Source organism: Pseudomonas azotoformans, from assembly GCF_900103345.1.
Taxonomy (GTDB): domain Bacteria; phylum Pseudomonadota; class Gammaproteobacteria; order Pseudomonadales; family Pseudomonadaceae; genus Aquipseudomonas; species Aquipseudomonas azotoformans.
Genome location: NZ_LT629702.1, coordinates 1,605,575 through 1,719,719, shown reverse-complemented (window position 1 = coordinate 1,719,719; position 114,145 = coordinate 1,605,575). Strand labels below are relative to the sequence as shown.

General features: G+C 61.0%; 100 protein-coding genes, 1 tRNA gene and 6 pseudogenes (1 of these 107 only partly in view). 40 read left to right on the top strand and 67 right to left on the bottom strand.

Annotated features, from left to right (window positions below; genetic code table 11):
• Together BLR69_RS07260 and BLR69_RS07255 are read right to left on the bottom strand one after the other, a co-directional pair.
• Positions 1-943, bottom strand: the 5' portion of a protein-coding gene (locus BLR69_RS07260; protein ID WP_071495412.1) for a PQQ-dependent sugar dehydrogenase. 350 nt of this gene lie to the left of the window's left edge; only the first 943 of its 1,293 coding nucleotides appear in the window; its start codon is at positions 941-943; the stop codon falls past the left edge of the window.
• A complete protein-coding gene (locus BLR69_RS07255) occupies positions 940-1,353 on the bottom strand; it encodes a DUF2231 domain-containing protein (protein WP_071495413.1) in 414 nt (137 codons plus the stop codon). The genes BLR69_RS07260 and BLR69_RS07255 overlap by 4 nt, the downstream gene beginning before the upstream one ends.
• A 174-nt stretch (positions 1,354-1,527) precedes the next feature.
• On the opposite strand from BLR69_RS07255, the gene BLR69_RS07250 reads away from it, so the two are divergent.
• Positions 1,528-2,556, top strand: coding sequence for an apurinic/apyrimidinic endonuclease family protein (locus tag BLR69_RS07250; protein WP_071495414.1), 1,029 nt, complete (start codon positions 1,528-1,530; stop codon positions 2,554-2,556).
• Positions 2,557-2,562: 6 nt separating this feature from the next.
• On the opposite strand, the gene BLR69_RS07245 is transcribed toward BLR69_RS07250, so the two are convergent.
• Positions 2,563-3,513 (bottom strand): SphA family protein, encoded by a 951-nt coding sequence (locus BLR69_RS07245; protein WP_071495415.1) that lies wholly within the window; start codon positions 3,511-3,513, stop codon positions 2,563-2,565.
• Positions 3,514-3,645: 132 nt separating this feature from the next.
• On the opposite strand from BLR69_RS07245, the gene BLR69_RS07240 reads away from it, so the two are divergent.
• The 4 genes from BLR69_RS07240 (at position 3,646) to BLR69_RS07225 (ending at position 6,794) form a co-directional block, all read left to right on the top strand.
• Complete coding sequence (locus BLR69_RS07240) at positions 3,646-4,125, top strand: AAA family ATPase (RefSeq protein ID WP_071495416.1); 480 nt, start codon at positions 3,646-3,648, stop codon at positions 4,123-4,125.
• A complete protein-coding gene (locus BLR69_RS07235) occupies positions 4,122-4,913 on the top strand; it encodes a nucleotidyltransferase domain-containing protein (protein ID WP_071495417.1) in 792 nt (263 codons plus the stop codon). The genes BLR69_RS07240 and BLR69_RS07235 overlap by 4 nt, the downstream gene beginning before the upstream one ends.
• Positions 4,914-5,018: 105 nt before the next feature.
• Positions 5,019-5,921 carry a LysR family transcriptional regulator gene (locus BLR69_RS07230; RefSeq protein WP_071495418.1) on the top strand — a complete coding sequence of 301 codons (903 nt, stop codon included), beginning with the start codon at positions 5,019-5,021 and terminating at the stop codon, positions 5,919-5,921.
• Positions 5,922-5,999: 78 nt separating this feature from the next.
• Positions 6,000-6,794 carry an alpha/beta fold hydrolase gene (locus tag BLR69_RS07225; protein ID WP_071495419.1) on the top strand — a complete coding sequence of 265 codons (795 nt, stop codon included), beginning with the start codon at positions 6,000-6,002 and terminating at the stop codon, positions 6,792-6,794.
• Here the strand turns inward: BLR69_RS07225 and BLR69_RS31495 are convergent.
• From BLR69_RS31495 to BLR69_RS07215, 3 genes and pseudogenes are all read right to left on the bottom strand, one after another.
• Positions 6,784-7,551 (bottom strand): methyl-accepting chemotaxis protein, encoded by a 768-nt coding sequence (locus tag BLR69_RS31495; RefSeq protein WP_371857077.1) that lies wholly within the window; start codon positions 7,549-7,551, stop codon positions 6,784-6,786. The two genes, BLR69_RS07225 and BLR69_RS31495, sit on opposite strands and share 11 nt — an antisense overlap.
• An 87-nt stretch (positions 7,552-7,638) precedes the next feature.
• Positions 7,639-8,640, bottom strand: a pseudogene (locus tag BLR69_RS31490) (cache domain-containing protein); the annotation flags it as partial.
• Positions 8,641-8,872: 232 nt separating this feature from the next.
• Positions 8,873-12,847 carry a bifunctional nitrate reductase/sulfite reductase flavoprotein subunit alpha gene (locus BLR69_RS07215; RefSeq protein ID WP_071495420.1) on the bottom strand — a complete coding sequence of 1,325 codons (3,975 nt, stop codon included), beginning with the start codon at positions 12,845-12,847 and terminating at the stop codon, positions 8,873-8,875.
• Positions 12,848-13,399: 552 nt separating this feature from the next.
• On the opposite strand from BLR69_RS07215, the gene nirB reads away from it, so the two are divergent.
• Together nirB and nirD are read left to right on the top strand one after the other, a co-directional pair.
• On the top strand, positions 13,400-15,940 hold the full coding sequence (gene nirB, locus BLR69_RS07210; RefSeq protein ID WP_071495421.1) for a nitrite reductase large subunit NirB: 2,541 nt from the start codon (positions 13,400-13,402) through the stop codon (positions 15,938-15,940).
• Positions 15,940-16,302, top strand: a complete 363-nt coding sequence (gene nirD / locus BLR69_RS07205; RefSeq protein WP_071495422.1) for a nitrite reductase small subunit NirD — start codon at positions 15,940-15,942, stop codon at positions 16,300-16,302. The genes nirB and nirD overlap by 1 nt, the downstream gene beginning before the upstream one ends.
• A gap of 243 nt (positions 16,303-16,545) precedes the next feature.
• Here the strand turns inward: nirD and BLR69_RS07200 are convergent, their stop codons facing one another.
• Positions 16,546-17,043 (bottom strand): MarR family winged helix-turn-helix transcriptional regulator, encoded by a 498-nt coding sequence (locus BLR69_RS07200; protein WP_232000959.1) that lies wholly within the window; start codon positions 17,041-17,043, stop codon positions 16,546-16,548.
• A 50-nt stretch (positions 17,044-17,093) separates the two neighbouring features.
• Here BLR69_RS07200 and BLR69_RS07195 point away from each other — a divergent pair, with 50 nt between their 5' ends.
• The 3 genes from BLR69_RS07195 (at position 17,094) to BLR69_RS07185 (ending at position 19,635) form a co-directional block, all read left to right on the top strand.
• On the top strand, positions 17,094-18,593 hold the full coding sequence (locus BLR69_RS07195; protein WP_071495424.1) for an FAD-dependent oxidoreductase: 1,500 nt from the start codon (positions 17,094-17,096) through the stop codon (positions 18,591-18,593).
• A gap of 101 nt (positions 18,594-18,694) precedes the next feature.
• Complete coding sequence (locus tag BLR69_RS07190; RefSeq protein ID WP_071495425.1) at positions 18,695-19,126, top strand: HIT family protein; 432 nt, start codon at positions 18,695-18,697, stop codon at positions 19,124-19,126.
• Positions 19,127-19,182: 56 nt separating this feature from the next.
• The gene (locus tag BLR69_RS07185) at positions 19,183-19,635 is read left to right on the top strand and encodes an NUDIX hydrolase (protein ID WP_071495426.1); all 453 of its coding nucleotides are present in this window, start codon (positions 19,183-19,185) and stop codon (positions 19,633-19,635) included.
• On the opposite strand, the pseudogene BLR69_RS31115 reads toward BLR69_RS07185, so the two are convergent.
• The 3 genes and pseudogenes from BLR69_RS31115 to BLR69_RS07175 form a co-directional block, all read right to left on the bottom strand.
• Positions 19,611-19,826: pseudogene (locus tag BLR69_RS31115) on the bottom strand (FAD-binding oxidoreductase); the annotation flags it as partial. The gene BLR69_RS07185 and the pseudogene BLR69_RS31115 overlap by 25 nt on opposite strands.
• A 41-nt stretch (positions 19,827-19,867) precedes the next feature.
• Positions 19,868-19,927 (bottom strand): annotated as a pseudogene (locus BLR69_RS31485) (hypothetical protein); the annotation flags it as partial.
• A 2-nt stretch (positions 19,928-19,929) separates the two neighbouring features.
• A complete protein-coding gene (locus tag BLR69_RS07175) occupies positions 19,930-20,490 on the bottom strand; it encodes a cysteine hydrolase family protein (protein ID WP_071495427.1) in 561 nt (186 codons plus the stop codon).
• Positions 20,491-20,652: 162 nt separating this feature from the next.
• Between BLR69_RS07175 and BLR69_RS07170 the strand changes: the two genes are divergently transcribed.
• From BLR69_RS07170 to BLR69_RS07160, 3 genes are read left to right on the top strand one after another with little or no spacing between them, the layout of a single operon-like run.
• Positions 20,653-21,201, top strand: coding sequence for a GNAT family N-acetyltransferase (locus BLR69_RS07170; protein ID WP_071495428.1), 549 nt, complete (start codon positions 20,653-20,655; stop codon positions 21,199-21,201).
• An 11-nt stretch (positions 21,202-21,212) separates the two neighbouring features.
• A complete protein-coding gene (locus BLR69_RS07165; protein WP_071495429.1) occupies positions 21,213-21,779 on the top strand; it encodes a hypothetical protein in 567 nt (188 codons plus the stop codon).
• Positions 21,780-21,815: 36 nt separating this feature from the next.
• On the top strand, positions 21,816-22,292 hold the full coding sequence (locus tag BLR69_RS07160) for a DUF6882 domain-containing protein (protein WP_071495430.1): 477 nt from the start codon (positions 21,816-21,818) through the stop codon (positions 22,290-22,292).
• Positions 22,293-22,302: 10 nt separating this feature from the next.
• Here BLR69_RS07160 and BLR69_RS07155 read toward each other — a convergent pair whose 3' ends face one another.
• The gene (locus tag BLR69_RS07155) at positions 22,303-22,572 is read right to left on the bottom strand and encodes a hypothetical protein (protein WP_134434907.1); all 270 of its coding nucleotides are present in this window, start codon (positions 22,570-22,572) and stop codon (positions 22,303-22,305) included.
• A gap of 175 nt (positions 22,573-22,747) precedes the next feature.
• Positions 22,748-23,998, bottom strand: a complete 1,251-nt coding sequence (locus BLR69_RS07150; RefSeq protein ID WP_071495432.1) for a benzoate/H(+) symporter BenE family transporter — start codon at positions 23,996-23,998, stop codon at positions 22,748-22,750.
• 103 nt (positions 23,999-24,101) lie between these two features.
• Between BLR69_RS07150 and pdxR (BLR69_RS07145) the strand changes: the two genes are divergently transcribed.
• Complete coding sequence (gene pdxR, locus BLR69_RS07145) at positions 24,102-25,598, top strand: MocR-like pyridoxine biosynthesis transcription factor PdxR (protein ID WP_071495433.1); 1,497 nt, start codon at positions 24,102-24,104, stop codon at positions 25,596-25,598.
• Positions 25,599-25,626: 28 nt separating this feature from the next.
• Here the strand turns inward: pdxR (BLR69_RS07145) and BLR69_RS07140 are convergent, their stop codons facing one another.
• The 3 genes from BLR69_RS07140 to BLR69_RS07130 form a co-directional block, all read right to left on the bottom strand.
• A complete protein-coding gene (locus BLR69_RS07140) occupies positions 25,627-26,109 on the bottom strand; it encodes a GNAT family N-acetyltransferase (RefSeq protein WP_071495434.1) in 483 nt (160 codons plus the stop codon).
• A 172-nt stretch (positions 26,110-26,281) separates the two neighbouring features.
• Positions 26,282-27,073, bottom strand: a complete 792-nt coding sequence (locus tag BLR69_RS07135; protein WP_071495435.1) for a suppressor of fused domain protein — start codon at positions 27,071-27,073, stop codon at positions 26,282-26,284.
• Positions 27,074-27,102: 29 nt separating this feature from the next.
• The gene (locus BLR69_RS07130; RefSeq protein WP_071495436.1) at positions 27,103-27,735 is read right to left on the bottom strand and encodes a TetR family transcriptional regulator; all 633 of its coding nucleotides are present in this window, start codon (positions 27,733-27,735) and stop codon (positions 27,103-27,105) included.
• 111 nt (positions 27,736-27,846) lie between these two features.
• Between BLR69_RS07130 and BLR69_RS07125 the strand changes: the two genes are divergently transcribed.
• The 4 genes and pseudogenes from BLR69_RS07125 (at position 27,847) to BLR69_RS07115 (ending at position 30,560) form a co-directional block, all read left to right on the top strand.
• Entirely contained in the window at positions 27,847-28,503 is a 657-nt protein-coding gene (locus BLR69_RS07125; protein WP_071495437.1) for an O-methyltransferase, read from the top strand.
• A 15-nt stretch (positions 28,504-28,518) separates the two neighbouring features.
• Positions 28,519-28,740 (top strand): annotated as a pseudogene (locus BLR69_RS31350) (NAD(P)H-binding protein); the annotation flags it as partial.
• 205 nt (positions 28,741-28,945) lie between these two features.
• Positions 28,946-29,368, top strand: a complete 423-nt coding sequence (locus tag BLR69_RS31345; protein ID WP_307635973.1) for a Rossmann-fold NAD(P)-binding domain-containing protein — start codon at positions 28,946-28,948, stop codon at positions 29,366-29,368.
• Between the two features lie 13 nt (positions 29,369-29,381).
• Positions 29,382-30,560, top strand: coding sequence for an arabinose transporter (locus tag BLR69_RS07115; protein ID WP_071495438.1), 1,179 nt, complete (start codon positions 29,382-29,384; stop codon positions 30,558-30,560).
• Here BLR69_RS07115 and BLR69_RS07110 read toward each other — a convergent pair.
• From BLR69_RS07110 to BLR69_RS31630, 3 genes and pseudogenes are all read right to left on the bottom strand, one after another.
• Positions 30,547-31,167, bottom strand: a complete 621-nt coding sequence (locus tag BLR69_RS07110; protein WP_071495439.1) for a LysE family translocator — start codon at positions 31,165-31,167, stop codon at positions 30,547-30,549. The genes BLR69_RS07115 and BLR69_RS07110 overlap by 14 nt on opposite strands.
• Positions 31,168-31,456: 289 nt before the next feature.
• Positions 31,457-32,491 (bottom strand): methyl-accepting chemotaxis protein, encoded by a 1,035-nt coding sequence (locus BLR69_RS07100; protein ID WP_425048678.1) that lies wholly within the window; start codon positions 32,489-32,491, stop codon positions 31,457-31,459.
• 261 nt (positions 32,492-32,752) lie between these two features.
• Positions 32,753-33,022, bottom strand: a pseudogene (locus BLR69_RS31630) (PAS domain-containing protein); the annotation flags it as partial.
• Positions 33,023-33,184: 162 nt separating this feature from the next.
• Here BLR69_RS31630 and BLR69_RS07095 point away from each other — a divergent pair.
• Complete coding sequence (locus BLR69_RS07095) at positions 33,185-35,383, top strand: OsmC domain/YcaO domain-containing protein (RefSeq protein WP_071495442.1); 2,199 nt, start codon at positions 33,185-33,187, stop codon at positions 35,381-35,383.
• Between the two features lie 130 nt (positions 35,384-35,513).
• Here BLR69_RS07095 and BLR69_RS07090 read toward each other — a convergent pair whose 3' ends face one another.
• The 4 genes from BLR69_RS07090 to BLR69_RS07075 all read right to left on the bottom strand — a co-directional run bounded on the left by BLR69_RS07090 (position 35,514) and on the right by BLR69_RS07075 (position 40,718).
• Positions 35,514-36,680, bottom strand: a complete 1,167-nt coding sequence (locus BLR69_RS07090; RefSeq protein ID WP_071495443.1) for a cystathionine gamma-synthase — start codon at positions 36,678-36,680, stop codon at positions 35,514-35,516.
• Positions 36,677-38,053, bottom strand: a complete 1,377-nt coding sequence (locus tag BLR69_RS07085) for a pyridoxal-phosphate dependent enzyme (protein WP_071495444.1) — start codon at positions 38,051-38,053, stop codon at positions 36,677-36,679. The genes BLR69_RS07090 and BLR69_RS07085 overlap by 4 nt, the downstream gene beginning before the upstream one ends.
• 116 nt (positions 38,054-38,169) lie before the next feature.
• Positions 38,170-39,033, bottom strand: coding sequence for a 4-hydroxy-tetrahydrodipicolinate synthase (gene dapA, locus BLR69_RS07080; protein ID WP_071495445.1), 864 nt, complete (start codon positions 39,031-39,033; stop codon positions 38,170-38,172).
• A gap of 293 nt (positions 39,034-39,326) precedes the next feature.
• Positions 39,327-40,718: a hypothetical protein gene (locus BLR69_RS07075; protein ID WP_071495446.1), complete on the bottom strand. Its 1,392-nt coding sequence runs from the start codon at positions 40,716-40,718 to the stop codon at positions 39,327-39,329.
• Between the two features lie 197 nt (positions 40,719-40,915).
• Here BLR69_RS07075 and BLR69_RS07070 point away from each other — a divergent pair, with 197 nt between their 5' ends.
• Entirely contained in the window at positions 40,916-41,812 is an 897-nt protein-coding gene (locus BLR69_RS07070) for an SGNH/GDSL hydrolase family protein (protein ID WP_071495447.1), read from the top strand.
• On the opposite strand, the gene BLR69_RS07065 is transcribed toward BLR69_RS07070, so the two are convergent.
• From BLR69_RS07065 to BLR69_RS07045, 5 genes are all read right to left on the bottom strand, one after another.
• The gene (locus BLR69_RS07065; protein ID WP_071495448.1) at positions 41,809-42,291 is read right to left on the bottom strand and encodes a VOC family protein; all 483 of its coding nucleotides are present in this window, start codon (positions 42,289-42,291) and stop codon (positions 41,809-41,811) included. The two genes, BLR69_RS07070 and BLR69_RS07065, sit on opposite strands and share 4 nt — an antisense overlap.
• Positions 42,292-42,325: 34 nt before the next feature.
• Positions 42,326-42,718, bottom strand: coding sequence for an ester cyclase (locus tag BLR69_RS07060; protein WP_071495449.1), 393 nt, complete (start codon positions 42,716-42,718; stop codon positions 42,326-42,328).
• Between the two features lie 16 nt (positions 42,719-42,734).
• Positions 42,735-43,454, bottom strand: a complete 720-nt coding sequence (locus tag BLR69_RS07055; protein ID WP_071495450.1) for an SDR family NAD(P)-dependent oxidoreductase — start codon at positions 43,452-43,454, stop codon at positions 42,735-42,737.
• A gap of 30 nt (positions 43,455-43,484) precedes the next feature.
• Positions 43,485-44,105: a LysE family translocator gene (locus BLR69_RS07050; RefSeq protein WP_071495451.1), complete on the bottom strand. Its 621-nt coding sequence runs from the start codon at positions 44,103-44,105 to the stop codon at positions 43,485-43,487.
• Positions 44,106-44,212: 107 nt separating this feature from the next.
• Entirely contained in the window at positions 44,213-44,512 is a 300-nt protein-coding gene (locus BLR69_RS07045) for a hypothetical protein (RefSeq protein WP_071495452.1), read from the bottom strand.
• A gap of 480 nt (positions 44,513-44,992) precedes the next feature.
• Between BLR69_RS07045 and BLR69_RS07040 the strand changes: the two genes are divergently transcribed.
• The gene (locus BLR69_RS07040; RefSeq protein ID WP_044286813.1) at positions 44,993-45,418 is read left to right on the top strand and encodes a LexA family protein; all 426 of its coding nucleotides are present in this window, start codon (positions 44,993-44,995) and stop codon (positions 45,416-45,418) included.
• Positions 45,411-46,688, top strand: a complete 1,278-nt coding sequence (umuC, locus tag BLR69_RS07035) for a translesion error-prone DNA polymerase V subunit UmuC (RefSeq protein ID WP_071495453.1) — start codon at positions 45,411-45,413, stop codon at positions 46,686-46,688. The genes BLR69_RS07040 and umuC overlap by 8 nt, the downstream gene beginning before the upstream one ends.
• Before the next feature lie 176 nt (positions 46,689-46,864).
• Here the strand turns inward: umuC and BLR69_RS07030 are convergent, their stop codons facing one another.
• From BLR69_RS07030 to BLR69_RS07005, 6 genes and pseudogenes are all read right to left on the bottom strand, one after another.
• A complete protein-coding gene (locus BLR69_RS07030; RefSeq protein WP_071495832.1) occupies positions 46,865-50,881 on the bottom strand; it encodes an NACHT domain-containing protein in 4,017 nt (1,338 codons plus the stop codon).
• Between the two features lie 265 nt (positions 50,882-51,146).
• Positions 51,147-52,154 (bottom strand): S1 family peptidase, encoded by a 1,008-nt coding sequence (locus BLR69_RS07025; protein WP_083365781.1) that lies wholly within the window; start codon positions 52,152-52,154, stop codon positions 51,147-51,149.
• 96 nt (positions 52,155-52,250) lie between these two features.
• A pseudogene (locus tag BLR69_RS07020) lies at positions 52,251-52,670 on the bottom strand (LysE family translocator); the annotation flags it as partial.
• A gap of 74 nt (positions 52,671-52,744) precedes the next feature.
• Positions 52,745-53,299, bottom strand: a complete 555-nt coding sequence (locus tag BLR69_RS07015; protein ID WP_071495455.1) for an ATP-binding protein — start codon at positions 53,297-53,299, stop codon at positions 52,745-52,747.
• A gap of 58 nt (positions 53,300-53,357) precedes the next feature.
• Positions 53,358-53,996, bottom strand: coding sequence for a hypothetical protein (locus BLR69_RS07010; RefSeq protein ID WP_071495456.1), 639 nt, complete (start codon positions 53,994-53,996; stop codon positions 53,358-53,360).
• A 77-nt stretch (positions 53,997-54,073) separates the two neighbouring features.
• Positions 54,074-54,430 carry a VOC family protein gene (locus BLR69_RS07005; RefSeq protein WP_071495457.1) on the bottom strand — a complete coding sequence of 119 codons (357 nt, stop codon included), beginning with the start codon at positions 54,428-54,430 and terminating at the stop codon, positions 54,074-54,076.
• Positions 54,431-54,547: 117 nt separating this feature from the next.
• On the opposite strand from BLR69_RS07005, the gene BLR69_RS07000 reads away from it, so the two are divergent.
• Entirely contained in the window at positions 54,548-55,321 is a 774-nt protein-coding gene (locus tag BLR69_RS07000; protein WP_071495833.1) for an NAD(P)-binding domain-containing protein, read from the top strand.
• Here BLR69_RS07000 and BLR69_RS06995 read toward each other — a convergent pair.
• Entirely contained in the window at positions 55,316-56,209 is an 894-nt protein-coding gene (locus tag BLR69_RS06995) for a LysR family transcriptional regulator (protein WP_076955256.1), read from the bottom strand. The two genes, BLR69_RS07000 and BLR69_RS06995, sit on opposite strands and share 6 nt — an antisense overlap.
• Positions 56,210-56,303: 94 nt before the next feature.
• On the opposite strand from BLR69_RS06995, the gene BLR69_RS06990 reads away from it, so the two are divergent.
• Complete coding sequence (locus BLR69_RS06990) at positions 56,304-57,470, top strand: MFS transporter (RefSeq protein ID WP_058426191.1); 1,167 nt, start codon at positions 56,304-56,306, stop codon at positions 57,468-57,470.
• A 123-nt stretch (positions 57,471-57,593) separates the two neighbouring features.
• Here BLR69_RS06990 and BLR69_RS06985 read toward each other — a convergent pair whose 3' ends face one another.
• Positions 57,594-58,931 (bottom strand): MFS transporter, encoded by a 1,338-nt coding sequence (locus BLR69_RS06985; protein ID WP_071495459.1) that lies wholly within the window; start codon positions 58,929-58,931, stop codon positions 57,594-57,596.
• 123 nt (positions 58,932-59,054) lie between these two features.
• Positions 59,055-60,515, bottom strand: coding sequence for a MocR-like pyridoxine biosynthesis transcription factor PdxR (pdxR, locus tag BLR69_RS06980; RefSeq protein ID WP_071495460.1), 1,461 nt, complete (start codon positions 60,513-60,515; stop codon positions 59,055-59,057).
• Between the two features lie 85 nt (positions 60,516-60,600).
• On the opposite strand from pdxR (BLR69_RS06980), the gene BLR69_RS06975 reads away from it, so the two are divergent.
• Both BLR69_RS06975 and BLR69_RS06970 read left to right on the top strand, forming a co-directional pair.
• Positions 60,601-60,873 carry an FMN-binding negative transcriptional regulator gene (locus BLR69_RS06975; RefSeq protein ID WP_083365780.1) on the top strand — a complete coding sequence of 91 codons (273 nt, stop codon included), beginning with the start codon at positions 60,601-60,603 and terminating at the stop codon, positions 60,871-60,873.
• Positions 60,858-61,622, top strand: a complete 765-nt coding sequence (locus BLR69_RS06970; RefSeq protein WP_071495462.1) for a sulfite exporter TauE/SafE family protein — start codon at positions 60,858-60,860, stop codon at positions 61,620-61,622. The genes BLR69_RS06975 and BLR69_RS06970 overlap by 16 nt, the downstream gene beginning before the upstream one ends.
• On the opposite strand, the gene BLR69_RS31315 is transcribed toward BLR69_RS06970, so the two are convergent.
• The 3 genes from BLR69_RS31315 to BLR69_RS06955 all read right to left on the bottom strand — a co-directional run bounded on the left by BLR69_RS31315 (position 61,619) and on the right by BLR69_RS06955 (position 66,108).
• Positions 61,619-63,112 carry a methyl-accepting chemotaxis protein gene (locus BLR69_RS31315; RefSeq protein ID WP_071495463.1) on the bottom strand — a complete coding sequence of 498 codons (1,494 nt, stop codon included), beginning with the start codon at positions 63,110-63,112 and terminating at the stop codon, positions 61,619-61,621. The two genes, BLR69_RS06970 and BLR69_RS31315, sit on opposite strands and share 4 nt — an antisense overlap.
• A 168-nt stretch (positions 63,113-63,280) precedes the next feature.
• A complete protein-coding gene (locus BLR69_RS06960; RefSeq protein ID WP_071495464.1) occupies positions 63,281-65,443 on the bottom strand; it encodes a TonB-dependent siderophore receptor in 2,163 nt (720 codons plus the stop codon).
• 173 nt (positions 65,444-65,616) lie between these two features.
• Entirely contained in the window at positions 65,617-66,108 is a 492-nt protein-coding gene (locus BLR69_RS06955; protein ID WP_058426187.1) for an Lrp/AsnC family transcriptional regulator, read from the bottom strand.
• Between the two features lie 121 nt (positions 66,109-66,229).
• On the opposite strand from BLR69_RS06955, the gene BLR69_RS06950 reads away from it, so the two are divergent.
• Both BLR69_RS06950 and BLR69_RS06945 read left to right on the top strand, forming a co-directional pair.
• Entirely contained in the window at positions 66,230-67,264 is a 1,035-nt protein-coding gene (locus BLR69_RS06950) for a histone deacetylase family protein (RefSeq protein ID WP_071495465.1), read from the top strand.
• Between the two features lie 58 nt (positions 67,265-67,322).
• Positions 67,323-68,720, top strand: a complete 1,398-nt coding sequence (locus BLR69_RS06945) for an amino acid permease (protein WP_071495466.1) — start codon at positions 67,323-67,325, stop codon at positions 68,718-68,720.
• 425 nt (positions 68,721-69,145) lie between these two features.
• Here BLR69_RS06945 and BLR69_RS06940 read toward each other — a convergent pair whose 3' ends face one another.
• From BLR69_RS06940 to BLR69_RS06840, 21 genes are all read right to left on the bottom strand, one after another.
• Positions 69,146-69,625, bottom strand: coding sequence for a cytochrome P460 family protein (locus BLR69_RS06940; protein ID WP_071495467.1), 480 nt, complete (start codon positions 69,623-69,625; stop codon positions 69,146-69,148).
• Positions 69,625-70,653, bottom strand: a complete 1,029-nt coding sequence (locus BLR69_RS06935) for an alpha/beta fold hydrolase (protein WP_071495468.1) — start codon at positions 70,651-70,653, stop codon at positions 69,625-69,627. The genes BLR69_RS06940 and BLR69_RS06935 overlap by 1 nt, the downstream gene beginning before the upstream one ends.
• 132 nt (positions 70,654-70,785) lie before the next feature.
• Positions 70,786-73,323: an autotransporter family protein gene (locus BLR69_RS06930; RefSeq protein WP_071495469.1), complete on the bottom strand. Its 2,538-nt coding sequence runs from the start codon at positions 73,321-73,323 to the stop codon at positions 70,786-70,788.
• A 249-nt stretch (positions 73,324-73,572) separates the two neighbouring features.
• Positions 73,573-74,334 carry a PIG-L deacetylase family protein gene (locus BLR69_RS06925; RefSeq protein ID WP_058426181.1) on the bottom strand — a complete coding sequence of 254 codons (762 nt, stop codon included), beginning with the start codon at positions 74,332-74,334 and terminating at the stop codon, positions 73,573-73,575.
• A 178-nt stretch (positions 74,335-74,512) separates the two neighbouring features.
• A complete protein-coding gene (locus BLR69_RS06920) occupies positions 74,513-75,172 on the bottom strand; it encodes a glycosyltransferase (RefSeq protein WP_071495470.1) in 660 nt (219 codons plus the stop codon).
• A complete protein-coding gene (locus BLR69_RS06915) occupies positions 75,169-75,768 on the bottom strand; it encodes an SAM-dependent methyltransferase (protein WP_071495471.1) in 600 nt (199 codons plus the stop codon). Before BLR69_RS06915 ends, BLR69_RS06920 begins: the two co-directional genes overlap by 4 nt.
• The gene (locus BLR69_RS06910; protein WP_071495472.1) at positions 75,765-76,523 is read right to left on the bottom strand and encodes a PIG-L deacetylase family protein; all 759 of its coding nucleotides are present in this window, start codon (positions 76,521-76,523) and stop codon (positions 75,765-75,767) included. The genes BLR69_RS06915 and BLR69_RS06910 overlap by 4 nt, the downstream gene beginning before the upstream one ends.
• Positions 76,520-77,518, bottom strand: a complete 999-nt coding sequence (locus BLR69_RS06905) for an acyl-CoA dehydrogenase family protein (RefSeq protein WP_071495473.1) — start codon at positions 77,516-77,518, stop codon at positions 76,520-76,522. Before BLR69_RS06905 ends, BLR69_RS06910 begins: the two co-directional genes overlap by 4 nt.
• Before the next feature lies 1 nt (position 77,519).
• Positions 77,520-79,679, bottom strand: coding sequence for a glycogen debranching protein GlgX (glgX, locus tag BLR69_RS06900; protein WP_071495474.1), 2,160 nt, complete (start codon positions 79,677-79,679; stop codon positions 77,520-77,522).
• Between the two features lie 119 nt (positions 79,680-79,798).
• Complete coding sequence (locus tag BLR69_RS06895; RefSeq protein ID WP_071495475.1) at positions 79,799-80,047, bottom strand: DUF2934 domain-containing protein; 249 nt, start codon at positions 80,045-80,047, stop codon at positions 79,799-79,801.
• A 24-nt stretch (positions 80,048-80,071) separates the two neighbouring features.
• Positions 80,072-82,822 (bottom strand): malto-oligosyltrehalose synthase, encoded by a 2,751-nt coding sequence (locus tag BLR69_RS06890; RefSeq protein ID WP_071495476.1) that lies wholly within the window; start codon positions 82,820-82,822, stop codon positions 80,072-80,074.
• Positions 82,819-84,903: a 4-alpha-glucanotransferase gene (gene malQ, locus BLR69_RS06885; protein ID WP_071495477.1), complete on the bottom strand. Its 2,085-nt coding sequence runs from the start codon at positions 84,901-84,903 to the stop codon at positions 82,819-82,821. Before malQ ends, BLR69_RS06890 begins: the two co-directional genes overlap by 4 nt.
• The gene (gene treZ / locus BLR69_RS06880; protein WP_071495478.1) at positions 84,900-86,645 is read right to left on the bottom strand and encodes a malto-oligosyltrehalose trehalohydrolase; all 1,746 of its coding nucleotides are present in this window, start codon (positions 86,643-86,645) and stop codon (positions 84,900-84,902) included. The genes malQ and treZ overlap by 4 nt, the downstream gene beginning before the upstream one ends.
• A gap of 20 nt (positions 86,646-86,665) precedes the next feature.
• Entirely contained in the window at positions 86,666-88,219 is a 1,554-nt protein-coding gene (gene glgA, locus BLR69_RS06875) for a glycogen synthase GlgA (protein WP_071495479.1), read from the bottom strand.
• Between the two features lie 521 nt (positions 88,220-88,740).
• On the bottom strand, positions 88,741-89,694 hold the full coding sequence (locus BLR69_RS06870) for a D-2-hydroxyacid dehydrogenase family protein (RefSeq protein ID WP_071495480.1): 954 nt from the start codon (positions 89,692-89,694) through the stop codon (positions 88,741-88,743).
• Positions 89,695-89,720: 26 nt separating this feature from the next.
• On the bottom strand, positions 89,721-90,722 hold the full coding sequence (locus tag BLR69_RS06865) for an alpha/beta fold hydrolase (protein WP_071495481.1): 1,002 nt from the start codon (positions 90,720-90,722) through the stop codon (positions 89,721-89,723).
• Positions 90,723-90,778: 56 nt separating this feature from the next.
• Complete coding sequence (locus tag BLR69_RS06860) at positions 90,779-91,210, bottom strand: YqaA family protein (RefSeq protein ID WP_071495482.1); 432 nt, start codon at positions 91,208-91,210, stop codon at positions 90,779-90,781.
• Positions 91,207-91,653 carry a DUF411 domain-containing protein gene (locus BLR69_RS06855; protein ID WP_071495483.1) on the bottom strand — a complete coding sequence of 149 codons (447 nt, stop codon included), beginning with the start codon at positions 91,651-91,653 and terminating at the stop codon, positions 91,207-91,209. The genes BLR69_RS06860 and BLR69_RS06855 overlap by 4 nt, the downstream gene beginning before the upstream one ends.
• 97 nt (positions 91,654-91,750) lie before the next feature.
• Positions 91,751-92,209 carry an SRPBCC family protein gene (locus BLR69_RS06850; protein WP_071495484.1) on the bottom strand — a complete coding sequence of 153 codons (459 nt, stop codon included), beginning with the start codon at positions 92,207-92,209 and terminating at the stop codon, positions 91,751-91,753.
• 78 nt (positions 92,210-92,287) lie between these two features.
• Positions 92,288-94,282 carry a methyl-accepting chemotaxis protein gene (locus tag BLR69_RS06845; RefSeq protein WP_071495485.1) on the bottom strand — a complete coding sequence of 665 codons (1,995 nt, stop codon included), beginning with the start codon at positions 94,280-94,282 and terminating at the stop codon, positions 92,288-92,290.
• Positions 94,283-94,417: 135 nt separating this feature from the next.
• Entirely contained in the window at positions 94,418-95,413 is a 996-nt protein-coding gene (locus BLR69_RS06840) for an aldo/keto reductase (RefSeq protein ID WP_071495486.1), read from the bottom strand.
• 120 nt (positions 95,414-95,533) lie between these two features.
• Here BLR69_RS06840 and BLR69_RS06835 point away from each other — a divergent pair, with 120 nt between their 5' ends.
• Positions 95,534-96,445, top strand: a complete 912-nt coding sequence (locus BLR69_RS06835) for a LysR family transcriptional regulator (RefSeq protein WP_071495487.1) — start codon at positions 95,534-95,536, stop codon at positions 96,443-96,445.
• Here BLR69_RS06835 and BLR69_RS06830 read toward each other — a convergent pair.
• A complete protein-coding gene (locus BLR69_RS06830; protein WP_071495488.1) occupies positions 96,442-97,347 on the bottom strand; it encodes an AraC family transcriptional regulator in 906 nt (301 codons plus the stop codon). The two genes, BLR69_RS06835 and BLR69_RS06830, sit on opposite strands and share 4 nt — an antisense overlap.
• Before the next feature lie 102 nt (positions 97,348-97,449).
• On the opposite strand from BLR69_RS06830, the gene BLR69_RS06825 reads away from it, so the two are divergent.
• The 6 genes from BLR69_RS06825 to BLR69_RS06800 all read left to right on the top strand — a co-directional run bounded on the left by BLR69_RS06825 (position 97,450) and on the right by BLR69_RS06800 (position 102,162).
• Positions 97,450-98,010 carry a carboxymuconolactone decarboxylase family protein gene (locus BLR69_RS06825; protein WP_058426716.1) on the top strand — a complete coding sequence of 187 codons (561 nt, stop codon included), beginning with the start codon at positions 97,450-97,452 and terminating at the stop codon, positions 98,008-98,010.
• 35 nt (positions 98,011-98,045) lie between these two features.
• Entirely contained in the window at positions 98,046-99,107 is a 1,062-nt protein-coding gene (locus tag BLR69_RS06820; protein WP_071495489.1) for an acyl-CoA dehydrogenase family protein, read from the top strand.
• Positions 99,104-99,907 carry an ABC transporter ATP-binding protein gene (locus BLR69_RS06815; protein WP_071495490.1) on the top strand — a complete coding sequence of 268 codons (804 nt, stop codon included), beginning with the start codon at positions 99,104-99,106 and terminating at the stop codon, positions 99,905-99,907. Before BLR69_RS06820 ends, BLR69_RS06815 begins: the two co-directional genes overlap by 4 nt.
• A complete protein-coding gene (locus BLR69_RS06810; RefSeq protein ID WP_071495491.1) occupies positions 99,894-101,093 on the top strand; it encodes an ABC transporter substrate-binding protein in 1,200 nt (399 codons plus the stop codon). The genes BLR69_RS06815 and BLR69_RS06810 overlap by 14 nt, the downstream gene beginning before the upstream one ends.
• An 11-nt stretch (positions 101,094-101,104) precedes the next feature.
• Positions 101,105-101,851 carry an ABC transporter permease gene (locus BLR69_RS06805; RefSeq protein ID WP_172832149.1) on the top strand — a complete coding sequence of 249 codons (747 nt, stop codon included), beginning with the start codon at positions 101,105-101,107 and terminating at the stop codon, positions 101,849-101,851.
• Between the two features lie 122 nt (positions 101,852-101,973).
• Positions 101,974-102,162 carry a hypothetical protein gene (locus BLR69_RS06800; protein ID WP_010210250.1) on the top strand — a complete coding sequence of 63 codons (189 nt, stop codon included), beginning with the start codon at positions 101,974-101,976 and terminating at the stop codon, positions 102,160-102,162.
• Between the two features lie 6 nt (positions 102,163-102,168).
• Here BLR69_RS06800 and BLR69_RS06795 read toward each other — a convergent pair whose 3' ends face one another.
• The gene (locus BLR69_RS06795) at positions 102,169-102,549 is read right to left on the bottom strand and encodes a hypothetical protein (RefSeq protein ID WP_058426710.1); all 381 of its coding nucleotides are present in this window, start codon (positions 102,547-102,549) and stop codon (positions 102,169-102,171) included.
• Between the two features lie 237 nt (positions 102,550-102,786).
• Here BLR69_RS06795 and pvdQ point away from each other — a divergent pair, with 237 nt between their 5' ends.
• Both pvdQ and BLR69_RS06785 read left to right on the top strand, forming a co-directional pair.
• On the top strand, positions 102,787-105,072 hold the full coding sequence (gene pvdQ / locus BLR69_RS06790) for a bifunctional acylase PvdQ (RefSeq protein ID WP_071495493.1): 2,286 nt from the start codon (positions 102,787-102,789) through the stop codon (positions 105,070-105,072).
• Between the two features lie 212 nt (positions 105,073-105,284).
• Positions 105,285-105,358, top strand: a tRNA-Cys gene (locus tag BLR69_RS06785).
• A 303-nt stretch (positions 105,359-105,661) separates the two neighbouring features.
• Here BLR69_RS06785 and BLR69_RS06780 read toward each other — a convergent pair.
• Both BLR69_RS06780 and BLR69_RS06775 read right to left on the bottom strand, forming a co-directional pair.
• The gene (locus BLR69_RS06780; protein WP_071495494.1) at positions 105,662-106,894 is read right to left on the bottom strand and encodes an NADH:flavin oxidoreductase/NADH oxidase family protein; all 1,233 of its coding nucleotides are present in this window, start codon (positions 106,892-106,894) and stop codon (positions 105,662-105,664) included.
• A gap of 74 nt (positions 106,895-106,968) precedes the next feature.
• Positions 106,969-108,048: a saccharopine dehydrogenase family protein gene (locus BLR69_RS06775; protein WP_071495495.1), complete on the bottom strand. Its 1,080-nt coding sequence runs from the start codon at positions 108,046-108,048 to the stop codon at positions 106,969-106,971.
• A gap of 194 nt (positions 108,049-108,242) precedes the next feature.
• Between BLR69_RS06775 and BLR69_RS06770 the strand changes: the two genes are divergently transcribed.
• Both BLR69_RS06770 and BLR69_RS06765 read left to right on the top strand, forming a co-directional pair.
• Positions 108,243-109,046, top strand: coding sequence for a type 1 glutamine amidotransferase domain-containing protein (locus BLR69_RS06770; protein ID WP_071495496.1), 804 nt, complete (start codon positions 108,243-108,245; stop codon positions 109,044-109,046).
• Between the two features lie 115 nt (positions 109,047-109,161).
• A complete protein-coding gene (locus BLR69_RS06765; protein WP_071495497.1) occupies positions 109,162-110,088 on the top strand; it encodes an acetoacetate decarboxylase (ADC) in 927 nt (308 codons plus the stop codon).
• A gap of 15 nt (positions 110,089-110,103) precedes the next feature.
• On the opposite strand, the gene BLR69_RS06760 is transcribed toward BLR69_RS06765, so the two are convergent.
• Entirely contained in the window at positions 110,104-110,583 is a 480-nt protein-coding gene (locus tag BLR69_RS06760) for a MerR family transcriptional regulator (RefSeq protein ID WP_071495498.1), read from the bottom strand.
• Positions 110,584-110,810: 227 nt separating this feature from the next.
• On the opposite strand from BLR69_RS06760, the gene BLR69_RS06755 reads away from it, so the two are divergent.
• The gene (locus BLR69_RS06755; RefSeq protein ID WP_071495499.1) at positions 110,811-111,641 is read left to right on the top strand and encodes an alpha/beta fold hydrolase; all 831 of its coding nucleotides are present in this window, start codon (positions 110,811-110,813) and stop codon (positions 111,639-111,641) included.
• Positions 111,642-111,987: 346 nt separating this feature from the next.
• On the opposite strand, the gene BLR69_RS06745 is transcribed toward BLR69_RS06755, so the two are convergent.
• Both BLR69_RS06745 and BLR69_RS06740 read right to left on the bottom strand, forming a co-directional pair.
• Positions 111,988-112,293, bottom strand: coding sequence for a hypothetical protein (locus BLR69_RS06745; protein WP_071495500.1), 306 nt, complete (start codon positions 112,291-112,293; stop codon positions 111,988-111,990).
• A gap of 197 nt (positions 112,294-112,490) precedes the next feature.
• Positions 112,491-113,678: a GAF domain-containing sensor histidine kinase gene (locus BLR69_RS06740; RefSeq protein ID WP_071495501.1), complete on the bottom strand. Its 1,188-nt coding sequence runs from the start codon at positions 113,676-113,678 to the stop codon at positions 112,491-112,493.
• Positions 113,679-114,145 lie beyond the last annotated feature (467 nt).

Genomic DNA, 114,145 nt, shown 5'->3' with positions numbered 1-114,145 from the left:
GGTTTTGCGGCTGGGCGCGCGGGTCGACGTTTTGGCCCCAGTAGCTGTAGGGCCAGCCGTAGAACGCGCCTTCACGCACCGAGGTCAGGTAGTCCGGCACCAGGTCCGGACCGAGTTCGTCGCGCTCGTTGACCACTGTCCACAGTTGCCCGGTGTCCGGCTGGATGGTCAGTGCCGTGGGGTTGCGCAGGCCGGTGGCGTAGGGTTTGTGCGCACCGGTGGCGGCGTCGATCTGCCAGACCATCGCGCGGTCGATCTCGACTTCCATGCCGCGTTCGGTGACGTTGCTGTTGGAGCCGATGCCCACGTACAGCTGGCTGCCATCGGCGCTCACGGCCAGGGATTTGGTCCAGTGATGGTTGATCTGCGCCGGCAGGTCAGTGACTTTGCTCGGCGGGCCGCTGGCTTTGGTCTGGCCGTCGGCGTAGTCGAAGCTCACCAGTGCGTCCTGGTTGGCCACGTAGAGTTTGCCGTTGGCGAATGCCAGGCCATACGGCGCGTTGAGGTTGTCGGCGAACACGGTCTTCAGTTCGTAGGTGCCGTCGCCATCGGCGTCGCGCAGCAGGGTCAGGCGGTTGCCGCTCTTGACCTTGGTGTTGCCCTCGGCCTTGATCAGGCTGGCGATCACATCCTTGGGCTTGAGCTTGGCCGCACTGCCGCCACGGCCTTCGGCAACCAGGATGTCGCCGTTGGGCAGCACCAGGGTCTGGCGCGGGATGGCCAGGTCGGTGGCAATCGCGGTGACGCTGTAACCGTCTGGCACCTTGGGTTTCTGCTCGCCCCAGGGCGCGGGCTCGGCGATCTTCATGCTCGGCAACAGGCTGCTTTGCTGTTCCGGCAACTTGGGGTCGGGGCCACGGGCCTGGGTCTTGTCGCCTTCACCACCGCAGGCGGTTAGCAGCAGGGCGGCGCTCAATAGCGTCAATGTGTTGGATGCTTTCATTTAACACCTCCCGCACGCAGGCCGGTCCAGGTGGCCGCCAGCGTCAGCAGCAAGACAATGGCCGACAGGATCAGGCCGCCGGGCATCGAGGCGTAGGCGTCTTTAGCATGCTGGAAGGCATTGACCAGGCCCAGTACCCAGGTGGCCAACAGCAGCAGTACATAACGCGTGGGTTGCCCGGCCTTGCGCTCGGCGCGCAGCAGGTTGACCAGCGCGAACAGAAACGCGAAACCGGCGAACACCAACGCGCCGGCAATCAGCCAGGAAGCGAAGTTGGCCCACTGAATCTGGTAGGTCTGGGTGTAGGCAATGTCGCTGAGCAAGACACCCAGAAACAACGGCACGGTGCCGGCGAGCAAGGTCGCATGCAGCGGCCCGGGGGTGTAACGGTAGGCGGGGAGGGTAGTCATACGGGGGCGGCTCCTTGTTGTACAACGCCCCTGGAAGGGGCAGCGCATAAGAAGTGAACGCAGCGCCGGTGAGAAAGTTCAGCGTGAAACGTTTCGAAATAGTGGGAACCGCGCTGGGTAGACCCCGGACTAACCCCGTATCATTCGCTCCTTTTTCCTACGCCAGGCGCCTCCATGACTCACCCTCGCATTGGCTTCGCGTGCCAATACAAACATCCCGAACGGCTATTGTCGGCCAGCGCCCAAAAGCTGATCGAAGGCCCGTTCAACCCGCGCACCACCACGTTGCGCTGGATGGACAGCGTCACCCCGCAGGTGGCCCGGAACAAACTGGTGGAAGTGGTCACGCACAACCTGGCCGCCCAATTGCGCCTGTTGGCGTATGTCGCCGAACTGCCGTCGACCTTGCGCATGCTGCGCTTGAGCAGCGATCTGTTGCCGTTCTACAGCCATCCCAAAGTGGCCAGCGTCTACCAAGACCCGGCTATCGAGCGTCAATTGGTCGAGGGGTTTGCCGCCATCGGCGAGCTGGCCCGCGCCTCGGATATTCGCCTGTCATTCCATCCTGGCCAGTATTGTGTGCTCGGCTCGGAAAACCCCGGCGTGGTGGAAAACAGCCTGGCCGAGTTCGAATACCACGCCGACATGATCCGCATGATGGGCTATGGCCGGCGTTTCCAGGACCTCAAGTGCAACGTGCATATCGCCGGCCGCCTCGGTGTGGAAGGCACCCGCGCCGTGTGGTCGCGCCTGTCGGAGGTGGCACGCAACTGCATCACGTTCGAGAACGACGAAAAGACCTATGGCCTGGACCATTGCCTGGAAGTCGCCGACCTGGCACCGGTGGTCCTGGACATCCACCACTGCTGGATCAACGAGAACGACTACATCGACCCCCACTCCGAGCGGGTCGCCCGGGTGATTGAAAGCTGGCGTGGCGTGCGCCCGACCATGCACTACTCCCAACCCCAGGAGAGCCTGCAGGAACTGGGCTTCGACGCCGAGCACAAACTGGAAATGGACGCGCTGTTGCAGGTGGTGTCCAAGCGCGACCTCTACGCCCACAGCGCACAGATGTGGAACCGCTGGACCAACGATTATGCGCTGCAGTTTCTCGACCGCTTCGACATCATGCTCGAAGCCAAGGACAAGAATGTCGCGGCCCTGGCGTTCTACGAGCACTGGAAACGGCATAGCGACTGAATCGCGTCAGCCTTTATCGGCCAGCGGAATGACCAGGGACAGCCACATGTTCCAGCCGTCCGGACGGTTCTTCGCGTCGAACTCGTAGTAACCCTTGATGTTGGCGTACCACAATTCATCGCCCACCTTGAAGAAGTGCCCGGCCTGGGGGCCGATCCCGGCCACGCGGGATTTGAAGTCGCCCAGCACTGCGCCGCTGCCGCTGTCGCCAGTGACCTGCCGGAAGTAGTAGCCCACCAGGCCCGCGTGGGTTTGCGCGGTGAAGAAGTGCGAGGCGCTGAGGTCGATGTGCGCGTCGATGCCGTTCTGGTAGTGGGTGTCTTTGTTTTCCCAGTTGTAGGTCACGCCGGCCACGGCGGAGAACTCGTTGGTCTTGTCGAAAAAGGTGTAGCCCCCGCCGGCATCCAGGGCGGCATGGCCCAGGCCGATGTTCACTAGGCGATCCGGGTCGTAGGCGCCCACCGGCAGGTTGCCCATGGAGTACGCCATGAAATTGTGCACGCCGTGGTTCCACTTCAGGGTGCCGAGCAGATACAGATCGCTGGCGCCTTTGAGGGCATCGTCGGTGCCACCGGAAAACGAACGTCCACGTGGACCGGTCACGGTGGCATCGATACTCGCCTCAGAACGCCCCACGGCTGCCACCGCCGAGATCGCCGCCTGGGCACCGCCGAGCACCGGGGTTTCGAAGGTGTAGGTGGGGCTGGCGAACAGCAGGTCGGCCTTGGCATCCAGGCCCACCACCGTGCGTCCACCACGCGGTGTGGCCGAGTGCCTGCCGTCGCTGGCATTCACATGGTAATACACCAGCGGCAGGCTCCAGCCGGGGGTGGTCGGCGCAGCGGCAAGGGCACCGAACTGGCCGGGCAGCCAGAAGCTGATACCGCCGTCGTCGGCCTGTACCGTCGCCAGGGGGAGCAGGGTGAGCAGGCTCAAAACGCGAGTCGTCGGGTTCATAGGACTTCCTATCCAATTGGCCACACTGTGCGTGCTGTCGGGGGCCGCTTGAGCATAGTTCAAGGATTGCAGAACGTTGTGTGATCAATACTCAGCGTGCATGCTGACTGGCCTGACCTAAGGAACCGTGCCATGCCAACCCTGCATCTACTCTGCGGCAAGATCGCTTCCGGCAAGTCCACCCTTGCCAAGACCCTTGCCGCCGAGCACGCCGCTATCGTGCTCTGCGAAGACCACTGGCTCGCCACGCTGTACCCCGGTGAAATCCTTTCGATTGCCGATTACCTCAGCGGCGCCCAGCGCATTCGTGGCGTACTGGGGCCATTGGTGATCAATGTGTTGCGGTCGGGCGTCAACGTGGTGCTGGACTTTCCTGCCAACACCTTGGCCAACCGCGAGTGGCTGCTGGGGTTGGCGCACGCCGCCCAGGTCCCGCACTGCTTGCATTACCTCGAGCTGGATGACGCCACCTGCCGGGCCCGGCTGCATGCGCGTAACACCCAGGGCGAGCATGATTTTGCCGCAACAGATGCCGAGTTCGACCTGATCACCCGCCACTTCTGCGTGCCGAGCGAAAGCGAGGGGTTGGTGATTGAATGGCGCCGCCCATGAGTGCTTCGCGGTTCACCGGTGTGGACACCGAGGGGTTTATCCTCACGGTTTCCCCCTCTCCCGTGCAGCCTGAGTTTCAGCCCTTGCTTGAGGAGGTCTGCAAGCTGCTTTCGCCGCCAAAATTGGGGGTGGACGGCATTTACCTCTATGGCAGCGTCGCGCGCGGCGATGCGCTGCCGGGTGTTTCCGATCTTGATCTGACGTTGGTGTTGAGCGAGTCGCCGACCCCGGCGATTCTGGAGGCGTTGGAGCGGATTCGGTGCGACCTGGCGCTGCGGCATCCGCAAGTCACCAAGGTGGATTTCGATGTGGGTAGCTGCGCGCAGGTCCTGGCCGCTGAAAACAGCAACCGTTGGGGGTTCTGGCTCAAGCACCACTGCCGGTGCGTATGGGGCAACGATCTGTCAGCGCAGTTCGAGCGGTTTCGGCCGTCACTGGACATTGCCCAGGCCGTGAATGGTGACTTTGAAGCGGTGCTCACCGCTTACCTCACCCGCCTCGCAGGTGCCGACAACGAGCAAGAACGACTTCGCCTGCAGCGCGAAGCCTCACGCAAGCTGATCAGGTCCACCCAGATTCTGTGTGGGGAACAAGCGTCGTGGCCGCAGACACTTGAGGAGCATGTTGCGCTGTTCGTACAGGGGTATCCGACGAGGGTGACCCAGGTGGCATTCTTTCTGTTTGAAGCCCGAAACCCGAGTGCCGACCGCGAACGGTTCGCGGCTCGGCTTCAAGATTTTCTGAGCTGGATGGTTTCACAGCGCAGTCATACGGCAGTTCCCTTGTAGGCGCTGCTGAGAGTGTGCCAGTCGACACAACCCACACAGTCGCTTCCACGATAGGTATATTGGCCCTGACCTGACCCTTATATACGCCAAGCCTATGGATTGCCCATGATCAACTTCCGCCTCATTCGCCACCTCTGGCTGTTCCTCGCCGTCGCCGAAGAGCAGAACTTCGGCCGCGCTGCCAAGCGCCTGGGCATGTCGCAACCACCGTTGAGCGAGCAGATCCAGGTGCTGGAGCAGGCGCTCAAGGTCAAGTTGTTCGAGCGTTCGCGGCGCGGTGCCAAGTTGACGCCAGTGGGCGCGGCGATCCTGCCGGCGGTGCGCAAATTCGCCGAGCAGCTTGAGCGCCTGGAACTGGCGGTGGAGGAGGCGGTGGCGGGGCAGTCGGGCATGCTGACTATCGGCGCGATTTCCACGGCGATGTTCGATGTGTTGCCGCGCGTGATCGACCAGCTCAAGCAGGACTACCCGCACCTCACTGTGTCAGTGCGTGAGATCGACAGCGTGGAGGCGGTGCCGGCGCTGGAAGCCGGGGACATCGACCTGGCCTTTGCGCGGCTGGACGGCGACCTGGGCCCGGCGATCCAGTCGTTGCCCTTGCGCGAAGACCGCCTGATGGTGGCCTTGCCCAGCGATCATCCGTTGGCGGCGCGCACGCGCATCAGCCTGTCGAGCCTGGCCAGCGAGCCGTTGGTGATGTTTTCGCGCAAGGTCAGCCCGGTGTATTTCGACAACCTGATCGCCACCTGCCGCGCCAGCGGGTTCTCGCCACGGGTGTTGCATGAAGTGCGCTCGGTGGCCTCGCAGATTGCGTTTGTCAGCTGTGGCCAGGGCATTGCGCTGGTGCCGGCGTCCTTGAGGAAACTCGCGCCGGACAACGTGGTACTGCGCCCGCTGACCCAGAAACTCCATGTGGTGACCACGGCGGTGGCCTGGAACAGTGAACGGCCTAACCCGCTGGTGACCGAGCTGGTCGCGCAGTTCCAGGCTCATACGATTGGCGTATGAAAACCTTCTGCGATCGGTTATTTACACCACGCGGCTGACCCCTGACAGTGGCGCCCTTTGTGGCCCAGGAACCCCGACATGTCGTTCGTTCATTCCCTTATTCCGCTGACGGTGGACGGTACTTCCCTGAGCATCGCCGCGATCCATCGCGCCGGCGAGCGTGCGTCCATCGTGTTTTTGCACGGGTTCGGTTCAACCAAGGAAGACTACGCCGATATCGTCCTGCAGCCGGCGTTCGACGGTCACGCCGTTGTCGCCTACGACGCTCCCGGTTGCGGTGAAAGCCAGTGCGCCGATCTTGAGAAAATCAACATCCCGTTCCTGCTGGATACGGCGTCGCAGGTACTGGAGCACTACGGCATCGACCGCTTCCACCTGGTCGGCCATTCGATGGGCGGCCTCACCGCTTTGCTGCTGGCCCATCGTTTCCCTGGCCGGGTGCTGAGTTTCACCGACATCGAAGGCAACATTGCTCCGGAAGACTGCTTCCTCAGCCGGCAGATCGTTGATTACCCGGCAAACGATCCTGAAGCGTTCTTCAGCGCCTTCATCGAACGCACCCGTCAGGCTCCCGCATACGCCAGCGCGCTGTACGCGGCAAGCCTGCGCCACAAGGTGCGGGCCGGGGCGGTGCGCGGGATTTTCCAGTCGATGGTCGAGCTCTCCGACAACGCCGACCTGATGGGCAAGTTCCTCGGGCTGCCATGCCCGACAATGTTCATGTACGGCGAGCAGAACGCCTTACTGTCCTACCTGCCACACATCCAGGCCAACGGCGTGCGCCTGGCGCCGATTGCCGAGTGCGGGCACTTCCCGATGTATTCCAACCCCGCTGCAATGTGGCGCCAGATCGCCGAGTTCCTCAGGACTTGAAGCGCCCCACCAAGCCATTGAGTTCATCCGAAAGATTCGACAAGCGCCCCGAGTCGTCCTGCGCCGAGTTGGCCAGGCTCTCCACCAGGCGTGCCTCGTCGTAGATCTGCTGGATATGCCGGTTGATCTCTTCGGCCACGCTGTGCTGTTCCTCGGCGGCGGCGGAGATCTGCAGGTTCTGGTCGCGGATCTCATTCACCGACGTCTGGATACCTTCAAAGCTGTCCCGCGCACTTTCGATGGACGACACGCTGGCCCGCGACAAGTCCAGGCAACTGCCCATCTTCTGGGTGACTTCCTGGGTCTTGTTTTCCAGGGTGCCGAGCAGTTGCTCGATCTCACCGGTGGAGTCGGAGGTGCGCTTGGCCAGGGCGCGCACTTCATCGGCCACCACGGCGAAGCCCCGGCCCTGGTCGCCGGCACGGGCGGCCTCGATGGCGGCGTTGAGGGCCAGCAGGTTGGTCTGTTCGGCAATCGCGCGGATAGTGCCAAGGATCTGGTTGATGCTGCGGCTGCCGGCTTCCAGTTCGACCATGGCCTGGGACGACTCGGTGAGCCGGCGACCGAGGCGGTTGACGTTGTCGGTGGTGACTTCGATCTGCTGTTTGCCCTCGGCCACACGACGGTGGCCGTTTTCGGCGGACTCCGCGGCGCCGCTGCAGGAACGCGCGACTTCGTTGGCGGTGGCGACCATTTCGTTGAACGCGGTCGACACCAGTTCAACCGCTTCGCGCTGGCGCCCGGCCGCCTCATTCATGTTGTGCGCCACCTCGCTGTTGACCTTGGAAGCGTTGTGCAAATTGGCCGAGGCCGCGCCGATGTGCTGGATCAGTTGGCGGATCGCCGCGAGGAACTTGTTGAACCAGCCGGCCAGTTCGGCGGTTTCATCCTTGCCCTGTACGTGCAGCTCGTGGCGCAAGTCGCCTTCGCCCTGGGCGATGGACTGCAACCCGGTGCTGACCTGGCCGATGGGCTTGACGATGACCTTGGAGAACGCCGCCGCGATCAGCCCGAAGATCAGCACCAGCACGCCGACGATGATCGCGGTGAGGTAGGTCATGCGCGTGGCTTCAGCCATGACTTCGCGGTGTTCGATCAGGCCGATGTAGCGCCAGCCGAGGCCGGGGGAGGTCCACACGTTGGCCATGTAGCGCACGCCGTCGATCACCACTTCGGTGGAGCCTTGGGGCGTGTCGGCCAATTGCGCATACGGCGCGCCCAGGTCCTTGAGCGGCTTGAAGCTGTGGGCAGCGTCACGCGGGTCCACCAGCACCACGCCGTCTTCGATCAGCATCACGTAGCCGCTTTCGCCCAGCTTGATGCTCTTGACCAGCTCGGTGAGGTTTTTCAGCGACACGCTGACCACGAACACGCCCTTGGCCTTGCCGTTCTCCAGCATCGCCCGGGCGGTGCCCACCAGTGCTACATCGTCCTTGTCATAGTAATACGCCGGGGTGCGCACGGTCTTGCCGGGGCTGGCCATGGCCGCCTTGTACCAGGGGCGGGTGCGCGGGTCGTACTTGGCCAGTTGCGGGTCATCCGGCCATTTGGCGTAGGTGCCGTCTTCCAGGCCGATGGACAGGATCGCCGCCGCCGGGTGCGTGGCGCCGAAGCGCGCGAAGCGTTCGATCACGGCTTGCGCCTCGGCCGGCAGCGGCTGGCTGGCGGCATCGGCGGCCTGGTAGTTCTTCAGGCTACTGACGGAAGTGTATACAGGATCCGTTGCCATCTGATCGACGTTTTGTAACGTGCCATCGAAGAACTGGCGAATGTTGCCATCGATCTGGCGGATCTCCCGGGTACTGCCATCGATGAACTGATCCACCGCCTGGGTCCGTGTGTTCATGACCGAAATCACGGCCACCAGGCTTACTGGAATAAATGCAACGGAGACAAATGCCAGGACCAGCTTATTTTTTATTTTCATCGAGACGACCATCAGCGTGAAGGGCGGCCAAATCGCCGCGCTCCCTGATCAGGATTGAGGCGATTTGCTATCACTGCTGTTTCGGCCTGGTATCGGTAAATCTTTAGGGTTTTTTGTACACAATACAAAGTGCATATTGTTCTGTATCCAATCAGTACACATCACGCAGATAACGCTTCTGTTCGCTCAACTGCCGCCAGTACTCCACGGCGCCTTCCACGCCAAGCCCGCCGTGGGTTTGCGCGATCTGGCGCAAGGCCTGGTCGACGTCTCTGGCCATGTGGCTGGCATCGCCGCAGATGTACAGCCTGGCGCCGTCCTGTAGCCAGCGCCACAGCTCGGCCCCCTGTTCGCGGAGGCGGTCCTGTACATAGACCTTCTGCGCCTGGTCACGGGAGAACGCCAGGCTCAGGTGGGTGAGCAGGCCATCGCGCTGCATACCTTGCAATTCATCCTGGTAGTAGAAGTCGCTGGCGGCGTGCTGTTCGCCGAAGAACAGCCAGTTGCGCCCCTGATGACCCAGCGCCCGGCGCTCCTGCAAGAACCCACGGAACGGCGCGATGCCAGTGCCGGGGCCGATCATGATCATCGGCACCTCGCCATCGCTGGGCGTGCGGAAGTGTTTCGACGGCTGCACGAACAGCGGCACTTCCCCGTCACCGACGCGGTCGGCGAGGAAGGTAGACGACACGCCTTTGCGTTTGCCATAACGCACAGCGGCCACGGTGAGGTGTACCTCCTGCGGGTAGGCCTTGGCGCTGGAGGCGATGGAATACAAGCGTGGTTGCAGGCGCTTGAGGGTGCCTAGCAATTCATCCGCCGAGCAGTCGATGGGGTATTCCTGCAGCACGTCCGCCAGCTGCCGGCCCCACAGCCAGTCATTGAGTGCGGCCTTGTGCTCGGGGTTGAGCAACTGCTTGAGGCCTGGGTCGGCGCTGCGCTCCGCGATAAAGGCCAGGGTGTCGCTGCTGGGCCGGGCGATTTCAAAATGCTGGGTGAGGGCCTGTTGCAACGGCACGTCGCCGAAGGTGTCGATGTTCACGCTGGCGTTGGCGCTCAGGCGGGTGAGGTCGAGCAGTTCGCCGACCAATTCGGGGCAGTTGCGTGGCCGTATGCCCAGGGCATCCCCGGCTTCATAGGTCAGGCCGGAGTCGGCCAGGTCCAGGGCGAACTGGCGGGTTTCCTTGTGCGCGCTGTGCGGGTTGAGGTGGCGGTTGAGCAAAAGGCGTGAGCCGTACAGCTTGGTTTTACCGGCGGGGGTGGCCGGTGCCATCGGCTTTGCCGGGTTGAGGGTCTGCTGGAATCGGGTCAGCCAGGCATCGGCAGCGGCTTCGAATTCAGTGTCGCAGTCCACCCGTTCCAGCAGGCGGGTTGCCCCCAGTTCCAGCAGGCGCCGGTCGAGTTGCTTGCCGTGGTTGCAGAACTGGTCGTAGTTCGGATCGCCCAAGGCCAATACCGCAAAGCGCAACGACTCCAGGCGGGTCTCGGTGGTGCGCAGGCTGTGCCAGAAACCTTCGCCGTTGTCGGGCGGGTCGCCGTCGCCAAAGGTACTGCTGATCAGCGCCAGGGTGTGGGTGCTTGCCAGCTTGCTCGCGGGGAAATCCGCCATCGCGCTCAGTTCTACGGTGATGCCTGTTTCGCGCAGGCGCTTGGCAAAGCGTTCGGCCAAGGCTTCGGCGTTGCCGGTCTGCGAGGCCCACAGCAGGGTGACGGCCGGGGACGGCGCAGCGATGGATTCTGTAGGGCTGAACAAGCCGGCGAGCAAGCCGTTCAGCCAGAGGCGAGCGGCATCCGCCAGCGGCGCAGTTGCCGGCAGGGTCGGTACGCCAAAGCCCTGGCGTGCGGCGCTGCTGTGCAGGCCGCTGAGGAAACCGGCGAGGTAGGTGCGTTCGCTGTCGCTCAGGGCCGGTGGCGATAGGTGACGGATGCCAGTGATGTCAGCGAAGGCGTCGAGGCGCGACATGGCGGTGTCCTCTGCTACGGGGGAAGGGCGGTCGAGGAACTGGTGGTCGATCAGCTCGACGCGGCTGAGGGCGACGGCGCAGCACTTGAACTCCGGCTGCAAGGAAATCGGGTCCACCGCATCATGGGTCACCGCGTTGATCGCCAGGTGTTCACCGAACACGTCGTTCCAGTGGAACGGCGCAAAACAGTTGCCCGGCTGCACGCGGTCGGTGACCACGGCGGGCAGCACGGCGTGGCCGCGCAGGGAGCGTATTTCGACCCGGTCCTTGTCCTTGATGCCCAGGCGGGCGGCGTCTTCGGGGTGCAGTTCGACGAAGGGGCCGGGGTTGAGTTTGTTCAGGGTGGCGACCTTGCCGGTCTTGGTCAGGGTGTGCCACTGGTGCTGCACGCGGCCGGTGTTGAGCACGAAGGGAAACGCGTCGTCGGGCATCTCGGCAGGCGGCATATGCGGGCGGGCGAAGAACCGCGCCTTGGCGTTTTCGGTGGCAAAGCTGAGGGTGCCGCTGTGGCGGTAGCGGATCGGGTTGCGGTCTGCGCCGTCAACGGATGCGCAGGGCCATTGCACGGGGTTTTCACGCAGGCGCGGGTAGCTGGCGCCACGGATGTCGTAGCCGGTCTTGGGGTTCCAGGCCTGTTTGATTTCTTCAAAAACCTCGGCGGCGCAGGCATAGGTGAAGGCCTCGGCAAAGCCCATCTCACAGGCGACCCGGGCGATGATCTGCCAGTCGGGCAGGGTCTCGCCGGGGGCGTCCACGGCTTTTTGCATGAGGGTCAGGTTGCGCTCGGAGTTGATCATCACGCCTTCGGCCTCGGCCCACAGTGCGCCGGGCAACAGGATGTCGGCGTAGCGGTTGGTCTCGGTGTCGAGGAAGGCGTCCTGGCTGATCACCAGCTCGGCGGTTTGCAGGCCGTTGATCACGGTTTGCCGGTTGGGCACGCTGGCCACGGGGTTGGTGCAGATGATCCAGCAGGCCTTGATCTGTCCGGCGGCCATTTGCTCGAACATCGCCACGGTGCCGCTGCCGGCCTGGCGCGGCAGGCTGTCGTGGGGGATTTGCCACAGGTCCTCGATAAAGGCGCGGTCCGCGTCCACCAGTACCGAACGCTGCCCCGGCAGGCCCGGGCCCATGTAGCCCATCTCGCGCCCGCCCATGGCATTGGGTTGGCCGGTGAGGGAAAACGGCCCGCTGCCCGTGCGGCAGATGGCGCCGGTGGCCAGGTGCAGGTTGCACAGCGCGTTGGTGTTCCAGGTGCCGTGGGTGCTCTGGTTGAGGCCCATGGTCCAGCAGCTCATCCACTCGGCGGCTTGGCCGATCCAGTCGGCGGCTTGGCGGATATCGGCTTCGGCGAGGCCGGTGATGGCGGCGATGTGCTCGGGGCAATAGTCCTCCAGAAATGGCGGCATCGCTTCCCAGCCTTCGGTGAAATTCGCGATGAAGGCAGGGTCGGTATGGCCTTTTTTCACCAGCAGGTGCAGCAGGCCATTGAGCAACGCCAAGTCGGTGCCGGGCTTTATCGGCAGGAACAGGTCGGCCTTGTCCGCCGTGGCGCTGCGCCGGGGGTCGACCACAATCAGCTTCGCCCCGGCCTTGACCCGGTCCATCATGCGCAGGAACAGGATGGGGTGACAGTCGGCCATGTTCGCGCCGATCACGAAGAACAGGTCGGCGCGGTCGAAGTCTTCATAGGAGCCTGGTGGGCCGTCGGAACCGAGGGACAGTTTGTAGCCACTGCCGGCGCTGGCCATACACAGGCGCGAGTTGGACTCGATGTTGGCGGTGCGCACAAAACCCTTGGCCAATTTGTTGATCAGGTACTGGGACTCCAGCGACATCTGCCCTGATACATAGAAGGCCAGCGCGTCCGGGCCGTGTGTGTCGAGGGTCTGGCGCAGGCGCCGGGCGGTTTCGCTGATGGCCTTGTCCATGCCGAGGCGTACGGGGTCATGGTCGCGGGCCTGGCGCACATAGGCGTTCTCCATGCGGCCGGATTCGGCGATGGCCTGGCCGCAGGTGGTGCCCTTGGTGCACAGGCGCCCGAAGTTGGTGGGGTGGGCCTTGTCGCCGATCACCTTGACCACCTTGTTGTACTCGACCTGCAGGATGATGCCGCAGCCCACGCCACAATAGGGACACACACTGCGTATGTTTTGCTTGGCCATCTGAAACCCGTATAAACAAAAAAGGCGCCTTGTAACCCTCCGTTCAGAACGGGGGTTACACGGCGCCTTTGTCGTGAGAGGGCAGTCTGCGTTGACTGCCTGGTTGGCGTATCCCTAGCAAGCCACGCGCCAGTTCTGCACCGGCCCTCTGTAGGAGCGAGCTTGCTCGCGAGAATCGTCAACGATGACGCGGGGCGCCTGGCGGTATGCGGTGTTCTTGCGTTTTTCGCGAGCAAGCTCGCTCCTACAGAGGGTGTGCACGTTTATGAAGCGTGGCGCACCAGTTGGAGGCGCTGAGCGGGGGTGTTTGCGCAGTTGACGAGCGTCCGGGACCTCCGCAGTGGGCTATCAGAGGCTTGGCACAGACCCTGCAAGCCCCCCTGCAACCCACCTCGGTCAACGACGATCGACAACCAGGGCAATAGCGGTGAATCCGGCGCAGTCGCCTGATCCAAACCCGCACAAGAACAGGCAAAGACGCCTGGAACCGCAAGGTTTCAGGCGTTTTTTTTTTGCTTTTTAAACCGTGATGAGCTTTGTCAGGTGATTTATATGAACAGTCTCAAAACCCTGATCGTCGTCGGCAATGGCATGGTCGGCCACCACTGTGTGGCGCAACTGATCGAACGCGGCGCGCTGGATCACTACCGTTTGCATGTGTTCAGCGAGGAGCCGATGCGCGCCTATGACCGGGTGCATCTGTCCGAGTATTTCACCGGGCGCGATGCCGAGTCGCTGGCGCTGTCGGACGCTGCGCTATACCAGACGCCGGGGGTGACCCTGCACCTGGGCGTGCCGGTGCTGGAGATCGACCGCGCCCGCTGTGAGGTGATCACCGCCAACGGCTGCGTGCCCTACGACAAGCTGGTGCTGGCCACCGGCTCCTATCCGTTCGTGCCGCCAATCGAAGGCGCCGAGGGCGACTCGCGCCTGGTGTATCGCACCCTGGAAGACCTGGATGCGATCCGCAAGGCCGCCGCCAATGCCCGACGCGGCGTGGTGGTGGGCGGTGGCCTGCTGGGCCTGGAAGCCGCCAACGCGCTGAAAAGCCTGGGCCTTGAAGCCCACGTGGTGGAATTCGCGCCGCGCTTGATGCCGGTGCAACTGGATGACTTCGGCGGCCTGGCGCTCAAGGCGCAGATCGAGCGGCTGGGCGTGGGCGTGCATTTGTCCCGTGCGACCCAGTCGATCAGCGCCGGCGAGCAGTACCGCTACCGCATGAACTTTGCCAATGACGAATTCCTCGAAGCCGACCTGGTCGTGTTCTCCGCCGGCATCCGCGCCCAGGACGCACTGGCCCGCCAGGCCGGCCTGGACATCGGCCCGCGTGGCGGCGTGGTGATCAACGACGAATGCCTGAGCTGCGACCCGAATATCTACGCGATTGGCGAATGCGCTTCCTGGAACGGCAGCCTGTTTGGCCTGGTCGCGCCGGGCTACCAGATGGCTCGGGGCGTCGCCGCGCTGCTCTGCGCGCAAACCGCCGAGCCGTTTGTGGGCGCCGACATGTCGACCAAGCTCAAGTTGCTTGGCGTGGACGTAGGTTCCATCGGCGATGCCCATGCCCACACGCCTGGCGCGCGCAGCTATCAATTCATCGACGAGGCCAGCGCGAGCTACCGCCGCCTGGTGGTGGATGCTTCGGGCAAGCAGGTGATCGGTGCGGTGCTGGTGGGCGACAATAGCTACTACGACACCCTGCTGCAATACATGCAGAACGGCATCGCACTGCCGTCCGAACCGGCCAGCCTGATCCTGCCATCCTCCAGCGGCACACCCACCCTCGGCCCCGGTGCGCTGCCGGAGTCGGCTACTGTGTGCTCTTGCCATAACGTGACTAAAGGCGCGATCTGCTCGGCCATCGACGGCGGTTGCAGCGACCTCGGCCTGCTCAAGTCCCAGACCAAGGCCTGCACCGGTTGCGGTGGCTGCGCCGGGTTGCTCAAGCAGGTGTTCGAACATGAACTGATTGCGCGTGGCGGGAGTGTGGACAAGAGCCTGTGCGAACACTTCGCCTACACCCGCCAGGAGCTGTACGCGCTGGTGCGGGTGGAAGGCATCATCACCTTCGACGAACTACTGACCAAACATGGCCGTGGCCATACCGGTTGCGACGTGTGCAAGCCGGCGGTGGGTTCGATCCTGGCGTCGTGCTGGAACCAGCCGATCATGGACGCCTCCCTGGTGCCATTGCAGGACACCAACGATACATTCATGGCCAACATGCAGAAGAACGGCACCTACTCGGTGGTGCCGCGTATTCCAGGCGGCGAGATCACCGCAGAAAAACTCATCGTGATCGGTGAAGTGGCGAAGAAATATGACCTCTACACCAAGATCACCGGCGGCCAGCGCATTGACTTGTTCGGTGCACAGCTTCACGAGTTGCCGGATATCTGGGGCGAGTTGATCGCGGCGGGTTTCGAGACCGGGCATGCGTATGGCAAGTCCACGCGCACGGTGAAGTCCTGCGTGGGTAGCACCTGGTGCCGCTACGGGGTGCAGGACAGCGTGAAAATGGCGCTGCTGATCGAGGATCGCTACAAGGGCCTGCGTTCGCCGCACAAGCTCAAGTTTGCGGTGTCCGGCTGCACCCGCGAGTGCGCCGAAGCCCAGAGCAAGGACGTGGGCGTGATCGCCACCGAGAAGGGCTGGAACCTCTACATCGCCGGCAACGGCGGCATGCGTCCGCGCCACGCCGAGCTGTTTGCCACCGACCTGGATGACGCCACGCTGATCCGCTACATCGACCGCTTCCTGATGTTCTACATCCGCACCGCCGACAAGCTGCAGCGCACCTCGGTGTGGCGCGAGAGCCTGGAAGGCGGCCTGGATTTCCTCAAGGACGTGATCCAGCACGACAGCCTGGGCCTGGGCGCCGAACTCGAAGCGCAGATGCAACTGGTGGTCGACCGCTACGAATGCGAGTGGGCCAACGCCCTCAAGGACCCGGAAAAACTCAAGCGCTTCCGCACCTTCGTCAACGACAAACGCCCCGACCCGGACATCCACTTTGTCCAGGAACGTGGCCAGCGCCGGCCGATCATGGCTGCTGAACTCAACCTGATTGCCGTCACCGAGGAGATTGCCTGATGAACCAAGCCAATACCCAACGCCACCTGGCCACCTGGACGCAGGTGTGCCGCGAGCAAGACCTGGTGCGCGACTCCGGCGTGGTGGTGTGGCTGGACGGCGCGCAAGTCGCGCTGTTCTACCTGCCGGGCGCGCAGGTGCAGACGCTGTATGCCATCGACAATCATGACCCGGAGTCCGGGGCGAATGTGATCGGTCGCGGTTTGATCGGCAGCATCAAGGGTGAGCTGGTGGTGGCGGCGCCGATCTACAAGCAGCATTACCGGCTGGAGGATGGGCAGTGCCTGGAGATGTCGGAGCAGCGGTTACGGGTGTGGCCGGTGCGGTTGAACGGCGGGGTGGTGGAGTTGGCGTTGGATTGATGCCGTGCACGGGTGTTTGTGGTGAGTCGAATTCCTGTGGCAAGCGGGCTTGTTGTGGTGAGCGGGCTTGCCCCGCGTTGGGCTGCGCAGCAGCCCCAATCCCAACACCTCGGTCTACCTGAAACAGCGATTTGGCCCTGAGAGGGGGGCCGCTTCGCGCCCCAACGCGGGGCAAGCCCGCTCGCCACAGTCAGCCCGTTCACCTCAGAAAGCCTCACCAGCCCCGGGAAAAAGTGGATGGCCTCAGGAAATCCCGTTCGTCGCACGCACGGAGTCCTCCTTGATATCCTCGGCAAACTTGCGCATCAACCGCACCAGATTGTCGAAATCGCCTTCCTCCCAGGTGGAGAAGATCGACACGCCGATCCTCTCCCGCGCGTCATCGACGCGGTCGGTCATGGCCTTGCCTTTCTCGGTGATCACCGACTCGCGCACGCGCCGGTCGAGTGCGCTTGCCTGGCGTAGGACCAGGCCGAGGCTTTCCAGCTTCGCCACCTGGCGACTTACGGTGGTGTAGTCGCGGCCCACGCGGTCGGCCAGTTCAACCACGCCAATTGGCCCCAGGCGCTCCACCAGCACCAGCAACGGAAACAGGGCGCGGTCCAGGGAAATCCCGGCCTCGCGCACCATTGCCTCGTCGCGTTGCGGGCGGTTCATCACCCCGACGATTTCAACCAGCGAGCCATGCAGGTCACGCAGCTGGGCGGATATATGTGCACTTTGCACATTTTTAATTGACACGGTGTTCGCCTCTCTTAATATGTGCGTATTGCACATATAGGTGATCCAGTATGAAAGCGCAATCGGCTGTCGATGTACTGATTTGTGGTGCCGGTGCCGCCGGCCTGACCTTGGCGATCGACCTGGCGAGAAGGGGCATCACCTTTTGCCTGATCGAAAAAAATCCCCGGCCTTTCCATGGCTCGCGTGGCAAGGGCATCCAGCCCAGGTCCCAGGAGGTCTTCGAAGACCTGGGGATTCTCGACCGTTTGATGGCGGTGGGTGGAGTCTATCCGACTGACCGGCGCTACCGCGACGACGGCAGCTACAGCGATGCCGAATTCACCGCATCCAAGGCGCCGACACCGGCCGAGCCCTACCAACATCCTTTGATGGTGCCGCAGTTTCTGACGGAACAGGTGATGCGCGAGCGCCTGCTTGAGCTGGGCCACCGGCCTGAGTTCGGTTGTGAGCTGGTCGGCTTCGAACAGGACGCCGACGGCGTCACCGCGAGGCTGGCCGGCAAGGGCGGCGACGCGAGCCTGCGTGCACGCTGGCTGGTGGGGGCCGATGGCGGTCGCAGCTTCGTCCGGCATGCGCTGGCTATCGGCTTCCCCGGCAAGACCCTGGGTGTGCGTGCGCTGGTGGCGGATGGGGTGCTTACCGGCCTGACGCGTGAGGCGTGGCACCGCTTTGGCGAAGGGGATATGCAACGCCAGATTGCGATCTGCCCGCTGGCCGGCACCGACCTGTTCCAGCTTCAGGGGCCGATCCCGGCCGATGGCGACATCGACTTCAGCGCCGAAGGGCTCACTGCACTGATCGCCGAACGCACCGGGCGCGCCGATATCCAGATGCACAGCGTGAGCTGGTCATCGGCCTACACCATGAATGCACGCCTGGCCGATCACTACCGCCGGGGCCGGGTGCTGCTGGTGGGCGACGCCGCGCATATCCACCCGCCCACCGGTGGCCAGGGCCTCAACACCAGTGTGCAGGACGCCTACAACCTCGGCTGGAAGCTGGCGGCGGTGGTGCAGGGCGCACCTGAGGCTTTACTCGATACCTATGAAGAAGAGCGCCGGCCGGTGGCTGCCTCCGTGCTCGGTTTGTCCACCAGACTGCTGGGCGAAATGCAGCACGGCGAACTGCGACGGGGCAGGGAAGTGCACCAACTGGACATCGGCTACCCCGAGTCCTCACTGGCGTTGCAGCACCTCGTGCGTAGCGGCATTGCAGCGGGCGACCGCGCGCCGGACGCGCTGCTGCGAGGTGCCGCCGGGCAGGCGTTGTGGCTGTTCCATCTGTTCAGAGGTACGCACTGGACGCTGCTGGGGTATGGCGCAACGCGTGATTCAGTGCCGGCTCGGCTGGGCGTGCAGGTCCATATCGTTGGACCGGAGGGGGACGTGATTGACCATCAGGGTCAGTTTCAACGTGCCTACCAACTGGCGATTGGCGAGTGGGTGCTGGTGCGGCCTGATGGGTACATCGGCGCGATAGTTTCGTCAGCCAATATCGATGTGCTGGACGCGTACCTTCAGCGGGTTTTGCAGAGCGCCCACGGCTGATGTTGCGGGTCGCGGTATGCAGGCCATGCGCATGGGTTGATTCCAGGGCTTGAGGTCGCGTTAAGATGCCGCCTGGACCTCATCTCGACCAAGGATTTTGCATGGCGCTTATCACCGAACGCGTAGCACAGGCCCGCAACGGCACCAACGACAAGGTCATCTGCCGCATGGCCTCGGGCTGGGCGGTGATGGGCGATGTGCAGTTCCTGCCCGGTTACTGCCTGTTGTTGCCGGACCCGGTGGTTGCCAGCCTCAATGACCTGGATACCGAGGCGCGTACCCTCTACCTGCTGGACATGGCGCGCCTGGGCGACGCGGTGTTGCAGGCCACCGGTGCACTGCGCATGAACTACGAGATCCTGGGCAATTCGGAGCCGGAACTGCACTGCCATTTGTTCCCGCGCTACGCCTCGGAACCGGATGATAAACGCCGGATGCCAGTGTGGTTTTATGATTGGAAGAATGCGCTGCCTTACGCAGAAGACCCGCATGGGGAGCTGCGTAAGGCCATCGCACAACGCTTGAACGCCTGACGCGGTCAGCCCGCGATAGCGTAATCAAACCCACGTTTCAAGGAAGGCATAAAATAATGCGCGAGCGAAAGGCCGCACGGCTACTGGTGATCAGCCCCTCACACGCAGTGCTGCTGTTCAGATTCGTACATAAAGACGGGGCACTGGCCGGGCAAAATTACTGGGCGACCCCGGGCGGAGGTGTTGAGGCCGGAGAAACCTTCGAGGCGGCTGCGATACGTGAGCTGCGCGAAGAAACCGGCATAGAGGTAGAGGCCGTTGCAGCGCCTGTAGGGGATCGCCGCGTGACGTTGATGTTGCCCTGTGGCGAAACAGTGTTGGCCATCGAACAGTATTTTGTGGTTCAGGCGCCCAATGAGGCGCTGTCAAAAGCCGAATGGACTGTGCATGAGACACAGGTGATGGCCGACCATCGCTGGTGGTCCGCCGCTGAACTTCGAACAACAGAAGAAACGGTGTGGCCGGAGGGACTCTTGGAAATGCTTCAGGATGCGGGCGTCAGCCCTTGAACGAATCGACTGGAACGGCAGGGTTCAAGCGCATCGAAGAGGGTGTTGTCCATGATCTCTTCACTGGCCAGCCGGCTCACCACGCGTGCCAGTACCACGCCTGGGTGCATGGCGCACACGTAGACTCCACCGACGGTTGGCAGGTAGCCGATGATGGGGATGCTATCCGCTGGAGTCGGGCGAAGCCCCACGTGGGTGATTGGCGGCCCGAGTGGGCCAAATGGTAGGCCACGGATGCGCCGACGATACCCGCGCCAATCACCACGATTCGCTTGCCGGTCTCATGCGTCATGCTCACAACCCATCGAGGATTTCAGTGGTCTCCAAAACCCCGGCATAGTCCATCGCCAGGTTGCTCAGGGACAACCCATGCACATCCTCGGCTGGCCACAGGCGCCCGGACAAGTCGGTTTGATCGAAGGTGTAGCAGGCGTCGGCAACCACCGTCACCTCAAAACCGAGGTTGCCGCCCGAACGTGCCGTGGACTCGACCGAGTTGTTGGTGATCACGCCGACGATCACCAGTTGGCGGATCCCACGCGCATGCAACCAGCGCTCCAGCCCCGTGGCCGTGAAGGCATCCGGAACGTTCTTCTCCACCACATGCTCATGCGCCAGCGGTTGCAGCGCCGGCTGGAACTCGCAACCCGGCTGGCCCGGCCAGAACACCGAGTCGGGCGAGCGGGACATGTGGCGGATATGCACCACTGGGCAGTTGGACTGCCGCCACGCCTGCAGCAGGCGCAGTATCTGCGCTTCGGCGCCGGGGTTGTTGCGGCGGCCAAGCTTCGGCTGGTTCATGCCTTGCTGCATGTCGATGATCAGCAGTGCGGCGTTGCTGGCTAACGTTGGCATGGCGTATCCCTTTGCTCGTGAGGCTCGCAACATATCAGCCAACCTGTGGGCCCAGACAGCGATTTGTTCGATGCCGGATAGCCCCGTCGCCACCCGGCGAATATAAACGGTCATGAGGCGTGGGTTTACTGGAAGGCCATTGCTCGAAAAAGGAATACCGACATGATCCGCAAGGCATTACCCGACGACGCAAGGGCCATTGCCCAGGTGCATATCAGCAGTTGGCAGGACGCCTATCGTGACCTGATGCCTGCCGAGTATTTGAGCGGGCTGCAAGCCACCCTGGCGCAGCGTGAGTCCTTTTGGATGCGCTCGATTGAAGCGGACGAGTCCAAGGTTTGGGTCGCGGAGGTGGGCGGGCAGGTGGTCGGTTGGATATCGGTCGGTGCCAGCCGTGACGAGGAGGCTGCGGGTACCAACACCGGTGAGGTCATGGCCATCTATGTGCTGGCCGGGTACTGGCAAACCGGCGTTGGGCTGGCGTTATGGAGGGTGGGCGTCGAGTATCTGAGCGAACAGGGCTATCAGGGTCTGACGCTTTGGGTGTTGAGCCGTAATGAACGAGCTATACGGTTTTATCGCCGGGCAGGGTGTGTCGCGGAGCCAGGCACTGAGCGTAACCTCGTGAGGGGCGGTGCAACACTGGAAGAAGTCAGGTATCGGTTGGCTTTTGCTGCATCATACGGAGTACACCCTGAGGTCAATCATTGAGTAGTCGAGAAGTGAAATACCCTTCGTTCGAAAACAGATCAAGAAAGATCGCGATCACGTTGGTCGCGTTTGCGCTGCTTGGGGGGTGGATCGTTTATATGCTCTGGGCGTCGCGTATCGGCCTGCGGACCGTTTTGATGCCGTCGATCCCTGAGTGGACGACCTATATCGCTATCGGTTGTGTCGTTGGACTGGTTTTCGCTTGCAGGGGCATCTTGCGTGGCGGGGGCGGGAGAACACTGAAAAGCGCCATGGACGCTTTTTTTGGCTGGTTTTGCGTCGGTTTTGCTTGCTCCATACAAGGGTATGATGTCGCTGCTTACTTATTGCCGGGAGATACCGTTCACTATGAGTCAGCCTATGAAATCTCTTTCCCTGGGCCCGCGCTGGGAAAGCTGAGCCGTTGTGAGGCTGGCCTGTGGATCAAGGATGTGACTACCGAGCGCTGGATTCAACTGTGCACGAATAAAGCGGATTTGAATGATCAGATACAGCGGGGCATGACGGCGGTGCGGGTAACGGCCCACGCTAACAAGATCGGTTCTTACATCGTTGGGTATCAATTTATTTATCAATAAAACAATGGTCTGAATCTGCACAACAGGGAGACGTCCATGACGGACCATGAATTTGAAGCTTTTTTGGCGCAGGTGATGGATGAGCTGTCGCAAAAACAAACGGAGTTGAGCCGGGTGTATGGGCTGGGCGAAATGGCCCGCTGGTGGTTCGAACAATCCACGGGGGGTGTCCAGTTCTTCGACAGCCGTGACAGGCTGGCCGTGGTGGCAGACGTCGTGAGCATCGGCAGCTACTCGGGCAAGTTCAATACCTGGAAATGGGCCTGGAGCAACCCCAGCGTAGACCCTGCCTTGCGCGAAGCAGCACTGCCACTGAAACAGCTTCAAGCCATCACCGGGTTTGACCTGTTTGGCAATGACCAGGCCTTTTCGATTCAAGACGAAAGCATGGCCTGGGAATTGACTGCCGCAGCGGTTCACCACCTCCAGGCGCAAGGCTGTTATCGGGGACCGTCCGGTCCCGAGGGGCCGACGACCTTCCTGGCGATCACATCGATACGGTCAGTTCAATGACCGTAGGGTTTTATAGGTGCTCCAAATACTCCATGGAAACCTCTCCACCCGTGTAGGGGCCGTCATCACTGCAATCCATGGCAGGTTCATCAAAATTAACCCATGCACTGGTAATAACGCTGTCTTTCCCAGTAATGGTTCGTTGGATTCCAGTAAATTCCACCTTGTCCTCCAAGGCTTCATTTACAGATTCTGGCGGTAGCGAAATCACTCCAACCCCGCCATTCGGCCACCACACGTGCGGCTTGATTTTTACCTTGTCGCCATCTTTGAAATGCATTTTCTTTCCGGCCATGTTGCCGGCATTGATGTTTCATTCAACGTTTGATTTAAAGGTCTCGTTTGCTCGATAAGGTGCTCGAGCAAAGTCGCCCGAGACACTACTCGACTCACAGCGAACCTGTCTATCGCGAGTGGGCAGAGAGCGAACCGTTACTCGGCACCAGGTACTTGCCTCAGTTAGCGACGTCCTTAGTCGCTACGCCAGGTTTGACGGCAGAACCAACACCCGACTCACGCAGCGACCAGCGCCCGTTGAGTACGGCGTACGCCCCCAGGCCAATCAACAATCCCCAGAACGCCCCACCGATGCCAAACACCGTGATGTTGGCGGCGCAGGCCAGGAAGGTGATCAGTGACGCTTCGCGGGATTGACTGTCGGCCATGGCGCTGGCGATGCTGGCGCCGATCGTGCCCAGCAAGGCCAGGCCGGCCAGAGTCGTGATGAACGTTGCCGGGAGCACCATGAACACCGCTGCAAGGGTGACCCCGAAAATCCCGATCACGAGGTAGCACACGCCCGCTGCAACCCCGGCGATCCAGCGCTTGGACGGATCTTGCGCAGCTTCCTTGCCGGTGCAAATGGCGGCCGTAATCGCCGCGAGGTTAAACGCGTGGGAGCCGAAGGGCGCCATGAGCAATGAACCCAGCCCGGTGACGGTCAGAATCGGATTGGCACGGGTGCTGAAACCATCGTTGCGAAGCACCAGCATGCCTGGCATGTACTGGCCGGTGAGGGTGATCAGGAACAACGGCAGCGCGACACTGAGCAGGGCATTCAACGAGAACTCAGGCTGGGTGAAGACCGGGACCGCGAACTGCAACGCCAGCCCCGAAAAATCCACACGCCCCTGAGTCAGCAAAAACGCCATCCCCAGCACCAGTATGCCCACCACCGCATAGCGTGCGGTAAAGCGCTTGAGTACCACGTAAGCGGCAATCAGCAGCCCGACCAATACCGGGTCGACGCTCATACCGCCGAACGCGCCGATACCGAATTTCAGCAGGATACCGGCCAACAATCCTGCGGCCACGCCAGGGGGAATCAGGCGGATGACTTTTTCGAACTGCCCTGACAAACCCAGCAGCACGAAGGCGGCCGCGGAAAGGATGTACGCACCAATCGCTTCGGCATAGGGCGTGGTTCCGAGTGCCACCACCAGAAACGCCGCCGCAGGTGTCGACCAGGCGGTGATGATCGGTTCACGGGTCAGCCAACTGAGAATGAGCCCGGTAATGCCCACGCCGATGGATACCGACCACACCCACGAAGCCGTGAGCTCAGGGCTCAAGCCGGCAACCTTGGCGGCCTGGAAAATCAGAATGAACGTGCCGCCATAGTTGACGATGACTGAAATCAGCCCAGCGACAATCGGATGGATAAGGTCGCGTAGTCGAATGGGCGAGTGGGCGTTGGAAGAGGCCATGTTGCTTTGCTCCTTGCAAAGTCAGGTGCTTGGGGGAGGCGCCATTTATAGGTCTGAAATGGTATGTTGGGCCCCTACACTTTTGCGGAGTCGACCAGACCACATGGCAAAAACCTTCGAGTTGGATACGCTGAAAATGCGACTCGACGATGCCGAGCTCAAGTTGTTGGATCTGCACCAGCGGATTCAGCGCGCGCTGCGGGCGTTGATCCTCGATGGCGCCCTTGATCCCGGTCTGAAGTTACCGTCTACCCGGACTTTGGCGAAGTCGCTCGGCGTTGCGCGCGACACGGTGGAGAACGCATATGTGCAATTGCATCGCGATGGCTTCATCGTGCGGCGTGAGGGGGCGGGCAGCTATGTGTGCGAAGCGCTTGGCACCCAACTGCATGGCGTAGCACGCAGGCGTAGCAAAACCCAAGACATCAACCACCGGGAGGAGGTGCCAAGGGCCGGATTGAGCCTGCGCGGGCGGATGATTTTCAACAGTGGCGGCGTCAGCGACCAGCAGGTGGTCACCGCGTTTGCGACCGGCCTGCCGGAAACCCGCACGTTCCCCATCGACGTGTGGGAGCGCCTGCAACGCCAGGTCATGAAGGACCATCGCGCCAACGTGCTACTGCATGGCGACCCCCAGGGCGCCGCACCGCTGCGCAAGGCCATCGCCACCTACTTGAACCTCGAGCGCGGGGCCCAATGCTCCCCGGACCAGATCCTGGTGTTGAGCAGTACGCGCCAGGCGCTGTTCCTGTGTGCGCTGTTATTGGTGGACGCCGGTCAATCGATCCTGCTGGAAAATCCGGGCTATTTCGGTGCCAGGAAAGCCTTTGAAGCGGCGCAAGCCAAGGTCGTCGGCATTGACGTCGATGAACTGGGCATCCGCACGCAATTGCTGCGGGCAGACCGCAGCGGCGCCAACTGCGTGTATGTCACACCGTCTCATCAATACCCCACGGGCGCGACGTTGCCGCTGGAGCGCCGGCTTGAACTGATCAACTGGGCAGCGGAGCAGGGCAAGTGGATCATCGAAGACGACTACGACAGCGAGTTTCACTACGACGGGCATCCGACAGCCTGCGTGCAAGGCCTGGACAAGCACCGGCGCACGATCTACCTGGGCACCTTCAGCAAAACGCTCTACCCGGGGCTGCGAATGGGCTACATGATACTGCCCCATGAGTTGGTCAAGACCTTTACTTACGCGCGCAGCATCATGGACGGCCACACACCACAAGTGTTGCAACTGACCCTGGCGCGCTTTATGGAGGATGGCCATTACAACGCCCATGTCCGCGCCATGCGCAAACTCTATGCCGCACGCCGCACCGCCACAATCGATGCGATTGGCAAGCACCTGGACGGGATAGTCACCGCGCTGCGCCCCCAAGGCGGGCTGCAGATCCCTTGTCTGCTTGCCGAGGGTTGGTCGGAAGAAAAAACCATTCGCCAGGCGGCGAGCGCGAATGTGCAGCTTTCGGGGCTGAGCCGGTTGTACGCTGGCGATAAGAAGACACAGGGTTGGCTGTTGGGGTACGCGTCCTTGACTGATCATGAGATCGAAACGGCGATGGTACGGCTGGCAACTGCGTTAAGAACCTAATAGAAAAGGGGCATTTCGCCTGTCCCAGCTAGCAAGCTGGGCCAACCGCCAGAACGCTCTGACGAACATAATAATTGTCGAATTCACTGCTTTCGACGAATTGGAAGCCATGGCGGATATAAAAGCGATTCGAAGCGCTGTCTTTGAGAGCTCCAACTCTAATAGGGAGCGCAGCCGCATCCGCCACTTTAAAAATCTGAGTGAGAACAACAGAGCCTATCCCTGATCCTTGCGCGCTCGGTCTCACATACAAGTGGTCGAGCAAGAGTTCATTGTGGTGATGCTTGACCACTACAAAACCAACTCTCTCTCCAGATACCTCTATGTAGTGTGTGTTGCGAGCTTCGAAACCACTAAGAAACCGCTCGCGCGCGCGAACCGGATCAAATCGCCCGACGCGCTCCAGACTTTCACGCATAGCCTCAATTCGAATGGCTACGAGATTGTCCAAGTCGTCTTGTTGAGCTGGGACCAAAATGACTGGGGAATTTTGATTGGGTGTAACGGGCATATTTTGCGCTCTATTTGCCACCATGGAAGGCCAGTATGGAGAGCCTGATGTGTGCTTCCCAAGTTGGCCTCACTGAATTTTCCCTGATTTCCCGGCGGCATCCGACAGGCTCCTTGTGGCCTGTTTTCTGCCCGTCGCGAGAGGCAGCTATTTCCGTCACCCATGAAAACACCTAAACCAAACTCTCCCGACCAACGCAACTCACATGCCCAACCCCCGCCGCCTGCAACCGTGCCACCAGATCCTCCCGCGCCGCGCGCCCACCTTCACGCACATATTTAAGCTCCGCCGCCGTGATCAACACCACCGGTACCAATTGCACCGGTGAGAGCGGCATGTCGTCGAGGCGGGTAGGGAAGTCCGGGGCAGGGCCGCCCAGCAGGACGCCGGTGGCGTCGTCTGCGGTGACGAACAGGTTGGGCAGTTGATCGCTCATCAGGTGCGACTGGCTGAAGCCGGGCAGTTCCAAGGAGAGGACGCCATGGCTTTCCAATTGATGGGTGATGCCGCCGGCGTTGGCGACGGTTTTGGCGACGTGTTCGAGCAGTTCGAATGCCCAGCTACGGCGTAGCGGGTCGACGTCGCCCAATGTGCCTCGAACGTTTTCGGGGATGTCGGGGGTTTCCAGGAACAGTTCCATTTCGAAGCCATTGCCGAGGCCTTCGGCGTCGTCGAACGGGTCGGATAACCCTTCGGTCGCCAGCACGATGCTGTTGGCGCGGCGTACCACGCGGTAGGCCTGGCGCGTGGACGGCCAGTAAGGGCCGCCGGTGAAGCTTGGGCTGATCAGGTAGGCGAGGACGTCCTGTTCGACAGTGCCAACAGACTGCCAGTGGCGGTCCAGGCATTCGGCACTGGCCAGGCGTGCGGCCAGGTTGGCGCTGTCGGGGTCGGTGGAGTCCACTTCAACCACTGGGGTATCGATTGTTTTTGACGAGCCGAACAGTTTCTTGAAGAAATTCATCTGCAGTCCTTTGCTGGAGGGAGAGCGCTTCAGGGATGGTTAAGCGCATTCACATAGGCGCGAAACATATCAGCCATCCCCTCGGAATACACAGCGATTTCTTGCGCCGTGCGTGGGCTGCAAGAGAAATCCTTGCCCACCGAACTGAGCGTGGCTCGAATCAGGTCGCAGGCCAGCGCGCGTGTCTGCTCAGAGACCTGCGGCAGTAACTCCAGCATGAATGCGTCGAAAGTCTCTCGGCTTGCCGCCCGGACTTCCAGCGCTTCCGGCGCATCGCGATAGAGCGGCGCCGCATCGTTCAACGCCCCGCGCATCTGCGCCTCTTCGCATTCCGACAGGATGAAGGCGTGCACCAGTTTGCGCAGGCGATCCAGCGGTGCTTCGGTATGTTTCTCCAGGATATTGCGCAGCATCCGGGTGGTCTGTTGCCACTCATCACTCTGCAACCGGAACAGAATCGCCGCCTTGTTGGGGAAGTATTGGTACACCGACCCCACGCTCACGCCGGCCTTTTCCGCGACCCGTGCGGTGGTGAAACGGGTGGCGCCTTCCTTGGCCAAAACCTGAACAGCCGCTTCGAGAATTGCCGCCACCAGCTCGGTGGAGCGCGCCTGTTGTGGCTGTTTGCGCGTGGAAATACGCGGGGTCTGGCGGCTGGTCATACCGGGCTCCGGACGCAGGAGGAATGCGAATAGCGAAGGTGGGGAATCACTCGCATACTTTTAATGCGACGAATTAGTCGCATCTTAGTCCCAACGCTACGGAAATCAATTATGTCGAGCCTGACCACTGCGCCTTTGGCGCCCCTGATCGAACGTCTGTATACCCAAGCCAGCGCCGCTACCAGCCCCTTGGTGAAATCGGTTTCCAAGGAGGAACGCGATCGACTGATGCACAGCAAGACCGAATACGTGGCGCTGTATTCAATGCTCAAGGACCTGTGGCTGCCGGTCTCGCGGGACACTGGCAAGCTGCTTTATATGCTGGCGCGCAGTAGCAACGCGCGGGCGATTGTGGAGTTTGGCACGTCGTTCGGCCTGTCCACCTTGCATCTCGCCGCTGCGTTGCGTGACAACGGCGGCGGTGTGCTGATCGGCAGCGAATTCGAAGCCTCGAAGATCGCCCTGGCGCGTGAGCACTTCATCGAGGGCGGGGTGAGTGACCTGATCCAGATCCGCGAAGGCGACGCGTTGGTCACCCTGGCCAGCGACCTGCCGGACAGCGTGGATTTGCTGCTGCTGGACGGCGCCAAGACGCTGTATGGCGATGTGCTGGGCCTGGTAGAAAAGCACCTGCGCCCCGGCGCGCTGGTGGTGGCGGACAACACTGATTATTGCCCTGAATACCTGACCTACGTACGCGCCCCGGAGAACGGCTACGTGTCTGTACCGTTTGCCGATGACATCGAACTGTCAATACGCCTGGGATAAACGAGGAGCCGCCTTATGCACGTATTTGTCACGGGCGCCACCGGCTGGGTGGGCTCTGAAGTGGTGAAGGACCTGATCGGCGCCGGCTACCTGGTGACCGGCCTGGCCCGCTCCGAGGATAAGGCCCGCGCCCTTGCCGCCACCGGCGCCAAGGTGCTGCGCGGCACGTTGGATGACCTGGACACCTTGCGCCGCGCCGCATGGACGGCTGATGCGGTGATCCATACCGCGTTCAACCATGACTTCTCGCGGTTCGTCGAAAACTGCGAGCAGGACCGCCGGGTGATCGAGGCCCTGGAGAGTGTGTTGAAAGGCTCGGACACGCCGCTGATTGTCACCTCGGGTTTGTCCGGCCTGGCACGTGGCGCCACCGAAGCGGATCTGCCGAGCGCCGCTTCCCCGCGCAAATCCGAATCTACGGCGCGGGCCCTGGCCGAACGCGGTGCGCCTGGCGCCGTCGGTGCATGGGGTGGGCGACCATGGTTTCCTGCCGATCCTGATCCGCCTGGCCCGCGAAACCGGCGTGTCGGCGTACATCGGGGAGGGGCAGAACTGCTGGTCGGGCGTCCACCGCAGCGATGCGGCGCGGGTGTATCGCCGAGTGCTGGACGATGGCTTGACTCAAGCGGCGTATCACGCGGTCGCGGACCAGGCGGTACCGTTCAAGGCGATTGCCGAAGTGATCGGGCGTCGGCTGGGTTTGCCGGTGGAGTCGCGGCCACGCGAACATTTTGGCTGGTTCGCCAATATGGCCGGTGCGGACATGGCCGTGTCCAGTGACCAGACCCGCGAATTGCTGCGATGGACGCCGGTCGGGCCCGGTCTGCTGGTGGACCTTGATCACGCCGATTACTTCAGGCACTGAGAGAACGATTTTCATGACACAACACAAATCCGTACTGCTGAATATGCTGCCGATCACCCTGGCGGTATTCATCGGCTTCCTGATTATCGGCATGCAGTTGCCCGTGTTGCCCTTGCACCTGAATCAGACGTTGGGCATGGGCACGCTGGTGGTGGGCGTGGTGATTGGCGCGCAATTCGCGGCGGCGTTGCTGTCGCGATCCTGGGCCGGCAATTTTGCCGATATGCGTGGCCCCAAGCGCGCGATGTTGCTGGGCATGCTGGTGGCGGCCAGTTCAGGGTTGTTCTATCTCGCTTCCCTGGCGTTTGTCGATTCGCCAGTGCTATCGGTGTGGGTGCTGCTGGCCGGGCGTGTGGTGCTGGCGCTGGGCGAAAGCCTGGTCATCACCGGTTCCATGGGCTGGGGCATGGGGCTGGTAGGGCCACAGAATACCGGTAAGGTGATGGCCTGGATCGGTATCGCGATGTACGCCGCCTTCGCGCTGGGTGCGCCGTTGGGTGTGGCAATCAACAGCCAATGGGGGTTCAGTGGGCTGTCCATTGCGAGCTTGATCATGCCGTTGCTGGCGTTTGGCATCGTGGTCGGTGCGAAGGGCGTCGCACCGACCAGCCAGCGGCGGACGTCGTTCTACTCGGTACTCGGGGCCGTCTGGCTGCCGGGCCTGGGGCTGGCATTTTCCAGCATCGGCTCCGGGGTCATTGCTGCCTTCGTCGCGCTGCTGTTTGCGGCCAGGGACTGGGACAATGCGTCGTTCGCCTTCACCGCGTTCGGTGTGGCGTTTATCGGTGCGCGGCTGTTCTTCGGGCATCTGCCGGACAAGCTGGGCGGGGCGAAGGTCGCGCTGGTCTGCGTGTTGGTCGAGGCGGCGGGGCAGTTGCTGATCTGGGGCGCTAACGATCCGTTGATGGCGTATCTGGGCGCCGCGCTCACGGGCTTCGGTTATTCGCTGGCGTTTCCGGGATTCGGGGTGGAAGCGATCAAACGCGCTCCGCCGCAAACCCGTGGGCTGGCGATGGGCGCTTATGTGGCGTTCCTGGATATTTCGCTCGGCATCACCAGCCCGTTGGCGGGCGCCTTGGCTGGTGCGGCAGGCGTGGCATCGGTGTACCTGGCGGGGGCGGTGGCGGTGGCACTGTCGGCGTTGGTGGCGTGGGTGCTACTGGCGAAAAGGCCGCTGCTCAGCGCTTGCTGAACGCGAGGCGCGCGGCAAACACCACAAAGATCATGCCGGTGGTGCGGTCCATCCACTGGATCACCTTTTCCCGGCGCATAAACCCGGACAGCGGTTGCGTGGCGCCGATCAACACCAATGACCACAACAGGCCGAGCAGCACATGGATGCCGACCAGGCCGAACGTCCACAGGATCAACGGCTGGCCCTGGGGGATGAACTGCGGCAGGAACGACACGTAGAAAATCCCCACCTTGGGGTTGAGCACGTTGCCCAGCATGCCTTTGATAAACCAATTGCCGGCCGGCTTGCCCTGCACCTCGGCGCCGGCCAGTGAGCGGCGCGGACGCAGCAGCATGTTCAAGCCCAGCCAGGCCAGGTAGGCGGCGCCGCAGTACTTGAGCAGGTTGAAGGCGACTTCCGACACGGCGATCAACGCGCCCAGACCGAAGGCAACCGCAGCGCCCCACAGCAGGCAGCCGGCATTGATGCCCAGCGTGGCTTGCAGCGCCTGGCGCTTGCCTTCCACTGTGGCGGTCCTGAGCACCAGGGCTGTATCGAGGCCGGGTGTGAGCGTCAGCAGGGTGGCGGCGAAGGTGAAGGCGAGGAGGTTATCCGTGATGGACATGGGTGGGCTTCGTGAATGGGTGGAGGTGAGCCTCAGCATATCGCGATTTTTTGTGGTGAGCGGGCTTGTTGTGGTGAGCCAGCTTGTTGTGGTGAGCGGGCTTGCCCCGCGCTGGGCTGCGCAGCAGCCCCAAAACCAGACCCTGAGGAGTACCTGGCACACCGCGCCCATCATTGATGGGGCTGCTGCGCAGCCCAACGCGGGGCAAGCCCGCTCACCACAGGACAGCTGCCAGCCACAGGGCACCGGCTAGCCGAGGACACCTGCTAGCCAGGCATTCAGCAGCGGCTCAGCGATTGAACCGCTCAACCAACGCATATTGGGTGGACGCCGTGTTCGTCAGTTCCTTGCTCAGGTCGGTGGATTGATGGGCCTGGATCGACGTCTGGTCGGCCAGTTCGGCGATGGTGGTGATGTTGCGGCTGATCTCTTCCGCCACCGCGCTCTGTTCCTCGGTGGCGGCGGCGATCTGGGTGGTCATGTCGGTGATATGCGACACCGCCTCGCTGATGCCCACCAGGGCCTGATCCGCCTCCAGCACCCAGGCCACGCCTTCCTGGGCCTGGCGCTGGCCGTGTTCCATGCTTTGCACGGCGTTGTTGGACGACGCCTGCAACTGGGTAATCAGCCCGTGGATCTGGGTGGTGGACTGCGACGTGCGCTGTGCCAGTTGGCGCACTTCATCGGCGACCACGGCAAAGCCGCGGCCTTGCTCACCGGCACGCGCGGCTTCAATGGCGGCGTTGAGGGCCAGCAGGTTGGTCTGGTCGGCAATCGCCTTGATTACGTCTACCACGCTGCCGATTTCGTCGCTGTCCCGCGCCAGTTGCGCTACGGTCGCGCCGGTTTCGCTGACCACGCTGGACAAGCGCTCGATGGCCTCACGGGTGTCCCGCGCGACTTCCCGGCCGCGCCCGGTCAGCACATTGGCTTGCTGGGTGGCATCCGCCGTGCGCTGGACGTGGCTGGCGACTTCCTGGGTAGTGGCGGCCATCTGGTTGACGGCGGCCGAGACCTGTTCGGTTTCGACGCGCTGGCGGTCCAGGCCCTTGGAGCTGGCGGTGGCCAACTGATCGGATTGCCCGGCCAGGGCGCTCAATTGTTCGGCGCTGTCCTGCAGACGGGTGAGGCAGGTTTTCAGGCGCGCTGCCTGGCTTTGGAACGCGGTCTCCAAACGTGCCTGCGGGCCGCTGGCATCGCTGTACATCTGCGCGATCAAGGCGTCCGACGTCGAGGGCTCAACGCCCTGCAACAGGCGCAAGGTGCTGCCTTGGCGCCAGCGTGAGCAGAGCACGCCCACTGGCACCGCGACGGCGACGGCCACGGCAATTGCCAGCGGCGCGTCGAGGGACAGACCGGCGAGGCTGCCGGCCACTGCGGTGGCCACGTAGGGCACGCAACTGATCGCGGCCGGCAGCCAGGCGTCCTGGCGCGGCACGCCCGGCTTACCTTGGCTGATACGTTGATAGAGGGCCTGGGCCCGGCGGATTTCATCAGCCGTGGGCTTGACCCGCACCGACTCGAAACCGACGAGCTGGCTGCCATCGAAGATCGGGGTGACGTAGGCGTTGACCCAATAGTGATCGCCGTTTTTCGAGCGGTTCTTGACGATGCCCATCCACGGCAGGCCTTGCTTGAGCGCACTCCACATGTGCGCAAACACGGCGGGCGGTACATCCGGATGGCGCACGATGTTCTGCGGCGCGCCGATCAGGTCGGTGCGTTCAAAGCCGCTGATCTCGACAAAGGCGTCGTTGCAGTAAGTGATGACACCTCTTACATCCGTGGCGGAGATGAGTTTTTGCGAAGGCGCGAGGGAAATCTCACGCTGTGTTACGGGCTGGTTATTGCGCATTCCGACTACTCCCTGGTTGCCCTCAGTCCATCGGCGCCAACTGCGAAAAGGTTAATCCATATGGGTCAATTCGCCAGCCGCTGGTCAAAAGCCTGAAACTTGCCAGTGAAACCCCTCATAATGGCGGCCATTTTTGTTTAGCCGTTATTCTGGTGTGCCCCCATGGAAATCAAGGTCAACTTTCTCGACAACCTCCGGCTTGAAGCCAAGTTCGATGACTTCACGGTGATTGCCGACCAGCCCATCCGCTACAAAGGCGATGGCTCGGCACCTGGGCCATTCGATTACTTCCTGGCGTCGTCGGCGCTGTGCGCGGCGTACTTCGTGAAGCTGTATTGCCAGACACGCAATATCCCCACCGACAATATTCGCCTGTCGCAGAACAACATCGTCGACCCGGAAAATCGCTATAACCAGATCTTCAAGATCCAGGTCGAGTTACCCGCGGATATTTCCGAGAAGGATCGCCAGGGCATTTTGCGTTCCATCGACCGTTGCACCGTAAAAAAAGTGGTGCAGGCCGGGCCTGAATTCGTCATCGAAGAAGTCGAGAACCTCGACGCCGATGCCCAGGCCTTGCTCATGCCGAACTCGACGTCCGAGGGCGGCACCTACATCGCCGGCAAGGACCTGCCGCTGGAACAGACCATCGCCAACATGTCCGGCATCCTCGCCGGCCTGGGCATGAAGATCGAGATCGCGTCGTGGCGCAATATCGTGCCCAACGTCTGGTCGTTGCATATCCGCGATGCGCATTCGCCGATGTGCTTTACCAACGGCAAGGGCGCGACCAAAGAGGGCGCCCTGGCGTCGGCACTCGGCGAGTTCATCGAGCGCCTCAATTGCAACTTCTTCTACAACGATCAGTTCTGGGGCGAGGAACTGGCCAACGCGCCGTTCGTGCATTACCCGGATGAGCGCTGGTTCCAACCAGGACCTGATGACGAACTGCCGAGCGAAATCCTCGATGCCTACTGCCTCAAGGTCTACAACCGCGACGGCGAGCTGCGTGGTTCGCACCTGTTCGACACCAACTCCGGCAATGAACAGCGCGGCATTGTTTCGCTGCCGTTCGTGCGCCAGTCGGACGGCGAAGTGGTGTACTTCCCGTCCAACCTGATCGAAAACCTCTACCTCAGCAACGGCATGAGCGCCGGCAACACCCTGGCCGAAGCGCAGGTGCAGTGCCTGTCGGAGATCTTCGAGCGCGCCGTGAAGCGTGAAATCATTGAAGGCGAATTCGCCTTGCCGGACGTACCGGCTGAGGTGCTGGCCAAGTACCCCGGCATTCTCGCCGGCATCCAGGGCCTCGAAGCCCAGGGCTTCCCGGTGTTGGTCAAAGACGCCTCCCTGGGCGGTGAATTCCCGGTGATGTGCGTGACCCTGATGAACCCGCGCACCGGCGGCGTGTTTGCCTCCTTCGGCGCGCACCCAAGCCTGGAAGTGGCACTGGAGCGCAGCCTTACCGAACTGCTGCAAGGCCGCAGCTTTGAAGGGCTGAACGATCTGCCGCAGCCAACCTTCGAAGGCCAGGCGGTGACCGAGCCGAACAACTTCGTCGAGCACTTCATCGACTCCAGTGGCGTGGTGTCATGGCGCTTCTTCAGTGCCCAGTCGGATTACGAGTTCGTTGAGTGGGACTTCACCGGCGAAGGCGCAGACTCGAATGCCCAGGAAGCCGCGACCCTGTTCGGCATTCTCGAAGGCATGGGCAAAGAGTCGTACATGGCCGTGTACGAACACCTCGGCGCCACCGCCTGCCGCATCCTCGTGCCGGACTACTCGGAAATCTACCCGGTGGATGACCTGATCTGGGACAACACCAACAAGGCCCTGTTTTTCCGCGAGGACATCCTCAACCTGCATCGCCTCAACGAGGAAGAATTGCAAGCGTTGGTCGAGCGCCTGATCGAAAGCGAACTGGACGACTACACCGATATCACCACCCTGATCGGCATCGAGTTCGACGACAACACCGCCTGGGGCCAGCTGACCATCCTGGAACTGAAACTGCTGATCTTCCTGGCCTTGCAGCAATATGAAGAGGCCAAGGAGTGCGTGGAGATGTTCCTGCAATACAACGACAACACCGTCGAGCGTGGCCTGTTCTACCAGGCGATGAATGCAGTGCTGGAGATGGAACTGGACGACGACCTGGAACTGGCCGACTACGAAGCCAACTTCCGCCGCATGTTCGGTGATGAGCGGATGGACGCGGTGATTGGCTCGGTGAAGGGTGATGTGCGCTTCTATGGCCTAACGCCGACCAGCATGAAGCTGGAAGGGCTGGACCGGCATCTGCGTTTGATCGACAGCTACAAGAAGCTGCATGCGGCGCGGGCCAAGGTCACCTCGGCCTGACATTCGCCACCCCCTGTAGGAGCGAGCTTGCTCGCGAAAAACCCAAGAACAGCGCGGGGCTCCAGATGCCCCGCGTCATCGTTGTCGATCTTCGCGAGCAAGCTCGCTCCTACAGGGGGATCAGCGCTATTTAGATTTTTTTCAGGGCCTGGGCCAGGTCCGCACGCAGATCCTCCACATCCTCAACCCCCACCGACAACCGCACCAACCCATCACCAATCCCCAACTGCGCCCGCGTCGCCGCCGGGATGCTGGCGTGGGTCATGATCGCCGGGTGTTCGATCAGGCTTTCCACGCCGCCGAGGCTTTCGGCCAGGGCGAAGATCCTGACGTTTTCCAGGAAGCGCCTGGCGCCGGCCAGGTCGCTGTTCAGGTCGATTGAAATCATCCCGCCAAACCCACGCATCTGTTTGCGCGCCAGTTCATGCTGCGGGTGGGACGTGAGGCCCGGGTAGTAAACCCGCGCCACTTGCGGCTGTTGTTCCAGCCAGGTGGCCAGGTCGAGGGCGTTGCTGCAATGGCGCTCCATGCGCAGGGCCAGGGTTTTCACACCGCGCAGGGTGAGGAAGGCGTCGAAGGGCCCGGCGATGGCGCCGACCGAGTTCTGCAAAAAGCCCAGGCGTTCAGCCAGTTCGGGGTTGTCGCCGACGATGGCAATGCCGCCTATTACGTCGGAGTGGCCGTTGAGGTATTTGGTGGTGGAGTGCACCACCACATCAAAGCCCAGCTCCAGCGGGCGCTGGATCCACGGGCTGGCGAAGGTGTTGTCGGCCACACAGATGATCCCGCGAGCGCGGCAGAGGCGCGCAATGGCGCTGAGGTCGGTGAGGCTCAGCAGCGGGTTGCTTGGGGTTTCGACCCAGACCATGCGCGTGTCGTCCTGCAAACTTGCTTCAAACGCCGACAGGTCACTCAGGTCGACAAAGCTGAAGCGGTGCCCGGCGCTGCGTTGGCGCACCTTGTCGAACAGGCGGAAGGTGCCGCCGTACAGGTCATTGCCGGAGACGATATGGGCGCCGGCGTCCAACAGCTCCAACACCGTCGAAATCGCCGCCAGCCCGGAGGCAAAGGCAAACGCCTGGCTGCCGCCTTCGAGGTCGGCCACGCAACGCTCCAGGGCAAACCGCGTGGGGTTGTGGGAGCGGCCGTAGTCGAAGCCTTTGTGCACGCCGGGGCTGTCTTGCAGGTAGGTGGAGTTGGCGTAGATCGGCGGCATCAGCGCGCCAGTGGTCGGGTCGGGAGATTGCCCGGCATGGATCACGCGGGTGGCAAACGCACTTTTATCGGACTGACTCATGCAAGGGATCTCCGTAGGTGGTTGAGCAGGTCGACGCGGGTGATCAGGCCATGGAAGCCCGACGCGTCGGCAATGATGGCGACCAGGCCGCGATCCAGCTCCGCTTGCAATTGCGCGAGGCTGGCGCTGGGGGCCAGGGTTTGCAGGGACGTGGTCATGGCGCTGGCGACGTTCATCGTGAAGTGGCTGGCGTCCTGGTGCAGGCCGAGCAGGATGTCGGATTCATCGATCACACCGACCAGTTGCTGGCCGTCCACCAGTACCGGTAGTTGCGATACATCCGCCAGGCGCATGCGCTGGAACGCGGTGAGCAGGGTGTCATCGGGGCTCACGCTGATCACGCGGCCGTCTTCGAAGCGCCGCGCAATCAAGTCGCGCAGGTCGCCGTAGTGTTTGTAGTGCAACAGGCCGGCGTCGTTCATCCATTGGTCGTTGTAGACCTTCGACAGGTAGCGCGTGCCGGTGTCGCAGACAAAGGTGACCACACGCTTGGGCGTGGTCTGTTCGCGGCAGTAACGCAGGGCAGCGGCGAGCAGGGTGCCGGTGGACGAGCCGCCGAGAATGCCCTCGGCCTTGAGCAGTTGGCGGGCGTGGTCGAAGCTTTCTTCATCGCTGATGGAATAGGCATGGCGCACGCTGGACAGGTCGGCAATCGACGGGATGAAGTCTTCGCCGATGCCTTCTACGGCCCATGAGCCTGGCGTTTCCAGCTTGCCACTGCGGCTGTACTCGGCCATCACCGAACCCACGGGGTCGGCGAGCACCATTTGCAGCTCCGGTTGCACGCGCTTGAAGAAGCGCGTCAGGCCGGTGAGGGTGCCGGCTGAGCCGACACCCACCACGATCGCATCCACATCATGCTGGGTTTGCGCCCAGATCTCCGGCGCGGTGCTGGTTTCGTGGGCCAGGGGGTTGGCCGGGTTGTTGAACTGGTCGGCGAAAAACGCATCTGGAATGTCCTTGGCCAGGCGTGCGGCCACGTCCTGGTAATACTCGGGGTGGCCCTTGCCCACATCGGAACGGGTGATATGCACCTCGGCGCCCATGGCCTTTAGGTGCAGTACTTTTTCCGTGGACATCTTGTCGGGCACCACCAACACCACTCGGTAACCTTTGGCGCGGCCGACCAGCGCCAGGCCCAGGCCGGTGTTGCCGGCGGTGGCTTCGATGATGGTGCCACCGGGGCGCAGGCGCCCGTCACGTTCGGCGGCGTCGATCATGGCCAGGCCGATGCGGTCCTTGATGGAGCCGCCGGGGTTCTGGGATTCGAGTTTGAGAAACAGCGTGCAAGGGCCGGTATCGAACCGGCTGACCCGAACCAGCGGCGTGTTGCCGATCAGTTCGAGCACGGCGGGGCGGGGCAGCGTGGGCATGTCGTCACCTGAATACGGATGGGTTGGACAGCAAAAGGCAAAGCGTGGGTTCGACGATAGGCCGGGATCGGTCCGGTCGCAACCGGACGGTCCGCTGCCTGTCTGTTTTTGGCGCATTAGCCGGGCAGGTGCTGCACCTGCTGCAAGCGGGCGACAACGGCCGCGCTGGCCGCCTGCATCGGCGCGCGCAATTCGCTGCCGATCAAGCCTTGCAGGGCCAGGGCGGCTTTTACCGGTGCCGGGTTGGGCTCCATGAACAGCGTGTTGATCAGCGGCACCAACTGCATGAACGTCGCTCGCGCTTCAGCCAATTGGTTGTCGCGTACCTGCTGGCACAGCGCCACGAACTGCTCCGTGTGGACATGCGCCGAGGCCGCAATCGCGCCGGTCGCGCCCAGGCACAGCGCGTTGAAGATCTGCAGGTCTTCGCCACACAGCACATCCACTTCACCGCTGGCCAGCAGCGCGAGGGTATTGCCCAGGTTGCCGCCACAGTCCTTGATCGCCACGATGCGTTCGTGGGCAACGATGTTGAGCAAGGTGGCCTGCTCGAACGTGGCGCCGGTGCGGTAGGGAATGTCGTACAGAATGATCGGCACGCTGGAGGCATCCGCCACGGTGCGGAAGAACGCTTCCAGGCCGGCCTGGGACGGGCGGATGTAACTCGGCGCCGGCACCAGCAGTCCGGCCACCGGGCGTTGCAGGATGTCACGCTGGAAACTCAGCAGTTCGACCTGGTTGTTGCCTGCCAGGCCCATCACCACGCGGTGCGCCGGCACCAGCTGCAACACTGCATCCAGCACCGCTAGTTGTTCGGCGCGGCTCAGCGACGCGGCTTCGCCGGTGGTGGTGCACACCATGATCCCGGCCACATGCTTTTCCAGCAGGTGGTTGACCAGCCGGCGCAGGCCGATAAAGTCGATGGCGCCGTCATGGAACGGCGTGACCACGGGAACCCAGATACCTTGAAACGATGACATGCACTTTCTCCTGATGATTGACCGCTTGAGTCACCGTCAGAAGGGCAGGGGCAATTGTGCAAGGGAGAGTAGACCGTCGCGCTCAATGTCCTGTCAGCTCATGTGACGGGACAGCGCGCCCCGGTCACATGAGCGACTGTTTCTTCGATTTGAGGGCGTGCGCAACGCAACCTTGCGCCTTGGCAATCAAGCCAATGACGGAAGGGTTAACGGAAGGCATTGCGGACATAAGCTGACACACCCTGAACAAGGCTTCCATCTTCATGGAATATTGCAGAGTGTGTCAACGGGGCTTATTCGAATTTATCGATACGCGAGTCGGAGTAGAAAAACTCGTTCTTGTCGGTGCTCGATTCAAAGAAATAGGCGTAGTCGGTCAGGAAGTACAGATGGTTGACGCGCTTGTACTTGTCGTCGTCAGTGCGGCAGGACAACGCCTTGGCGCTGCCCGTCAGTTTCGCGTTGAGTTCGCTGGCCGGCAGTTCACGCTCGACCTGGCAACGGTTGGTCTGCGCGTTGGTGCTGCTGCCGATCAGGCTGTTGAGGCTGGAGCGTGCGGTGGTATAGGTGACGGTCTCGCCCACGGGCAGGGTCTTCCAATTACCGGTGAAGCTCAGTTGGGTCAGGGTCGAGCTTTCCGCCATGCCCGAACCGCCGTAGGTGGCTTTCGACACCAGGTGGAACAGGTTGCGCCAGCTCACGGCCTGGCTCTCATAACCGTCGCCACGGGTGGCCAGGGCCAACTGGCCGCTTGGTGCGTCCTGGCTGATGAACTGCGTGCTTTGGTTATCGCTGGTCTTGCCACGGTAGTTGCTGGTGCCGACGAACTGTACGTACTTGAACGAGCGGGTGGGCTTGTCCAGGTTCAACTGGGCGATGGCTGCCAGCACCGCCGGCTGCACCGAGGTCAAGGCAATGGTGGCCGGCGCTTTCATGCGCGGTTTGAACGCGGGCAGTGCGGCGATTTTTTCCGGGCTGACGCAAACTTTGTTGAACAGCAATTCGTAGTCGGCATTGCTGCCGGCGATGTTCTGCGGCGTGGGGAAGCTGTCGACCCGGCCATCGCTGACGCGGTTGTTGGCGTCCATGTCGTAGCCGGCCAGGTTCCTGTACGTACCGCCTTTGCACGACACCGCCAAATGTTCCCGTTTTTGTGCATACGGGGCGTTGTAGGGCAGGTCGTTGAGCACCGTCGGGTTGTCGAAGGCGGCCCAGAAGCGCGTTTCGCCGTTGACGGTCTTGATACTGTTGGCGTCGATCAGCACCTGGTTGTCGCGCTCGTTGGTCTGCACCAGGCGCCAGTCTGGCTTGGGTGTTTCGGCACAGGCGCGGACGAAGGTCTGGTTGGCGGCCAGGGTGGCACGCAACTGCGGCGACAAGCTGCGGGGCGAACTGTAGCGACCGGCACTGGCGGGGTAGACCCGTTGCGAACCGTCCAGGTACAGCAAGTGCAGTTGTGGCGAAGAACAGGCGGCCTCGACTTGCAACGTGCGGCGCAGAGCGCCCGGATCGCCAGGCATCAACAGTTCGAAGCTGAGCACGTCGCCTTCGCGCACGATACTGTTTTCAACCAGGGGCTGGGCGAGGGCGCCGGCCAGCATGTTTTCGACTTGGGTTTTCTGGGTGGCGCAACCGGCCAGGGTGGCAATGCCACCGATCAGCAAAAAGGGAGTGATAAAACGCACGAGAGCCTCGTTGAGTCCATTCGGGGATGTCAGGGTGACGGCGGGTGACGCTGGAACTTTAACTGGATGTTGCAGGTGCCAAGCCTAACCAGCAGGACGGCCGCTGTACAGCCGCAGCTGGATATGTACGGGTCGCAATGGTTCCAGCATGGCTGCCGCCAACCGGTAGTCTGTGCAGACATTCCGGGAGAAACGCGATGATCCGACGTGCGTGTTTGGCTGCTCTGCTGACCCTGTCCGCCTCAACCGCCTTCGGCGCCTCAACCTATGATCACGTGTATGCCTTTGGTGACAGCTACTCCGACAATGGCGCGGGCGAAGCGCTCACCACACGGCTCGCCGCACAGAAGATCAAGGAGGCCCAGGTGTTGCCTGGGCCGCTGTACTGGCAGGGGCGCTGGAGCAACGGCCCGACCGCCGTCGAAGGCCTGGCCCAGGCCCTGCACACACCGCTGACCGACTACGCGGTGGGCGGCGCGAAAAGTGGCCACGGCAATTACTACACCTGGATGATGCCCTCCGAGGACACGGGTGTCCTGGGGCAAGTCGCCGAGCACTTGCACGCTGCCAAGTCCCACAACGCCGACCCCAAGGCGCTGTACTTCATCTTCATCTCGGCCAATGACTTTTTCGAGTGGGCCGACTTCTCCCACACGGAAACCCTTGAGGCACTGAGCGAATCGAGCCTGGCGAATATTCGCAAAGCCACTGAGCAACTGGTGGCCGCAGGTGCCCGGCATGTGATGGTGGTGGGCACCACAGACCTCAGCCATGTGCCTGCGGTGGTGCAGGGTAACCAAGTCGCCAACGCGAAAAAATACCAGCAGTTGCTCGCGCAGAAACTCCCGGCCTTGCTGGCGCAGATTGGCACGGCGAAGGTCAGCTACTTCGACCACCTGGCTTTTAGCGATGCACTGCGCGCCAATCCGGCGGCCCATGGTTTCAGCGACCTCGACACGCCTTGCCAGGTTACTTACCCGGAGGCTAAACCGGTGTGTGCCAACCCCGACGCGCATTATTACTGGGACGAATGGCACCCCACCCGCAAGGTCCATGCCCTGGCGGCCAACGCCATGCTGGATGCTCTGCCTTAACCCGCCGCTATCGCCGCCTCAATCGTCGCGATGTCGATCTTTCTCATGGTCATCATCGCGTCAAAGGCGCGCTTGGCCGTCGCCGGGTCGGGGTGAGTCACCGCGTCGGTCAGCACGCGCGGGCTGATCTGCCACGACACCCCCCACTTGTCCTTGCACCAGCCGCAGGCGCTTTCCTGGCCGCCGTTGCCGACGATGGCGTTCCAGTAACGGTCGGTTTCGGCCTGGTCATCGGTGGCCACCTGGAACGAAAACGCCTCGGTATGCGGGAATATCGGCCCGCCGTTGAGGCCAATGCAGGGGATGCCCAAGACGGTGAAGTCCACGGTCAATACATCGCCCTGTTTGCCGGACGGGTAATCGCCGGGCGCCAGGTGCACGGCATTCACCCGGCTGTCCGGAAAGGTCAGGGCATAGAAGGTCGCAGCCTCAAGGGCGGTGCCGTTGTACCAGAGGCAGAGCGTGTTTTTGTGGGTCATGATCGGTCTCCACGTGAGAATGGCCCTGTGGAGTTTAGCCGCCCAATTGTTGCGCGATAGCCGCTTTGTCGATTACCGACCAGACGTGGGCGAATGTGCCGTCGACCAGCTCATAGAAGACATTTTCGTCGAACCTCACCTGGCGCCCATTGATCGGCAACCCAAAGAACTCGCCCCTGGGCGTGACCTTGAAGTTCAGGCGACTGGCCACGGTGGGCGGATCGGCCACCAGCAGCTGGATGCGGAACACCAGGTCCGGTATCTCACGAAAATCCCGCTCCAGCATGGCTCGGTAGCCGGTGAGGCCGACGACTTCGCCGTTGTAGGTCACGTTCGGGTGCACGAAATGACCCAGGTGGTCCCAGTCCTGGCGGTTGAGGCAGTCGATATAGCGTTGGTAGAAGGTGGCGAGCTCGTCTCTGCTCATGTCAGGTTCTCCTGGGTTAAAAACGCTCGTCCAGTATCGCCGGCAAGGTGATGTCCTTGACGAAACTGGCCGAGGACAGGCTTAACGTCATGCGTACCACCTGCACCACATCGTGCACAGGAATCGAATGGCCTTCATCCCTTTGCTCGGCCTGTGCACGTGGGGTGCTCAAGGGATCTTCGGTGTTGAGATAACCCAGGTTCAGGCAGGTTACCGCCAGGCGCTGCCGGCGATAACCTTCACGCAGGGCATCGGCGATCCCGCGCAAGGCGAACTTGGAGGCGCCGAAGGCGACTTCCGGCCGACCACTTTGCGGCAGGCCGGAGGTGGAGCCGGTAAGAATGATCCTGGGGTGGGGGCTCTTGAGCAGCACCGGCAACAGGCGCTTGATCAGCAGCAGGGTGGAGGTGATGTTGCAGGTGACGATGGCTTCGATCTGGTCATCGTCGTCGGCGAGGAAGTTGTAGGCCGGGTCGAAGGCGAATTCTTCCCAGATGCCCAGGTTGTAGATCAACGTGTCCAGGCCGTTATCGGCAATCGCCTCGGCGATGACGTGCGCGGCCTGGGCAGGTTTGGCGAGATTGGCCTCAATCCATTGCACTTCCACGCCGTCCTTGTGATCCAGCTGTTCTGGGCGACTGCGGGACACGCCGATCAGCGTATCCCCAGGCTCACCGAGCCCTTCGATCAGGGCTTTGCCCAATCCTTTGCTTGCACCTACCACCAGGGTTTTCATTGTGTGTCTCCTTGACAGTCAAACCGTTATTCAAGCCCTGCGCGCCATCAACAACACCGTCGCCGCCGCCGACAACAACCCGGCGCAGCAGCGGTTGAAGATCCGCTTGCCTCGTGGTTCGGCAAACCAGCGGCGCATATGCAGGCCCATATAGGCGTAGGCGCTGATGGCAATCCACTCCAACACCAGAAACATCGCGCCGAGCAGGGCAAACTGTGGGGTGATCGGTTCACCGGGCACTACGAACTGCGGAAGGAAGGCGGTGAAGATCAAGATTGCCTTCGGATTACCCGCTGCCACCAAAAACTCCTGCCGCGCCAACGCCCACAATCCCACCTTGGCCGTTGCAGACTCAGCCCCCGCTTCCGGATTAGCCCGCCACAACTGAAACGCCAGATAAAACAGATACGCCGCGCCCAGAATCTTGATCCCATAGAACAACAACTCCGACGTTTGCAGCACCACCGCCAACCCGGCGGATGCGAGGGCGATCATGCCGGCGAAGGCCAGCAGGCGGCCAATGCCCGCAAGGCATGACGTGCGGTAGCCGTAGCGGGTGGAGTTGCTGACGGACAGCAGGTTGTTCGGGCCCGGCGCCATGTTCAGGGCGAAGCAGGCGGGGAGGAAAAGGGCGAGGGTGGCGAGGTCCATGGCGGCTCCGGGTTCGCGGGGGCGGGTAGGGGTGAGGATAAGGGGAGCGGGGCGGTTGGACAATGCGCGCGTTGGGTCTAAGACGACACCAACGCGCGCGGCTCAGCTTAGCTCTGGCTTGCAGGTGCTTCTTTGGGGGTTGAAACCTCGGCGCGCAGCCGTTGACCGATGATGTCCATCAGGTCGCAGCCGTCACGCAAAGGGATTGCCAGCAATTGTGCAAAGTCAGAAAGCACTACGGAATCTGTTTCCAACTCGCTGCGAAAGGCAATGTTTTCCAGTACTTGAGTCACGGTGCGGATGCGGTAATCCGCCATCGCTTGCAGCACATCGAGCGGCGCTTCTGAATCAATGAGCAAAGAGGCGGGAACCAGATCGATTCCAGTCAGAGGGATATATCGTTCCATCTTGAAAACTCCGATAAGTGCAGTAGTTGACCGCCACTCAGTCGTCGCCAAACGAAAGGGTGACAGCTGTACGCAGGTTGGCGAACCGGTATCGGAAAACCCGGCAGACCCGAAGGTCTCCCGCGCACAGCCGCCATTAAGACAGCTTTGCAGGCGTGCAACAGCCTCTACAAAAAGCGCAGTGCTTTTGCATCCGATAGTCAGGTCGCCAAACCTGTTCGCCATGTGGGCGACGGGGCGGACTATAAGCGGCATTGGGTTTGGGGGGCAACCGGAAGGTGGTAAGAGAAGGACGGGAATGCTTACGCCTTGGGCAAACGCGAATGTTGAGGAACTGATTTGAGGAGCTTCACGGAGTACGCCAGCATCAGAAAACACTACACGCGTCGCCATCTGTCGAAATCCCCTACAGAAAAATTGACCGCAAGCGTCCTACAAAGTTAACTGTACATTCATACAGTAAATGTAAAAGGCCGCATCATGAGCTTCACCATTCTAGGTCCCATCGCTGAGGTCGGCGCGAAGTTGCCGTTGTGCTCGTTCCAGGTCCCGGCCGGTTTTCCTTCGCCGGCAGCGGACCACATTGAGCAGCACATCTCATTGGATGAGGTCCTGAATATCCGAGCGCCCCACGTGTACCTGGTGGCAATCACCGGTGAGAGCATGCAGGGCGTTGGGATCTTCGATGGTGACCTGGCCGTGGTAGACCGTGCCATTGAGCCGATCCATGGGCATGTGGTCGTGGCGCTGCTGAACAACGAGCCTGTGTGTAAGCGCCTATGCAAGCGCGGCCGGGAAGTGGTCCTGCTTTCCGAAAACCCCAAGTTCCCGGCACGCTACGTTCTCGAAGGCGACGAGCTATCGATCTGGGGCGTGATTACCAGCACCGTGCGCAGTCATGTCTAAGCAGCAGCCAACCTTCGCACTGATCGACTGCAACAGCTTCTATGCCAGTTGCGAGCGGGTATTCCGGCCCGACCTGGCGAAGGTGCCCATCGTGGTGCTGAGCAATAACGACGGCTGTGTCATCGCACGGAGCTACGACGCCAAACCCTTCATCAAAATGGGCGAGCCGTATTTCCAGATCAAGCACAAGCTCAAGCAGCACGGCATCGTCCCGTTCTCCTCCAACTATGCACTGTACGGCGACATGAGCGAGCGCGTGATGAGCCTGATCGAGGCGATGGTGCCGGCAGTCGAGGTGTACAGCATCGACGAGGCGTTCGCCGATCTGACTGGTATCGGTGAGCTGGATGCTTTAGGCCGGCAGATTCGCGCGCAGGTGCTTCGCTGCACTGGTATCCCTGTCGGTGTTGGTATCGCTCACACAAAGACCCTGGCGAAGCTTGCAAACCACACCGCGAAGCGCCTGCAGTCCCAAACCGGTGGGGTGGTCAACATCACCGATCCGGTTAAACGTGACTGGGTACTACGCAATACGGACGTGGCGGAAGTGTGGGGCGTTGGCCGCAAGATGAAACTCCATCTTGATGCCATGGGTATCAAGTCGGCTATGGACCTGGCAAAGGCCGATCCGTGGACGCTCCGTAAGAAGTTCAGCATTGTGATCGAGAAGACGGCCAGGGAGTTGAGCGGCACGCCTTGCCTGGAGCTGGATGAGCCGGATCCGCCGAAGCAGGAGATCTGCTGCAGCCGCATGTTCGGCATGAGGCTGACAGAGCTGCCGCCCATCAAGGAGGCGGTGGCCACCTACATGATGCGTGCCTCTGAGAAGCTCCGCTCCCAGGGCTCGCTGTGCAAGAAGGTACGCGTGTGCATCCGCACTGGCATGTTCAACCCAGAGGAGGCGAAGTATGCCAATGGGGTGGTGGTGGATATGCCGTACCCCACTGAAGACGTGCGGCTGCTGACTCAAGCGGCGGTAGGTGCGCTTGAACGGATATTTCGACCAGGTTTTAAGTACAGCAAGGCTGAGGTGATGTTACTGAATCTCTGCCAGCTCGGTGAGTACACCGATGATTTGTTTGCTCTATCACAGCCGGCGGAGGCGACTCGGGTGATGACAGTCATGGACCTGATCAATGAGCGATGGGGTAGGGGAACGCTGCGCTCGGCTTGTGTGCCGGCAGATCCTGATTGGGGCATGCGCCGCGATATGATGAGCCAAAGTTATACGACGAAGCTTGATCAGCTCTGGTCTGTAGTCTGTAGGTAGCGGCAGCTTTCGGCCAAAAGCGGACAGTGATATAAAAACAAATCTGTCCCCTTTTCGGAAAGAAAATGGCCGAGGTTGTCGGATGTAATTGACAACCTCCGTCATGCGGAGTGGTGTTCTTCGTGTCTCCTAGGCCTGCTGCATATAGTCTTCGGCTCCGCGTTCCAAGCATAATTTTAGGACCCGGAAACGTCCAAGACGAACACATCAATTAGCCCAACTAGCTCTGGCGGGAGCGTCTGTTCGATGCTGGTCTTCAGTTCCGGAGCGGAGTTTATGGTTGTATTTTTTTTGTTTGCGACCAGTTCATCGCCGCCAAACCAGATCACAAGATAAATTCCCTGTTGCTCTGCGTCGGGGTGGATGGAATATCGGTCATACAATTGCGCAGATGCGGCTGTGTATAGTTCTTTATGCCACTGACCTTTTACCTCAACCACAAGCAACCTTCTTTTCCCACCAATGATCTTGGTCGCAGTGAAGTCGGTGCGATTTTCACTTTTCATCTGATGCTCAGAAGTTATTACGATGCCTAATGGTCCGAGTCTGAGACTTAGACGCTCAGCAATGACCTCGGTGGCCTTGACTTCGCCCAAACGCTTACCACCATCGTAAAAGCGGTCAGCTGGATTGAACTCTCCACCGTCTATAGCTTTCTGAAAATCTTGAAGTTCTTGGAGGACTAGTTTGCGTAAGCCCTCGACGTTCACAACAGTGTCGCGATCCAGCAGTTCGATGATTTCTTGAGGAGAAGGCGGTTCAAAATCTCTCAGCGCTTGTTGTCTGACTTTACTGGCTAATAAGCTCTTAAGGTCGTTGTGCATATTTATAAAACGCGCATCGCCCAAAAGACGATTTAAGACAAGGATGGCCTCGCTAGCATCATCTGAGTGTATCAACCAGACTATATCAGTCAAAAAACGATATGCGACCTCCTCGCTAGGACTCCCCGTTCCCCAGTGGCTCGGCAGATGAACTTTAGGCCATTTATCGATAAAAGCGTCGAGAATGGCCTCCACTTTATTTGCCGTAAGTACTGGCCAATAAGAATTTTCGCCGCGATTGAAGCGTCCGGAACGAACATTAAGTGAAAATACTGTATCCCTATCAGATTTGAGCCAATTCCAATATGTGCCACAGGTATCTTTTATAAAATAAAATGCTCGAACGAGCCAGAAGATGCGCTTTCTCTCTACGTACTCATCATCTGTGGGCTCCGGCCTGTCGGACATTATATTTTCGCAACGCTCTGCGATTATTTTTTGAAGATCACTACGATCACCAAACTGAGCCGCAATCTCAAAAAGCTTTTCTAAAGTGCCAATGTCTAACTCAGAGAAGCGCGCAAGCCACTCTATTGAAAGCTCCGCCCGTAGATGGCTGAAAATCTCGTCATCGCTCAAAAGCCAAATATCCGGGTTGCAGCAGCCTTTCTGTGCCAACTGAGGCTCTAGGTACTGACGGAGATAGTGCTCTGCACTCGATGAGTCTGCAAAAATGAGACGATCAATTTCAGACTTTAGAGCGTTGCGTTCTTCTTCGATCACTGAGCTGTAGGATCGATCAATACTGGTCCGTAGCGCGGTCAATAACCGCAAATCAACACTATCCAAATTACCATCCACACGCATGATCTCTAGGCAAGCTGCTAGAAGGACCATTTCTGCATGCAATATTTCCCCTGAACACTGTAACTGTGCAAATTCTAATAGATCGGGAATTTTCAGCGCGATAAAATTTATACAGTTTCTGAGGGCAGTACAAACTAATGCCGCGTCTCCAACTTGCTCCTCAATCCGATCGGGATTCATAAGAACTAATTCTGCAAAGTAGACAAGGCATTGCCAATCGGCACCGCTTTCTATTAGCACTCGATTGGCCTGGTAATACTGAATATTCGCTGCACTCCTCTCGTTTCGTTGCCGCTGACGGCGTTTCGCCTTGCGATTCAGGCGCGGCAGTCGAGTGTTCTTTGCCATTTGCGAATAAGCTCTGTTAGATCGCACCCATTCAACCATGAATTCAGGCTTTTCTAAAGACTGTTCGCGCATGCGTCTTCTTAAGTAGTTTGATCCTACTTCTGTTTTGTAGCGATAGCGTTGATGTGTGGCGATAAAACTAGCCCAAAGCTTGGGGTTTTCGAGTTCAAATGCGAGGTTTACTATAAACTCGTAATCTTTAGATTGGAATTGAAGGCCTGAGTGAGCATAGAACTCAAACTTTTCTATTCTGGTCTTAAAAATTCTCTCTCTGTCAGTAATCGTTTTGAAAACGTGAGCCATAATCCCTTGGCGCAAGTTATGGTCGCTTTGAAGTATTTTTACAGAAGTACTACCGCTCGCTGCTTGTTGATGATGGTAATTTAAATTTTCGAGCCAGCCCCATACTTTCTCAGGATCAAATGGCGCAGACTCTAATTCAAAATACCTATCTAGCATTAATCCAATAATCTTGCATATACCATCTCGGCAGTAGCAAGCATAACGCTTTTTACCGCAAACGCAGGTCACTCCTTTAGATAATTCATCCAATAGAGGGTTGATCAAATTTAAATCTAAGCTGTCTACAAGTTTTTTGATAAAGTAGCGAGTGCCAACTGTCCGTTCTAAACGTTCTTCAGAGGCAGGATATAGTTCCGTACAGGTGCGAAAAAAATCCGACAAGTGAGAAATATCGAATCTTTCAGGACCTACGGTTGTTATTATGTCCGCTACAATCTTAAGCGAAGTTTCGCTTGCCTCAGCAACCAGAATCGATACATCGGCGTGATGATCATGTCCGATCAAATCGAGTAGACATCTGTTGGCCAAAAATCGAGTGCGTTCGCTCTGGCTTGGGTCCAATACGAGCTGACGTAATTCATTTGTTAAATGCGTAATCGCTGGTGATCCCACCAAAAGTTCGAGGATCAGATCACGTAAGTGCCCATCGTTTCCAGATGCAAGGAGAGGCTTGATTTCCTTCATGACGTCTTGGGTGAAGAAACCTGCAGCACTGAACCGACGCCAAGAATCTCCCCTTCGGAAATACGGATCTCTCTTTTCCACATCTTTTAAGCGCCTTATGAGCAGGCGCTTTGAGGACTGTTCAAGTTGAGAAGGATCGCCGTTCGCTAGTACTGCATAGGGGTCAAGTTCGATTGCTGATTCCTGAATATACTTGTTGCCTAACGCGGCCAACCAACCCAGCAGCCCTCGTAATTCGTCCCGTACAATGGTGTTTGGAGCGATTATGGGTAGGCATTTATGGATCGTAAGATGGTCCGTCGGATCAGCTATTCGCTTGGCTAGGTAATCCGCAGCACAGTATTCGACGACGATCTTGTGAACCGGTCGATGCTGATCTGCGCTGTCTCCGGGCTTGAAAAGTCTAGTCGCGAGGATGCCTTCAGCTACGGTGGTGTTTTCGAACATTGACGCTAGTAGTGGATAAATTCGGTCTGCTGTCGCTTCGCTCGTTCCTATGCCATCTGCACCTGAAAGCAAAAGCTTGGCGAATACCTCAGACGACAGGTCAACCTTTTGTGCGATCGAAAGGGTATGGCCGGTCTTCGCCACGGTGGCATTCGCCTCCTTTGCTAGGCGCTCGACCGCTTGGGAAAAAATGCTTCGCTTGTCTGTGAAATGTCTGCCACTTTCGATGTAAGCGTCTGCGAACATCTTTAAGAACTGGGGATTGGGTAGTAGTGCTTCTAAATCAAATCGAGTGACTTCCGCTTGGAATGTTGCGAAATCCTCACCCGGCACATGGTGATGAAAAATTTCCCGCTGTTCTTCTTCCTCAAACTCGACCAGCCTCACTAGGAGCGGTGAGAATCCGAAGTACTCTTCGAATGCGCTTGTGGCTGCGGTCCCCCATTCGCTGGATCGGCTAGAGATGATCACGTGCGTTGGCTTTGCTTTACTCGCATTCGCCAGGAGGTCGTGAATACCGGTTTGATCGATTTTAGCTAACTCGTCAAACGCGTCGATCACGAGCGGAGAGTTATTAGCGCCTGGGCCTATACGTTTGAATTTGTTCGCTGTCACGCTAGAAGTGCCCAGCTTCCGGGCCAAACTACGCATTAACTCAGTTTTTCCACCACCTGGTTCGGCCAGAACAACGACGTAACTTGACGTAACTAGAAGCTCATCTTCAGTGTAAGCAACGTCACTGCTGGATATTTTGCGCGGTAAATAAAGAATAGAGCTCATGGGCAGAAGTCTGAAGATGGCGTGCTGAAAGCACCAAAAAACCGGCGCCATTTATTTGAGGGCGAGTCCTTTCAAATGACACATCCTGCTCTGGATATTACGTCATTTTATAGGGATAAGCCCTTCGGTCTGTGAGCGACCGCTCCTGACCGAAAGCAGTCCGTCATACAAGCTAACATTGACCATCGCTTGGCTTGCAGGCGCCCAGCTTGAATCTGACGCTATTCGATAGCCGCCCCGTATTCCTTCGCCGTCCTTCACACCATTATTCATAGGTTTCAATGGGAAGATACACACTGATTGGAAGCTCGGCTAACGCGCTAGCGATTGTCGAGGTCGAAATTCCTGCATAGAACAAAGCGTGGGGTTTATCTGGATCGACTCGGTCCTCCGTGACAATTCCAAGAATGTGCCCAGAGTGGGAAATCACCGGTCCGCCGCTGTTGCCAGGGCGCGCAATTGCCGAATACAGGAATGACTTCTGATGCCTTATGTCTGCCACACCATCATTGACTATTTCACCACCTTGCAAGATGAGTGGAGCTTCGCAAGACATCGGTACCGGAGGGTAACCCAATAGACATAGGCGCTCCCCGATCACAGGGTCTCGAAAGCCAATCGACGAGCTACTTCTTAGCACTGGTTTTGACAGCTCAATGATCCCTACATCAACTGACTCGTGTGGGTAGCAAGCTCTAATTTCACAGTCGATTCCTTGAAAGGTTTGTTGGGGGCGGACGGTCATTTCCTTGAGAACATGCGCGCAGGTGAGTACATGCCGATCTGAGATAATGAACCCAGTTCCGCCTCGTTCGTCTCCTTTCGAATCACCAATGATGTGGACTGTGAATTCTCCGTGGTATGAGTGTAAAAATTCTGGGCCCAGCACGGGGGCAAGCCAAGCGATTCCCAAACGTTCTCTATTCGTCAGTTCTTTGAAGGCGTAATACGTCTTGGGTGCCATGACAAAGCTGCTTAGGCCCATCGCTACAAGCAGTCCCTCTCGCTCCATGGCATCTAGCAGCGTTCTGACTGGCAGCACATACCGCAGTGGTTCGGTTAGAAATTCGGTTTTTTCAAGGAATGTCAGGAACTCATGAACTGAGAAGGGGCGCGAGGAACCAGGTGTGTTGTTCGGTAGACCAAGGACCTGCAAATTTGTTGAGTACGATACAGGTGAGAAAAAGCCGAATGCTTGGATAGCCAATTCTGTTCGCTCCTGTACGGAAAGCGGTTGAAGTCGCGAATAGCGTTGGCGGATTTCAGGCTTCATTGGACTACCTGTCTAATTTGAAGTTTGAACAGCAGGAAGGGGGCAGATCTGAGTTTGGCATGGTATTTCCTCCGTGAAGAGGAAAGGGTATCAGGATGTTGGCTGGTTGAAAGTACGCCGCTGCGCAAAGTTATATAGGCAATCGTCAGGATTACCCGCTGCCACCAAAAACTCCTGCCGTGCCAACGCCCACAATCCCACCTTGGCCGTCGCGGACTGTGCCTCTGCCTCCGGATTAGCCCGCCACAACTGAAACGCCAGATAAAACAGATACGCCGCCCCCAGAATCTTGATCCCGTAGAACAACAACTCCGACGTTTGCAGCACCACTGCCAACCCTGCGGAGGCGAGGGCGATCATGCCGGCGAAGGCCAGCAAGCGGCCAATGCCCGCTAGGCATGACGTGCGGTAGCCGTAGCGGGTGGAGTTGCTCACGGAGAGCAAATTGTTCGGGCCCGGCGCCATGTTCAGGGCGAAGCAGGCGGGGAGGAAAAGGGCGAGGGTGGCGAGGTCCATGGCGGCTCCGGGTTCGCGGGGGCGGGGAAGTGTGAGGATAAGGGGAGTGGAAGTCGTTGGACAGCCTCAGCCGTTCATGTTTTGAGCTGTTTCGGCATTTGCGACACCGCCTGAGCGACTTCGGCGGCCATTTGTTCAGCACCCCGCATCCCGTCAATCCGTAAGACCGGTACTGTCTGCTGTGACAGCCATGATTCGTGCCACGCCCGGTTGCGCCCTGAGAAATTCGGGTCGTCGTAGTGCGAAGCCCATTCCCGAAAGGCCACGTGTATCGCATGCATGTCACCATCGGGTGCGATCCGATCGCCAAAGCGTGCCTTTTCGCGGGCCGTCAACCGTTCGAGGCGAACGGGCGTAGGTGTGACCACAAAGACAATCAGGTCGGCATCGGCAATCAGCGCATCGCCCCAGACCATGCAGGAGCCACTCAGCACCCAGCCGTCGTCACCGAGTGCTTGTTGCATCAGGCAAACGCGGTCGCTGGGAGATCGCTTGGTTGTGAATGGAGGGTTTGTGGGCATCCAGTAAAAATCATCGACGTCGACGTGTCGTATACCGAGCCGCGTGGCGAGGTTGTGACCCAGCGTGGTGACGCCCGCGCACGATGCACCTGTGATGTAGAGCCGCATTTTTCCTCCATGAATACAAGCCGGGTGCCAGGTCAGGGAGATGTCCTGCCCTGGCATTTCAGGGCAAAGGTTTCGGGGTGACGGTGTACCAACCCGACGGGGTTTTGGCACACACTTGCGGCCTGAGCGGTGTTTCAACCGTGTTGTTGTCCTGAACAGAGAGTTGGCGAACGGCAATCACGCAACCGGCCTTGAACGTGCTGATTTTGACCAGCTGAAATTCCATTTCATAGTCTTTACCGGGTTCGGGAATGAGTGTGACAGGCGCGGGAAAGCAGGACATTTGCGAACCGCCCATGGCGAACCCTGCAATAAAGGGTTTACCCGCTGGAATGACATGCTCGTCAAACACTTTGGGCGATTGGTTGATGGCTTTGCTCGCCTTGCTGGCAGGCATACCAATCACGCTGTTCTGGCTGTCAGTGGCCCTGAACGGGTAGAGCCCCGCCGAGTCGACATGGGCTTTTTGCCACCCGGCTTCTTCGGGTGTTTGGGTCAGCAGGGACTTGTTGTAAAACATCTCGCACGTCTGGCCGCTGAGGAAACCCGCGTTGGTGGTGTCACCCGTAATAAACCGGATTCGGGCTGAGTTGGCCGGGTCGTATTGGCTGATTTGTGCTTCGTTGCGAACGTCGGTTTTAGTGGTGGCGCAGCCGATAAGCGTCAAGCTGAGGGCCAGGGGAAACAGAGAGCGCATGGGTAACCTTCATATCCTGTGAGGGTAGGGCTTGAGGGAGAGCGATTGATGCCTTCGCCTGAGCGTCGGGTCGAGGCCTATTGACCGGCGTTCCAAACTGCCAGTTCATAGCCATCCGGGTCTGTGAAGTGGAATCTGCGTCCACCGGGGAACGAAAATGTCTCGCGGGTGATGACTGCACCCAGGGCTTTAAGCCGCTGCTGCGTGGCATTGAGGTCATCGGCGTACAAAATGACCAGAGGCCCACCCGGCCGAACCGGCTCCCCCGTGGTGAACCCGCCTGTCAGGCGCCCGTCGCTGAACTCCGTGTAGGTGGGGCCGTAGTCAACGAATGTCCAGCCGAACGCGCCGCCGTAGAAGGCTTTGCTGCGGGCAATATCGCTGACGTTGAATTCGATGTTGTCGATTTGCCGGTCTTTACCTTGAGTGCTCATGCTTGCCTTCCTGGCTGATCTTTTCGAGCGGCGAGTGTAGCGTGAACGCCTGCCTGCATGAAGACGGGAATCATGCCTATGATGCACCCGACTACAGAACTGACCGGAGTGGACAGCGTGCTGAAGATTGGAATCCTGGGCGTCGGTGAGCTGACGGAAAAGGTGGTGATCGGCCTGCGGCGCAGCGGGTTTGGCGGGCGGGTGCTGCTGTCCCCGCGAAACCACCAACGTGCGCAGCAACTCGCTGAACAGTGGGACTGTGAGGTGATGGCTGACAATCAGCAGGTGGTCGATGGGGCGGACTTGTTGGTCCTGGGCGTGCGCCCGGAGGTGGTCGATCAGCTTTCGAATGAAGTGCAGCTCAGACCTGAGCAAACGCTGGTGTCGTTGGTGGCGGGATTGAAGCTGGCCGAGCTTCAACGCCGCTTCCCGCAGGCGCGTGTGGTGCGCGCCATGCTGTCCTACGCCGCGCAGATCAACCAGACGACCGTGGTGGTCACGCCCGGTGGCGAACCCCATGCAACGCTGCTGGGCGCGCTCGGTTCATTGGTTGTACTGGACGAGGAAGAGGCGTTCGAACTGGCCACTGTCGCGGCCTGCATGAATGGCTGGTTCTATTTCTTCCTGAGTGATCTTCAGCAGTGGTTTACCGACAAAGGCCTGTCCAATGACCAGGCCGCCCAACTGGTGATGGGCAACCTGCAAGACTGTCTGGCCAGCGCCCGCCACCAGCCCTCCGCGAGTCTGGAAGCGTTGGGTAGCGCGATTGCGACACCGGGCACCTTTACGGCGGCTGGGTTGGCGGTGTTGAGAAACAAAGGCGCAACGCAGGCATGGCGCGAGGCAGCTGACGAGGTACTTGAGCGGCTGCACAAGCCCGCGCGTTTATAGCCGGTGATGCTCCAGCAAAAAGTCCACAAACACGCGGATCCGCGCCGGCATGCTCGCGCCACCGACAAACACCACATGGATCGGCTCCCGGTCGCCGGGGTTCCAGGATTCCAGCAGGCGCACCAGGTCACCGCGTTGCAGGTCTTGTGCAACCGTGAACTCGCCGATACGTGCAATACCGGCGCCTAATCGCGCCAGTTGAGCGAGGGCTTCGCCACTGCTGCATTCGATATTGCCGTTTATCTTCAGGGAGAACTCCCTACCGTCACGGGCGAAGGGCCAGTCGGATTGGGCGCGGCGGAAGTTGAAGCGCAGACAGTTGTGGCGCAGCAAGTCGTTGGGTTCCAGAGGCGTGCCGTGTTGCGCAAGGTACTCCGGCGACGCCACCAGGACCTGGCCAGTGTCGCCGATGCGCCGCGCGGTCAGCGGGCTGTCTGGCAGGTCGCCAAAGCGGATCGCGATGTCAGCCTGGCCGCCGAGGATGTCGACCACTTCGTCGCCCAAGGTCAGGTCCACCACAATGTTTGGGTAGCGGGCGCTGAACGCCGCCACCAACGGCACGATGGCCATGCGGCCGTGGCCCAGGGCCGCACTGACCCGCAGCCGGCCTTTGGGCGCGCCCTGGTCGGCGATGGCCTCTTCGACTTCCGCCATGTCGGCCAGGATGCGCCGGGCGCCGCGCAGGTACGCCTCGCCTTCGGCGGTGAAGGCGAGGGCGCGGGTCGTGCGAATCAACAGACGGGTGCCCAGGCGTTGTTCGGTGCGTGCGATGACGCGGCTGACGGCCGAGGGCGTCAAACGTAATGCCCGCGCTGCTGCCGACAGGCTGCCTTCCTGCGCCACCATCGCGAATACCGCCATCTCACCCGACCTACCGTTGAAATCCATTTTTGCCTCGCGCGCAAAGGTGATTGCCAATTATACGGTCTAGTGCCGTTAAAGCGTTGATCGTAGCATTTGCGGCATAAATGAGGAGTCTTCCATGCGTATCAATCCACCCCTTGTAGCCCTGGCTGTCGGTGCCTTTGGCATTGGCGTCACTGAGTTCGCGCCCATGGGCATGTTGCCCACCATCGCCAATGACCTTGGCGTTTCGATTCCCACCGCAGGGTTGCTGGTCAGTGCCTATGCCCTGGGGGTATTGCTCGGTGCGCCACTGATGATCTTGACCACCGGCAAGATTCCCCGTCGTCACTTGCTGGTCGGGCTTATGGCCATTTTCACCCTGGGTAACGTGATGTCGGCGCTTGCAACCGGCTATTACGACCTGTTGATTGCCCGCGTCATCACTTCGCTCAACCACGGCGCGTTTTTTGGTGTGGGTTCCATCGTTGCGGCCAGTGTGGTTGCGCCGGACAAGCGCGCCGGCGCCGTCGCCGCGATGTTTATGGGCCTGACCCTGGCGACCATTGGTGGCGTGCCACTGGCGACCTGGTTGGGTGAACTGCTTGGCTGGCGTACGGCGTTCTGGGGCATTGGCGGACTGGGCCTGGTGACCATGGTCGCGCTGTGGTTCGCGCTGCCTGACCTGCCGTTGCCGAAAAGCGACGGTGTGCTGGCCGAAATCAAGGTGCTGGGTCGCGGTTCGGTACTGGCGGCACTGGCTCTGACCGTGGTGGGTTCCGGTGCCATGTTCACCGTGTTTACCTACATCGCGCCGATCCTGAGCAACCAGACCCATGCGTCTACCCCCTTTATCACGGCCATGCTGGTGCTGTTCGGCGTCGGGTTGACCCTGGGCAATATATGGGGTGGCAAGGCGGCAGATCGCTCGATCGACCGGACCCTGATCGTCTCGCTGAGCGCACTGATTCTGGTCCTGCTGGCCTTTGCATTCCTGATGCGTTGGCCGATACCGGCAGCGGTGAGCATCCTCATCTGGGGGATCGCTAGCTTCGCCGTTGTGCCGCCGTTGCAGATGCGTGTGATGGAAGCGGCCAAAGATGCGCCGAACCTGGCCTCGGCCGTGAACATCGGCGCCTTCAACTTCGGCAACGCGATTGGCGCAGCAGTGGGGGGTGCAGTGATCAACGCAGGGTTGGGCTACCCCGCGATTTCCCTGGCCGGCGCGGCGATGGCGGGCTTGGGGTTGCTGATGGTCGTGACGTTTGCCTGGGGTTCTAGAGCGCGCATGGCTGCGGCGGTTTAGCCGATGCGCACCACAGGGTTCACTGCGGCGTCTTCAGAAAACGCTGTTCATGGTCTGGATGCGGCAGCAGGCAGGTGTCGAACTGATCCTACCTGCGTCCAGTGGCGTTCACCCTCCTGCCGTTTACCGTGAAAGCAAAGCTGCGGTGCTTGTTTCCTCACCACCCACGTCGTGCAAGGAAATCCGCGACGTCTCCGGCAACGCCAACCCACCGGCCAGTGCCAGCAACGCCACGGCAATCAGGTAAAAAGCCGGTGACAGGTTGCTGCCGGTGGTGCTGATCAACCAGGTCGCCACCAGCGGCGCGGTGCCGCCGAAGATCGTGTACGCCATGTTGTAGGTGATCGCCGAAGCGGTGTAGCGCGTACGGGTCGGGAAGGTCTCCGACAGCAAGGCCGCCGTGACCACGCCGCACAACACCGCCCCAACCGCCAACAACATCACGCCGACAATCGACGCTGCAAACGAACCGGAGCTGGCCATCAGGAACGACGGATACACCACCACGATCAGCAACACACAGGCGGTCATCACCGTGACGCGCCGCCCGACCCGATCCGAATACAGGCCCGCCAGCGGGCAGATCGCCGCCGCGAAAATCAACGCAATCAGCGACACCAGCAACGCCATCGCCCGATTCAGCCCGCCCGCCACTTGCAGGTACGTCGCGAAGTAGGTGGTGAACATATAAAACGACAACGCCGTGAGTGACACAAAAGCGCCCAGGCAGCAGATCGCCGCACCATGGTTGCGCAGAGTTTCCTTGAGCGGCGAGTGAGCCACTGCGTGCTCTTGCTTCACGGCCTGGAAGGCAGGCGTCTCGTCCAGCTTCCAGCGCAGGTAGAGGCCCACCAGGCCGAGTGGCGCGGCGATCAGGAACGGCAGGCGCCAGCCCCAACTGCCCATGGCTTCGGCGGACAACGACGCTTCAAGGGCATACGCCACTACCGCGGCGGCGGCGAACGCGGAAAACGTCGACACCGGTACAAAGCTGCCATACCAGGCGCGTTTGTCACTCGGCGCGTGCTCCATCAGATAAGCACAGGCGCCGGCGTATTCACCGCCGGCGGAGAAGCCCTGGGCGCAACGGATCAGCGACAACAGAATCGGCGCCGTGACGCCGATGGCGGCGTAGGTGGGCAGCAGGCCGATCAACGTGGTAGCAGCGGCCATCAGCAAGATGGTCATGGCCAGGGTGCGCTTGCGGCCAATGCGGTCGCCGAGCATGCCGAAGAAAATACCGCCCAGGGGCCGGAAGGCGAAGGCCACCGCAAACACGGCGAAGGTCTTGAGCAACGCCGCGCTGGCGTCGCCGCTGGGGAAGAATTGCTGGGCGATGGTGGTGGCGAGGAAGCCATAGACGGCGAAGTCAAACCACTCGACGAAATTACCGATGCCGGCGGCGATGATGACCTTGCGCAGGGTTTGCGGGCTGACCTGTTCGGTGGAGGGGCTCGTCATGGGGGAAGGCCTCGGGATAGCTGGGGGGATGACCGATTATCGGCGCAGGCGCTTGGGCGGCGGGGCCCAAAAGAGTCGTCCGCGTAGTCAGTAGCGACTTGGTGGGATGGGCAGACGCAGGAATCAGGCCAGGTGCGTCTTGCTCATCAGGCGCCGGGCTACCTTCGCCAGTATCCTTACCCCTTCATCAATCTGCTCCACGGTGAGCCCGGCGTAGCCCATGACCAGGCCTGCCGGTCGGTCGCCCTGCGACGTGAACAACGGCGTCAGGGGATACACACCCACGCCGAACTCAAGGGCAAGCGCCTGCAAGGCGGGCTCATCCCGCGAGCCCAGCGACGGCAGCAGCAATACCCCATGCAGCCCGGCGGCCATGCCCAGCAGTTTGCCAAGCCCCGCCAGGTGGCGGTCGACGGCATCCAGCAGCGCTTTACGGCGTCCTTCATTGTCACGGCGCAGGCGACGTACGTGGCGTTCATAGGCGCCGCTGGCGATTAATGAGGCGAGTACGTTCTGCTCCCAGCGCGCGGAGTGGCGGTCGGTCAGCCGCTTGGCCTCACGAAACACGCCCACCAGGTCACGGGGCAGTACCAGGTAACCCAGCCGCAATTGCGGCGAGAGTGCCTTGGAGAAGGTGCCGACGTAGATCACCTGCGCTTCGGCATCCACTGACTGCAGCGCGTCGATGGGGCGCTGGCCGTAGCGGAATTCGCCACCGTAATCGTCTTCGATGACCCATGCGCGATGGCGACTCGCCCAGGCCAGCAACTCGAGGCGCCGCGCGATGGGCAGTACTGCGCCCATGGGGAACTGGTGCGACGGGGTGACGTAGGCCAGCCGTGCGCGTGGGTCGTCCGGCAAGCGTTGTGTCTGCAAGCCGCAGGCGTCGACCGGAATGGGTAACGCGGTTGCGCCGGTGGCCTCGAAACAGTACCGGGCCATGCGGTAGCCCGGGTCCTCGAACACGAACGCATCGTCGGGGTTGAGCAGCACCCGAGCGCACAGATCGAGCCCCTGCTGGGAACCGTGCACCACCAGGATCTGCTCGGCATCGCAGCTCAAGCCACGGGCACGGCGCAGATAGCCTTGCAGTGCCTGGCGCAAGCGTTCTTCACCTTCGGGTTGGCCGTAAGGTCGACTGGGTTGACGCTTGACCAGTTCGGCGCGATAGGCGCGATGCCAGCCAAGTGCCGGGAAGTCCCGTGAGGCGACCGCACCATACTGAAAGTCGATACGCGCCGAGGGCGACGCCATGCTGTAGGGCGTGAGGCTGGCCACATGCTGTCCGTACAGGGACAGCAAGGGTGGACGGTGGTCGTCGGGCACCGGGCCCGTTGCCGGCCGCCCCCCGACTCTGGCGGCAACCCTGGCGGCCTTGCCTACGGCAGTCACCACAAACCCCTCGGCGGCCAGTTGCTCGTAGGCGGCGGTGACGGTGGTGCGTGACACCCCGAGTGTGTCTGCCATCGCACGGGTCGAGAGCAGCTTGGTGTCGGGCGCAAGCGTGCCGTCTTCAATCTGTGCACGCAACCTGGCGTAGATTCGGCGTTCAGCGCCGCGCGAAGGATTCGATAACTGGCCCATGGAAAAACCTCGAAACTGGTGCTTTTTGCGCTGCAGGTGATGGGCGAGATTATGGGTTCTCTTCCCGCCAAAATGAATGCTCGCCATGTACATTCCTGATCACTTTGCCGAACAACGCCTGGAACAACTGCACAGAATCATCCATGACAACCCACTGGGCATCGTGGTGATGCCGGGTGACAGCGGCATGGACGCCGATCACCTGCCGTTTGATTTTGAACCGCACGACGGCACCCACGGACGGCTCATGTCAGCCATCGTGCACCTGCGCGAGCGCGGTGAGACGGCACTTGCGCAGATCATGCTGGAAAACCTCGGCCCGTTGGATCCGGAGGCCGCGCCATGGAGCTTGAGCTGAGCCTCACCACGATCCTGGTCACGTTCGCCGGGGTGTTCTTGATCTGCTTCATGAAAGGCGCCTTCGGCGGTGGCTTTGCCATCGTCGGCATTCCGCTGCTGTCGCTGGTGATGGACCCGATCACCGCCGGTGGTTTGTTGGCACCGTTGTTCATCGCCATGGACCTGTTCGGCCTGCGCTATTGGAAACCGTCGACCTGGTCAAAGCCCGACCTCACTTTACTGGTACCTGGGTTGGTGGTCGGGATTGGCGTTGGCTACCTGCTTTTTCGCGTATTGGATCACCGCGCGATTGCCATCGTGATGGCGGTGGTCACCCTGGTGTTTGTCGGCCTGTGGTTCAGGGCCGGGGGAAATGTCAGTGTGAAGCCGCGTTCAGCACCGAAGGCCGTGGCCGCTGGGGTCACCTCCGGAATCACCACCATGGTTGCGCATTCCGGTGGGCCGCCGTTGGCGATGTACCTGTTGCCGCTGGGCCTGAGCAAGCAGGTGTACGCCGGCACCACCAGCCTGTTTTTCACCGTGGGTAACCTGCTCAAGGCTATCCCTTGGCTGATCCTGGCCAGGCCGACCGGTGATGTGCTGGGCCTGGCGCTGATCTGCCTGCTTGCCGTGCCGAGTGGCGTGTGGCTGGGCTGGCGCCTGCATGCGCGGTTGGATCAGCGCCAGTTGTATCGCGCGTGCTATGGCTTGCTGATTATCACGGCGCTCAAGCTGTTATGGGACGGCATCAGCGGCTACCTGGCTTAGGGATGAAACCTGCGTCCCAACGCATCCAGGCGCACCGCGATCGGCGGCAACCGCTCGCTGCTGCGTGCCAGGGTTTCCACGTTGTCGGCGGTGCTTTGCGCAATGCTCTGCACCGACTGCAGGCGCCCGACAATCTCCAGGTTGGCCGAGGTCTGCTCGCGGGTGGTGGTCACGATCCGGCCATTGAGGTCGTCGATGTGGGCGATGTCGTCGCCCACTGCGCGCAGCATGTCGACGGCCACCTGGCTGTCTTCCACGCAGCGATCGACGCCTTGGCGGCTGTCGTGCATGGCTTGCACGGCCTGGCGGCTGCCGTGTTGCAGGCCTTCGATGATGGTTTTGATTTCCTGGGTGGACACCGCCGTGCGTTGCGCCAGGTTGCGCACTTCGTCGGCAACCACGGCAAAGCCACGGCCTTGCTCGCCGGCGCGGGCGGCTTCGATGGCGGCGTTGAGGGCCAGCAGGTTGGTCTGGTTGGCGATGCTGCTGATCACGTCGAGCACGGTGCCGATCTGTTCGGTTTGCACGGCCAGGCCTTGTACTGTCTCGTGGGTGCCGTTGAGGCGTGAGGCCAGTTGGGTGATTTCCTGCTGGGCGCGGCCAACGCTTTCCTGGCCGCGCAGGATCTGTTGGCTGGCCTTGCCGGCATGGTCCACCGCTTGCTCGACGTGCACGGCAATATGGCCCATGGCGTCTTCCATGCGTTGCATCGAGCCGGTCATCTGGGTGATTTCCGCCAGTTGGTGGCGGGCGCCGTTTTCCAGGGTGCCGCTGGCGCTGGCCAGTTCCTGGCCCAATTGGCCGAGGCCGTGGGAGTCACGGGCGACGCCGTCGATCAGGTGGGTGAGCTGCTGCAGGAAGTGGTCGAAGCGCTTGGCCAGGGAGACATGCACCTTGCCTTCGCCCTGGGCGGTTTGCGCTGTGAACTGTGAGGTGACGGCGAGCATCTTCTCGAGCATTTCCTGACTCTCGACCGCCTCGGCCTGGCTGTGCACGGCCAGGTAGAGCAGGGCGACGGTCTCCATCACCACGTAGAAGGCATGCACGAACACCATGGTCCAGCCACCGTGGTGCGCCATCACAAACACTGGAAAGCCCTGATGTTGAAGGGCATGGAACACCACGTGATGCACGGCAATGGTGGCGGCGGCGACCAGGATCGGCAGCCAGTCACGATAAAACGTCAGCACCGCCAGCAGCGCGAAGATGCCGAAGTGCGCTTCGATCACGCCCTGGGCCTGGTTGATATGCAGCGCCGCCATGACCATCAGGCCCGCGCCGAGGGTGCAACGCATCACACGGGTGCCGCCGATGGCACGGTAAAGCGCGGTCAACACCACGCTGGTGCCTCCGCCGACCAACACGGCCTGCACCAGGGTGTCGTGCCAGAACGCCAGGCCCAGGGAAAACAGGAACATCAGCCAGACCAGCGCCAGCATGATGCGGTCGGCTTTGCGGTAGTGCTCGAAAAAACGCGTGCGGGTGGGCATTCACACTTACTCCATGTGGTCTGGCCGAGACATAGCGAGGGGCAGGGTGGAGCGAATCAGGGATTTTTTGGTTTTTATTGGATTCAGTGATGCCAAACGTATATCGGCATCGGGAGGCGGGACTTGAGCAACGGCTACCCGGGCGGGCAGCCGTTTATCGGAGGGGGATCAGAAGGCGTATTTGGCCGTCAGCATCATATTGCGCGGGCTGCCGTAGGAGTCACCGCCATAGCTCACGGAGTTGGAGATGGACTGGTAGTAACGGCGGTCGAAGATGTTGTTGGCGTTGAGTTGCAGATCCAGGTGCTGGTTGACCTGGTAGCCGGCCATCAGGTCGGTGACGGCGTAGGCGCCTTGCTGCAGGCGGTAGGTGCTGCCATCCGCGACTTTGAAGTCGTTGTACATGCGGCTCTGCCAGGAAACGTTGCCGCCCACGCGGAGTTTTTCCAGGGCGCCCTGGAAGTGGTAGTTGGTGGTCAGCTTGAACAGGTGCTCCGGGGTGTCGGTGTCGAACTGTTTGTTGACGTTCTGCGGGTTGGCTGCGTCCTTGATGGTGTGCGTGCGTGCATAGGTGTAGCCACCGCCGACCTGCCAGTTCTCGGTCAAGGCGCCTTGCAGTTCGAAGTCGATACCCTGGCTGCGAATCTCGCCGGAGGCCACTGAGCAGGAGGCCTGCGGACAGTTTGCGACGGTCACGCCGACGGCACGGTTTTCCTGGTCGACGCGAAACAGCGCCACACTCGCGTTCAGTGCGCCACCCAGGTATTCACCCTTGATACCCACCTCATAGTTCTTGCCGACGATAGGCTTGAGCGGGGTGCCCGAGGTGTCCTTTTCGCTCTGGGGCGTGAAGATGTCGCTGTAGCTGACGTAGACCGAGTGATGGTCGTCCAGGTCGTAGATCAGGCCGGCGTAGCGGGTGAGGTTGCGGGTGACCTTGTAGTCGCCGGTGTTGCTGCCGTGGGCATCGTAGTCATACCAGTCCAGGCGCCCGCCGAGGATCAGCTTCAACGGGTCAGCCAGATTCAGGCGCGTGGTGACGTACACCCCGTCCTGGGTGGTCACGTCGCGGTCATTGGTGGTGTGGACGAAGTTCGGTTTGCCCGCCGTGAGCGGCCAGTTCAGGTTGTAGGGGCTGTAGTTGTGGGTGGTCATGTCGTAGATGCGCCGGCTGGCGCCTACCACCAGCTCGTGGGTACGCCCGAACGCCTGGAAGGGGCCGCTGGCAAACGCGTCGACACCCGCCTGGTCCTCATCGTAAGCCGCTTGATAGACGGTGCGCGCCAGTGTGTTGGCGACCCAGCGCGACTGGTAGGAGCCGGAGAACAGCGCGTTCTGTTCGGCATAGTTGGCGTTGACTTGCAGTTTCCAGTCGTTGGCCAGTTGCTGACGCAGTTCGGCGAATACCGTGTTGATCTCCTGGTCCTTGTTTTCCCAGTCGGTACCAGGGTTGTAGGAGCGCGGCAGGTTCAGGTGATGGCCATCCTGGCCGACCATTGACGAGCCCCAGAAGTAATTGGTCTTGTCCTTCTGGTTGGAGAAGCCCAGGGTCAGGGTGGTGTCTTCGCTCAGGTCGGCTTCGGTGACGGCGTAAAACAGGCCGTGATACTCCTCGGCGTTGTCGATGAAGCTGTTGGCATCGCGGTACGAGGTGACCACGCGACCGCGCCAGGTGCCACTGTCGTTGAGTGGGCTGGAGGCGTCGAGTTCGCCCCGGTAGTCGTCCCAGCTGCCGGCGGCGCCGGTCAGGGTGACTTTCTGCTCGTCCAGTGGCCGCTTGCGGACCAGGTTGATGGCGGCAGACGGGTTGCCCGCGCCGGTGACCAGGCCGGTGGCGCCGCGCACGATTTCAACGCGATCGAACATCGCCAGGTTCGGCTGTGCGCCCACCGACACACCGTTGTAGCCACTGGGGATGCCGTCATACATCAGGTTGTCGATGTCGAAGCCGCGCGACGTATAGGACTGCCGGCCAGGGCCGCTGGAGAAGTTCAGGAACAATCCCGGGGTGGCCTTGACCACATCATTGATGCTGGTCATCGCCTGGTCATCCATACGCTGACGGGTAATGACGGTGACGGCCTGCGGGGTTTCGCGCATGGTCAATGGCAGCTTGGTCGCGGTTTTCATCGCGCCGGTGGTGTAGGACGGGGTGCCCTCGGTGGTTTCGCCCAGTTGCTCTTCGCCAGAGATTTGCGTGGCGCCCAGTTCAAGCGTGGTGGGCGGCGCCTGGGTATCGGCGGCAAAGACCGCAGATGAACTGGCCAGACAGACCGCCAACGCCATCAGACTGGGTGAAAAACCTTTACTGCCGTGTTGTTGCACAGACATGGAACTGACTCTCCCCGAACGCCGTCCCTGGCGAATAATAAATCTGTTGATAATTATTCGCATTAGTCTGGCAGATTGTTCTTGTAGGAAAAAGCCTTGAGGGAGAAACAGTTAACGAATTTTTCACATCGCAGTGGCGGCGATTTGCCACATCGCCCCCTGAAAAGCGCCGATTATTCGCGCTGTGGAATCGCCACCCGACTCGTCGCCTTGACCTCCCTCAGCGCCAGGCTCGACTGTATCGAGGCAATCCCCAACTGCCGCCGCAACACGCTCTCGACAAACTCGCTGTAGCTGTCCAGGTCTTCGGCCAGTACCTGCAACAAATAATCGGCATCCCCGGTGATCTTGTGGCACGACAACACCTGTGGCAGTTCTTTCACCACCGCCTCGAAGGCATCCGGCGCATGGTCGGTATGAATCGCAAAACGCACATGCACGAACGCCAGGATGTCCAGCCCGAGCATCTTGCGGTCGAGGTTGGCCTGGTAGTCCTTGATCACGCCTTCTTCTTCCAGGCGTTTGCGCCGGCGCCAGCAGGGCGTGAGGCTCAGGGACAGGCGCTCACTCAGCTGAGCGTTGGAAATACTGGCGTCCTGCTGCAGCAGGGCGAGGATGGCGAGATCGGTATCATCAAGAACGACCTGTTTGGTTTTATTTTTCATAATCGTGCGCCAATGAGGTAAATATTCCCGATAAACCTAACAGTGCCGTAAGTAAAAGCAAAGAAAGCCCACTGCCGCCAGAACAAAATAGACCCTGTCTTTTACTGGCGGATGCCCTCAAATGTTGACTGTTTTCAGCGAAGCCCACCGTTTGCACCATGGCACCGAACTCAAGGACGGTGTGCTCAAACCCTCGTTCGAACAACCCAGCCGCGCCGACACCGTGCGTGATCGCGTGCGGCAGGTCGGCCTGGGCGACATCATCACCCCGCGCCGCTTCGACCGCGCCTGTTACGTCGCCGCCCACAGCGAGCGCTACGTGGCGTTCCTGGAAACCGCCTGGGCCGAATGGACCGCCATCGGCCGCAGCCATGACGCCTTGCCCCTGGTGTGGCCGGTACGCGACCTGGCCAACCAGCAGGTGCCGGCGTTCATCGACGGCAAGCTCGGTTTTTACGCGATGGACGCCGGTTCGCCGATTACCCGCACCACCTGGCAGGCGGTGAAGACCAGCGCCGACATCGCACTGACCGGCCTGGCGTTGCTCGACGAAGGCCATCACAGCGCCTTTGCCCTGTGCCGCCCACCGGGCCATCACGCGGCCCGTGAATACATGGGCGGTTACTGCTACCTCAACAACGCCGCGATTGCCGCACAGCACGCCATCACCCAGGGCGCCAAGCGCGTGGCGGTGCTGGATGTGGATTTTCACCATGGCAATGGCACCCAGAACATTTTCTACGACCGCCCGGACGTGATGTTCATATCCCTGCATGGCGACCCGGCGGTGTCCTACCCGTATTTTTCCGGTGCCAGCAGCGAGCGCGGCGTCGGCGCTGGGGAGGGCTTCAACCTGAACTACCCGTTGCCGAAAAACACCACCTGGGCCAATTACCGCACCGCCCTGCTAGACGCCTGCCAGCAACTGCGCCGCTTTGCGCCTGAAGTGTTGGTGATCTCCCTGGGCGTCGACACCTTCAAGGACGACCCCATCAGCCACTTCCTCCTCGACAGCGACGACTTCCTCGGCATGGGCGAGATCATCGCCAGCGTCGGCGTGCCCACGCTGTTCGTGATGGAAGGCGGCTACATGGTCGACGAGATCGGCATCAATGCGGTCAACGTGCTGCACGGTTTCGAACGCCACAGCCAATAACAACGACCCCTCGACTTTTCTTCTGCCAAAACTCAAAAACATAACAAGAGGTTTTGTGATGAAAACAACCACGCCCGGGCTGTGTGAACAGCCTGCGTTGCAACGCACCCTGAGCAACCGCCATATCCAGTTGATGGCCATGGGCGGCGCGATCGGCACCGGCCTGTTCATGGGCTCCGGCAAGATCATCGCGCTGTCCGGCACCTCGATCATCCTGATCTACATGATCATCGGGCTCTTCGTGTACTTCGTGATGCGCGCCATGGGCGAGCTGCTGCTGTCCAACCTCAACTTCAAGAGTTTCGCCGACTTTGCCGGTGCTTACCTGGGGCCGCGTGCGGCGTTCTTTCTCGGCTGGTCTTACTGGTTGAGCTGGAGCGTCGCGGTGGTGGGGGACGCCGTTGTGGTCGGCGGTTTCTTCCAGTACTGGTTCCCCGATGTACCGGCCTGGATGCCGGCGGTGGCGATGTTGCTGACCCTGTTCGCGCTGAATGTGCTGACGGTCAGGCTGTTCGGCGAAGTGGAGTTCTGGTTCGCGATCATCAAGATCATCGCCGTGGTGACGTTGATCGGGGTGAGTGGGGTGCTGATCGCCAGTTCGTACGTCTCGCCCACCGGGGTCACCGCTTCGTTGAGCCACCTGCTGGATAAACAAGCGGCATTTCCCAACGGCCTGTTCGGCTTTTTTGCCGGGTTCCAGATGGCGATCTTTTCCTTCGCCGGCACCGAGTTGATCGGCACCGCCGCCGCCGAAACCCGTGCGCCGGAAAAGACCTTGCCCAAGGCGATCAACTCGATCCCGCTGCGCATCATCCTGTTCTACGTACTGGCCCTGACGTGCATCATCGCGGTGACCTCCTGGCAGCAGGTGTCACCGAGCAAGAGCCCGTTTGTCGAGTTGTTCCTGGTCGCCGGATTCCCCGCCGCAGCGGGTATCGTCAATTTCGTGGTGCTGACCTCGGCGGCGTCGTCTGCCAACAGCGGGGTGTTTTCCGCCAGCCGCATGTTGTTCGGCCTGGCCGACCTGGGTGATGCGCCAGGGATCTTCCGGCGCTTGTCGAACAGCAGCGTGCCGTTTATCAGCCTGGCGTTTACCAGCTTGCTGATGTTGCTGGGGCTGGTGTTGCTGTTTGTGGTGCCGGAGGTGATGACCGCCTTCACCATCGTGTCGACGGTGTCGGCGATCCTGGTGATCTTCACCTGGTCGACCATCCTCGCGTCCTACATCGCCTATCGCAAAAAACGCCCGGACCTGCACGCCCAATCCACCTACAAGATGCCCGGTGGTGTGCCGATGGCCTGGTTTGCCCTGGCGTTTCTCGCCTTTGTGCTGGGCCTGCTGGCGTTGCGGCCGGATACACGCCTGGCGCTGTGTGTGATGCCGGCCTGGTTCATCTGGCTGGGAATTGCCTATCAGTTTTCGCGCTTTCAGGGTCTGCCCGTTCAAGGTCGTTGAAAAACCGGCCATATCGAGCTGATACCCTCCCATTTGTGGTGAGCGGGCTTGCCCCGCGTTGGGTTGCGAAGCGACCCTGGAAGGAGGCATGCGGTGAATCAGGCACTCTTCGGCCGCTGGTGTTGGGGCCGCTTCGCAGCCCAACGCGGGGCAAGCCCGCTCGCCACAAAGTGTTGTTCGTCAGGTCTTTGAAAAACCGGCCATGTCTGGCTGATACCACGCCATTAAGGGCGAACCCTGCAACTGTGGTGAGCGGGCTTGCCCCGCGTTGGGTTGCGAAGCGACCCTGGAAGGAGGCGTGCGGTGAATCAGGCACTCTTCGGCTGCTGGTGTTGGGGCCGCTTCGCAGCCCAACGCGGGGCAAGCCCGCTCGCCACAGGGTATTTGTCGCCAGTTCTGACTAGAGACCTTGAAAGGGCTGGCTTTCAGGGTGCCAGCCTGGTGAAGACATAATCGCGGTCTTTCACCAACGCCTGGTGGCAGGCAAAACACGTCTGATGCTGCGCTTCATCGGCGGGTTTGCCATTGACGAAGCGTCCAAACCCCCAGCCACCAGTGGACGCGTATTTTTTCGAGTCCTTGACCATGAACTGCACGGTGGTCGCCGCGCCAGGGATGGACGCCGTCTTGAAGTCCGGTGACTGCTCGTGTTTCCACGCCAACTTGGCCAGAACGGTGCCATCCGGGAACGGCAACTTGCCCTCCCGGTAAGCCTTGAGCGCAGCGCTGTTGCCCAGCACCACGCGCAGCTCGTTAAACGGGGCGGCTTCCTGGGCCGGCGCCACCAGTTCCCATTGGCGGTAGCCGTCGGGGATGGTCACGCCGTAGATCGGCGAGGATGCGCTGTCGGCGAAGGCACCGGTCGAACTCGCGAGGGCCAATGCGGCCATGCACAGGCGCTTCATCACAGGTGATCCGCATCGATGACCGCCTTGGCAAATGCCTCGGGCGCTTCCTGCGGCAGGTTGTGGCCAATGCCACCCTTGATCAGGCGGAACTCGTACTTGCCGGTAAAGCGCTTGGCGTAGTCCTCCGGCTGCGGGTGCGGGGCGCCGTTGGCGTCGCCTTCGAGGGTGATGGTCGGTACGCCAATGGACGGCGCCTGGGCGAGTTTCTGCTCCAGCGGGTCGTATTTCGTTTCACCCTGCACCAGGCCCAACCGCCAGCGGTAGTTGAACACAGTGATCGCTACGTGATCCGGGTTCTCCAGGCCTTTGGCGCTGCGGTCGAACGTGGCGTCATCGAACTTCCACTGCGGCGAGGCCAGTTGCCAGATCAGCCTGGCGAAGTCGTGGGTGTTTTTCTGGTAGCCGGCGGCGCCGCGTTCGGTGGCGAAGTAGAACTGGTACCACCATTGCAACTCAGCCTTGGGCGGCAGTGGGTTCTTGCCGGCCGCCTGGTTGCCGATCAGGTAACCGCTGACCGACACCAGCGCCTTGACCCGCTCCGGCCACAATGCCGACACGATATCCGCCGAGCGTGCGCCCCAGTCATAGCCACCGAGCACCGCTTGCTGGATCTTCAACGCGTCCATGAAGTCGATCACATCACTGGCCAGCGCGGCCGGTTGGCCGTTGCGCAGGGTTTTATCCGAAAGGAAATGGGTGTCGCCATAACCCCGTGCGTAAGGGATCAACACGCGATAGCCCTTGGCTGCCAGCCGCGGCGCGACCTCGGCGTAGCTGTCGATGTCGTAGGGCCAGCCATGCAGCAGGATCACCACAGGGCCGGTGGCGGGGCCGACTTCGGCGTAGGCCACGTCCAGCAGCCCGGCCTTGACGTGCTTGAGGGCACCGAAGGCGCTTTGCGCGCTGCCGACTGCCTTGCTCGGGGTTTCGGGCATTTCTGCGTGGGCCATGCCCAGCAGGCCGAATTGCGCGATGGCAAAGGCCAGGAAAAGTGGTTTCGTGCGGCGGTTCAACTGAGCGTGCATGGCGAGCCTCCTGCGGCTGGATGTGTGCCTGGTACTCAGTTGAACGCCGGGCTGTGTCTGGCCTGTTTCAGGAAACCCGCCGAGTTAAAGACTGTGTATCGCAGTGAGCTGTATACACACTGCGATACAAACCTAGAACGCCACCCTCAGACCCACAGTGCCTTCGCGGCCGTTGTAGGTGTTGCTGTCCAGATTGCGGTTGTAGCCGACTTGGCCATACAGGCTCACATCGGGCGCTACCTGCAAGGTGGCGCCCAGGCTGACTTCAAGGGTGGTGGATTTCTGCTCGGTATCGATCCGGGTCGTGTGGTTGTAAATCACACTGTTATCCCCGGCGCTGGCATGCCAGACGTTCGCGCGCGCATAGGGCTGCCACGCCATGCCATGGATGTTGTAGTCGCCTCGCAGCCTTAAGCCCAGACGGGAGATGACGCTGGTATCGGCGTCGTACTTGACGTCGGAAATGCCGTCGTTCTGGCTGTCGAGCCGTGTCTTGCCGACGATCAATTGAGCTTGCGGCTCCACCGTCCAGTCCTGGCTGAGCTGGAATGGCCAGCCGACTTCAGCGGATGCGGTGATGTTATGCCCACGGGTTTTCATCTTCACGCCACGGTCCGATTCGTTGTTGCCATTGAAACGGCTGCCCATCAATACCAGGTCCAGATACGCCCGATTGGCACCGATGAATGTCCAGTAACCCCCCAGGCTTTCTGCGCGCAAGGTGGTTTTGCCGGCATCCCGGTCTTGCCAGCCACCGTTGAAGCCCTGGACGTTGCCTTTAAGGGTGCTGTGGCCCACAAACAGCCCAACGCGCTGGGTATGCCCGCGGTCGTCGGTGGTGGTGTAGACATCACTGCCCACCTGGAAGCCCTTGAGCGTGCTGTCCAGCGTCGGGCTCACCGTGCCGGCGAACCCTTGGCGGCTACTGCTGCCGTAGATTCGGCCCCAGCCCTCCGGGCGATTATCGTTCTGTTGTCGGCCCTGGTCGCCCATGCGCTCGTGATAAGTGCCCAGCGTGGCGCGCACGATCTGGTCGGCAGCCGGGAACAGTGCGGCATAGATCGGCACTTCCTCGCGGTAGATGGGGATCGGCTCGGTCCCTGGGTTAGGGGGCAGGGGAGGCTCCACCGGGCCAGGCAAAGGTATGATGATCACGGGGCCTGGCGTTTGCACCGGTACCGTGGAACGCAGGTAGTAATGCTCTGCCGTGCCCGCCGTTACGCCGCCCTTGAACAAGCGATAGTCGTACGCGCCGGCGGACACCGGGCGGGCCAGGGTGAACGCACCGGCACTGCCGGTGGCGCCGTTAAGGGCTTGTACCACCTGAATACCATCCTGCAACGTGGCTGCGCCTGCACCCCCCAGGTTGGTCACGCTGATCGTTGTATTGCCCCCAATGGCACCTTGGTCAATCACCAGTTTGTCGCTGGCTGAGCCGTCGCCGCCCAAAACACTTTGCAGCGCAAGGCGTCCACCATTGCCGGTGTAACTGCCCCTGATGGTCAATGAGTCGCTGGTGCTGGAGCTGCCCGTGGTCATGTCGATCACGCCGCTGTTGCTGACTGTCACCAACTGGCCGGCGGTAAAGGCTTCGATGACGCCTGTACCGACCAACAGCTTGCTCGTGCCATCCAGCCCCAGCGTACCGGTACCGGAGCCGCTGTCACCCAGCTTGAGCGTCGTACCGCGCAGGGTCAGCTCGGAACCGTTGTCCAGTTGAATGGCTTCCCAGTTGGGCAACAGGCCCGGGTCCCCAGCCTTGCTGTTGTCCAGGTTGAGCTTGTCGTTGCCTGGGCCGCCGTCCACCAGTTGCGCTGCCGCCAATTGAGCGCTCGTCAGGTTCTGCAGCAGTGCCGTGTCATCCCCCGCACCCATCAGCACAAACGAGTGCAGGTTGCCGCCGGTCCAGATGAAGTGGTCGTTGCCGAAACTGAGCAGGATCTGCCCGTTCACCTCACCACCCGAGACGGTCACCTGATCATCACCGCCACTGACACTGATATTGCCGCCCACAAACGCCGTGCCCGAGATCAGGATGGTGTCGTTGCCGAAGCCGGTGACCAGGTTGCCGATGATGCGGCCTCCCGACATATCAAACAGGTTGTTGTCGAGTTTCATGTCGACGCGGCCGATGGTGCCGCCGGTCATTGCGGCGTCGTCGCCGTCTTCGAAGGCGCCGGTGATGGTGCCACCGCTCATTCTGAAGGTATCCAGGCCGTCGCCTTGAGCCAGGGACGCTACAGTGCCGCCGCTCTGGGCATAGCTGTCGATACTGCCTCCCTGGCTGATAGCGCCAACCTGACCGCCGGTAATTTGCACTACATCCGCGCCTGCGCCCTGAGTGACGGAACCGGTAACACTGCCCAGGTTCAGCCGAAAGATATTCGCGCCATCGCCCTGGTTGAGGTTCCCGTCAATCCCGGCGCTTGGCCCATTTACATCGACCAGATCATTGCCTGCGCCAAAGCTCACATTGCCGGTCACCCGGCCTGTCGCGGTGATATTCAGTGTGTTGTTACCCGCGTTATCGGTAAAGCCCGGCGCCGTGCCGCTGTCACAGGTGGAGGTGTCATCGCCGGCGCCATTGTTGATGGTGCAGGCCCCATAAGAGGCCGGCGGGCACACCGCCATGACGATCAGGTACAACCAGGAGAGTGTCCGTGCGCGCATGATCCGTCCTCACTGGAGGGGATAGTTGCCCCGGCACCTGCAACGGCAGGTGCGGGCCAGACCATGACAACGTGATGCGCGATACGGATCAGGGACAGCGTGTTACCCGTTTCTGAAAACACCGGCCAATGCAAAGGGTTGGCATGGCTTTCTCGACTGCACCTTAGGCGGTGCAGCGCTTTTTCCACCCTAGCCACACATTCGCCAGGCCGCTACTGTCAGAATTAACAGGTATGGACGAGTCGGGTGTCAGGACAGCACGATCTCATACGGTTCGCGCATTCGCTCCAGCAGCACCTGGGCCAGTATCGGCGGCAGGCCGATCTGCGGGTCCCCGGCCAACTGGCTGGCATAGGCATGGGCGGCGTGGAGTTTGCGCGCCACGGTCCAGGTGTCCAGGCGTACCTTGCGCGCGCGTTGCCAGGGGATGATCGCGCCTTCGCGGGCAGGCCAGTGCCAGGCCCAGATCGGCAGTTCATGCAGCTGCGCGCCCACCAGGCTGCACGCCTTGGCACTGGCACGGCCAACCGCGTCATGATCGTCATTGCCATCGTTGCGCCAGGTGCTGAACACCACATCGCCGGGCTGCAAGTAACGCGCTATGAATTGGCTCAGCTGCGGCTCGCGGGCGGCGAGGGCGTTGTCGCAAAACCCGCCGCGAATCCATTTCAGGCTGTGCAGCGGCATGCCCAGGCGGCGCAGAGCTTCGGCGCTTTCCTGGGGGCGAACCACGCTCAAGCGGCTCGCCGGCCACACGTTGGAACCCGGGTGGCTGGCACTGCCATCGGTGATGGAGATCAGTTGCAGCGGGTGTTCCAGCGTGCTGAGCAATTGCAGCAAGCCGCCGCAGGCCAGCACTTCATCGCCGGGATGAGGAGCGATGATCACCACGCGGGCGCCGGGCGGCACCAGTGAGGACGGATTAACAGGGGGGATTTGCGCCAACTGCGGGGCGCTGTTCCAGACTTGCGCGGGGCCGCGGCGGCCGTCGCTTAAGGAAGCAAGCTTCATGGGGTGTCACATCCTTGTCGGTTGATGCGGGGTCGTGCCCCGTTGACGGGACGACTCTCTTGTTTCCACCGCAGGCTCCGCCGCAGTGGCTGCATGGCATCCCAACCCTGGAATGCCAGCAAGGCGTTCTCAGCATAGACAAGGATTGCGCGGTTTCACATTCGGTAACGGCGTTTTTTCAGGTGGTGTGCATCAGGCTCTTCAAGTAATCGCCGAATCCGCCTTGTGCGCGGGCGTCCAGGCGCGCGCTGGTGATCACTTGCGGGCCGTGGCTCCAGGCAATAGAGGCGCCGCACAGCTCCAGGTTGCGCACCAATTGCACATCCTCATGGCACGCCAGCGGCTCGAAACCACCGGCGCGCACATATGCACCAGCACTCACCCCCAGGTTGGCCCCGTGGATATGCCGATGCCCGTCGCGGGCCTCGTAGCCCTGGAGGTAGCGAATCTGCGCGGCGGGGTCGAAACCCTCGCTCCACGCGTCCACCGTCACGGTGCCGCACACGGCGTCCACGTCCAGCGCCAATTGGGCCACCAACCAATCGGGGGCCACCCGGCTGTCGGCATCGGTGCAGGAAATCCAGCGTGCGCCCTGATTGAGCAAATGCCGCGCACCCACGCCACGCACATGCCCCACGTTGCGTACCTGGGCTTCCAGGCACTGCACCGGGTAGGCCTGGGCAATGGCGGCGCTGGCATCGCTGCAGCTGTCGAGCACCACCAGAACAGTCACAGTTTCGCCGAGCAGCCCAGGATGGCTGGCGGCGATCAACGCGGCTTTCAGGCAGTCGCCCAGCAACGCCTCTTCGTTATGTACCGGGATTAGAATGCCGATCATCGCAAGCCCTCAAGGGTGGCGACCGAGGTGCCGTCGCGGCTCCACAGGTCGAGCAGGAAATCATGTTCGTGGTGGCTGGCGATGCGGGGCATGTCCAGGCGTTGCTGAAGCAGGCTGTGCACCTGTTCCGCCGTTTGCGGGCAACCGTCGATAGGTGGGCGCCAGTGGCAGGCAAGCAGTTGGCCGTCGGCGGTCAGCGCGGTACGCACGCGATCGATCAATTGGCCCAGGTCATCGGCGTCGAGGTAGTAGCACCACTCGCTCAATACGATCAGCTCGAACCGGCCCGCAGGCCACTGTTCGGGCAAGCGGCACTGCTGCACCTGGGCCTGGGGGAACCCCAGCAAGCGAGTGCGCGCCAGGTCCACGGCGGCCGCAGCGGTGTCGCAGCACAGCAGGCGGTCACAACGCGGTGCCAGTTCGAAACTCAGCTCGCCATTGGCGCAACCGGGTTCGAACACCGAGGCGTAGCGTGGCCGCGTGAGGATCGCCAGGGTGAGTGCGCGTTTGCGCCGCTCATACCAACGTTGGCGAAAGGCCCAGGGATCATCGTTATTGGCGAACAGCTGGTCGAAATAAGGCGTGGCCACACTCATACAAATACCACTTCAAAGGGCTGCAACAGACGCTCTACCACGTAGGGCGCCAGCACCGGCGCGAGGCCGATCTGCGGATCGCCTTCCAGTTGGCTGGCGAAGGCGTGGATCGCATGCCGTTTGCGCGCGACGGCTTCACAGGTCAGCGGGATCTTGCGTGCACGGTGCCAGGGCACCACGCTGTCTTCGGGTGTTGCCCAATGCCAGGTCCACACCGGCAGCTCATACAGGGTGGCGCCGACCGCCGCGCAGGCCTGGGCGCTGGCACGCCCAACGGCCTCATGGTCGCAATGGCCGTCTTCGCGCCAGGTGGTGAACACCACGTCGGTAGGCTTGAGGTAGCGTTGGATAAACGCTACGAGGTCAGCTTCGCGTGTTGCCACCTGGCTGTCGGTAAAACCGGCGCGCAGCCATTTCAAGCTGTGCAGCGGCAACCCCAGGCGGTGCAGGGCCTGGGCGGATTCCTGCGGGCGCACCACGCTCAAACGTTCTACTGGCCAACGCTGCGAGCCGGGGTGGCTGGCGCTGCCGTCGGTCACCGAAATCAATTGGATCGGTCGGCCCAGCGCGGCCAAGCCCTGCATCAGGCCGCCGCAGCCGAGGATTTCATCGTCCGGATGGGGCGCGATGATCACCGCACGGTGGCCGGCGGGCACCAACTGCTCGACGCTGATCGACGGCAAGTCGGCCATTTTCGGCGAGGCCTGCCAGTGATGCAGCGGCGTGCCCTGGCCAACGATTGGATTGGGTTTCATAACTGCCACCTCCCTGTGGGTTCACCGGCCACCAGCTCTCCGAGCCCGGCCAGGTCGCGTTCGGCATGACTCTGGCGTACATACACCGGCAGGTCTGCCATCAGTTGGGCAAAGTGCGGGTCCTTGCAGTAGGGACCCGCACCGACGGCGCGCCCGACATGGCGAATGACCTGCTCAACCGTGTCTTCGATACAGGCCCGCGTCTGCTGGGCCAATTGCCGGGCATCAGCCTTGGGCTCAAGGTCGATCTGTGCCGCGCTGGCACGCAGCACACAGGCGGCGCTGTTCAGTGCGCTGTCGACGGCGCCTAGATGAGCCAGGGCGTGGGGTTCCGGGCGTTTACTGCACTGCGCGCGCAAGACTTCCGCCAGGCGTTGCGCCGCGCCGTACCAGCAGGCGGCGATACCGATACCGCCTTGCCAGAAGCCTGGGCGGGCGAGGTAATCTCCCGGTCCGCCCACCGCCAGCCCCCATGCCCCATCGAACATGATCTCCACACTGCCGGTGGCCGCCATGCCCACCGCGTTCCACCCCTCGTCGGTGACCACGATGCCGGGTTGATCCATATGCACCGCCACCAACTGCTGGCGATCGTCTTCGTCCCAGGCGGTCAACAACCCATGGCTCACCACCGCCGCGCCGGAGCACCAGGCCTTGCGGCCTTGCACCCGCAGGCGATGGCCCTCCTGGTGCACGCGCACCTTGGCCGTTGGCGGCTCGGCGGCCCACATGCCCCACGTGCTGCCCAAGGGCGGCAGTGGGGAGTTGAGCTCGGCAATGATTGCCAGGGCATCGGTGTGGCCTTCGAACAGCTTGCACAAGCGCAGGTCATGACCCGCCACCTGCGCCAGGCGACTGAACCGCGCCAGGGTCTGACCGCCGCCGGGCAGCGGCAGTTGGTCCAGGCCTTCTTCCTGAAGCGCCTTCAGGGCGTCGCCCAGGGCTTGCGTGTCCGCATAGTCCCGGAAGCCTTGAAGGAATCCATGCAAAGCCATCTCACACCTCGTCTTCGCGCTGCAGCTCGAAAAGCAACAGCGAACGGCCGGTCACGGCGTACTCGTGGTCGAAATCAAAGCGTTCCTGGCCGCGTACGGCGGGCTCGTTGGTGTCGAGCATGCAGGTCCAGAACTCACCTTCGGGCACCGACGGCAAGCGGAAGTTGACCATGTCGTGATGGGCGTTGACCACCAACAGCAAGGTTGCGTCGGCACCGGCCCGGCGAATCCCGGTTTCCTGGGCGCGGCCATCCATCAACATGCCCAGGCAGCGACCGTGGCTGTCCTGCCACTGCTCGGTGGTCATCTCGTTGCCATCCGGGGCCAGCCACGTGACATCCTTCACGCCGATGTCTTCGTTGTAGTCGCCCACCAGGAAGCGTCCACGACGCAGGATCGGGTAGGCCAGGCGCAGCTTGATCAAACGCTTCACAAATTTGAGCAGGGCCTTGCCGTCTTCGTCCAGGTCCCAGTTGATCCAGCCGATCTCACTGTCCTGGCAGTAGGCGTTGTTGTTGCCGTGCTGGGTGCGCGCAAATTCATCGCCGGCCACCAGCATCGGTGTGCCTTGGGACAGGAGCAATGTGGCGAAGAAATTGCGCATCTGACGCAGGCGCAGCGCATTGATTTGCGGGTCGTCGGTCGGGCCTTCGACACCGTGGTTCCAGGACAGGTTGTTGTTGCTGCCGTCCTGATTGTTTTCGTCGTTGGCTTCGTTGTGCTTGTCGTTGTACGACACCAGGTCATGCAGCGTGAAACCATCATGCGCGGTGATGAAGTTCACCGAGCTGTAGGGACGGCGCCCACGATGGTTGAACATTTCGCCGGAGGCGGTCATGCGGGCCGCGAAGTCGGCCAATTGGCCGTCATCGCCTTTCCAGAAGGCACGCACGGTGTCGCGAAAGCGGTCATTCCATTCCACCCAGCCCGGCGGGAAGTTGCCCACCTGATAGCCACCGGGGCCGCAGTCCCAGGGCTCGGCGATCATTTTCAACTGGCGCAGCACTGGGTCCTGGCGGCAGGCCACGAGGAAACTGTGGCGCTCGTCGAAACCATCGCGGTAGCGGCCGAGAATGGTCGCCAGGTCGAAGCGGAAGCCGTCGACGTGCATCTCGGTCGCCCAGTAACGCAGCGAGTCAGTGACCATCTGCAATACGCACGGGTGGCTCAGGTCCAGGGTGTTACCGGTGCCGGAGTCGTTGATGTAGAAACGCTTGTCGTCCGGCATCAGGCGGTAGTACGAGGCGTTGTCGATGCCGCGCATGGACAGGGTCGGGCCGCGCTCGTTGCCCTCGGCGGTGTGGTTGTAGACCACGTCGAGGATCACTTCGAGCTTCTGTTCATGCAGGTGCGCGACCATCTCCTTGAACTCGGCGATCTTGCCGCTGGCCAGGTAGCGTGGGTCGGGGGCAAAAAACGCGATGCTGTTGTAGCCCCAATAGTTGGTCATGCCTTTTTGCAGCAGGTGCTGGTCGTTGACGAAGGCATGTACCGGCAGCAGCTCCACCGACGACACGCCCAACTGACGAATGTGCTTGAGCACATCGTCTTCCATCAGCCCGGCGCAGGTGCCGCGCACGGCTTCGCCCACGGACGGGTGGCGCATGCTGATGCCGCGCAGGTGGGTTTCATAGATGATCGTACGGTCCCACGGCACGCGTACCGGTTGGTCGTTGCCCCAGGTGTGCGCCGGGTCGATTACCTTGCACTTGGGCACGAAAGGCGCGCTGTCGCGTTCGTCGAAGCTGAGGTCGTCATCCGGGTGGCCGATGGTGTAGCCGAACAGCGCCTCGGACCATTTGAGTTCGCCCACCAGTTGCTTGGCATAGGGGTCGATCAGCAATTTGTTGTGGTTGAAGCGGTGGCCGTTGGCCGGGTCGTACGCACCGTACACGCGGTAGCCGTAGATCAGCCCGGGGTGGGCGTCGGGCAGATAGCCGTGGAAGGTCTCGTCGGTGTATTCGGGGAGTTCGATACGTTCCAGCTCGACCTCGCCGGTGTCGTCGAACAGGCACAGCTCGACCTTGGTCGCGTTGGCCGAGAACAGGGCGAAGTTGACGCCCAGGCCATCCCAGGTGGCGCCGAGCGGGAAGGGCAAACCTTCACGGATTCGCGACGGTTCGTTGCCCGGCGTCGATGGGGTTTTATCGGGTTTGCTCATTGAGTTGCTCCTGCAAGGGTCTTTCTTCAGGCCGAACGCGGCCGTGCCGACGAAATTTCAGCTGAGAGTCTGGTAGGTGGAATCACCTCTTGCCGACAACGCCGACAAGAGGCGGGGAATCAAGGCTTGGGTTTCTTCGCGGCGGGTGGTTTTTTAGCGGCCGGTGGCGCTGGTTTGCTCGCGGCCGGTTTGGCTTTGGCCGGTGGCTTGGGCTTGGCGGCGGCCTTGGGTTTGCTCGGCGTCAGCGCTTCGGCTTCGGCCAGTTTGCGCGCCATCTCCCAGTGCCGCGCGTCTTCCCCATGGGGCTTGCCTTCGGACTCCCAGATCTGATGCGCCAACTCTTTTATGCGTTTTTCGTCAGTACTCATCGCAATGCTCCTCACAGAGAATTTTCAGCTTTCTTGATCATCAGGATTGATAAAGACATTGACCGGGAAATCCCCCAGGGCAGTGCTGATCAACAGCTCCTTGTCTGGTGTGACTGCGCCTGTATGAAAAAGTCCCTTCCAGTTTTTGGTTGACGCGGCGAACGGTAATTTCACCCGTGTATCGCCCCAAACCTGCGCATTGATCTTTGGATGCACACCGTTTTCAAGCAGGTGCTGCGGCCATCTCGGTACCACCACCAGCAGCTGTTCGCCCTGATGTTCACGTGCGAACGCGACCACCCGTTCGGCGTGTTTGCCGTGCACTTGCAGCGGTGTGTAGGTGCCGTTGCGGAACAGCTCGGGACAGGCCTTGCGCAAGCCCAGCACCTGGGCAATCAGCGCCTGCTTGATACGCCCGTCGCGCCAGTTGAACAACAGTTCGCCGATGTCCGGTGGGGTATCCAGCGCCTGTTGCCGGGCGTTGAAATCCACTGGACGGCGGTTGTCCGGGTCGACCAGGCTGAAGTCCCAGAACTCATCGCCCTGGTACAGGTCCGGTACACCCGGCACCGTCATGCGAAGCAAGGATTGCGCCAGGCCATTGAGCGCACCGGCCGGTGCGATGGCCTGGGCAGCGGCACCAATGGCAGTGCGTAACGTGTGGCCTTCATCGCTGAGCAGCAGCCGCGACAGGAAGGCTTCGACGCCTTGTTCATAGGCTTCGTTGGGCGCGCTCCAGCTGCTTTGCAACTTGGCTTCGCGCAGGGCTTTTTGCTGCCATTGCCACAGGCGTTGCCGATAGCCCTCGAAGTCGTCGGCCTGGTCCAGGGGCCAACTGCCCAGCAGCACCTGGTAGAGGATCAACTCGTCGCCCGCCGACGGCGTGTTTGCCTCTGCCTTCAGCGGTGCGGCGAGGGCGCGCCACTGCTCGACCTGTTCGACGTACCACGGCGCGCATTCACTCAACACGGCCAGGCGCGCGCGGGTATCTTCGCCGCGCTTGTGGTCATGGGTAGCGGTGGCCAGCAGGTTGTCGGGAAAGCTCTGCAGGCGTTGCTGGTTGACCCCATGGAAGTCGGCCAAGGGCGCGCTGAACTGCTCGGTGCTGAAACCCACGTCGTTGCGCGACAGCAACACCGCCGAGCGATAGAACGCGGTGTCTTCCACGGCCTTGGCGGCGGCGGGCGAAGTGAGTTGCTGGAAGCGCACGCAGGCGTGCTTGAGGATCTTGCGTTCACGGCCCACCGGGCGATTGCGCCACGCCTGGCCGCCCAGCCAGTTGGCCAGGTGGTCGAGCACCGGCCAGTCGCCTTCGCCCAGGGTCGTGCGGGCACCGTCCATGGCCTGCTGGAACAGCCTGTCGTCGGCGGCACTGCGGCCACGGGCACTGATATAGGTGCGGTACACCGGGAAGTGCACGATCAGTTCCTGCAAGGCTCGGCGGATGGCGCCGAGGGTCAGGTCGCGGGTCATCACATCGTCGCGGGCCACTTGCAGCAGGGCCTGGGCCACGCTTTCGAAGTCGCCACCGAGGGAGCCGTTGAGAATCTGCTGACGGGCCAATTGCGCTTCTTCGATAAAGGCCGCAGGCCGTTCGCTGTGGCGGGTCCACAACGCAGCCAGTGGCGCAAAGCCGTCCGGGTGATGTTGCAGCAGCGACAACTGGTTCATGAACTCGTAGCCGGTGGTGCCGTCCACCTGCCAGTCTTCGCGCAGGGTTTCGCCTTCGCCGAGGATCTTCTCCACGAAGATCGGCAAGTGCCGCTCAGGCGACAGCGAGTCCACGCGGCGCCGCAGTTTGCGGCAATAACCGCGTGGGTCGGCCAGGCCGTCGATGTGGTCGATGCGCAGGCCATCCACCAGGCCTTCGCTGATCAGTTCGAAGATCTTGCCGTGGGTGGCTTCGAACACTGCGCTGCGCTCGACGCGCAGGCCACCGAGTTCATTCACATCGAAGAAGCGCCGCCAGTTGATATCGTCCGCCGCCGTGCGCCAACTGGCCAGGCGGTAGGCCTGTTGTTCGAGCAACTGATGCAGGCGCTTGAAGCCCTCGGGCTTACGCCCGTCGAAGGCCGTCAAACGTTGTTCGATTGCCGGGAGCACCTCGGTGGCGCGCTCGGCCAGCGCTTGCTTGAGCCACGCGGCCTCGTGGTAGGCGTCGTCCTGGTAGGCCAGGGCACTGAAGCGCTCGGCCAGGGGCTGGAGCGGTTCGTCGGTGCCCAGGATCGCCGCGTAATCCTTGGGGCAGATGGGGAAGCGGTGTTCGTAATGCTCGACGTAGAACGCGCCATGGTCGGCATCGAAGTGCAGGGTCAGGGTGCCGGTCTGCAGGGCTTCGCCGTAGTCGCTGCCGAGGAACGGCATCAGCAATTGGCCTTTGAGCAAGGGGTCCGGCGAGTGCCACTGGATGTCGAAGAACTCGCTGTAGGGGCTCAGGCGGCCCCATTCCAACAGGTCCAGCCACCAGGGGTTATCGGCACCGCCGACGGCCATGTGGTTGGAGACGATATCGAGGATCAACCCCATGTCGTGTTCACGCAACGCCGCGACCAGGCGCCGCAGGGCGGGTTCGCCACCGAGTTCCGGGTTGACCGTGGTGGGGTCGACCACATCGTAGCCGTGCATGGAACCGGCGCGGGCGCTGAGCAGCGGCGAGGCATACAGGTGACTGATGCCCAGCCGGGCGAAATACGGCACCAGCGGCACCGCGTCATCGAGGGTAAAACCTTTATGGAATTGCAGGCGCTGGGTGGCGCGCAGGGGCAGGGCTTTCATCGGTCACGCTCATAGGCTTGGTTGCGCGCGACGGCCAACAGTTCGAGGCGGCGGGCGGCGCCGGCATTGTCGAGCAGGCTCGACGCCTCGCCCGGCAGGCGACGGCGCCAGTTGGGGTGGGTGTCGGTGGTGCCGGGCAGGTTGGCTTGTTCCTCCACGCCAAGGGCGTCCTCCAGCGGCAGCAGCACCAGTGGGGCGCGGGTGTGGCCGAGGTAGCGCACGCTGGCGTCGATCATGTGGTCGGTTTCATTGCGGATCTCTTCGACGAAGTTCTGCGGGTCCTGGCTCAAGGCCTGACGCAGTGCCTGGCGTTCGCGCAGGCGATGTTCGCTCCATTGCTCCACGGTCGGCGCATCGATCAGGCCGAGCTGGATGTTCCACTCGATATCGCGGCTGTGCCACCAACCGTTGAGGGTCGGCAAGTCGTGGGTGCTGGTGGTGGCCAGGGCGTTGTCCGGCCAGTCGAGGATCGGCTTGAACTGACCTTCATGGTTCTGCTCGAACAGCAACACGCGCATGCCCAGGATCGAGCGGGCGATAAGTTTTTCGCGCAGACCGTCCGGCACGGTGCCCAGGTCTTCACCCAGCACGATGGCCTGGTGGCGGTGGGATTCCAGGGCCAACAGGCGCAGCAGGTCGTCCACCGGGTAATACAGGTAGGCGCCGTCACGCGGCGAGGCGTCCATGGGGATCACCCACAGGCGTTGCAGGCCCATCACATGGTCGATGCGCAAGCCGCCAGCATGGGCGAAGTTGGCGCGCAACATTTCGATGAAGGCGCGAAAACCGTGGCGCTTGAGGCCTTCGGGGGAGAACGCGGAAATGCCCCAGCCCTGGCCGGCGCGGTTGAGGATATCGGGTGGCGCGCCCACGGTCAGGTCGGCGAGCAATTCATCCTGACGGCTCCAGGCCTGGCTGCCGCCGCCGTCCGCACCCACCGCCAGGTCGGCAATCAGGCCAACACCCATGCCGCTGCCGCGTGCTGCTTGTTGCGCGCGCTCCAGGCAACGGGCGATCAGCCATTGGCAAAAGGCGAAGTAGCCGATCTCGTCACGGTGGTCTTCGGCGAACCGCGCCAATGCCGGGCTCTGTGGCGTGCGCCAGTCTTCTGGCCAGTGGCGCCAGTCGAGGTCTTCACCGGCAGCGGCGCGGGTCGCTTGCACGGCTTCGAAACGGCAGTGGTTTTCCAGCGCCTCACCGCCGGCCTGGCGGAAACTCTGGAAGTCGGCGTGTTGCGGGTGGTGGCCGTGGCGGAAGTCTTCGTACAGTGCACGCAGCAAGCGCTGCTTGGCCTTGGCGGCGGTGGGCCAGTCGATCAGGTGGTGTTGCTCCAGGTCGTGCAGTTCATCCGCCAGGCCGCTGGCCTCGATGGCGTTGCGCACTTCGCGCTCACCCAGGATGCAACCCGGCGACGCGTAGAGGCTGTTGAGGAACAAGCGGCTGGAGGGCGAGTACGGGCTGTAGCGTGCGGTGTCGGCGCTGAACATCGCATGCATCGGGCTGATCGCCAGGGCATCGGCGCCGCGCTCGGCCGCCGAGCGGGCCAGGTGCTCCAGGGCCAGGGTGTCGCCGAAGCCACCATCGCCCAGGCGGCGCAAGCTGTACAGTTGCGCGCTGAGGCCCCAGGCGCGGGCAGGGCGGCTGTCGACCGCTTCGGCCACGCTGTAGCAGTGGGTGGGGGCGACGGCAAGGGTGAAGGTCTGGTCGGCGATGTGCACCTGGTGGTAGCCGAGGGCGATGACGCCGGGCAGCACGGCGTCGCCATCGAGGCGCAGTTCCAGGGTTTCGCCATCTTCAAGGCTGACCCGGCACAAAGTGTCCGGTTCGAAGTAGCGCGCCAAGTCCAGGCCTTCGCCGCTGTCGATGGTCAGCAGGGGCGGCAGGTGTTTGTCTTGTTGCACCTGTTCCAGGGCCAGCAGGCTGGCGTTGACCTCGGCATCGGTGTCGGCGGGGTGGCCCAGGCCTTTGAGGACGGCGCGCAGGGCGTCGGGTTTCACTCGTTGCGGGCGGCCGTTTGCGTCGATCCAATCGACGGCCAGGCCCGCTCGGCTGGCGAGGATTTCCAGGTTCGCTTCGCTCAAGGGTGCTCTCCAACAGGGGATAGGGTGACGCGTGCGCTGTGCGGCGGCAGGTGTGCGCCGGTACTGGCAGGCGTTTCAAACAGGACAGGCGCCGTCGCCGGCTGATCCAGCGGCGTGGCACTCAGGTTGAGGTCAATCTGCAACAGGCTGCCATCGCCCAGGCGCCAACGGGCGCTCACGGCGCCTTCGGCCAATACCTCAGCACCCAGGGCCATGCTGCCGGGTAGATGCGGCACGATATGACGGTGACGCAGGCTGAGTAACTGGCGATACAGCTGGGTGTGTTCGTTGTCGTCGAAGTTCGGCGTGGTCTGCAAAAAGGTCGGCAGCGCGTTCGGATCGGGGATGCGCTCGCGTCGTTCCGGGTCCTGGAACGCGGCGAAATCCTTGAATTCATTGCGACGGCCTTCGCGCACCGCTTCTGCCAGTTCACCATGGTGATCGGTGAAAAACAGGAATGGCTCGCTGGCATTCGACTCATCGCCCATGAACATCAGCGGGATCATCGGTGAGAGCAACAGCAGTGCGGTCGCCGCCCTCAGTGCCTGTGGCGAGCACAGTTGATGCAGGCGCTCGCCCAGGGCGCGGTTGCCGATCTGATCATGGTTCTGCAGGAACGCCACAAACGCGCTCGGCGGCAGATGCCCACTGGGTTCGCCACGTTCATGGCCATGCCGGGTGGTATGCCCCTGGTAGATAAACCCTTCACCCAGGCAGCGCGCCAGTTTGGCTGTGGGCTCCTTGGCGAAGTCGCTGTAATAGGCGTCTGTTTCGCCGGTCAGCAGCACATGCAGGACATTATGGAAGTCATCGTTCCATTGCGCGTCGAAATCCTGTTGCAGGAGGCTGGCCTGGTTGAGTTCGTTTTCCAGCATCAGCCAGACGTGCCGGCCGGTGTCCACCTGCTCGCGCACGCGGTGTGCCAGTTCCTTGAGAAAGTCCGGGTTGTCGATGGCGTGGACGGCGTCCAGGCGCAGGCCGTCGAAGCGGTATTCGAGCAACCACATCAAGGCGTTGTCGAGGAAAAAGTCGCGCACCTCGCGCCGGTTGAAATCGATGCCGGCACCCCAGGGCGTGTGCACGTCTTCCTGGAAGAAGCCCTTGGCGTACTGGCCCAGGTAGTTGCCGTCCGGCCCGAAGTGGTTGTAGACCACGTCGAGGATCACCGCCAGGCCGTGCTCATGGGCGCTGTCGATCAGGTGCTTGAGCTGTTCGGGTGTGCCGTAGGAGGCTTGGGGTGCGTAGGGCAGGACCCCGTCATAGCCCCAGTTGCGATCACCGGGGAATTGCGCCAGCGGCATCAGTTCAATTGCGGTAACCCCCAGCTCGGCCAGGCGTGGCAGGTGTGTTTCGATGGCGGCATAACCGCCCATGGCGCCGACATGCAGTTCATAGATGACCGCCTCGTGCCAGGGGCGGCCTTGCCAGGTGCTGTGGCGCCATTGATAAGCGAGGGAGTCGAACACCACGCTCCAGCCATGCACATCGGCGGCCTGGGCGCGGGAGGCCGGGTCGGGTACATCCATTTCCCCATCGATATTGAAGCGGTAGCGCGTGCCCGCCGGGCACGCTATTTCGGTTTCAAACCAGCCATCTGCCTGGGGCAGCATGGCAATGGACTTGCCGTGTTCCAATTCAACGCTGACATAAAACGCGTCTGGCGCCCACAAGGCGAAACGCGTGTGTTGCGCGTCCAGCATGATTGCGCCGTGGGGCCAGGTTTCCAGAGTCCGTAACGGCATCTATAGAGACCTCCCGTTGATTATTTAGCGGATTTCCCCAGTGCTTTAGCCACCAGCTGCTCGTACAGTTCGGCGTAGGGTTCCACCGCCTGGCTCCAGTTGAACGGTTGGGTCATCGCCCGGCTGCGCATGGCATTGAGCAGGCCAGGGAAGGCAAACACCTTGAACGCGCGGCTCAAGGCTTCTTTGTAGCTGTCGACCGTGGATTCATTGAACAGAAAGCCGGTCACGCCGTTTTCGATGGTGTCGGCCAGGCCGCCGGTGTTGCGCGCGACAGGCAGCGAGCCGAAGCGCTGGGCGTACATCTGGCTCAGGCCGCAGGGCTCGTAGCGCGACGGCATCAGCAGGAAATCGCTGCCGGCGAACATGCGGCGCGCATCGGTCTCGTTGAAGCCGATGCGCACACCGATCTGGCCGGGAAAGCGCAGGGCCAGTTCACGCATGGCGTTTTCTTCTTCGGGCTCACCGCGACCGATAATGGCGATCTGCCCACCTTGCTCGACGATAAAACTGGCCACCGCTTCGGTGAGGTCCAGGCCTTTCTGGAACACCAGGCGCGAGACCACGGCGAACAGCGGGCCGGTCGAGTCATGCAGGCCGAACAGGTTACGCACCTGTGCGGCATTCACGGCTTTGCCTTCCCAGTCGCCGATGTTGAAGTTGTGCGTCAAGTGCGGGTCGGTGGAGGTTTCCCAGCTGTCTTCAATGCCGTTGGGAATACCGCTGAGCAAACCTTGCTGGGTCTTGCTGGCCAAAAAGCCATCGAGGCCGCAGCCGAACTCGGGTGTGGTGATTTCCCGGGCATAGGTGGCGCTCACCGTGGTGATATGACTGGAATACGCCATGCCGGCCTTGAGGAACGACATCTTGCCGTAGAACTCCATGCCCTCCTGCTGCAAAGCGTGAGGTGGAATGCCCAGCTCTGGCGTCGACGCCAGGCTGATCACGCCTTGATAGGCCAGATTATGGATGGTGAACAATGTCGGCGTGCGTGACCCACGCCAGTGCATGTACGCCGGGGCCAGGCCGGCGGGCCAGTCGTGGGCGTGCACCAGGTCCGGGCACCAGTGGATCTGTGCCAGGTTGGCGGCCATGTCGGCGGCGGCCAGGCCCAGGCGGGCGAAACGAATATGGTTGTCCGGCCAGTCGCGGCCGTTGTTGGCGCCGTAGGGCGTGCCTTCGCGCTCGTAGAGCTCGGGGCAGATCAGTACATAGATGACCAGGCCATCCTTGAGGTCCATGCGCCCGATCTTGCACGGCGGCAGCGCCGCGTGGCCGCCCAGCTCACCGATGATATGGATCGGGTTGTCGCTTTCCATCACCTGCGGATAACCGGGGATCAGCACCCGCACATCGTGCAGATGGGCCATGGCGCGGGGCAGGGCGGCGGAAACGTCGCCCAGGCCGCCGGTCTTCACCAGGTCGGCGAACTCGGAGGTCACAAACAGGACTTTCTTGCGGTTGGGGTTGTAGGTGGGAACCGGCCGCACCGTGGTGAGGTCAGCCAACGCGGTTGCCCCGCCAACGGTCTGACTAACACGCTCTCCCTGAATACTTGCTGCGGCACTGATCATAGTTCTCTCCACGTGTTGGTCGGCTAATGGCCGGCTGCCATTAACTCCGTCGACCGCATCCTGCGGCCACGCGCACAAGCGCTGTACAGATCTGGCAAGGCTTATGCCAGTTGCACGGTTGGCAGATATAGATTGGATGGACGGGCATCGGGCTGGAACCGTGTGTGCTCGTCGTACCTTAAAACTTGACCAATGGCCGAGTTGAAAAGTTTAGATTTTCTGCGGGGTTTTTGTTTTGGAACGGACCCATCGGTCATGAGTCTAGGACAGATCCCAGAGCCTGTAGGGTTTCTAGGAAGATTTTGTAGGACAAAAAAATTGTAACCATATGCTCTTGCAGAAACCGACGGTTCCTGTGGTGAGCAGGCTTGCCCTGCGCTGGAGTGCGAAGCGCTCCCAACCGGGGCTTTCGAAGATTGAACCGATATTCAGGGCCGCTGCGCGCCCCAGCGCAGGGCAAGCCTGCTCACTACAAGGTCGGGTGGGCGCCGCGCTCGTGCGGAGCGCCCTGGGATGGTGCGTCAGCCCAGCACGCGAATGGGCGCTCCTTTGGCCCAGGCTTGAATGTCTTCGATCATCTGTGAATAGAACTGCTGGTAATTCTGCTCGCTCACATAGCCCACGTGGGGGGTGGCCAGCACATTCGGCAACTTGCGGAACGGGTGGTCCGCCGGCAATGGCTCCTCGGCATATACATCCAGCGCCGCCCCGGCCAGGCGGCCGCTTTCCAGGGCCTGGACCAGTGCCTGCTCATCCACAATCGGCCCGCGTGCGGTGTTGACCAGGCGCGCGCCGGGTTTCATCCAGCCCAGCGCCTGGGCATCCACCAGCCCACGGCTGCGGTCGCTGAGTACCAGGTGCACGGTCAGGATGTCCGCCTGTTCAAACAGCGCTTGCTTGCTGACCCAGGTCACGCCGGACTCGGCGGCTCGTTCCGGCGTGAGGTTTTCACTCCAGGCAATCACGCGCATGCCGAACACCTGGGCAAACTGCGCTACCTTCTGGCCAATGCTGCCGAGGCCGAGAATCCCCAGGGTCTTGCCGTGCAGGTCGCCGCCGAGGCCCACCTGCCAGTGGCCGGCACGCAGCGAATTGGCTTCGGCCACCAGATTGCGGGTGGAGGCCATGATCAACGCCCAGGTCAGTTCCGGCGCGGCATGTTTGTAGCTGTCGGTGCCGCAGACCTGAATGCCCAGGGCCTTGGCGGCGGGAATGTCGATGGCGGCGTTGCGCATGCCGCCGGTCACCAGCAATTTGAGCTTGGGCAGACCTTGCAGCAGGGCCTTGTCGAAGCTGGAGCGCTCGCGCATCACGCAAATCACCTCGAACCCCTGCAAACGCTCGATCATCGTGGCGGTATCCGCCGGGTAATCGTGCAGGAAGTGCACTTGGCCCACCGCTTCAAGGGCGGACCAATCCACCACGCCCCTGGCCACGTCCTGCCAATCATCAATGACTGCGATCTGTACCGACATTCACGAGTGCCTCGAAAAAGGTTGGATTAAAGGGCGTTCAGCCCCTGCAACAGCGTTTTGTGGAACTGGGCCGGTTCTTCCATCTGTGGCGCATGCCCCAGGCCCGGAAATTCCACCAGGGTGGCGTGGGGGATCAGCTTGGCCACCTGCTTGCCCAACACGGCATAGTTGCCGAGCCTGGCTTTGACGGCTGGTGGCGCGACGTCCTTGCCAATGGCGGTGTTGTCCGATGTGCCGATCAGCAGCAGCGTCGGCATCTTCAGGTCCTTGAACTCGTAGTACACCGGCTGGGTGAAGATCATGTCGTAAATCAGCGCCGAGTTCCATGCGACCCGCGTATGCCCGGGGCCGTTGCTGAGGCCGGCGTACATGTCCACCCAGCGCTCGTACTCCGGCTTCCAGCGCCCGACGTAGTAGGTATTGAGTTGGTACTTGCGGATGCCCTCGGCGCTGACGTTCAGCTCACGGGCATACCACTGGTCGACGCTGAGCGAGGGCACCCCCAACGCTTTCCAGTCTTCCAGGCCGATCGGATTGACCAGCGCCAACTGTTCGGTTTGCGCGGGGTACATCAGGGCGTAGCGCGTGGCAAGCATGCCGCCGGTGGAATGGCCGATCAGGGTGGCCTTCTGAACACCGAGCTTTTCCAACAGTTGGTGGGTATTGAACGCCAGTTGCTGGAAGCTGTACTGGTAATGATCGGGCTTGCTGGAACTGCAGAAGCCGATCTGGTCCGGCGCGATCACGCGGTAGCCGGCGTCACTCAGGGCCTTGATCGAGCCTTCCCAAGTGGCGCCGCAGAAGTTCTTGCCGTGCATCAGCACCACGCTGCGACCGTTGGACTTGCCCTTGGCCGGCACGTCCATGTAGCCCATTTGCAGGGATTCGCCTTGGGACTGAAACTCGAAATGCTTGAGCGGATAGGGGTATTCAAAGCCTTGCAGTTCGGGACCGTAGGTGGCAGCGAACACGGGAGCGGCGGTGGCCGTGAGCAGGCCGGCGATGTAAAAAGCGCGGAACAGAGGCATTGTCAGGGCTCCGGGAAGGGTGGATCGGATGCTGTTGCCCAAGGATTAAGTAGCGATTAAACCCATTGCAACGTCACAGCGGCCAGCACGCCATAACGCAGGCCTTTGGCCAGGGTCACCAGCAACAGGAATCGCCACAACGGCTCGCGCATCACCCCGGCCACCAACGTCAACGGGTCGCCGATGACCGGAACCCAACTGAGCAACAGTGTCCAGTGTCCCCAGCGCTGGTAATGGTTGCGGGCTTTATCCAACTGCTGGTCATTCACCGGAAACCAGCGCCGCCCCTTGAAGTGCTCCACCCAGCGCCCCAGCCACCAGTTCACCACCGAGCCCAGCACATTGCCCAGGGTGGCGATACCCAGCAACAGCCACAGGCTGTAATGCCCGCTGAGCAGCAGGCCGACCAGCACGGCTTCCGATTGCAGGGGCAGCAAGGTCGCGGCGCCGAACGCCGCGAAGAATAGCCCGAGGTAACCCGCGATCATTGCGCCGGGTATTCAGCCACCACCACGTCTTTACCCTCACGGGTCAGGCCGATGACCTGATAGGCCTCGCTGCGGCCTTCCACTTCCATGCCCGGCGAGCCCATGGGCATGCCCGGCGCGGCGACGCCCAGCAGGTCGTCGCGTTTGCGCAGGGCCAACACCTGTTCGGCAGGCACGTGGCCTTCGACGAATTTGCCGTCGATCACGGCGGTGTGGCACGAGCCCAGGCGCGGCGCTACGCCCAGGCGTTGCTTGACGGCGCTCATGTCGGCTTCGACATGGTCATTGACCTTGAAGCCGTTGCTTTCCAGGTGGCTGATCCATTTTTTACAGCAACCGCAGTTGGCGTCGCGGTGCACGTCGATGGGGATCAGGTCGGCGGCCTGGGCCAGGGTGGCGGTGAACAGGGTTGACAGCAGGGCCAGGCGCAATGGGGTGTTCATAGGATCTCGCGTGCAGGAGGTGACTATTGGGATGGCGGCGATCATGACGACGTCATCGCGGGCAAGCCAGCGCCTGCAGGGCGAGAATGTTTCAAGATTATACGAACGGTGGGTTTTCCAGCCGGTGCTTGAGCTGGTCCAGGGCAATCGCCGACAGCTCGATCATGCGTTCATGCAGGGTGGCCAGTTGCAGTTCGGTTTCATAGGTCAGCACCCGCTTGAACAACGTGCCGCCCTGATGGGGCATGAGGAAGTAATGAATCGAACCATCCACGGCCAGGGACGTAAACACGGTCTTGAACTCGCCGGGGCGCCGGGCGATTTGCACGCGGTAGCTCATGGGTACGCGTACCCCCAGCAGGTCGATCATTTCGGTGAAGCGGGCGCCGGCGGGGAGTGAACCGGTGGTGCCGGTGTCGGCACCGAGGGACGTGGGATGCCATTCGTGCCAGCGATCCGGCTGGGTCACATAGTCATAAACGGCATCGATGGGAGCGTGGATAAAACGTTCCTGACTGATCCGCTCCAAGCGGACCGACTGCTCGGCTGCGCGCATGGCACACCTCCTGTGCGTCTTGGAACTGTCAGAATAGTCCCACTCCCGCACATTGCACGGGAGTGTTCCAGCCGTTTATCAGCGCACCTTGAATCGGCCCATCAGGGCAATCACCCGACCATTCGCCTCCAGCAGGCTCTGGGTATTGTTTTCGGTAGCGTGGCCGCTCTGCACCAGCTCTTCGACCATTTGTCGGATCTGCACCATGCTGCGGTTGATCTCCTCGGTCACCGCGCTTTGCTGCTCGGCGGCCGTGGCGATCTGGGTGCTGAGGTTGTTGATATGGCTGACGGAGCCGGCCATTTCATCCAACCCAGTGTTCACCCGCGCCGTGGCGTCCGCCGCCGACTGGCAGCTGGCCTGGGTGTTTTCCATGGCCGCCACCGAGGAGCTCACGCCTGCGGTCAGGCGCGTGAGCATGTCGTTGATCTGCGAGGTACTGGCCTGGGTGCGTGCGGCGAGCGCACGGACTTCATCGGCCACCACCGCGAAACCACGGCCTTGTTCGCCAGCCCGCGCCGCTTCGATGGCGGCGTTGAGGGCCAGCAGGTTGGTCTGCCCGGCAATCGCGCCGATCACGCCGAGGGTTTCGGTGATGCGCGCAGCGTCCTGGCGCATGTTCTCCACGCTGTGGGTGGCGCTGGAGACTTCACCGATCAACGCGCTGACGCTGTTTGACGCCTCTCCGACCACCACGCGGGAACGGTCGGCGTGCTCATTGGCACGCTGGGTGAAGGCGGCGGTTTCGGCGGCGTTTTGCGCCACGGTGTCAGCGGTGGAGCTCATTTCGGTGATGGCGGTCACCGTCTGGTCGGTCTCCGAGGCATGCCGCACCAGGATCTGGTTGGTGTGCGCCGAGGTCTGTTGCAACTGCGCCAGGCTCGACGACATGGCGCCGGTGGCCAGGGTCACTTCGCCGATCATGTTTTGCAGGTAGACGATAAAGCGGTTCACCGAATGGCCGATGGCACCCAGTTCGTCTTCGGCGCGGATGGTGATGCGTCGCGTGAGGTCGGCGTCGCCGGCGGAGAGTGCGTCGATATTGGTTTTCAGCGACTTCATGCGCTGCACCAGTTGGCGGATCGCATACGCCGCGAGCAGCACCAGCAGCACCACCATCGGGATCTGCAACAGCGCCAGGGTGCCGAGCACGTCATTGCGCTGGGCGGTGATCAGCGACGTGGGCAGGGCAGTGGCAAGGAACCACGGCGTGCCTTCGATGGGGCGCATGTAGAAGGTGCTGGCCACGCCCTGGTTGTCGAATTCACTGCGTTGCAGCGCCTGGTCGCGGTGGGCCAGGGCTTTGCTGACCTGGGCGGCAAATGCCGAGGTGCCGGTGAGTTCGCTGATGTTTTTCAACACCACCGGGCCGCTGATGCGTGAGCTGTTGCTGATGATCTTGCCGTCGCCTTCGACGATCAGCATTTGCCCGCCGATGTCTTTCTCTTTGCTGGCGACCAAGTCATTGAAGAAGCCCAGGGTCACGTCGATGGTGGCGACGCCATAAGGCACGCCGTCGCGCTGGATCGCCATGGCGCAGTTGGTGCGCGGCTCCTGGCTGGCGTCGTCCTTGTAGGCGGCGGCCCAGGCACATTGACCGCGTGGAGAGGCGAGGCCGCCCTTGTACCAGCTCTGGTCGTAATAGTTGGGCGCCGGGTCGCTGTTCCAGAAGGTGTTCACGGCCAGCTTGCCTGACGCATCGCGGTGCCAGAACGTACTGTGCTTGTTGCGCCCCGGAGTGCGCTGGTTGGGCAGCGGCCAGATACCGCCGCCGAAGACTTTCAGCTCGCCATACTGGTCGACCAGGCCCGGCAGAACCTTGTCAATGGCATCGCTGTCGAGCAATGGAATGGTCTGGGTGATGCTGCGTTGCTGGGACTGGACTTTGTTGAGTTCGCCCTGGATCTGCTCGGCGACCTCAGCGACACGGTTGAGCACCACCTGTTCTTCGGTGTGCTGCAGCTTGGGCGCGACCAACTGGCCGATACCCACTACGGTCAACACCAATAACACCAGGACGAACAGCACCAGGAACAGGGTATAGCGGGCTTGGATGGAGCGCAGTGGGGGCATGGGGTCGTCCTTACGAAGCGTTTATTACCGACGCGGCTTTGTTAGAGCTTCGTAGGGCTATCGGCCTGGCAGGGCGGAGCTTTAGGTACGATCGTGCAAGAAAAACACCGCGCCGGTGAGCGGCGCGGTTTCTATTCAGATGTCCAGCATGGCCATCACCGCCTCGGGGTAGCGCAAGCCGGCGGGGGCCTCGGCGGGAAAGATCGCCTCCAGGGCCGCCAGTTCGCTCGGGCTGAGGCTGACCGACAGCGCGGCGACATTCTCTTCCAGGTATTTACGCCGCTTCGTGCCGGGAATCGGAATGATGAAATCACCCTGCGCCAGCACCCACGCCAAGGCGAGTTGCCCGGCGCTGATGCCTTTGTCGGCGGCCAGCGCCTGCACCTGTTTGACCAGTTCGAGGTTCTTGGCGAAGTTCTCGCCCTGGAAGCGTGGGCTGAAGCGGCGATAGTCATCGGCGCCGAAGTCGTCCGGGCTTTGCAGCGCGCCAGTGAGAAAGCCACGGCCCAGCGGGCTGTAGGGCACAAAGGCGATGCCCAGGCGCTGGCAGGTGGCGAGGCAGCCGTTATGTTCCTGGTCGCGGCTCCACAGCGAGTATTCGCTTTGCAGGGTGCTGATCGGGTGCACCTTGTGGGCACGTTCCAGGGTGGCGGCAGAGGCTTCGCTCAGGCCCAGGTAACGCACCTTGCCCTGGTGCACCAGCTCGGCCATGGCGCCGACGGTTTCTTCGATGGCGACGTCCGGGTCGATGCGGTGCTGGTAGTACAGGTCGAGGGTCTCCACACCCAGTCGGCGCAGGGTGCCGTCGATGGCGTTGCGGATGTATTCAGGGCGGCCGTTCACACCCCGCAGGGCGGGATTGGCCGGGTCACGCACGATGCCGAACTTGCTGGCCAGGAACACCTGGTCGCGCTTGCCGACGATGGCCTTGCCGATCAGTGCTTCGTTGGTGTGCGGGCCATAGATATCGGCGGTGTCGAGTAAATTGATGCCCAGTTCCAGCGCGCGGTGCAAGGTGGCGATGGCTTCGCGGGTGTCGCTGCCGGGGGTGTAGAAATCGCTCATGCCCATGCAGCCGAGGCCGATGGCTGAGACGAGTGGGCCGTGTATTCCGAGTTGGCGGGTATGCATGGGTATTGCTCCTTGGGTGGGGAAGGATTGCATTGTCACGCTCGACAAAACCTGGATAAACCGGCTAAAAGCACTAACACTATTCGTAATGTCTAAATAATCAGTGCAAGGAACCGCCCATTGGACCGTTTCAACGCGATGCGCGTGTTCACCCGGATCGTCGAACTGCGCGGCTTTGCCAAGGCCGCCGACAGCCTGCAACTGCCCCGCGCCTCGGTGACGGTGTTGATCAAGCAATTGGAGGCACACCTGGGCGTGCAACTGTTGCAGCGCACCACGCGGCAAGTCAGCCCGACGCTGGATGGCGCAGCGTATTACCAGCGCTGTGTGCAATTACTGTCGGACCTTGAGGAAACCGAGGCGGTGTTTTCCACGCAACGCCAGAACCCGCGCGGCACCTTGAGTGTTGACATGCCGTCAGGCATCGGGCGCTTGATCGTGATCCCTGCATTGCCGACATTCACGGCCCGCTACCCCCAGATCGAACTGGAGATCAGTCTGAACGACCGCCCGGTGGACTTGATCCGTGAAGGTGTGGATTGCGTGCTGCGCGGTGGTCTGGCCCTGGATGAGTCGCTGGTGGCACGGCCGTTGGCGATGATGGATCAACTGACGTTGGCGAGCCCGGTGTATCTGGCGCGCCGGGGTATTCCGGCATCGTTGGAGGACCTGGCCAACCATCAGATGGTCGAGTACGTCTCCAGCGTCACGGGCAAACGCTTTGGCCTGGAGTTTGAAGTCGACGGCCAATTGCGTACGTTCAACCTGTCAAAAGGCTTGGCGGTGAACAGTTCCGATGGCTACTTCGCGGCCTGTGAAGCCGGGTTCGGCCTGATCCAGGCGCCGGCTTACCACGCGACGCGTCAACTGGCCGAAGGCACCCTGGTGCAAGTATTGCCCAGCCTGGCGGTGCCGAAAATGGCCCTGTCGGCGCTGTATCCGCCACACCGCCAACTGTCCCAGCGTGTACGCGTGTTTGTGGACTGGCTGATCGAGCTTTGCGCCCGGCCCGGCACTGGTTTGCAGCGCTAGGCCTGGGCCTTGCGATACGCCCCAGGCTGCTGCCCGGTCACCCTGTGAAACGCCCGGGTAAACGCCGCCACCGACTGATACCCCACGGCCAGCGACACATCCGCCACGGTCTGGTCCTGCTTGAACAGCTGGCAGGCATGGCGCATGCGCATCATCAGCAGCACTTGGCCCGGCGACTGTCCGCACAGTTCATTGAAGCGCTTGAAAAACGCCGAGCGTGACAGCCCGGTACAGGCGGCCATGCTTTCCAGGGTCCAGGCGTCGGCGGGATGGGCGATCAACTGCTCCAGCAGGTTGGCGAACGCCGGTTGCCGGGCCAGCGCCGCGAGGCCGCCGAGCTCACGGTTGTCCAGCACCTGTTGGCGCAGGACATACAGGAACAGCAGGTGGCACAGCCGTTCAAGCAGAGCCGAAGAGGGCGCCGGCACGCGCTCGCACTCTTGCAGGATCAGCTCGAACAGGTTGCGCGCGGCGGTCAGCGAAGGGTCGCCTGCGCGCAGGATGATCCAGGCGGGCAGGCTGTCGACGATCATCGCCGACAGGCCGGACTGAAAGTGGAAGAAGCCGCAGACCAGGCCGACGCCATCGTGGGCGGCGCTGTCCAGGGGCTCCATCGGTACACGGGGGCATTCCTGGGCGCCGGCAGCCGTGGGCTCACCGGACAGGCGATACTCCAAATCCCGCAACAGGAACACTGCGTCGCCGTTATCCAACCGATGCGGCGTGGTGTCGCCCTCGATATGCAGCCAGCACTGGCCCTGCACAATCAGGTGGAAACTCGCGCTTGCCAGGCCATGGGTGCTGGCATGCCAGTCGCCGCAATAGCGACCCACATGGAATAGGCTGGTGTCGAGTTCGAGGCTGTCTAATAACCAATCGACAAGTGCACTGGACGAATTCATCTAATGGAAAGACTCAAGAGCAAGTAATCGCTACTTTAGACTATTGAGACGATTTTTTATAACCAACAGACTGGATACACGAACCCATCAGGAGACCCCTCCATGTCCCGTGTACCCTTGCTCACCCCTGAAACCGCGCCGGAAGCGGCCAAGCCCTTCCTGGAAAACGCGCTGAAAGGCTCGGGTTTTATCCCCAATCTACTGGCGGTACTGGCCAACGCCCCGGCGGCGCTGGAGACCTACATCACCGTCTCCGGGCTGAACGCCAAGGCCGAACTCAGCCTGGCTGATCGCGAAGTGGTGCAACTGATTGCGGCCACCACCCACGGCTGCGATTTCTGTGTGGCCGGCCATACTGCCGTGGCACGCAACAAAGCCAAATTGCCGGAAGAAGTCATCGACGCCCTGCGCCAACGCGGCGAACTGCCGAATGCCCGCTATGAAACACTGGCTGCGTTTACCCGCGAAGTGATCGCCACCCGTGGCGATGTCAGCGATGCCGGTTTTGAGGCGTTCCTGGCCGCCGGTTATACCCAGGGCCAGGCGCTGGAAGTTATTCTGGGCGTGAGCCTGGCAACCCTGTGCAACTTCGCTAACGTGTTTGCGCGCACCCCGTTGAACCCGGAGCTGGCGCAATACCGCTGGGAAAAACCCGCAAGCTGAAGATGGCCCACCCGCTGTGAAAAGGAGAAACATGAATGCTTGACCCAATCTTGAGCCGTTGGCTCGATGTTCAAGCGCAGGCCCTGGACGTGGGCAGTTGCGATCCACAGGAAGTGCTGCCACGGCTGGCAGAGGCCAATGTATTGCGTATCGGCGTGCCGGCTCAACTCGGTGGCCTGGGTGGGGATGTGGCGGGTGCGGTGGAGGCCATCGCCAATGTCGCCAGCCACTCCCTGGCGGCGGCGTTTGTGTGCTGGGGCCAGCGTTCGTTTATCGAATATTTGCTGCAAAGCCCGAATGCGCAGCTGCGTGAGCGACTGTTGCCGGACCTGCTCAGCGGCAAGTTGGCGGGAGCCACGGGGCTGTCCAACGCGATGAAGTTCTTGTCGGGTATCGAAGCCTTGCAGATCAGCGCTGAACCCACCGACAACGGCTGGACCCTCAACGGTCGGCTGCATTGGGTGACCAACCTGCGCAAAAGCGGTTTTGTCGCTGCGGCTGCCATCGAGCACGCCGGGGGTGGTGCGCCGTTTATCCTGGCGATTCCGGATGCAGTGGCCGGCTTGCAGCGCTCACGCGACTTGGAGTTGCTGGGGTTGCAGTCCAGCAATACCGCGGCCCTGGGGCTGGAAGGCGTGGAGTTGAGTCGCGACTGGTTGCTGCATGAAGATGCACGCAAGTTCTTGCCTGCGGTGCGCCCGGCGTTCCTGGGGTTGCAGTGCGGCATGTCCATCGGCCTGGCCCGGCGTTCCCTGGCGGAAGTGGCCAACCATCTGGGCGCGACCCGTACGGTGTTGCGCGAAGAACTGGAAACGCTGCGCGTGACGTTGGATCACCTGGTCACCGACCTGAAGAACGGCCTGTTGGACGGACGCTTTGCGGCCGAGCCGGCAGCGTTGTTCAAGCTGCGCATCGCCCTGGCCGAGACCGCTGCCAGCGCTGTGCAGCTGGAGTTGCAGGCCAGCGGCGGCAAGGCCTACCTCACCGCCCACGGCAGTGGTTTTGCGCGGCGCTGGCGTGAGTCGGCGTTCGTGCCCATCGTGACCCCGAGCCTGGTGCAGTTGCGTACCGAGTTGCAGCGCCAGGCCAACCTATGACAAGCGCCGTATTGAACGCCCGGGGGATTTGCCTGGGGTATGCCGGCGGGCCGGTGTTGCAGGGCTTTGACCTGCAACTGCAACCCGGTGAAGTGGTGTCGATCCTTGGCCCCAGCGGGGTGGGCAAGTCCAGCCTGCTGCGGGTGCTCGCCGGTTTGCAGGCGCCGCAGGGTGGCAGTGTACGGGTGCTCGGCGAGCCCGTGGACGGGCCTCATCCGCGCGTGGCGGTGGCCTTCCAGGACCCCAGCCTGTTGCCCTGGCTGAGCCTGGAAAAGAACGTCGCGTTCGGCCTGGATTTCGCCCGTCAACCCCACTTGAGCGTTGAACAACGCCGCCAGCGTGTCGGCCACGCCATCGCCGCCGTCGGCCTGGAACATGCGCGCCAGCAGTTCCCGGCGCAGCTCTCCGGCGGCATGGCCCAGCGTACGGCACTGGCCCGTTGCCTGGCGCGCCAGCCCCAAGTGCTGTTGCTGGATGAGCCCTTCGGCGCCCTCGACGAGGTGACCCGCGCCGACATGCAGCACCTGCTGCTCAAGGTCAACCGTGAGCAAGGTTCGGCGGCCGTGCTGATTACCCATGACATTGACGAAGCGCTGCTGTTGTCGGACCGCATTCTGCTACTGGGCAACCGCCCGGCGCGGACCCTGGGCGAGTGGTTGATCGACCTGCCGCAACCACGCGAAGAACAGGTGGAAGTCATCGGCGCGCTGCGTATCGATATCCTTAAAACCCTACGGCAGGCGAGCCGCCCTCAACCCAACCCCCTTGACCTGCTGGAGCCTGCCCATGTGCCTGGATGACTTGACCCACTCGCGTCGCGACTTTCTCAAACTCTCCGCCGTGCTCAGTGCCGCCGGTGCCTTGCCGCTGCTGAGCAGTTTGCAGGCCCGCGCCGCCAGCGAGCCGGACGCTCCGGTGCGCATCGGTTACCTGCCGATCACCGACGCCACGCCGTTGCTGGTGGCGCATAACAATGGCCTGTTCGAAGCCGAAGGCATCAAGGCCGAGCGTCCGGTGCTGCTGCGCAGTTGGGCGCAGGTGATCGAGGCGTTCATCTCGGGCCAGGTCAACGTGATTCACCTGCTGTCACCGATGACCGTATGGGCACGTTATGGCAGCAAGGTGCCGGCCAAAGTGGTGGCGTGGAACCATGTGGGCGGCTCGGGCTTGACCGTGGCGCCGGGCATCACTGACGTGAAGCAACTGGGCGGCAAGTCGGTGGCGATTCCGTTCTGGTATTCGATCCATAACGTGGTGGTGCAGCAGCTGTTCCGTGACAACGGCCTCACGCCGGTGGCGCGGGCGGCGGGCAGTGCGATTGCGGCCAATGAGGTCAACCTGATCGTGTTGCCGCCTTCAGACATGCCACCGGCCCTGGCCAGCCAGCGTATCGATGGCTACATCGTCGCCGAGCCGTTCAACGCCCTGGCGGAAAACCTCAAGGTCGGTCGCGTGCAGCGCTTCACCGGCGACGTGTGGCGCAACCATGCGTGCTGCGTGGTGTTCATGCACGAGCACGACCTGACCAACCGCCCGGAGTGGTCGCAGAAGGTGGTGAATGCCATCGTCAAGGCGCAGGTGTGGACCCGCGACAACCGCGAAGCGGCGGTGAAGCTGCTGTCCAAGGACGGCCCGAACCGCTACACCCCACACGCCGAGCCGGTGTTGAGCAAGGTGCTGGCACCGGCCGCCGCCGACCGCGCGGCCTACCTGGCGGACGGCGCGATCCGGCACGCCAATTGGGATGAACACCGTATCGATTTCCAACCCTACCCATTCCCCAGTTACACCGAGGAACTGGTACGCCGCCTGAAGGACACGCTTATCGAGGGCGACAAGAAATTCCTCGCCGACCTGGACCCGGCATTTGTCGCCAAGGACCTGGTGGACGACCGCTTCGTGCGCAACGCCATTGAGTCCGTGGGCGGCATGAAGACCTTTGGTTTGCCTGATGGCTTTGAGCGGCATGAGGAGATCGGCGTTTGAACACACGTGAAATCCCGGGCTGGTTGCTCGGGTTGAGTGGCTTGGCGGGGTTGCTGTTGCTTTGGTGGCTGGGGGTGAAAGTGTTTGGCGCGGCGGACGGCTTGTCGGCACGCTTTTCCCTGGCTGCCACGGCCGCCAGCCTGTGGGAATTGCTCGGGCGCGGGGAGTTGTATCTACACATTGCTGTGAGCCTCAAGCGCATCTTCGTCGGGTTGTTCCTGGCCTTGCTGGTGGGCGTACCGTTGGGGCTGCTGGTGGGCAGTTCGCGCAACCTGGAGGCGGCGACCACGCCGGCGTTTCAGTTCCTGCGCATGATCTCGCCGCTGTCGTGGATGCCCATCGTGGTGATGCTGATGGGGGTAGGCGACCAGCCGATCTATTTCCTGCTGGCCTTTGCCGCCGTGTGGCCGATCATGCTCAATACCGCTGCCGGTGTGCGTCAGCTCGACCCACGCTGGTTGCAATTGAGTGCGAGTTTGAGTGCGACCCGCTGGGAGACCTTGCGCCGCGTGATCATTCCCGGCGTGGTGGGGCATGTGCTGACGGGTGTACGCCTGGCCATCGGCATTTTGTGGATCGTGCTGGTGCCGTGCGAGATGCTGGGGGTCAGCGCGGGGCTTGGGTATTACATCCTCGATACCCGTGATCGGCTGGCTTATTCGGAGCTGATGGCGATGGTGGTGCTGATCGGTTTGCTGGGGTTTGCACTGGATGCATTGGCGCGGTGGCTGCACCAGCGCTGGGTGCATGCAGGCTGATTGACCGAGCCAAAATATTCCCGCGCCTGTAACATGAGCGCCTGTCGGAACTGCTCGACATCGTGCGTAAGGCAGTTCCGGCGATTCACAGTGGCGACATTTTTCAGGTTCAGGAACCCGTCATGACCCAAAAGCAGCGTTTGAAATATTCGATTCTGATTGCCCTGGCCGTATTGGCGACGATGTTTGGCCTGTCCTATTTGCAGAACACCGGGGTCATCAGTGAGAAGACATTCCAGACCATCGCCATTGCCGTCGCAGTGGTCGTGGTGGTGATCAACGGCATCATGCGCCGCAAGGTCAAGCTCTAAAGGCGATCAGGCGCGGCCTTCGAGTACCTTGGCAGCCTCTTCATGGAGGCTGTAGCTTTTGTCCGCATTGAGGGTGATCACACCCTCGCTGCACAGGCGCTTGAGCACCTCGCGCACGCTGAGAAACGACAACGGAATGCCCAGCTCCAGCAAATGGCTGTGCACGCCGCGCACGCCTAGGGTGCGCTGGTTGTCGGCGGCGGTGAGCAGGGCGTCGATGACCTTCAGCCGGATCAGACTGGTGCGCAAGCCAAAACACTTGAGCAGATGGCGGATACGCTGGTTGCCTTGCTGTTCGGGCGTTTTGCCGAACGCTTGCGGGCCGCTGCCGAAACTGGCCTCGGCCGCTGGTGAATGTCCATCCGTGGGCACTTGCGGGTTGTACATGCAAAAACTCCTTATCAGAGCCTGATCAGGAAAAAATGAGCGCTCTTAGTGGATAAGACGAACGAGCGAGCGAAATCATGAAGTGCCGGATGTAGAAATTTCGTCGGTATCGGTTTTGTGACATCCCCATCGCCTTAAATAAACCACCCCGCGCGTTAAATTATTCCCGGTGATTTGCGTTCTTACGGTGGGGTTATTGCCCCTTGTGAGGCGGTTAAATCTGACGGTGGAGTCTGCGTGATTATTTCCAATGGGTTGTCCAGGGTATGTGTGGCCGGGGTGTTGCTGGGGTTGAGCCTGGGCGCCTGCGCGCGGGAGCCGGTGACGCAAGCATCAGCGGACATCCGCCGCACCAGTTATGGCGTGCCGCATATCCGCGCCAACGATGAGCGTGGCCTGGGCTTCGGCATTGGCTACGCCTACGCCCAGGACAACCTGTGCCTGCTGGCCAATGAAGTGGTCACCGTAAATGGCCAGCGCGCCCGCTTTTTCGGCCCCGAGCAGGCGACCCTGGAAGAGCGCAACAACCTGGCCAGCGACCTGTTCTTTGGCTGGCTCAATACGCCGGACGCGGTCGCTGCGTTCTGGAAGGCCCAGAGCCCGCAGATCCAGCAGCGTATCGAAGGTTATGTGGCCGGCTACAACCGTTATCTGAAAGAGCAGGGCGCGCCTGCCCAGTGTCAGGCAGCGTGGGTACGGCCACTGGTGGCGGAAGACCTGGTCAAGCTGACCCGCAGGCTACTGGTCGAAGGCGGTGTCGGCCAATTCGCCGAAGCGCTGGTGGGGGCGACGCCGCCTCGCGCAACCGCCAACGTTGCGACCACCGCCAAGGCCTTTGAAATGGCTGCCGCGAACCAACAGCGCTTCGCTTTCGATCGCGGCAGTAACGCCGTGGCAGTAGGCCGTGACCGCTCGTTCAACGGGCGCGGCATGTTGCTGGCCAACCCGCACTTCCCATGGGTGGGCGGCATGCGGTTTTACGAGATGCACCTGACCATCCCCGGCCAGTTGGATGTGATGGGCGCTGCGCTGCCGGGCCTGCCGGTGATCAATATCGGTTTTAACCAGCATGTGGCCTGGACCCACACCGTGGACACGTCCAAGCACTTCACCCTGTACCGCCTGACCCTCGACCCCAAGGACTCCACGCGCTACCTGCTCGACGGAAAATCGGTCGCCCTGGATAAAACCACGGTGACCGTGCAGGTCAAACAAGCCGACGGCAGCCTCAAGGACCAATCGCACACGGTCTATAGCTCGCAATTCGGCCCGGTGGTGCAGTGGCCGGGCAAGCTCGATTGGGACAGCCACTACGCCTTCAGCCTGCGCGACGCCAACCTGGGCAACGACCGCGTGCTGCAACAGTGGTACGCGATGAACCGTGCCGGCAGCCTCGACCAACTGAAAACCTCGGTACACACCTTGCAAGGCATCCCGTGGGTCAACACCCTGGCCGCCGACGACCAGGGCCAGAGCCTGTACATGAACCTGTCGGTGGTGCCCAACGTCAGTGCGGCCAAACTGGCGCAGTGCAGCGACCCACGCGCCGGCCTGCAGATGATCATGCTCGACGGCGCCCATAGCGCCTGTGCCTGGGACGTTGACCCGCGCGCCGCCCAGGCCGGTATCTTCCCGGCCGAGCAACTGCCGCAACTGCAACGCACCGACTACGTGCAGCACTCCAACGACTCGGCATGGCTGGCCAACCCCCAGGCGCCGCTCACCGGGTTCTCCCCGGTGATCAGCCAGGACCACATCGGCCTCGGCCCGCGTGCGCGTTTCGCCTTGCAACGTCTGCAATCGCTGGCTAAACCGATCAGCGTCAGCGACCTGCACAACATGGTGATGGACAACGAGGTGTACCTGGCCGGCCAAGTCATGCCCGACCTGCTCGCGTTCTGCGCCAAACACCTCGGCACCGACGCCACTGCCTTGCAACCCCTGTGCACCAGCCTGAAAACCTGGGACCAGCGCGCCAACCTCGACAGCGGCCTTGGCCTGGTGCACTTCATCAATCTGGTGCAGCACCTGCAGCAGATCCCCGACGCCTGGCGCGTGGCCTTCGACCCGGCCCAACCCCTCACCACGCCACGTGGCCTGGCCATCGACCGCGCCGACGTCGCCAAAGCCCTGCGCGAAGCCATGCGGGCTTCCACTGCCAACGTCGCCAAACGCGGCCTGACCGCCAACAGCACCTGGGGCGACATCCAAGTCTCCGGGCAAACCCCGATCCACGGTGGCCCCCAGGAACTCGGCATCTACAACGCCATGCAAACCGTGCCCCGCGCCGACGGCAAGCGCGAAGTGGTCAGCGGCACCAGCTACCTGCAAATCGTCACCTTCGACGACCAGGGCCCCCATGCCCAGGGCATCCTCGCGTTCTCCGAGTCGACCAACCCGGCTTCACCACACGCCAAGGACCAGACCCAAGCCTTCTCCCAGAAACAACTGCGCCCGCTGCCCTTCACCGAAGCCCAAATCCAGGCCGACCCGAAGTACCAACAGCTGCGCATCAAGGAGTAGGGCTGGCCCGCAACCCCTTGATGCCAATACGAAATATTTTTGAAATCAAGGGGTTGCACGCCTAGGCAAATACGTACATAATGGCGCCCATCGAACGCAACGAAGCATTAAAAACTTCAATGTATTCAATGAGTTAGAGTAGAGGCAGGGTTATACAGCCCACTCAAGTTTTTATGCGGTGAGTGTCAGCAGTCAGGGCATTGATCGTTTGAGGCCGAGTAGCAAAATGGTTATGCAGCGGATTGCAAATCCGCCTACGCCGGTTCGATTCCGACCTCGGCCTCCACTCTTAGAAGCCCCGTAGATTAACGTCTACGGGGTTTTTTATTGCCTGCGATTTGATCATCGCTTCCGCAACTTTTCGGATCGCTTCCGCAACTCTACCTTTTTTGGGAAACTCAAGAGGCCGTTATCGGTATGGCTCTCCTTGATTGAGCGTGGGATTGTGCTCGAGAACAAGGAGCCTAAACGTCCACTCACGGCCCAAAGCTGCCCTTTGCGAAGGGCGGCAGTCGGCCAATAGCGGACGCTCCTGTTAGTAATGACCGATACGACAAAACTTAGCTCTTCAAATAAAAAACGTATCGGCTCACATCAAACGGTTTTCCACCCACCGTCGATATTGACGAGTGCGAAATGCCATACCGAGCTGTTGCAGAATAAGCGCACGCAGCGGTGAAACGTTCGGATCGGGCTTTTTCGCGCGACTCAGCTTGCGTAACTGAAACTTCACTACTGCCATGTTCGCCAAGGATGCGATGGCTTTATTTTTCCAGGTAATCGGCGGCAATTGCGGAGCATTGTCTTTGCCCAGCAGCCAGTCCCGAGGCAAGTTGGGATCGATGGCTAACGCTGTTCCGATCCCAACCATATTAACGCCGCTCTGCACGACGTTTTCCGCCACCGCGCGGCGACGTATACCACCGGTGACCATCACCGGCATTCTGGCAACTGTTTGGATATCACGGGCGAACTCGACGAAGTAGGCTTCGCGAGCCAGCGTGCGACCATCGCGCGCCTCCCCCTGCATAGCGGGCGCTTCATAACTGCCTCCGGATAATTCCACCAAATCCACACCAAGGCCATTGAGCAGCTCAACGACCTTCTTCGCATCATCGGCGGTAAACCCTCCCCGCTGGAAATCGGCGGAGTTGAGCTTGACCGCCACTGCGAAATCCGCAGAAACCACAGCCCTGACCGCCTTGACGATTTCGAGTAACAGGCGCGCCCGATTTTCTAGGGAACCGCCCCATTCGTCCGTCCTTTGGTTGGTCAACGGCGAAAGGAACTGGCTCAACAAATAGCCATGGGCAGCGTGGATTTCCACGCCGGTGAATCCGGCTTGTTCGCCGAGGCGCGCGGTGTTCGCAAAGCGTTGGATAACCTCCTTAATCACGCCGGAGGTCATCGCGTGAGGCGTGGCGAAACGCTTGGACAGTTTGCCCAAATCCAGCGGCACGGCCGATGGTGCCCATGTTTTTTGCCCAAGATTGGACTGCATCTGCCGCCCTGGGTGGTTGATCTGCAACCAGAACTGCGCACCGCCGGATCGACCAATCCGTGCCCAACGCTTGAACTTGGCCAGTTGCTGATCGTCCTGCAAAACTACGCCACCCGGTCCGGTCATGGCGCGGCCGTCGACCATCACGTTGCCGGTGATGATCAGGCCTGCACCACCATCGGCCCACGCTTGGTAGAGACGCATCAGTTCTTCGGAGGGCGCCTGATCGGCGTCCGCCATGTTCTCTTCCATGGCGGCTTTGGCGATTCGGTTCTTGATAGACGAACCGTTTGGAAGCATCAGGGTGTCGAACACATTCATGGAGCAGTCCTCAACTGGATATGAGGCTACCTTAAGATTGAAGTCAACTTTAAGGTCAACATCTTTTTTCCGAATCAGTCGATGTTCATCGCGCCAGATCCTGGCAATTGCGTCACCAGCTCAGCACCTAACAACAGTGCGGGTGTGTAAGCCCCGCCAGTCGGACGCATTTGCAACAGGTAATCAACCACCGCCAATGCAGCGTCGATCGTCAGGCTGTAGACGTTCGCGGTATGCAGGCGCGCGGTTCTGCACTCACCACGGGCGTTGCGAGCCTCGCCCCAAACATAGGTGCCTTGATCTGCGCGTTTTTCCTGATCTGGGCCGACCACGGTTTTTCCAATTCGTGCTTTGAGCAACCGCTGCACGAACGACAAACCCAGCAACGGACGAATCCAATTAGCAAACCGGGCGCCGCGGATCATGCCTGCGGAACCAGGGATGAAAACTTCGATGTTGGCAATGCCGGTGGTGTGCCAAGCAGTGGAAACGTCGCCCCATGGAATAGTCATTGCCAGCTTTTCTCCGGCACCAAAGTCGATGCGACGCACCCGGTAGGCCAGCGGCACCGAGGTGATTTTGCCGTCACGGCGAACCTTGCCACCCTGCGCCATACCCTCAATTGAAGTCTTAGCAGTGCCGGGCGAAAAACTTGAGCGCGAATCAAAACCCAATGCCAGATGCGTGGCATCCGGCATCGCATTTTTCAATGCAGCGGCAACACAGTCCGTAGGGACCACATCGAAACCGACGCCTGGGCAAATGACCACGCCCGCCGCCCGCGCACGTTCATTCAGGGATTGAGCGTGCTCGAATACGGCAATCTCGCCGGTGATATCCAAATAATGTGCATTGGCACGCAGGCATGCTTCCATCATCGGAACGGCGGTCGCTGAGAACGGCCCTGCACAATGCAGAACCAAGCCATGGCCTTTGATCTGAGCAAGTAAACGTACTTCGTCTTCGAGTCCAAACACCCGAGCTTCAAGACCCAACTCCCGAGCCAGGGCTTCAACTTTGTCTCGGCTACGTCCCGCCAGCACAGGTTTAAGCCCACGTTTTACAGCATCACGAGCGATCAACTCGCCGGTGTAGCCGTTGGCTCCATAAATCATCCATTTCATCTGCGTATCAAGGTTGTCTTGCTGACTCATGCATGGCTCCCGAGTGGATTAGTGACGAGCGTTATTGCCTTGCTCATTCAGCATCAGACGCTAGCGTTAAAGTCAGGTTGAGGGTCAAGTTGAAGTGAGCAGCTACCAGTGGAAATTATTTGCAGCGGCGGGGTTGACCTTAAAGCGAGGTTTAAGGTGAGCATGCGCCGACCTGCTTGATTGATGGAACCCGGATGATGCTCAAGACCTTTGTTTCTTATGCGTTGGTACTGATAGGTAGCGCTTTCATGACATTTGCAAATGCTGACACCGCCCCTTCCACAATGACTGCCAAAAATCGCCAAATTCTGGTGATTCTGACCAACCACTCCAGCTATCCCTCACGAACCGATACGACGGGGTTGTGGCTGACTGAGCTGACGCATTTCACCGACGTAGTGGAGGCAGCTGGCTACAGCACAGTTTTTGCCAGTCCCAAAGGCGGTGCGGTGCCTCTAGATGAGCGCAGCCTCGGTTGGCTGTACATGGACAAGGCCGCCCGAGAGCATTTGCAGTCCCCTGCCTTTCGCGCTCGCCTGCAAAACACACTGCCGATCGCCGATGTCGATCCGTCCCAGTTCAGCGTCATCTACTTCACCGGGGGCCATGGGGTGATGTGGGACTTCCCCAATAATCCCGCCCTGCGGCGTGTCGCCGAAACTATCTACAACCAGGGTGGCATCGTCTCGGCCGTCTGCCATGGCGTTGCGGGTCTGTTGGATCTGAAGGATGAACAAGGCCAGTTGATCATCAAAGGGAAGAACATCACCGGCTTCTCTGATCGCGAAGAGCTGTTCTCCGGCATGAAAAGCCAGGTGCCCTTCTTCCTTGAGGACAAGTTGGTGAGCCAAGGTGCGCGGTACCGCAAGGGCTGGCTGCCATTCACGTCATTCGCCATCACTGATGGAAGGCTTGTCACCGGCCAAAACCCTCAATCGCCCAAAGCCGTAGCTGAAGCCGTGATGGCGGTGCTCTCAGGCGACAACGTAGCTCGCTGAACCCTCAAGTAGTTCCCACCACCCGGAGAAAGACCGATTGAAACTTGCAAGCGCCGTAGCAACAGGACTGCTGTTCAGCTCAATTGCCAACCATGCGTTGGCGGGGACGCCTGAAATGCTCAGCCCGAATGAAACCAACACAATCGATATCGCAGGCCATACAGTGCCAGTCGTCAAGGGCGGCCTGTATGACCGTTATCGCTCGAACCCGCCCTTGTCGGTAATTGCAGCAGAACTGCCAGGTGTTGATTTGAGCTGGTTCAAGGGACTGGAAAAGCACAAGGTCGACATTGGCTTCGAGTCATACTCCCCGAACTTTTACTACCAGAACAGTCGGGTAACGGCTGTCTACACGGCCGACTTGGACGCACTTCGGGCATTGATGCCGCCAGAAGTATTGGCAACCGTACACCCCCTGCAGGTCTGGCCAGGCCGCGGTCTGATTGCGTTTACCGCGTACACCTATGAACATTGTGATAACGACGCCTATAACGAAGTGGCCGTGTCGATCATCACCAACAAGCCAGGCAAAGCCAATCTGGGTCCGTTCACACTGATTGGCCAGTCGATGTCTGGCGACTTCTGGGGCTATGTGCTCAAGCTGCCGGTGAATACCGAGCTTGCACGGGTGCGCGGTGTCGTAGGTTACAACCTGCCTAAATGGCTGACCGGTATTGACCGCAAAGAAGATGCCCAATCTGTGGTCTATAACATCACCGACAGCCAGACCGGAAAAGTCGACGTGTCCTTCAAAGCGAAGAAACTCGACAACCTCTCTCGCGATGTCGATATCGTCACCAGCAGCTTCACCAATCTCGATCATCAGGGCCAACTGGCATACGGGTATGCGGTTTCCCGCCAGCTCAGTCACGGCTCCAGCCGCGACGCTGATTCGGCCACCCTCACGCTGGGCGACGGCAGTCTGTCGAATTACCTCCGTGCCCTGAAGCTGGGGAAAATGATGAAGTACGAATACGTGCCAGAGTTCCAGAGTGCGCTTTATGCGCCCAAGCCACTCGCCAGCCTGATTGGCGAGCGCTGAGACCTTTTGCGCCTGTCAGGCTCCGGAAGCCTGACGGGTGTGTTTTTTTGTAGAAGACGTTACCGCGGGCCTATCTGAAGCTTTGCCAACCCCCTCTTCACGCAGACGATTTATCAGCATTTGAGCATTATCCCCACACGCCATGCCCTCGGGTTTATCTTCGATGCCCTTGATGACGAGCAGAAGTTGAGCTTTGTTTTGCGCTAGCCGCTCCTGCAAAACGCTGATTTCTTCCACCTTTTGCTTGAGTCCAGTGAGCAACTCGTCGTGCCGCCAGCCACTGGCGTTCATCGGCATCAGTTGCCGAATCTCCTCCAATGAGAAACCTGCCGCTTGTGCGCCGGTGATGAGTTCCAGTACCCATTCGGTATCGGGCGCGTAGTCCCGGTAGCCATTGGCCTTGCGCTCAACGGAGCTGATCAAGCCACTGGCCTCATAGAAACGGATGCGTGACGGTGCCAGTCCGCTGATTTTCGCCAGTTCGCCTATTCTCATACCTCACCCTGAAAAATCTATTGACCTTAAAGTTGACTTTAAACCTAAAGTCCTCGGGCGGCCAAGCGCAACGTGTGACTTGGTCGTCATGGCGTTCGCGAGTAAGCGCAGGCTAATCCAGCAACGCACTCTGAACTGCCTACCGGAAGGGCTGCATGCTGTTAACTCAAGGCCATGATCGGAACGCGATTCGATGAAGGCCTCCACTTCATTCAGGAGATACGAACATGGGGTATGTCACTACAAGAGATGGTGTTGAAATCTTCTACAAAGACTGGGGGCCACGCGATGCCCAGGTCATCTTTTTTCACCACGGATGGCCACTGAGCGCGGATGATTGGGACGCGCAAATGCTCTTTTTCCTGGGGGCCGGCTACCGGGTTGTAGCACACGATCGGCGCGGTCACGGGCGATCCAGCCAGGTCTGGGATGGACACGACATGGACCACTACGCCGACGACGTCGCGGCCGTAGTTGATCACCTGGGTGTACAAGGCGCAGTTCACGTCGGGCACTCCACCGGCGGCGGTGAAGTCGTTCACTATATCGCTCGCCATGGCGAAGACCGAGTCTCGAAAGCAGCCATCATCAGTGCCGTGCCACCGCTGATGGTCCAGACACCGACCAATCCTGGCGGCCTGCCGAAGTCAGTGTTCGACGACTTGCAGGCACAACTGAAAGCCAACCGGGCACAGTTTTATCACGACGTTCCTGCAGGGCCTTTCTATGGCTATAACCGCCCGGGTGCAAAGACCTCCGAGGGCATTGTCTTGAACTGGTGGCGACAAGGCATGATGGGATGTGCACAGGCACACTATGACGGGATAGTGGCGTTTTCTCAGACCGACTTCACCGAAGACTTGAAGAGCATCAAGATCCCCGTCCTGGTAATGCATGGTGATGATGACCAGATCGTGCCTTATGAAAATGCAGGGGTTTTGTCGGCCAAACTTCTGCAAAACAGTACGTTGAAAATCTACCCGGGCTTCCCTCATGGAATGCCGACAACCAACGCCGAGACGATTAACGCAGATCTGCTGGCATTCGTGCGGAACTAAAAAATGGGGCGAGTTAATCCCGCCCTTTTTCCCCTTGCGACTCCAAGATCAGATTTTGAATTTCGCAAAGTGCATAAGAATGCGTTAACTGATTGTCCGCTATTGGCCGATTCTGTTGAAAAAGTCGACCTTGGTTTCCACGGCAGAAAAGTACGCGCCTGAGATTGAAATCCTTACTTTTGGCTGAGGCTTCCGGGCTCAGATTTCACGTAGCAACGTGCAAAAGTTGCATTTTTCCCGGTCAATATCCGGGCAGTTTGAGCGGAGCGACTTTTTCAACACAATCGGCCGATAGCCGTCTTCCGCTCAGACGATGGCGCGTCCTGTTCTACTCTCCGATCTGACCTCATGCCCTCCAGCTCAAGGGTATTTCGAACACTTTGGCAAGCCGAGCCAGCTTATCGGCAGATCTGGCTGAGATAGCGAGAGGGGGCTCCTTGATCATGTAGAACAGATGATCGAGTGCGACACCCGCTTCGCCGTGCGCGATGTAGTCCAGAACGATTTCTGCCCCATTCTCAAGACCTGATTGTGCCAGTGGATGATCATCAGGCAAGGGGCCAAGCTTCGCATATTCAGCGGACATCAGTTTAGAGACCTCATCCAGCACTTCGAGGAGATCTTCACGCAGATCGGGACTCAGCTGACTCATATCACCTCTATCCAAGTCGTCATATGCTCAGTTTGTACCACCATTTGCCGAAGAGTCGCAGCGCTGACTCCATGACGGACAGCTTTCGACCCATTGCTGCCGGTCGCAGCCGGGCACCATCAAACCTCAGCGAGCAACCGAATCAAGACTTAGCCGTCTTCAACAATGAGCTGAGGGATGAAGATCGTCGATTAGGCTCATTTGAGCCGAGCGGGAAATCTCGCTACGAAACAAGTTCCCGATTCGAGTGTGGACACCACGCTGAGGTTGCCCCCGTGCGCAGTGATAATTTGAGAGGCAATATAGAGTCCCAAGCCCAAGCCTTCACCACGTTGTCCAGCCTCTGATCGGGTGAAAGGTTCAAACAACAAGGGCGACAAGTGCGGTGCTATCGGGGGGCCTTGGTTGGTCACAGATATAACAATTTCGTCCATTTCAGTGTCCGCCTTAACAGTGATAGGCGACGCTAATGAGCCGTGGGTGACTGCGTTTCCCAGCAAGTTAGAAAGCAACTGGCTGATACGCAGAGGGTCACAATAGACACCTGTCGGTATGTCTACCAACTCAGTAATTGTAGCTCGAGGATGCGAGATCTGAACTTCATTCAGAGTCAAACGTAGGGTGTTGCCCAGATCATCGACAAGCTGGCGTTTGATTGGAATTCCGCCGCCCATTCGACCCCGGGCAAAATCCAGCACGTTCTCGATCAGGTTGCCCATGCGTGTGGAGCTAGTACGAATAGCTGATATTAAGTTAAGCGATCTTTTGTCTGTTGTTTTGGTTTCCAGCAGATCGGCGCTCATGCGAATGGCGCTCAAAGGCGTGCGCAGATCATGCCCGAGTACGGCGACGAATTGCTCGCGCAACCTTCCGTGCTCTTGGGCATTTGCTAACTCCGCTTGGGTAATCTCGAGACTATTCTGGGCATCGAGGCTCAACGCTATCAATTGGGCGAAAAGCGTAAGCGTGTTGGCAATGGCCGGTTCATCGAGATGAGCAGGCGCAGAGTCGATGGCACACAGTGTCCCGAAAAACTCGCCGTTGGCCTTTATGATCGGAATAGAAATATAGCTTTCCAATCCATAGGTTCTGGGCGTGTGATGCAGGGAAAAAACGGGATGTTCACTGGCGTGGTCGAAAATGACCGGTTTTCTGTGCTGACGTATTTCATGGCAGATCGTTGACTCAAGCACCAGCTCGTCGCCGGGTTTCAAGCCGAACTCGATGGAGTCATCTACTGCGCACGCCACCCAGTTTCTATCAGTCACCCTGGCGATAGCAGCGAAGCGCATTCCAGTGACTTGCTTGACCATGCTCAATATCAGCGGCACAGCTTCGATGCGGTGGATAGCATTAATGTCTTGAGAGAACTCTGGGTTGGTCATAGATCTGCGGTTCAAATGAGTGCGTTCAGAGATTATTCCTAATTCTTTAAGGTTTCCAATAAGCTGTTTCATCAAGCTTCACGTCACTCGGGTCAAAACCAGCGAGTTTCATAACGGCCGCCTCTGGCGGTCGATGAAATAGACATCGACTCCGTGTTGACCGTCCTCCAACGACTGTATTTTGCTGTTTTCTACCCATTGCCAGTGGCAGCTTTTGGCCGATTCTGTTGAAAAAGTCGGATGTGGTTTTCACGGCAGAAAAGTACGCGCATAAGATTGAAATCTTGAATCGCCGCAAAGGCATTCAGACTCAGATTTCACGTAGCAGTGCGTAAAAGAGGCGCTTTCACCGATCAGTTTTCTGGCAGTGTGAGAAAACCGACTTTTTCAACAGAATCGGCCGAACGCGGCCATACGATTTGGCTCACGACTCGCGGGCTGTAGGTAGTTGTTATTCGGTCGGCAGG

Coding starts and splice junctions, on each gene's coding strand:
- treZ (WP_071495478.1), bottom strand. CDS start 86,645: ATGCCGTTACGGACTCTGGAAACCTGGCCCCACGGCGCAATCATGCTG.
- BLR69_RS06910 (WP_071495472.1), bottom strand. CDS start 76,523: ATGAAACCCAATCCAATCGTTGGCCAGGGCACGCCGCTGCATCACTGG.
- BLR69_RS06830 (WP_071495488.1), bottom strand. CDS start 97,347: ATGAATTCGTCCAGTGCACTTGTCGATTGGTTATTAGACAGCCTCGAA.
- BLR69_RS06915 (WP_071495471.1), bottom strand. CDS start 75,768: ATGAGTGTGGCCACGCCTTATTTCGACCAGCTGTTCGCCAATAACGAT.
- BLR69_RS06840 (WP_071495486.1), bottom strand. CDS start 95,413: ATGCATACCCGCCAACTCGGAATACACGGCCCACTCGTCTCAGCCATC.
- BLR69_RS07185 (WP_071495426.1), top strand. CDS start 19,183: ATGCGCGAGCGAAAGGCCGCACGGCTACTGGTGATCAGCCCCTCACAC.
- umuC (WP_071495453.1), top strand. CDS start 45,411: ATGTCTAAGCAGCAGCCAACCTTCGCACTGATCGACTGCAACAGCTTC.
- BLR69_RS07040 (WP_044286813.1), top strand. CDS start 44,993: ATGAGCTTCACCATTCTAGGTCCCATCGCTGAGGTCGGCGCGAAGTTG.
- BLR69_RS06815 (WP_071495490.1), top strand. CDS start 99,104: ATGACAAGCGCCGTATTGAACGCCCGGGGGATTTGCCTGGGGTATGCC.
- BLR69_RS07175 (WP_071495427.1), bottom strand. CDS start 20,490: ATGCCAACGTTAGCCAGCAACGCCGCACTGCTGATCATCGACATGCAG.
- BLR69_RS07140 (WP_071495434.1), bottom strand. CDS start 26,109: ATGCCCGTTACACCCAATCAAAATTCCCCAGTCATTTTGGTCCCAGCT.
- BLR69_RS06905 (WP_071495473.1), bottom strand. CDS start 77,518: ATGGCTTTGCATGGATTCCTTCAAGGCTTCCGGGACTATGCGGACACG.
- BLR69_RS07125 (WP_071495437.1), top strand. CDS start 27,847: ATGTCGAGCCTGACCACTGCGCCTTTGGCGCCCCTGATCGAACGTCTG.
- BLR69_RS31315 (WP_071495463.1), bottom strand. CDS start 63,112: ATGCCCACCCGCACGCGTTTTTTCGAGCACTACCGCAAAGCCGACCGC.
- BLR69_RS06935 (WP_071495468.1), bottom strand. CDS start 70,653: ATGCACGCTCAGTTGAACCGCCGCACGAAACCACTTTTCCTGGCCTTT.
- BLR69_RS07195 (WP_071495424.1), top strand. CDS start 17,094: ATGAAAGCGCAATCGGCTGTCGATGTACTGATTTGTGGTGCCGGTGCC.
- BLR69_RS07235 (WP_071495417.1), top strand. CDS start 4,122: ATGAGTGCTTCGCGGTTCACCGGTGTGGACACCGAGGGGTTTATCCTC.
- BLR69_RS06950 (WP_071495465.1), top strand. CDS start 66,230: ATGTTGACTGTTTTCAGCGAAGCCCACCGTTTGCACCATGGCACCGAA.
- BLR69_RS06810 (WP_071495491.1), top strand. CDS start 99,894: ATGTGCCTGGATGACTTGACCCACTCGCGTCGCGACTTTCTCAAACTC.
- BLR69_RS06775 (WP_071495495.1), bottom strand. CDS start 108,048: ATGAGTCAGCAAGACAACCTTGATACGCAGATGAAATGGATGATTTAT.
- BLR69_RS07005 (WP_071495457.1), bottom strand. CDS start 54,430: ATGAGCACTCAAGGTAAAGACCGGCAAATCGACAACATCGAATTCAAC.
- BLR69_RS06990 (WP_058426191.1), top strand. CDS start 56,304: ATGCGTATCAATCCACCCCTTGTAGCCCTGGCTGTCGGTGCCTTTGGC.
- pdxR (WP_071495460.1), bottom strand. CDS start 60,515: ATGGGCCAGTTATCGAATCCTTCGCGCGGCGCTGAACGCCGAATCTAC.
- BLR69_RS07130 (WP_071495436.1), bottom strand. CDS start 27,735: ATGACCAGCCGCCAGACCCCGCGTATTTCCACGCGCAAACAGCCACAA.
- dapA (WP_071495445.1), bottom strand. CDS start 39,033: ATGTCATCGTTTCAAGGTATCTGGGTTCCCGTGGTCACGCCGTTCCAT.
- BLR69_RS07025 (WP_083365781.1), bottom strand. CDS start 52,154: ATGAAGCCTGAAATCCGCCAACGCTATTCGCGACTTCAACCGCTTTCC.
- pdxR (WP_071495433.1), top strand. CDS start 24,102: ATGGCAAAAACCTTCGAGTTGGATACGCTGAAAATGCGACTCGACGAT.
- BLR69_RS06865 (WP_071495481.1), bottom strand. CDS start 90,722: ATGCCTCTGTTCCGCGCTTTTTACATCGCCGGCCTGCTCACGGCCACC.
- BLR69_RS06825 (WP_058426716.1), top strand. CDS start 97,450: ATGTCCCGTGTACCCTTGCTCACCCCTGAAACCGCGCCGGAAGCGGCC.
- BLR69_RS07090 (WP_071495443.1), bottom strand. CDS start 36,680: ATGAGTCAGTCCGATAAAAGTGCGTTTGCCACCCGCGTGATCCATGCC.
- BLR69_RS07010 (WP_071495456.1), bottom strand. CDS start 53,996: ATGCGCTCTCTGTTTCCCCTGGCCCTCAGCTTGACGCTTATCGGCTGC.
- BLR69_RS06970 (WP_071495462.1), top strand. CDS start 60,858: ATGGAGCTTGAGCTGAGCCTCACCACGATCCTGGTCACGTTCGCCGGG.
- BLR69_RS06855 (WP_071495483.1), bottom strand. CDS start 91,653: ATGAACACCCCATTGCGCCTGGCCCTGCTGTCAACCCTGTTCACCGCC.
- BLR69_RS07155 (WP_134434907.1), bottom strand. CDS start 22,572: ATGCATTTCAAAGATGGCGACAAGGTAAAAATCAAGCCGCACGTGTGG.
- BLR69_RS07215 (WP_071495420.1), bottom strand. CDS start 12,847: ATGGCCAAGCAAAACATACGCAGTGTGTGTCCCTATTGTGGCGTGGGC.
- BLR69_RS07245 (WP_071495415.1), bottom strand. CDS start 3,513: ATGAACCCGACGACTCGCGTTTTGAGCCTGCTCACCCTGCTCCCCCTG.
- BLR69_RS07250 (WP_071495414.1), top strand. CDS start 1,528: ATGACTCACCCTCGCATTGGCTTCGCGTGCCAATACAAACATCCCGAA.
- BLR69_RS07050 (WP_071495451.1), bottom strand. CDS start 44,105: ATGGACCTCGCCACCCTCGCCCTTTTCCTCCCCGCCTGCTTCGCCCTG.
- BLR69_RS06870 (WP_071495480.1), bottom strand. CDS start 89,694: ATGTCGGTACAGATCGCAGTCATTGATGATTGGCAGGACGTGGCCAGG.
- BLR69_RS06975 (WP_083365780.1), top strand. CDS start 60,601: ATGTACATTCCTGATCACTTTGCCGAACAACGCCTGGAACAACTGCAC.
- BLR69_RS07070 (WP_071495447.1), top strand. CDS start 40,916: ATGATCCGACGTGCGTGTTTGGCTGCTCTGCTGACCCTGTCCGCCTCA.
- nirD (WP_071495422.1), top strand. CDS start 15,940: ATGAACCAAGCCAATACCCAACGCCACCTGGCCACCTGGACGCAGGTG.
- BLR69_RS06755 (WP_071495499.1), top strand. CDS start 110,811: ATGGGGTATGTCACTACAAGAGATGGTGTTGAAATCTTCTACAAAGAC.
- BLR69_RS06820 (WP_071495489.1), top strand. CDS start 98,046: ATGCTTGACCCAATCTTGAGCCGTTGGCTCGATGTTCAAGCGCAGGCC.
- BLR69_RS07160 (WP_071495430.1), top strand. CDS start 21,816: ATGACGGACCATGAATTTGAAGCTTTTTTGGCGCAGGTGATGGATGAG.
- BLR69_RS07225 (WP_071495419.1), top strand. CDS start 6,000: ATGTCGTTCGTTCATTCCCTTATTCCGCTGACGGTGGACGGTACTTCC.
- glgX (WP_071495474.1), bottom strand. CDS start 79,679: ATGAGCAAACCCGATAAAACCCCATCGACGCCGGGCAACGAACCGTCG.
- BLR69_RS06740 (WP_071495501.1), bottom strand. CDS start 113,678: ATGACCAACCCAGAGTTCTCTCAAGACATTAATGCTATCCACCGCATC.
- nirB (WP_071495421.1), top strand. CDS start 13,400: ATGAACAGTCTCAAAACCCTGATCGTCGTCGGCAATGGCATGGTCGGC.
- BLR69_RS06745 (WP_071495500.1), bottom strand. CDS start 112,293: ATGAGTCAGCTGAGTCCCGATCTGCGTGAAGATCTCCTCGAAGTGCTG.
- BLR69_RS06795 (WP_058426710.1), bottom strand. CDS start 102,549: ATGTACAACCCGCAAGTGCCCACGGATGGACATTCACCAGCGGCCGAG.
- BLR69_RS07230 (WP_071495418.1), top strand. CDS start 5,019: ATGATCAACTTCCGCCTCATTCGCCACCTCTGGCTGTTCCTCGCCGTC.
- BLR69_RS06945 (WP_071495466.1), top strand. CDS start 67,323: ATGAAAACAACCACGCCCGGGCTGTGTGAACAGCCTGCGTTGCAACGC.
- BLR69_RS06850 (WP_071495484.1), bottom strand. CDS start 92,209: ATGCGCGCAGCCGAGCAGTCGGTCCGCTTGGAGCGGATCAGTCAGGAA.
- BLR69_RS06930 (WP_071495469.1), bottom strand. CDS start 73,323: ATGCGCGCACGGACACTCTCCTGGTTGTACCTGATCGTCATGGCGGTG.
- BLR69_RS07240 (WP_071495416.1), top strand. CDS start 3,646: ATGCCAACCCTGCATCTACTCTGCGGCAAGATCGCTTCCGGCAAGTCC.
- BLR69_RS07065 (WP_071495448.1), bottom strand. CDS start 42,291: ATGACCCACAAAAACACGCTCTGCCTCTGGTACAACGGCACCGCCCTT.
- BLR69_RS07135 (WP_071495435.1), bottom strand. CDS start 27,073: ATGAATTTCTTCAAGAAACTGTTCGGCTCGTCAAAAACAATCGATACC.
- BLR69_RS07190 (WP_071495425.1), top strand. CDS start 18,695: ATGGCGCTTATCACCGAACGCGTAGCACAGGCCCGCAACGGCACCAAC.
- BLR69_RS06765 (WP_071495497.1), top strand. CDS start 109,162: ATGCTCAGCCCGAATGAAACCAACACAATCGATATCGCAGGCCATACA.
- BLR69_RS06895 (WP_071495475.1), bottom strand. CDS start 80,047: ATGAGTACTGACGAAAAACGCATAAAAGAGTTGGCGCATCAGATCTGG.
- BLR69_RS07150 (WP_071495432.1), bottom strand. CDS start 23,998: ATGGCCTCTTCCAACGCCCACTCGCCCATTCGACTACGCGACCTTATC.
- BLR69_RS07085 (WP_071495444.1), bottom strand. CDS start 38,053: ATGCCCACGCTGCCCCGCCCCGCCGTGCTCGAACTGATCGGCAACACG.
- BLR69_RS07170 (WP_071495428.1), top strand. CDS start 20,653: ATGATCCGCAAGGCATTACCCGACGACGCAAGGGCCATTGCCCAGGTG.
- BLR69_RS06800 (WP_010210250.1), top strand. CDS start 101,974: ATGACCCAAAAGCAGCGTTTGAAATATTCGATTCTGATTGCCCTGGCC.
- BLR69_RS07015 (WP_071495455.1), bottom strand. CDS start 53,299: ATGCGGCTCTACATCACAGGTGCATCGTGCGCGGGCGTCACCACGCTG.
- glgA (WP_071495479.1), bottom strand. CDS start 88,219: ATGATCAGTGCCGCAGCAAGTATTCAGGGAGAGCGTGTTAGTCAGACC.
- BLR69_RS06925 (WP_058426181.1), bottom strand. CDS start 74,334: ATGAAGCTTGCTTCCTTAAGCGACGGCCGCCGCGGCCCCGCGCAAGTC.
- BLR69_RS07030 (WP_071495832.1), bottom strand. CDS start 50,881: ATGAGCTCTATTCTTTATTTACCGCGCAAAATATCCAGCAGTGACGTT.
- BLR69_RS31495 (WP_371857077.1), bottom strand. CDS start 7,551: ATGAATGAGGCGGCCGGGCGCCAGCGCGAAGCGGTTGAACTGGTGTCG.
- BLR69_RS06985 (WP_071495459.1), bottom strand. CDS start 58,931: ATGACGAGCCCCTCCACCGAACAGGTCAGCCCGCAAACCCTGCGCAAG.
- BLR69_RS06890 (WP_071495476.1), bottom strand. CDS start 82,822: ATGAAAGCCCTGCCCCTGCGCGCCACCCAGCGCCTGCAATTCCATAAA.
- BLR69_RS06955 (WP_058426187.1), bottom strand. CDS start 66,108: ATGAAAAATAAAACCAAACAGGTCGTTCTTGATGATACCGATCTCGCC.
- BLR69_RS07115 (WP_071495438.1), top strand. CDS start 29,382: ATGACACAACACAAATCCGTACTGCTGAATATGCTGCCGATCACCCTG.
- BLR69_RS06920 (WP_071495470.1), bottom strand. CDS start 75,172: ATGATCGGCATTCTAATCCCGGTACATAACGAAGAGGCGTTGCTGGGC.
- BLR69_RS07045 (WP_071495452.1), bottom strand. CDS start 44,512: ATGGAACGATATATCCCTCTGACTGGAATCGATCTGGTTCCCGCCTCT.
- BLR69_RS06780 (WP_071495494.1), bottom strand. CDS start 106,894: ATGAATGTGTTCGACACCCTGATGCTTCCAAACGGTTCGTCTATCAAG.
- BLR69_RS06845 (WP_071495485.1), bottom strand. CDS start 94,282: ATGCCCCCACTGCGCTCCATCCAAGCCCGCTATACCCTGTTCCTGGTG.
- BLR69_RS06770 (WP_071495496.1), top strand. CDS start 108,243: ATGATGCTCAAGACCTTTGTTTCTTATGCGTTGGTACTGATAGGTAGC.
- BLR69_RS07055 (WP_071495450.1), bottom strand. CDS start 43,454: ATGAAAACCCTGGTGGTAGGTGCAAGCAAAGGATTGGGCAAAGCCCTG.
- BLR69_RS06940 (WP_071495467.1), bottom strand. CDS start 69,625: ATGAAGCGCCTGTGCATGGCCGCATTGGCCCTCGCGAGTTCGACCGGT.
- BLR69_RS06760 (WP_071495498.1), bottom strand. CDS start 110,583: ATGAGAATAGGCGAACTGGCGAAAATCAGCGGACTGGCACCGTCACGC.
- BLR69_RS07255 (WP_071495413.1), bottom strand. CDS start 1,353: ATGACTACCCTCCCCGCCTACCGTTACACCCCCGGGCCGCTGCATGCG.
- BLR69_RS07095 (WP_071495442.1), top strand. CDS start 33,185: ATGGAAATCAAGGTCAACTTTCTCGACAACCTCCGGCTTGAAGCCAAG.
- BLR69_RS06995 (WP_076955256.1), bottom strand. CDS start 56,209: ATGGATTTCAACGGTAGGTCGGGTGAGATGGCGGTATTCGCGATGGTG.
- BLR69_RS06960 (WP_071495464.1), bottom strand. CDS start 65,443: ATGTCTGTGCAACAACACGGCAGTAAAGGTTTTTCACCCAGTCTGATG.
- BLR69_RS07110 (WP_071495439.1), bottom strand. CDS start 31,167: ATGTCCATCACGGATAACCTCCTCGCCTTCACCTTCGCCGCCACCCTG.
- BLR69_RS06860 (WP_071495482.1), bottom strand. CDS start 91,210: ATGATCGCGGGTTACCTCGGGCTATTCTTCGCGGCGTTCGGCGCCGCG.
- BLR69_RS07060 (WP_071495449.1), bottom strand. CDS start 42,718: ATGAGCAGAGACGAGCTCGCCACCTTCTACCAACGCTATATCGACTGC.